The organism is Knoellia locipacati (assembly GCF_007992835.1).
In the GTDB taxonomy this organism is placed as follows: Bacteria; Actinomycetota; Actinomycetes; order Actinomycetales; family Dermatophilaceae; genus Knoellia; species Knoellia locipacati.
Genome location: NZ_BKBA01000004.1, coordinates 173,014 through 288,356, shown reverse-complemented (window position 1 = coordinate 288,356; position 115,343 = coordinate 173,014). Strand labels below are relative to the sequence as shown.

Below are 115,343 nucleotides of genomic sequence, written 5' to 3'. Positions count from 1 at the left end.
ATGACGAAGCCGTCGGACTCCGGGTCGCCGCTCGCGACGCCGAGCGTGAAGGGGTCCGAGCGGGGGATGACGGCGGCCGCGGTGGGCCGGGCGTCGGCACGGGGCGCGGCGCCGGCGGCGGTCGCGGCTCCGGCGACGAGTGCGGCCGACCCGACGACGAGACCGGTGCGCAGGGCAGAACGGCGAGTGGTGTCCATGACGAACACCCTTGCGGCGCAGCGCGACCGGCGAACGGCGCTCAGGCGGCGATCGGGTGAACCGTGCGTCTGGGCCGCACCAAGAACCGCGCAGGCCGTCACTCGACCCGACTTTGTCGCGCTCGACCCGACCTGCCGACTCGGGTCGAGCCCAGCATTATCGGGTCACCCGATAATGCTGGGCCCCCGCGATGGCTATTTGAGGAACTTGCTCGTGCGCCGGTCGGCGAGCGGCTTGCCCCCGGTCTGGCAGGTCGCGCAGTACTGCAGCGAGGAGTCGGCGAACGACACCTCACGCACCGTGTCGCCGCACTCGGGGCAGACCTGACCCGTCCGGCCGTGGACCCGCATTCCCTGGCGCTTGGCGTCCTTGAGCTCGGCCGCGGGCTTGCCCGACGCGGCGAGGACCGCAGCGGACAGGGTCTCGCGCAACGCGGCATACAGGCGTTCGGTCTGCTCGTCGTCGAGCTTGGCCGCCATCGCGAAGGGCGACAGCTTGGCGACGTGGAGGATCTCGTCGGAGTAGGCGTTGCCCACCCCGGCGATGATGTGCTGGTCGCGCAGGACGCCCTTGACCTGGGCGTTGCGACTGCCGAGGATCTCGCGGAAGTCGCTGAGCGAGAACGAGTCCGCGAGCGGGTCGGGGCCCAGGGCGGCGATCCCGGGCACCTCGTCGGGCGAGGACACGATGTATGCCGCGAGCGACTTCTTGGTCCCGGCCTCGGTGAGGTCGAAGCCGGACCCGTCGGACATGCGCACCCGCAGCGCGATGGGTGACTTGCCCGGCCGCAGCCGCGTCTGCGACAGCGACTCGGACCAGCGCAGCCACCCGGCGCGGGCGAGGTGGAAGACGAGGTGCGTGCCACCGCAGTCGAGGTCGAGGAACTTGCCGTGCCGCGACACCGAGTCGACCGGCGCCCCGACGAGCGCCTCGGGTGGCGGGTTGAACGTCTTGAGCACCGAGATCGACCCGAGCTCGACGCCGGTCACGGCCAGGTCGGCCGTGCGCGACGCGAGGAAGTCGACGAGCGCCTGGACCTCGGGCAGCTCGGGCATGGCTTCACACTCCCCACATGTCGGAGGCCTCGAGCGCCCTGGCGCCGGCCTCGGGATCGGCGACGTCACCGTCGAGGATGGGCGCGACGAGCCGTGACAACGCATAGCCGTCGTGGGCCCGCACGACCGGCGCCGCGATGTCCTGCGTCGGAGCGGGCGCGAGGTCGTCGTTGGCGACCGGGAGGCCGTGCGAGAGGACCTGCTCGCCGACGCTCAGCTGGCGGATGGCGATGGCGCGCACCGAGTCCGGGCGTCGGGCCGCGAACTCGGTGTAGAGCTTGGGGTCGTTCTGCCCGTCGTCGCCGACGAGCAGCCACTTGACGTGCGGCAGCTCGCGGGCGAGGCGGGCGAGGGCCGACCGCTTGTGGTCCTGCCCCGACCGGAACCACCCCGTGTGCGTCGGCCCCCAGTCGGTGAGCAGCATCGGGCCCGGCGGGTAGCCGTTGCGTCGCAGGAACCGGGTGAGCGACGGCGCGGTGTTCCACGCGCCGGTCGACAGGTAGATGACGGGCATGCCCGGGTGCGAGTCCATGAGCTCGCGATAGAACGTCGCCATCCCCGGCACCGGGCTGCGCGTGCCCTCGGCCTTGACGAAGGTGTTCCATGCGGCGATGACCGGGCGCGGCAGCGACGTCGAGAGCACGGTGTCGTCGATGTCGCTCACGAGCCCGAAGGTCTGGCGGGTGCCGATGATGAGCACCGAGGCGGTGCGGGGGCGGGCCAGCGGCGAGCTGATCTCGACCTGGTGCCACCCGGGGCCGAGCCCGTGCCCGTGGACGACGATGTCGACCAGCCCCGACCGGTCGGTGCGACCGTCGATCTCGCGCTCGCCGATCCGGATCGTCACCGGCACGTCGATCGCGGGCGAGGTGACGAATGCCCGCCACCCGCGGGTCTCCTCCTCGGCCGACCTCAGCGACTGGACGCTGCCGGCGGCGTCACCCGAGGCAGCGCGCATCGGGTCGCGCGACATGAGGACCCGCGCAAGCACCCGGACGAAGCCGACGCTGCCGTAGCCGGTGTGCGGGACGATCTTGGTGCCCCAGCCGCGCTCGCGCAGGGTGTCGCTCTTGCGGCGGTTCCACGCGTCCTCCATCAGCGCGGCGAGGTGGGGACGGGCCATGCACCGACTGTAGTGGGCGACCCCGACGCGGCTGGGCGGCCCGAGTCAGCCGGTGGCGGTGTCGGCCTCGGTCGCCGTCGCCTCGGCCCGCCCGGTCACCCCGGCCACGACCTGCTCGGCGAGCACCTTGACCTTGACGTTGCGAGCCTGCGAGGAGGTGCGCAGCCAGTCGAAGGCAGCGTGCTCGTCGATCCCGCGCAGCGCCATGAGCACCCCCTTGGCCTGCTCGATGACGGCCCGGTTGGCCATCGCCTGCTCGAGCTGGCCGGCGAGGCGCCTCGCCCCGTCGAGCTCGGTCACCGCGACGATCGCGTCGGCGGCACGGGCGGCGGCGACCCGCGCGAGCGAGGCCTCGAACGCGTCGAAGGCGTGGGGCACGGTGCCGTAGAGGTTGAGCGCGCCCACGCACTGGGCACCGCTGAGCAGGGGCAGCGCCATGAGCGAGCGCATCCCGTCCTGGCGCACGGCCTCGGCGAAGAGCGGCCACCGCTCGTCGGCGTCGCCGTCCGCCCCGATGGTGGCGACGACCTCGGTGCGCTCGCGCGCGGCCTCGAGGCAGGGGCCCTGGTCGAGCTGGTACTGCACGGCGTCGATCTCGAGCGTCGTCACGGTCGTGTAGGCCGCGGTGCTCGCGCGGCCGTCGACGAGCAGGGTCACGCCGACCTCGTCGCAGCCCGTGACGTGGGTGCGGACCGCGTTCACGACCCGCGTGAGGTAGTCGCTCAGCTCGTCCACCGACGCGAGGACACCGGAGACGTCGCTCAGCAGGTCCTCGTGCGGGTGCGAACCGGCCTTGATGTCGATCATGCGCTCTCCTCGATCCAAACGTCGGGGCCAGTATCACCCGCGACCACGGCCCCGACGCAAGAGCCTCCGGCTGCGAGGATGCGGCGGTGGTCGACGACGCACAGGTGGACGCGGACCGGGTGCTCGACGCCTTCGGTGCCCGGTGGACCCTCGACACGTCCGCGCTCGTCCCGGCCGCCCGCGAGCGCCTCGACCGGCTCTGGGCGCGGTGCCGCGTCCCGGGCGTCGACGGGTCCGCCGCCGGCGTCGAGCCCTTCGTCGTCACCGACCCGGACCCGTATGCCGTCTCGCGCGCGATCACGCTGGCCTCCCTCCGCCGTCGGCGCGGCACGGCGGTGCTGCTCCACGCCGCCGGCCTCGAGTCGCGGGGGCGCGCCGTGGCGCTCGTCGGGCCGTCGGGCGCGGGCAAGTCCACAGCGGCCCTGGTGCTGGGCCGCGAGCTCGGCTACCTCAGCGACGAGACGGTGGCGGTCGAGCCCGACGGCATCGTCTCGCCCTATCCGAAGCCGGTGTCGGTGGTCACCGACCCCGGCGCCCCGTGGGACAAGCACGAGGAGGGTCCCGACGCCCTCGGGCTGCGGGAGGTGGGCGGGACGGCATACCTGCAAGCGGTCGTCGTCCTCGAACGCGACCCGGTACGAGAGGTGCCGGAGCTCGCCCCGCTCCCCCTGGTCGACGCGGCGATCGCGGTCATCGCGCAGTCGTCGTCGCTGACGCTGCTCGACCGCCCGCTGCACCGGTTGGCCGAGCTGCTGAGCCGGTCGGACGGGCCGTACGTCCTGCGCTACGGCGAGATCGCGCACTGCGTCGACCTCGTGCGGGACCTGCTCGAGGACCGCGAGCGCCCGCCCCGCGAGCCGTGGACCACGACGCCGGGATCCACCACGCACGCGGACACCCACGCGCCGCGTCCTGCGGGCACCCTGACCCGGGCACCGTGGCATGACGCCCTCCACGGCGAGGGCGGTTCGGTCGTGCTCGTGGGCGAGGACGTCGTCCGCCTGGGCCCGGTCGGGGAGGTCGTCTGGACCGCCGCCGAGGCCGGGATCGGCGTCGACGAGGCCGTCGAGGCGGTGGTCGCCGCGCTCGGCGAGCACCCCGACGCCGACCGGCTCGTGCGCGAGCGGCTCGACGAGCTGCTGCGCACGGGGGTCCTGCTCAGCCGCTGAGCGGTGGGCGCCGGGCCGGCAGCAGGCACATCTCGTTGCCGGACGGGTCGGTCATGACCTGCCACGGCAGGTCGCCCCAGTCGTGCTCGTAGTGCCCACCGCCGAGGTCGAGCACCCGCTGGGCGGTCTCGTCGGCGTCGTCGCCGGTCTCGAGCCGGATGTCGAGGTGGACCCGGTTCTTGAGCGAGGGGTCCTTCGCCCGCGGCTCGGGGCACAGCTCGAGCAGCGGCCCACGCCCGCTCCCGTGGCGCAGCGCCCCGGGCATGGCACTGTCGACCGGCACCCACCCGGACAGCTCGGACCAGAAGGCGAGGTCGCGCTCGACGTCGGCGCTGTCGAGCGGCAACGACGACAATGGCCCTGACACGGCATACTCCGGGCGCGCCTCCATGACGCAGAACGGGTTGCCCTCGGGGTCGGCGAGGACGACCCAGGGCACGTCGCGCTGTCCGATGTCGAGGTGGCGGGCGCCGAGCGAGAGGGCGCGCTCGACGACGGCCGCCTGCTCCTGCGCCTCCCCGCCGGAGACCTCGAGGTGCAGCCGCGGGCTCGGCCGGGGTGGCTCGGTGACGAGCTCGAAGCACAGGTCGAGCGAGGGTCCGTCCGGGACCTCGAGCCGGGTCTCGTAGCTCGCGTCCTCGTCGGTGAGGGTCGAGCAGCCGAGCAACGCCTCCCAGAACCGTCCGAGGCGGCGCGGATCGCGGGCGTCGACGACGACGTTCTCGAGGTACATGCCTCCTGCCTACCGTGCGCCCGGCCCGTCGACAAGGTGTCACCCGGCGTTCACCGCGGTGTCGGACCCCGGGCTCGTGCGCTCCATAGCGTCGACGACGGCCGGTTCCCCGCTGGCCTGCCGGCCGGACTCCAACCGGCCCCCTGCCCCCGACGAAGGAACCGACGTGACGACTCCCGCCCGCCTGCTCCCGCTGTTCACCCGATCGCACGAGGGTGGCCGCAGCTCGATGACCTGCCAGTACCGCTGCGGCAACGCCTGCGACCAGGACGTGCCCAACACCTCCGACAACGCGTACTTCGGCGACCTCGTCGCCGAGGGGGTGTCGCGTCGCCTCGCGCTGCGCGCCGGTGGCGCCGGTGCCGCTCTGGTCGGCCTCACGGCCTGGGGTATGCCGTCCGTCGCGGCTGCGCCGTCGGCTGCATCTGCCGCTCCGGGCGACGGAGCCAAGGGCCGCGGCAGGGACCACGGGCTGGGGTTCACCGGCATCGCCCCCACCCCCGCCACGGTCGACGCCGTCAAGGTGCCCGAGGGCTTCGCGTGGGCGCCGATCATCTCGTGGGGCGACCCGTTGTTCAAGGACACCCCGGCGTTCGACTTCGACAACCAGACTGCTGCCGCCCAGCGCGCGCAGGCCGGCTACAACTGCGACTACACGCAGTTCATGCACGGCGGCCCGGGCAACAAGGGCGCCCACAAGGGGCTGCTCGCCTTCAACAACGAGTACACCAACGACGAGCTGATGTTCCGCGGCGTCACGTCCTCGGCCGACCTCACCGGCGACCAGCTCGAGGTCGTCCTCGCGGCCCACGGCATCACCATCACCGAGGTCGAGCGGCGCAACGCCGGCTCGCCGTGGCGCTGGGTCCAGGGCGGCAAGCGCAACCGTCGCATCCACACCGACACCCCCTTCGCGGTCGACGGCCCGGCCGCCGGCTCGGTCCACCTCCGCACCTCGCAGGACCCGACCGGCGAGCGCGTCCTCGGCACGCTCAACAACTGCGCCGGCGGCGAGACCCCGTGGGGCACCTACCTGTCGGGCGAGGAGAACGTCAACCAGTACTTCAACGCCACCGGCGCCCCCGACCCGCAGGGCAGGCTCAGGCGCTACGGCATCACGTCGGGTGGCCGCGGCTGGGAGCGGGTGCGTGACCGCTTCTCGGTGGTCACCGAGCCCAACGAGGTCAACCGGTTCGGCTGGATCGTCGAGGTCGACCCGCAGGACCCGACGTCGACGCCGGTCAAGCACACGGCCATGGGTCGCTTCAAGCACGAGGGCGCCACGGTGACCCTCACCGCGGACGGGCGCGTCGCGGCATACATGGGAGACGACGAGCGGTTCGACTACATCTACAAGTTCCTCTCCAAGGGCACGTACAAGGAGGGCGACAAGAAGCGCAACATGCGCCTGCTCTCCGAGGGCGACCTCTACGTCGCGAAGCTCTCCGGTGACGGCGCCGCAGACGGTGAGTACGACGGCACCGGCCAGTGGCTCCCGCTCGTCGTCGGTGGCGTGTCCAAGGTGCCCGGCTTCACGGTCGAGGAGGTCCTCATCTGGACGCGCCTGGCCGCGGACAAGGTCGGCCCGACCAAGATGGACCGGCCCGAGGACGTGCAGCCCAACCCGGTCAACGGCCGCATCTATGCCGCGATGACCAACAACACCTCCCGCACCCCCGCCCAGATCGACGAGGCGAACCCGCGCGCCACCAACAAGCACGGCCACGTCACGGAGTTCACCGAGGCGGGCGGCGACCACGGCGCGCTGACCTTCACCTGGAAGATCGTGCTCGTCGCCGGTGACCCCAGCGACCCGCAGACCTACTTCAACGGCTACGACAAGAGCGAGGTCAGCCCGATCAGCTGCCCCGACAACGTCGCCTTCGACGCGACCGGCAACCTGTGGATCTCGACCGACGGCATGCCGGGGACGCTCAACCACTGTGACGGCCTCTACGTCATGCCGCTCGAGGGACGTGACAAGGGCCGGCTCCAGCAGTTCCTCTCGGTGCCGGTCGGAGCCGAGACCTGCGGGCCGACGATCCTGGGTCCCGACTCGGTCATCGTCGCCGTGCAGCACCCCGGCGAGGTCACGGGTGCGAGCCCCGACAACGTCGTCTCGCAGTTCCCGTACCGCGGCGACGGACAGCCCCGCCCGTCGGTGATCCACGCCTACCGCCGCCACGGCCGCTGAGGCCCCGACTTCTTGCCCGGTTGGGACGGGCGAGCGCCAGCGAGCGTGTCCCAACCGGGCAATACGTCGATCAGGTTCCGCGTGTCGGGGGGCGGGTCTACGTTGAGATCCATGGCGACGACACTCAACCCCTACATCCAGTTCCAGGACAACGCCCGCGAGGCCATGGAGTTCTACAAGGACGTCTTCGGCGGCGATCTCACCGTCTCGACGTTCGGTGACTTCGGTGGCGGCGACCCGGAGCACCAGGCGCCCGCCGACGGCGTCATGCACGCCCAGCTCGTGGCGCCGGGCGGCCTCACCCTCATGGCCTCCGACACCCCTCCCGGCATGACCTTCTCGGGTGGGTCCCAGATCGCGATCAGCCTCTCCGGCGACGGTGACGAGCTCCGCGGCTACTGGGACAAGCTCTCCGAGGGCGGCCAGGTGCAGGTGCCGCTCGAGAAGCAGATGTGGGGCGACGAGTTCGGCATGTGCGCCGACAGGTTCGGCATCGGCTGGATGGTCAACATCGCCGGCGACCAGCCCGCGGCGGAGTGAGCCTCCCTCCCGGACAGTCCCGTATGCCGTTGGCTCGCCTCGTCGAGACGGCGGAGGCGCTCGCGGCGACCAGGTCGCGTACCGCCAAGACCGAGCTCCTCGCCGGGCTCCTGCGTGACCTCGGGCCCGATGAGGCCGAGGCTGCCGTCGGGCTGCTCCTCGGCCGGCTGCGTCAGGGATCGATCGGCCTCGGATACCGCACGGTCGGTGCGGCCCGCACGGCCGCGGAGCCCGCCGCCGAGCCGTCGCTGTCGGTGAGCGACGTCGACGCCGTCCTCGACACGATCGCCGGGCTCGGTGGCTCGGGCTCCGCCGGAGCGCGCAACGACGAGCTCGTCGTCCTGTTCTCGCGCGCCACGGCGGCCGAGCAGGACCACCTCGTACGCGCCATGACCGGTGAGATGCGCACCGGCGCCCTCGAGGGGGTGCTCACCGACGGGCTGGCCCGCGCGGTCGGGCTGCCGCTCGCCGACGTCCGCCGGGCCGTCATGCTCAGCGGCTCGCTCGCCGGCACCGTCCGCGCCGCACTCGCCGACCCCAGCACCGTGGCCGGGATCGGGCTCGCCGTGCTCACCCCCGTGCAGCCCATGCTCGCCTCGACCGCTGCCGACGTCGGCGCCGCCCTCGAGGTCACCGGTGAGGCGTCGGTCGAGCACAAGCTCGACGGCGCCCGGATCCAGGTGCACCGCAGCGGCTCCGACGTCCGCATCCACACCCGGTCGCTCGCCGACATCACCTCGCGGGTCCCCGAGATCGTCGAGGTCGCCCTGTCGCTGCCGGTCGAGTCGGTCATCCTCGACGGCGAGACGCTCATGCTCGACGACGACGGGTCGCCGCGCCCGTTCCAGGACACGATGAGCCGGTTCGGCACCGACGAGAGCGGCGCCGAGCAGGAGCAGGCCCGGGTGCTCGCACCGCGGTTCTTCGACGTGCTCCACCTCGACGGCGAGGACCTCATCGACCGGCCCCTGCGCGAGCGGCTCGAGGCCCTCGAGAGGATCGCGCCGGCATACCGGATCGAGGGTGAGGTGACCACGGACCCCGCCGTCGCGGACCGCATCTCGCGCGAGGCGCTCGCCGCCGGCCACGAGGGCGTCATGGTCAAGGGCATCGACTCGACCTATGCCGCCGGGCGCCGCGGCAAGCACTGGGTCAAGGTCAAGCCGGTCCACACCTACGACCTCGTCGTGCTCGGGGTCGAGCGTGGGTCCGGCCGGCGCCAGGGGTGGCTGTCCAACCTCCACCTCGGCGCCCGCGACCCCGAGGGCGAGTTCGGTCCCGAGGGCGGGTTCGTCATGGTCGGCAAGACCTTCAAGGGGCTCACCGACGAGCTGCTGCGGTGGCAGACCGAGACCTTCCCCGAGCTCGGCACGGACGACAACGGCTGGGCACTCATGATGCGGCCCGAGGTCGTCGTCGAGATCGCCATCGACGGGGTGCAGCGGAGCTCGCGCTACCCGGGCGGTGTGGCGCTGCGGTTCGCCCGGGTCAAGCGCTACCGCGTCGGTGACGACGCCAAGCCCGCCGGCGAGGCCGACACGATCCAGTCGCTGCGAGCCCTGCTGCGCTGACCCCCGCCACGGTCCTGCCGGAACCGGCCCGGCGCGGGTCGGGGCGCGCCCATACTCAGGTGTGACCGGTCCGCCCCCGACCGACGTTGCGTCCCGGCTGTCGGTCGAGACCGCTGCGACACTGCCCGCGGGTCGGGTTCTCGTCGAGCTGGGGTCGCGCGCCTCGGGCCTGACCTCCGACGAGGTGGCCCTGCGGGCCGCGGCGGTCGGCCCCAACGCCGTGCGCTCCCACCACGCGAGCCCCTGGTCCGTCCTCGCCCGCCAGCTCGACAGCCCGCTGCTGTGGCTGCTGCTCGCCGCCGCGGCCGTGTCGGCGCTCGTGGGCGAGGCGCCGGATGCCGTCATCATCGGCCTCATCGTCGCGGCCTCGGTCGGGCTCGGCTTCGCCAACGAGTACCGCGCCGAGCGCGCCGCCGAGGCCATGCACTCCGGGATCCGGCACGAGGTCGCGACCCTGCGCGACGGGAGGGCCGTCACCGTCGCCGTGACGCACCTCGTGCCGGGCGACGTCGTGAGGCTCGGCGTGGGCGCCATCGTGCCCGCCGACGTGCGGGTCCTGTCCGCGAACGACCTCGCGTGCGACGAGTCGATCCTCACGGGCGAGTCGGCACCGGCGGAGAAGTCCGCCGACCCGGTGGCCGGTGGCACGCCGCTGGCCGAGCTGTCGTCGTGCCTGTTCATGGGGACGGTCGTCCACGAAGGGTCGGCGGAGGCCGTGGTCGTCGCGATCGGCGGCAGGACGCAGTTCGGCCGGATCGCGGTCGGACTCGGCGAGCGCCACCCCCGGACCGAGTTCCAGCGCGGCCTCGTCCGCTTCTCGGGGATGCTCGCCAAGGTCGGTGGCGTCCTCAGCGCCACGATCTTCGTGACGAACGTCGCCCTCGGGCGGCCCGTCATCGACGCCGTCCTGTTCTCGCTCGCCGTGGCCGTGGGCATCACGCCTCAGCTGCTGCCTGCCGTGGTGTCGACGAGCCTGGCCACCGGGTCGCGCCGCCTCGCGGACAAGAAGGTGCTCGTCAAGCGTCTCGTGTGCATCGAGGACCTCGGCGACATCGACGTGCTCTTCACCGACAAGACCGGCACGCTGACCGACGGGCACCTCAGCTTCGACCGGGCGGTGGGCCCGGCGGGTGACGCGAGCGCCGACGTGCTCGTGCTCGGCCTGGTGTGCAACGAGGCCACACCCGACGGCGACACGGCCGTGGGCGGCAACTCGCTCGACGTCGCCCTGTGGGAGGCGCCGGGTGCCGGCGCCGACCTCGTGCGCGGCTTCCGCCGGGTGGCCATCGCCCCCTTCGACCACCGGCGGCGGTGTGTCTCGGTACTCGCCGACCACGACGGTGGGCGCCTCCTCGTCACCAAGGGCGCCCCCGAGACCGTTCTCGAGCGCTGCACCTCCGTCACCGACGACGCCCTACGCCTCCTCGAGGCCGAGTTCGGTGCCGGGCACCGGGTCGTCGCCATCGCCACCAGGCCGGCGCCCGGCGCCACCGCGATTACCGCCGACGACGAGGCCGGACTGACGCTCGCGGGCTTCCTCGTCTTCCTCGACCAGCCGAAGCCGTCGGCCGCTGCCTCGCTGGACCGGCTCACCGGCCTCGGGATCACGGTCAAGATCGTCACGGGCGACAACCCCAGGGTCGCCGAGACGGTCTGCCGCACGCTGGGGCTGACCTCCGGCGGGACGCTCACGGGCGCCGACCTCGACGCCATGGACGACGCCGAGCTGTCCGCCGCGGTGGCGGGCACGACGATCTTCGCCCGCGTCAGCCCGGAGCAGAAGGCCCGGATCCTCCGGGCCCAGCGCGGGGCCGGCTCGGCCGTCGCCTTCCTCGGCGACGGTGTCAACGACGCCCTCGCGCTCCACCACGCGGACGTCGGCATCTCCGTCGACTCGGCCACGGACGTCGCCAAGGACGCCGCCGACATCATCCTGCTCGACCGCGACCTCGACGTCCTGGCCGACGGGGTCGCCGAGGGTCGGCGGATCTTCGCCAACACCATCAAGTACGTGCTCATGGGCACGTCGTCGAACTTCGGGAACATGTTCAGCGTCACCGTCGCCGCCGCGTTCCTGCCGTTCCTGCCGATGCTGCCGTTCCAGATCCTGCTCAACAACCTGCTCTACGACGCCGGCCAGATGACCATCCCTACCGACCGGGTCGACGAGGAGCAGCTGGCGCGTCCCTCGCACTGGGACATCGGCTTCGTCCGCCGGTTCATGGTGCGCTTCGGACCGATCAGCTCGGCGTTCGACTTCGCGACGTTCGCAGTGATGCTGTGGGCCTTCCACGCGAGCGCGCCCGAGTTCCGCTCCGGCTGGTTCGTCGAGTCCCTGGCCACCCAGACCCTCATCGTGTTCGTCATCCGCACCCGCCGCGTCCCCTTCTTCCGGAGTCGTCCGTCGAGGCCACTCCTCCTCTCGGTGCTCTGCGTGGTGGCCCTCGGCACCGTCATCCCGGCGAGCCCGGTCAACGACGCCCTGGGCTTCGCCCCCCTGCCCGCGGCGTTCTTCGCCGTGCTCGCGGCCTTCGTCGTCGCCTACCTCGCTGCCGTCGAGGTCGCGAAGTACGCGTTCTACCGGGCCACCTCCCCCACGACGGCGCAGCCGCTGCAGCGCGACCACGAGCACCGGGTCCACCGCCTCTCGGCGCGCTGGAGCCACCACCGGCCGCTGCCCACCCGTGCCGGGGCCGACACCAAAACGCCGCTCCGTTCGTTGCCCCGGTGACGGGCCGCGACCTCGCGAGCCCGACCCATCCCCGCACCCGACCGACTCCGAAGAGACCTTGTGGCCACACCGACTCCTTCGCTGACCCGCCTCGACGCCCCCGGCACGCCCGGCTCCGTCATCCTCATGCTCCACGGCGGCAAACCCCGCTCCCACGACCTCGTCGACAACCGGAGCGCCTCGTGGCAGCGCTCGGCCTGGATGGCCCGCGCCATCGAGGGCCGGGCCCACGAGGCCGGGGCGAGCGTGTGGCTGCTGCGCTACCGCGAGCGCGGCTGGAACGGCGGTGGTGACCGCACCGAGGACGCCCGCGCCGCCCTCGACGAGGTCCGCGCCGCACACGGACGCGTGTCCGTCGTCCTGCTCGGCCACTCGATGGGCGCCCGCGTCGCGGTGCACGTCGCCGACCACCCGTCCGTCACCGGCGTGGTCGCCCTCGCGCCGTGGTGGTCCGAGGCCGACCCCGTGCGACGGCTGGCCGGTCGCACGCTCATCGCCGCCCACGGCCGTCGCGACCGGATCACGTCGTTCACGCACACCCGCCGGTTCGTCGAGCGGGCGAGGTCGGTCGCGACCTCCGCCGAGCTCGTCGACATGGGCATGCTCGGCCACTACATGCTCGGCCGGGCCGACCGGTGGAACGAGGTCGCCGTCGAGTCCTCGCTCCGCATCCTGGCGCCGGGCACCCGCACCCCCACCGACTGACTGCCGGTCGACCGGCGCGTCCGGCGCGTCAGGCGCGTCAGGCGCGTCAGGCGGAGAGGACCGAGGCCGGGGTCGTCGTCGCCGCGGTGACGACGTCGGACTCGGGCAGGCCTGCGACGTCGACGGCCCAGCGGACGCAGTCGGCCAGGGTCGAGGTCGACCCGGCGATCGAGCCGCGTCCCGACCCTCCGTCGGCCAGCCGGGCGACGCCCGAGGCCACCTCGACGTCGAGCGTGCCGATCGTGTAGGCGCCGTCGCCGAGCCCGGTCGCCGCCATCGCGTCGGACACGAGCGCGACCCGCTCCGGCCCGACGGTCTCGAACACCATCCGCACGACGTCGGGTGCCACGTGCACGCCGTCGGCGATGAGCTCGACGACGCAGTCACCCCTCGCCGCGGAGGCGAGCGCCGCCGCGACGGGACCACCCGCGCGGTGGTGGAAGGCCGGCATACCGTTGAAAAGGTGGGTCACGAGCGGGGGGCGACCACACGCGTCCGCGATCGCGGCCAACGCGTCGGCGACGACGCTCGCGGGAGCGTCGGTGTGGCCGACCGCGGGGAGTATGCCGTGTCGCGCGAGTGCCGCGACCAGCTCACCCGAGCCGGGACGCTCGGGCGCGAAGGTCCACTGCACCAGGGCATCGGGCACACCGGCCTCGGCGCAGGTGGCGACGAGCGCCTCGACGAGCCGGAGGTCGGGGTCGGTGAGGACCGACGGGTCGTGCGCCCCGCGGCGCTCCTCCGAGAGGAAGGGCCCCTCGAGGTGGATGCCCGCGATCTCGCCACGGGCGACGAGCGGCGCCAGGGTCGCCACCTGGGCGACGAGGGTGTCCGGCGTGCCCGACACGAGCGAGGCGACGAGCGAGCCCACCCCGGCGGCGCGGTGGTGCGCCGCGGCCGCCGACGAGCCCGCGGTGTCGCGGCCGAACTCGTGCCCGAGCGCGCCGTGGCAGTGCAGGTCGACGAGCTGGGCCGAGGTCACGCCACCAGCCTAGGACTCACTTCACGGAGCCGGCGGTGAGACCGCCGACGAGGTGCTTCTCGATGACCGCGAAGAGGATGACGACCGGCACGACGGCGATGACCGACGCCGCGAACAGCTGGTCCCAGTTCTGCTCGTAGCCCGTGACGTAGGACCGGAAGCCGACGGTGAGCGGCTTCTTGGAGTCGTCGATCATGAGCGTGAGCGCGACGACGTACTCGTTCCAGGCCGCGATGAACGTGAAGATCGTCGCCGTGACCAGCCCGGGGAGGGTGAGCGGCAGCATGATCTTGCGCAGCGACTGCCACCTCGTGACGCCGTCGAGCAGCGCCGCCTCCTCGACCTCGGTCGGGATCGAGCTGAAGAACCCGTGCAGGATCCACACCGCGAACGCGAGGTTGAACGCCGCGTTGGTGAGGATGAGCGCGCCGTAGGTGTTGATGAGGTTGAGCTCGAAGAACTCGCGGTAGAGCCCGACGACGAGGGCGGTCGGGGAGAACATCTGGGTGACGAGCACGAGGAGCAGGAACGGCGTGCGACCCGGGAACCGGTAGCGAGCCGTCATGTAGGCCGCGGGCACGGAGACGAGCATGACGACGACGGTCGACGCAAAGGCCACGAGCAGCGACGTGCCCAGCCACGACCGGAACCGCTCGTCGCCGAGGACGTCGGAGTAGGTCGACCACTGCCACACCTGCGGCAGGAACGACGGCGGCGTCGCCTTGTTGTCCGACGAGGACCGGAGCGAGCCGAGCACCATGACGACGTAGGGCGCGAGGAAGGCGAACGCCAGCAGCATGCCAGCGGCCGAGAGCACCCAGCGGCGGCGCGAACCCGTTGCGGGAGAGGTCACTTGGTCTCCTCTCGCCAGTTGACGATCTTGAGGTAGACCGCGACGACCAGCAGGATGAGCAGGACGTTGATGACGCCCGCGGCGGCAGACATGCCCACGTCCTTCTCCTGGCTCTTGAAGGCCAGCTTGTACATGAACGTGATCGTCGTGTCGTGCAGGTAGCCCGGGTTGCGGTCGTTGAGCGTGTAGACGATCGGGAAGCTGTTGAAGACATAGATGACGTTGAGGACCGTGGCGACGAGCAGCGCCGGGCGCAGCAGGGGCAGGGTGACCTGCCGCCAGCGCTGCCACGGCGAGGCGCCGTCGACGACGGCGGCCTCCTGCACGTCGTCGGGGATCGCGTTGAGCCCGGCGATGAAGACGAAGATCGTGAACGGCAGCGACACGAACACGCCGACGAGCACCATCGAGGCCATCGTCCAGGAGTCGTTGCCGAGGAAGTCGATCGACGTGTCGATGATCCCGAGGGACTTGAGCGCGTGGTTGATGAGGCCGTAGTTGTAGTCGTAGAGCAGGACGAACAGCTGCGCGGTGATGACGAGCGAGGCCGCCCACGGCACGATGATCGCCCACCGCACGAACCGCCGCCCCGGGAAGCTCTTGACGAGGAACTGCGCGAGCCCGAGCGAGATGACGATGGTCAGCGCGACCACCGCGACGACCCAGACGAGGGTGTTGGTGAGCACCGTCCCGAGGTCGGGGTGCTCGAGGACGTTGGTGTAGTTGCGCCAGCCGGCCGCGCCCTTGCGCAGCCCGGTGATGGAGTACTCGCTGCGGGACGCCTGGAAGAGCATCACCGCCGGGAAGAGCACGACCCCGAGGATGAGCGCGAGCGCGGGGGCGAGCCACGCGAGGGCGACGAGCGGGCGGACGCGCCCCACGGCATACGAGGACCTCGTATGCCGTGGGGCGCGGGAGACGTCCTGGCTCACTTCTGCGATTCAGCCGTCTTCTGGAGGGTGTCGAGCACGGCCTTGGGGTCGCCGCCCATGGCACCGCCGAGGTTCTGCTGGACCGCGAGCTTGACCTTGTCCCACGTGGGGTCGTCGGTCGGGGTGAGCTGCGCGTTGGGGAGGGTGTCGAGGTAGACCTTGAGCTTGTCATTGCTCTTGAACTTCTCGACGCCGGTCTTGGTCACCGGGAGGAAGCCCTCCTTCTCGATGAAGGTGTTGATCTGGTCGGGCTGGTAGTAGAGCTCGTAGAACGCCTTGACGGCCTTCTCGTTGCCCGGCTTCTTGAACGCCATGAGGTAGTCGGTGACGCCGAAGGTCTTGCTGTCGGAGCCGTCGTTGCTCGGGAACGGCGCGACGACGTAGTTGACCTTCTTGTCGGCGTCGAGCGCCGCCGCGAGCGGGCTGAAGCCGACGATCATTCCGGCCTTGCCGGACTTGAAGAGGTCGAAGGCGTCGGCGCGGTTGGTGCGGGCCGGGTTGTTCTGGGTGAGCTTGGCGTCGGTGAGCTTCTTGAGGAAGGTCAGCGTCTCGACGTTCTTGGCCGAGTTGATCGCCCAGGAGTCGCCGTCCTTCCACGCGCCGCCGTTGTTGAACAGCCACATCGAGAACTCGCCCTGGCTCTCCTCGGGTCCGAGGGGGAGGGCGTAGCCGGCGTTGCCACCCGGCAGCGCCGCGATCTTCTTCGCGTCCTCCTCGAGCTCGGTCCACGTCTTCGGCGGGGCAGCGATGCCGGCCTGCTTGAAGAGGTCGGCGTTGTAGAACAGGGCGCGGGCGCTGGAGAGGTCCGGGAAGCCGTAGAACTTGCCGTCGTAGGTGCCGTACTTGACGAAGGTCTCGAGGATGTCGGACTTCACCGAGTCGGGGAGCACCGTGGACGCGTCGTGGAGGAGGCCGTCCTTGGCGTAGCTCGCGTAGGCGTTGAGGTTGAGGATGTCCGGAGCCTGGTTGTTCTGGATCATCGTGGAGGACTGCTGGTCGATGTTGTCCCAGCTGACGACCTGCACCTCGAGGGTGTAGCCCGTCTTCTCCTTGTAGGTCTTGGCGAACGCGTCCCAGAACGCCTTGGTGTTGTCCTTGGAGTACTCGGCCGCGACGAGCTTGATCGTCTTGACCTCGTCGCCCCCGCCGCTCTTGTCGCCGCCGCTGGCGTCGCCGGCTCCCGAGCCACCGCCGCAGGCGCTCGCGAACAGCACCGCGAACGCGGCCCCCGCGACGAGTGCGGACTTCCTTGTCGACCTCATGACTCTCCCATCAGCTCCCGGTCTCCCCGGGCGCGCCTGTGCGCCCGGACCGGCTGGGAGCCAACGTAGGTCGTGAAAGGGTTCCGTGCAATGGTGCTCGCGCGTCAAATTCTTCCGTGACCGGAACGTCACTCGGAAGCAAGTGCCGCCTCGATGTCGCCGGTGAGGGACTCGGGCTTGGCCGTCGGGGCGTAGCGCTCGATGACGCGGCCGTCGCGACCGATGAGGAACTTCGTGAAGTTCCACTTGATCTTGCTGCCGAGCAGGCCACCCTTCTCCTGGCGCAGCCACTCGAAGAGCGGGTGGGCGTCGTCGCCGTTGACGTCGACCTTCTCGAACATCGGGAAGGTCACGCCGTAGTTGCGCTGGCAGAACTCGCCGATCTGCTGCGCGTCACCGGGCTCCTGGCCACCGAACTGGTTGCAGGGGAAGCCCAGCACGACGAGCCCGGCGTCTCCGTGCTCCTTCCAGAGCTGCTCGAGACCCTCGAACTGCGGGGTGAAGCCGCACTCGGAGGCGGTGTTGACGACGAGGACGACCTTGCCGGCATAGGCACTGAGGTCCTGCGGTGCCCCCTCGAGGGTGGTCGCGGTGAAGTCGGAGAGGGTCTGCTCGGTGCTCTGTGCGGTCATGTGCCGACCCTAGGCGCAAGGGTGGCTCGATCTCACACGCAGTGCACGGTGGTTCCGCTCTCACGCAGCAGCGCGACCTGCGGGTGGTCCTCGGCGGCCGTCGTGACGAGCGTGGTGACCCGGTCGGCGTCGCAGATGACGGTGAACGCGCGCTGCCCGAGCTTGGCCTCGGAGGCGACGACGACGACCTCGGTCGAACGCTCGACCATGAGCCGGGAGACCGCGGCCTCGTCCTCGTGCTCGCAGGTCGCACCCTCGCGGCTCGACAGGCCGTTGACCCCGAGGATGGCGACGTCCGGCCAGAGCTGGCCCAGGCCGGCCATCGCGAGGGGTCCGGTGACCTCGTAGGACTCCGGGCGCGGGATGCCGCCCAGGCTGACGCACCGGACGTGCGGGCGCAGGACGGCCTCGACGGCGATGTTGAGGGCGCTCGTGACGAGGGTGAGGCCGGTCGCCTCGAGGTCGTCGCGCGCGGTGAGCCGGCGCGCGACGGCGGTGGTCGTCGTCCCGCCGTTCATCGCGACGACGGCACCGGGGGCGACGAGGTCGGCCGCCGCCGCGGCGATCCGCTCGAGGTCGGAGTCGTGCTGGCTGGAGCGGTAGCGGTAGGGCAGCTCGTAGGCGACACCGGTCGCGACGACCCCGCCGTGGTTGCGGCTCACGAGCCGGCGCCGGGCCAGCTCGGCGAAGTCGCGGCGGATCGTCGCCTCGCTCACGCCCAGCTGTCCGGCCGCGTCGCCCACCGTGAGCCGCCCGTGCGTGGCGAGCAGGTCGAGGATCGACGAGAGCCGGGAGGGTGAGGACATGGCTGGACTGTAGCGCCCGCACACGCTCAACCTTGCGGTTGTGGTGCTCGACTCTGACCGTTTAGGCTGTCATTCGATCACCATCACGCATCGGCGCTGTCGACGACGGAAGGACCTCCATGACCCACCTCGAGCGAGAGATCGCCACCCAGCCCGACGACTGGGCCGCGGTCGTGCAGCGCCTCCCCGAGGTCGCGCACCTCCTCCCGAAGCCGGGTGAGCGCGTCGCGACGATCGGCTGCGGCACCTCGTGGTTTATGGGTCAGGCGTATGCCGTCCTGCGCGAGTCCCTGGGCCAGGGCGTCACCGACGCCTTTGCCGCGAGCGAGCACCACCTCGCCCGCGGCTACGACCGGGTCGTCGTCATCACCCGCTCGGGCACGACGACCGAGGTGATCGAGGTCGTCGAGGAGCTGCGCGGCGCCGGCACCCCGCACGTCGCGCTCGTCGCCACGGCCGGCACCGCCGTCGCCGAGGCCGCCGAGTCGGTCATCCTCCTCTCCGAGGTCGACGAGCAGTCCGTCGTCCAGACCCGGTTCGCCACCACCGTGCTCGCGCTGCTACGTGCCTCGCTCGGCGAGTCGATCGAGCAGGCCATTGCCGACGCCCGCGAAGTGCTCGCGGAGGCTGACGACACGGCATACGCCGGGTTGGTCGACGTCGAGCAGGTGAGCTTCCTCGGTCGCGGCTGGACGGTGGGGCTCGCCAACGAGGCCGGTCTCAAGCTGCGCGAGTCGGTGCAGTTCTGGGCCGAGGCCTACCCGGCGATGGAGTACCGCCACGGCCCGATCAGCATCGCCGCGCCGGGTCGCGCCACGTGGGCGATCGGCGAGGTGCCCGAGGGACTGGCCGAGCAGGTGCGCGCCACCGGTGCCCACTTCGAGCACCGCGACATCGACCCGATGGCCGAGCTCGTGCGCCTGCACCGCTTCTGCGTCCTGCGCGCCGCCGCTGCCGGCCTCGACCCCGACGAGCCCCGCAACCTCACCCGCTCGATCATCCTCGACGACGCCAGCTGATGGGCCTGTCGACGCTCGCACCGGTCCTCGCGCAGGCGCGCGCTGCGGGTCGCGCGGTCGGCGCGTTCAACGTCGTCCAGGTCGAGCATGCCGAGGCGTATGCCGTTGCCGCAGAGCGCGCGTCACTGCCGGTCGTCATGCAGATCAGTGAGAACTGCGTGCGCTGGCACGGGTCGCTGCGGCCGATCGCCGCGGCGACGCTGGCGATTGCCGAGGCGTGCACGGTGCCCGTGGTGGTGCACCTTGACCACGCCGAGTCGACCGAGCTCGTCGACGAGGCGGTGCGACTGGGGCTGACGTCGGTGATGTTCGACGGCTCGAGGCTCCCCGACGAGGCCAACCGGTCGGCGACCCGGCGGGTCGTCGAGCAGTGCCACGCGGCGGGGATCTCGGTCGAGGCCGAGCTGGGCGAGGTCGGCGGCAAGGACGGGGTGCACGCCCCGGGGGCGCGGACCGACGCGGCCGACGCGGCCCGGTTCGTCGCGGACACCGGTGTCGACGCCCTCGCCGTCGCCGTGGGGTCGTCGCACGCCATGACGGAGCGGGTGGCCGTGCTCGACACGGACCTCATCGCGACCCTGGCCCGCGCCGTGCCCGTGCCGCTCGTGCTCCACGGGTCGAGCGGGGTGCCCGACAAGGGGCTCGTCGCGGCGGTGCGCGCCGGGATGACCAAGGTCAACATCGCGACCCACCTGGGCCACGTGTGGACCCAGGCGATGCTGGCGCGGCTCGAGGAGTCGCCGACGGTGGACACCCGGCACTACCTCGGCGCCGCGCGCGACGCCGTCGCGACCGAGGCCGAGCGCCTCCTCCGCCTCCTCGCCACTCCCTGACCCCTGCACGTTGGCCCCGTGACTAACTCACCAATTCCTCCCCTCCGTCACGGTGACGGAGGGGAGGAATTGGTGAGTTAGTCACGTTCGGTGATCTCGACCTCGTCGAGGAGGGCGTCGACGTCGAGGCGGTCGATGACCCCGGCCGTGGTCTGACGCACCGCCGCGGCCGACCAGGCCACCCCGACGCGCAGAACCTCGGGCCAGTCGATCTCGTCGCGGACCGTGCCGTCGAGCCCACACGCGATCGCGGCGGTGAGGGCGTCACCGGCTCCGGTCGCGCTGCCGACTCCGGGCGTGCGCGGACGGGCCTCGATGACCCGCCCCTCCGCCGTGACGAGGACGAGCCCGTCGGCCCCGCGCGAGATGACCGCGGCCCACGCGCCGTCGGCGACGAGCCGGCGGGCCGCCTCCGTCGGGTCCTCGATGCCGGTCATGGTCGTGGCCTCAGACGCGTTGGGCTTGACCAGTGCCGGGACGGTGCGCAGCACCTCGGTCACCCAGCGGCCGCGCCCGTCGACGACCAGCTCGGCACCCGCGTCGACGCCGGCCCGGCACAGGTCCACGAGGAGGTCGTCGGGCGTCGACGGCGGCAGGCTGCCCGACACGGCAAGGACGTCGCCGGGACGGCAGCTCGTCCGGACGATCTCGGTCATCTCCCGCCAGACCTCGACGGGCTGGACGTCACCCTGCTCGTTGAGGACCGTGTCCTGGCCGTCGGTGCTGAAGATGGCGACCGAGCGACGCATCGCCACCGGTGACTCGACGAGGCGCAGCCGGATGCCGCGCTGGGCGGCGTCCTCGGTGAAGAACGCGCGCTGGCGCTCCCCCACGGGTGCGATGGCCACGTGGTCGACGCTCATGCAGGCGAGGACGCCGGCGACGTTGAGGCCCTTGCCACCGGCATGGGTGCCCGTCACCGAGACGCGGTGGGACTCGCCGACGTGGAGTCTCGGCACGGCATACGTGATGTCGAGGGCCGGGTTGGGGGTGAGGGTGAAGATCACGCGGTCGCCTCCATGGCGAGGAGAGTTGCCCCGAGCGCGCCGGCCCGGTCGCCGAGGGCGGCGCGGGTGACGGTGACACGGTCGTGGCCGAGCGAGTGGACGAGCCTCTCGCGCAACGGGTCCAGCAGGACGGCGCCGGACTCGGCGAGGCCGCCCCCGACGAGGAGCACACGGGTGCCGGCGGCGGCGCACACGGGGGCGATGACCCGGACGAGGGCGTCGACGGCCCCGTGCCAGAGCCGGACGGCGTCCGGGTCGCCGTCGACGACGGCCCGGCTCAACGTCTCGGCATCGCCGTCGCGCCCGAGCCCCCGCCACGCCCGGCCGAGGGAGGCCGCACTGGCCACGGCCTCGAGGCAGCCGTGACGACCGCAGCCGCAGACGGGACCGTCGGGCTCGACGACGACGTGGCCGATCTCGCCGGTCCACTCGCTGCCGGCGACGACGCGGCCGCCGGCGAGCAGGGCACTGGCGATCCCGGTGCCGAGGGGGACGAAGAGGGCGTCGGGCACGCCCTGGGCGGCACCGAGGTGGAACTCCGCGAGCAGCCCGGCCCGCACGTCGTGCCCGACGGCCACCGGCACGTCGAGCCGGTCGCGCAGACGCTGCCTCAGGGGCAGGTCGCGCCAGCCGAGGTTGGCCGACCAGGCCGCGGAGCCGGTCGACTCGTCGACGAGCCCGGGCACGACGACACCCACGGCGCCCAGGCGACCCTCGACGCCCTCGGCGGAGGCCCGCTCGAGCAGGTCGGCGACGGTCGCGACGACGAGGTCGACCACGGCCTCGCCCGGTCGCTCCGGCGTGGAAGCGGTGTGGGACAACAGGACCGAGCCCTGCGAGTCGGCGAGCACGGACTTGACGCGGGTACCCCCGACGTCGATGCCCGCCAACAGCTCCGTTGCCACGTGGGCAGTCTAGGGTCCGCTCGCCGGCCGTCGTGACGGCGTTCACCCCGCGGAGCGACGCCGCGATGCGGGGGAATCCTGCCCGAGGCACTAGTGTTGACACCAGCGGTCCGCACCGTTCTGCCTCGGACCTGCTTCTCTTCTCACTGTCGATGCCGATGCGCTGCGACCGAGAGACGACGCCGACAACACTGATGTTGCTCCTGGCGTCGCGACTCCGGACCGTGCCGGGCAGAACCGACTGCATCAGAACTCCCTGGAGTACACCTTCGTGTCCACTGACACCACCACGCCTGCACCCACCACGTCCGGCTTCGCCGCCCTCGGCGTCCCGGAGTCCCTCGTCCGCGTCCTCGCCGAGCGCGACATCACGTCGCCGACGCCGATCCAGACCGCGACCCTCCCCGACAGCCTGGCCGGCCGCGACGTCCTCGGACGTGGCCGCACCGGCTCGGGCAAGACCTACGCGTTCCTGCTGCCGGTCCTCGCCCGCCTCGCCTCGGACGGCCGCCGTCGCCAGCCGAAGCGTCCCCGCGCGCTGATCCTCGCCCCCACCCGTGAGCTCGCCATCCAGATCGACGAGGCGCTCGCCCCGCTGGCGCAGCCCCTCGGGCTGACGTCCAAGACGGTCTTCGGTGGCGTCGGCCAGAACCCGCAGGTCTCGGCCATCGCCAAGGGCGTCGACGTCGTCGTCGCCTGCCCCGGCCGGCTCGAGGACCTCATCGGCCAGGGCCACGTCAACCTCGACTCCGTCGAGATCACCGTGCTCGACGAGGCCGACCACATGGCCGACCTCGGCTTCCTGCCCGTCGTCAAGCGCATCCTCGACCGCACCCCGCGCGACGGTCAGCGCATGCTCTTCTCGGCCACCCTCGACGGCGCGATCAACACGCTCGTCAAGCGCTACCTCACCTCGCCGATGACGCACGAGGCCGACTCGGCCCAGTCGCCGGTGTCGACGATGAGCCACCACGTCCTGCACGTCACGGCCGACGCCCACCTGCCCGTGCTCGTCGACCTCACGGCCGCCCCCGGCCGCAAGGTCGTCTTCACCCGCACCAAGCACCGCGCCAAGAAGCTCGCCCGCCAGCTCAACGCCGAGGGCATCCCCGCCGTCGAGCTGCACGGCAACCTCAGCCAGAACGCCCGGACCCGCACCATGGACGCGTTCCACGCGGGCACGGCGCACACCCTCGTCGCCACCGACATCGCGGCCCGCGGCATCCACGTCGACGACGTCAGCCTCGTCATCCACGCCGACCCGCCGGTCGAGCACAAGGCCTACCTGCACCGCTCCGGGCGCACCGCCCGCGCGGGCAACTCGGGCACCGTCGTCACGATGATGCTCGACGACCAGATCCGCGACGTGCGCGACCTCACCCGCAAGGCCGGCATCAAGCCGACGACGACCAAGGTCAACAAGACCCACCCGCTCCTCAGCGAGCTCGCCCCCGGCGAGCGCACCTTCCCCGGCGCCTTTGTCGTGCCCGGCGCCGCTCCCCAGGGTGGCGGCTCCCGCTCGGGTGGCGCTCGCTCCGGTGGCGGCGGTCGTCGCACCGGCGGCCAGCGCTCCGGTGGCGGCCAGGGTTCCGGCACCGGCCAGCGCTCCGGCGCCGGTCAGGGTTCGACCGGCGGTCAGCGCTCCGGCAGCGCCCCGCGTTCCAGCGGTGGCGGCCAGTCCACCCGCGGCCAGGCCTCGGGCGGTCAGCGCAGCGGCGCCCCCCGTCGCTCCGGCGGCCAGGCCGGCGGCCAGGCCGGCGGCGGTCCCCGTCGCAGCACCGGTGGCGGCGCAGCGGCGTTCTCGTCGCAGTCGCGCGGCTACCGCGGCTGACCCCGGCCCGCACCGTCCTGTGCCCCGTCGCCCCGTGCGGCGGGGCACAGTCGTGTCCGGGTGTCCGGGGCGGACGGGCATACGGACGACATACCGGGGGCACGGCATACCGGAGGGGGAGAACCCGGCCACACCGTGGGACCGGCGCGGCACGCACCCGGTAGCGTCGGCAGCCGCGAGCCACACCCTTCCCAGGAGCCGTCAATGGAGTCGAGCACCATCGCCGTCAGCGCAGCCGACGGCACGCCACTGCACACCTACCGCTGGCTCCCTGACGGGCCGCCGCGCGCCGTCGTGCAGGTCGTCCACGGCATGGCCGAGCACGCGAAGCGCTACGAGCGGTTCGCCGAGGCGCTCACCGGCGCGGGCTACGCGGTCTACGCGCACGACCAGCGCGGTCACGGCCAGACCGCGAGCAGGGCCGACCACGGGTTCTTCGCCGAGCGCGACGGCTGGTCGACCGTCGTCGGCGACGTGAGCAGCCTGACCGAGTACGCCCAGGCCGAGCACCCCGGCGTGCCGGTCGTGCTCTTCGGCCACAGCATGGGCTCGTTCGTCAGCCGCTCCTACGCCGCGCTCCACGGCGCACGGCTCGCCGGGCTCATCCTGTCCGGGACGGCCGGCGACCCTGGTCCCCTCGCCGTCGCCGGCAGGGCCCTGGCCTCGCTCCAGGGTCGGCTGCGCGGCCGCCGGCACCCGTCCGGGCTCATGGACAAGCTGACGTTCGGCACCTACAACGCGAAGTTCAAGCCCAACCGCACCGACTTCGACTGGCTCTCGCGCGACGAGGCCGAGGTGGACACGTACGTCGCAGACCCGTTGTGCGGCAACACCTTCACGACGACGTTCTTCTCGGACCTCCTCGGTGGCCTGCAGGAGATCAACCGCACGAGCGCGTATGCCGCCGTGCCCCGCGACCTGCCCATCCTCGTCTTCTCGGGCGCTCTCGACCCGGTCGGCGAGGACGGCAAGGGACCCCGGGCCGTGGCCGAGGCCTACCGCTCCGCCGGGGTCGCGGACGTGACGCTGACGATCTATCCGGACGGGCGTCACGAGATGCTCAACGAGACCAACCGCGACGAGGTCACCGCCAACGTCCTCGCCTGGCTCGACGAGCACCTGCCCACCCGCGACTGATGGGGCGCCAGCTCGGCCGGCTCGTGGTCGTCGCCGTCGCCTTCGGTGTCCTCGACGGTCTCTGGCTGGGTGTCATCGGGCGACCGATCTACGACGAGGCGCTCGGCGACCTGCTCGCCACGCGGCCCAACGCCCTTGCGGCGGCGGCGTTCTACGTCATCTACGTCATCGGCATCACGTACTTCGTCACGACCCCCGCGCTGGCCGAGGAGTCCGGCCGCCGGGCGCTCGTGAGCGGTGCACTGATGGGCTTCGTGGCCTACGCGACGTGGGACCTCACCAACCTCGCCGTGATCGAGGGCTTCCCGGCGTCGATCGTCGCGGTGGACCTCGCGTGGGGCACCGTCGCGACCGCCGTCGCCTCCGGCGTGACGTATGCCGTGTGCCGCCGGGTGCCCGCGCTGCGCTGAGCGCGTGGCCGGCTGATACGGCTAGTTGCGGGCCTTGCGCCAGCCGGCGGCCACGGCCTCGGCCTCGGTGCAGAACCAGCGCTCACCCTTGCTCTCGGTGATGACCGTGACGTCGTAGCTGCCGCCGCCGGGGACGTGGTAGATCTTCTCGCCCTTGGACGAGATGTTGCCCTTGATGAGGCACCGACCCGTCGGCTTCACGGGGGCGGCGGTGCCGTTCGACCCGGACGGTGGTGGGGCAGCGACCACTGGAGCGGCGCAGGCGGCGCTCCACACCCCGAGCTTCTTGGCCTTCGCGCGCTTCTCGGCGGCGACGTAGGCACTGCGGTGCTCGTAGGCCGCGGCGTAGGTGTACTCCTTGCCGAAGCCCCCCTCGATGAGGACCTGGGCGGCCAGTCGTCCGTCCTGCGTCACGACGTGCCGCAGGAGCCGGCCGTAGCGGTCGCGGTCGCCCTGGCTGGGGTCGGCGACGAGCTGGACGGACCGGCTCTGGACGAGGCTCTGCATCTTGCTCGACGCCTTCTGCGCCCAGCACTCGTTGCCCTTGAGCTCGGGGGTGTCGATGCCGATGACCCGGACCCGCTCCGTGACGCCACCGACGCGGACCTTGATCGTGTCGCCGTCGGTGACACCGACGACGGGCAGGAGCGCCACCGCGGCACGACGCGGAGCGGTGGTGGCCACCGGTCGCGGCGTGGCAGCCCGGGTCGGGCTCGGCGTGGCCGTGGGGGCGGGCAGCACCGCCGGAGGTGTCGCGGACGTCGCGGGTGTCGCACTCGCGGACGGGGAGGAGCCGTCGGCCACGGATCCGTCCGCTGCCGGGCTGGCCGTCGCCACGGGCGAGAGCTCGACGGTGGTCCGGTCCGTGGTCGCCGTCCCCATGACGAGGGCCACCACCGCGGTGGCCCCGACGACGAGGGCGACGAGCGCCGCGAGGCACGCGAGCGCGATGGCCAGGATCCGCTTGCTCATGGCGTCAGCAGGCCTTGGTGCCCGTCGATACCGGCTTGTAGGTGCAGGCGTGGACCTTCGCGCCCGTCGAGCTCACGAGGGTGGCCGTGTCGCCGGTGTTGTTCCAGACGTAGGTGTTGGTCTTGCCCCAGTAGACGTCGGTGGCGGTGTTGCGGCCCGAGCCGGTGCGCAGCACGACGGACTTGCGGCCCGCGATGGCGTAGCCCCTGGGGAAGGCGTAGGTGTGCTTCCTGCCTGCGTCGTAGACCTTGTAGCCGGTCATGACGATCGCGCGCGAGGTCGTGTTGGTGACGACGATGTACTCGCCGTTGAGCTTGGCGGTCGTCATCGGCAGGTCGTTGCCCGCCGGGTCCGCGCGGAACGACCCGAACTTGAGCGGCGGCGTGGCCGCACCGGCCGGGCCGGCCGGGCCGGCCACGGGAAGGGTGACGGCGAGCACCGCGGTGGCAGCGGCAGCGGACAGGGCGAGACGGCGCATGGAACGTGGACCCCCGGGAAGCGGAACGTGCGTGGTGGATGGTGCGGTGCGGCCTCACGGCGGCTCGGGCAAACCCTCGGCCGGCGCGGTGGCGCGGCAGCACCGGCACAGCCTAGGGATGCACCGGTGCGGTGTCCGGCGAAACGCCAGATCCGCGCGAGCCGGAGGCCGCGCGGATCTGGACGTGCCCCGAATCAGCCGACGATGCGGGACTCGCGGTCGTAGTTCTTGCCGAGGAACTGCGGCACGAGCGCCCACCGGAGGGCGAAGACCATGACGGCCAGCGTCGCGATGTAGGGCAGCATCGAGACGAACTGGTGGGGGATGCCGACGCCCGAGACCTGCGCCCGCTGGGCGAGCACCTCCATCGCCGCGAAGAACGCGGACCCGGCGAGGATGTACTGCGGACGCCAGCCACCGAAGAACGCCAGCGCGATCGCGAGCCAGCCTCGACCCGCGACGATCCCATCGGCATACACGCCCGAGAAGACCATCGGGAGGTAGGCGCCACCGACCGCCATGAGCGCGGCACCGACGGTGCCGGCCCACATGCGGGTGCGGGCGACGTTGATGCCGAGCGAGTCCGCGGCCTTGGGGTTCTCGCCGACGGAGCGCAGGCGCATGCCGGCGTCGGTGCGGTAGAGCCACCACCACAGGAAGCCCGACAGCGCGAGCGCGACGAACACCATCGCGTCCTGGCCGAGGATGAGCTCGGGCAGCGGTGCGATGCGCGGCGGCTCGTCGTTGCCGATGACGACGCGGTAGAGCAGGGACGCGGTGCCACCGGCGAGGAAGAACAGCGCCAGGCCGACGACGAACTGGTCGAGCCGGAGCGAGGTCGTCGCCCACGACAGGATGAAGCCGACGACGGCGCCGGCGAGCGCGGCGGCGATGATGCCGACGACGTTACCCCCGGCCTTGAGCGAGATGATGTAGCCGACCGCGGCGCCGAGGAGCATGAGCCCCTCCTGCGCGACGTTGAAGATGCCGGCGCGACCGCTGAGCATCGTGCCCTGCGCGACGAACAGGAACGGCACCATCGCGGTGATGGTCAGGGTGAGGAACTCACTCATGCCACCGCTCCCTTCGTGAGCTGGGACTTCGCACGTGAGGCCCGTGCTTGTCTGGCCCGCCGCCACCGTTCGGTGGCGACGTCGGACATGAGCAGGAACAGCAGGATGAGTCCCTCGAGAATGAGGACGATCTCGACGGGCGCCCCCGAGACGCGCTGCATCGAGCCGGCGCCGACCTCGAGCACGGCGATGCCGAACGCGACGAACGGGACGGCCGTGAGCGAGCCGCGGGCGATGAGCCCGATGATGATGCCGAGCAGCAGGAAGTTGGACTGGATGCCCTCGAGCGTGCGCTGGTGGACACCGGCCACCTCGATGGCGCCGGCGAGACCGGCGAGCGCACCGGCGACGATCATCGACGTCACCGCGACGCGGCCGGTGCGGATGCCGTGGAGCTTGGACGCCCGCTCGTTGAGACCAACGGCGCGCAGCTCGAAGCCGGCGACCGACCGCTTCGCCATGACCGCGGCGACGACCGAGACGAGCAGCACGAGCAGGACACCGGTGTGCATCGGCGGGCGGCCGATGCCCGGCAGGACCGCACCCTCGCCGATGGGCAGCGTCACCGCGCCACCGGCACCGGGGTCGGACCAGACGACGGACGCGACGTAGTCGAGGACCTCGAACGACACGAAGTTGAGCAGCACCGTCGAGAGGATCTCGTTGATCTTGAACGACTCCATGAGCCAGGCCGAGATCGCCGACCAGACGGCGCCGGCGAGCGTGCCGACGACGAGCACGAGCGGCAGCAGGATGACCATCGGCAGGTCCGACATCGTGATGCCGACCGCGGCTGCGCCGACGGTGCCGAGGATCATCTGGCCCTCACCACCGATGTTGAACCGGCCCGCGCCGAGCGGGATGGCGAACGCCAGCGCGAGCAGCGTGAGCGGCGCCCACTTGTGCAGCGTCTGCACCATGCCGGTCTGGTTGCGGAACGAGTTCGTCAGCACGGCCCGGAACGCGGCCACGGGGTCGTGCCCGAGGACCGTGATGAGGACGGCGACGACGACGAACGCGGCCAGGACGGCGACGGCATACGGGATGGCTGCGAAGGCGAGCGAACGCGCGCGCTGCGCCAGCGGCGGGGCGGCCGCGACGTCGGTGACGTCGGTGGCCTCGGGGGCCTGGGTCACGTCGGTGCTCATGCGCCGACTCCTGTCATGAGTCGACCGAGGTCGTAGGGGTTTGCTTCGCCGCGCGGGAACTCGCCCACGAGACGGCCCGAGTAGGCGACGGTGACGCGGTCGGCCAGGGCCAGCACCTCGTCGAGGTCCTCGGAGATGACGATGACGACACAGCCCTGCGCCGCAGCGTTGCGCACCCGGTCGTAGACGAACTGGGTCGAGCGGATGTCGAGCCCGCGGGTGGGGTTGTGCAGCAGGAGCAGCTTGGGGTTGTGGGCGAACGCCCGCGCGAGGATGACGCGCTGGATGTTGCCACCGGAGAGCTGCCCGCAGGCGGTCGCGGCGCTCGGCGTCTTGACGCTGAACTCCTTGATCGCCTCGACGGCCTCGGCGCGCGCCGCGCGCCAGTTGATCATCCCGGCCTTCGCTCGGGTCCGGTGCGAGCCGAGGACGAGGTTCTCGGTGATGCCGGCTCCGGGGAGTATGCCGTCGCGCTGCCGGTCCTCGGGGACGTAGACGACCCCGCTGCGCAGCCACGTCGCGGTGGGCCGGCCGACGAGCTCGTCGCCGTCGACGGTGAGCGAGCCGGAGGCGGTGCGGGTGCCGGTAAGGGCCTCCGCGAGCTCGCCCTGGCCGTTGCCGGCGACCCCGGCGATGCCGAGGATCTCGCCGGGACGCAGGTCGAGGGTGACGTCGTCGACGAGCGGCTTGCCTCCGGGTCCGGCGACGGTGAGGCCGCGGACGGTGACCCTGGCAGGGGGTTGGGCCACCGGATCCGCGGCGCCACCTCCGGGCCGGGCCTCCGACGCACCCGGGAGGGGGTGCGTGAGGGAGGCCTCCCCGAGGTCTTCCTCGCCGAGTGCCACCTGCGCCGCCTCCGCGAGCGCTGCGGCGTCGGCGTCACTGCCGGCAACCTCGCCGATCATGGTCGAGGCGAGGTCGTCGGCCGTGGTGTCGGCCTTGTCGACGGTGGCGATCCACCGGCCGTCCCGCATCACCGTCATCCGGTCGCAGACCTCCATGGTCTCGCGGATCTTGTGGGTGATGAGGACGACCGACATGCCGTCGTCGACGATGGCGCGCATCGAGCTGAAGAGGTCGTCGACCTCCTGCGGGGTGAGGTTGGTCGTCGGCTCGTCGAGGACGAGGACCTTGGCCCCGCGGTAGAGCGCCTTGAGGATCTCGACCCGCTGACGGACGCCGACGGGGAGGTCGGCGACCCGCGCCGACGGGTCGACGGACAGGCCGAACCGCTCGGACAGCTCGGTGATCCGCTGGGTGGCGGTCTGGGGCGAGCCGTCCGCGGCGGTGAGGCCGGTGGAGTCGGTGCCGAGGACGATGTTCTCGGCGACGGTGAAGACGTCCACCTGGAGGAAGTTCTGGTGGACCATGCCGATGCCCGCGGCGATCGCGTCCTTCGGGGACTGGATGTCGACGGCGCTGCCGTCGATCGACACCGTCCCGGCATCGGGCGCGTAGAGGCCGTAGAGGACGTTCATCAACGTCGTCTTGCCTGCGCCGTTGCCTCCGAGCAGGCCGTGGATCTCGCGGTCGGCGACGGTGAAGTCGACCCCGTCGAGAGCCACGACCGGCCCGAACGTCTTGCGAATTCCGGACATCTGGAGCAAGGGTCAGCCGATCTTCGCGGTGTCGAGCTTGACCTTGACGGCGCCGGACTTGACGTCGTTCATGGCCTTGTCGACAGCAGCCTTGACGTCGGCGGGCACGCCGTCGGCGACCTTGATCGTCACACCGGTGTCGAAGCCGAGCAGGTAGTTGCCCTTCTCCTCGCCGCTGCCGATCTTGCCGAGGACGTCGGCGAGCGGCTTGTCGAAGTCGTACTCGAGGCTTCCGGCGTAGTGCTTGCCGGCGGCCGCGGCCTTGTCGGTGTACTTCGCGGTGACCCAGCCGTCGCCCTCGGCGCGACCCTCGAAGGCCTGGAAGGTGCCGGTGGAGCCGACGTTGAGCGAGCCGACGATGACGTCGGCGCCCTGGCCGAGCAGCTGGGTGGAGAACTGCTGCGCCTTGGCGGCGTCGTTGAAGTCACCGGTCCAGACGGGCTTGATCTTCGTCGAGGCGCCGGTGTCGGTGATCGCCTGCTCCATGGCGTGGACCTCAGCCATCGAGAACGGGAGCGAGAGGCCGCCGACGTAGCCGACGGTGCCGGTCTTGCTCAGCTTGGAGGCGAAGACGCCCATGCCGTAGAAGCCGAGGTGGAACTGGCGGTCGATCGTCCAGACGTTGGCCGGCTGGTCCTTGGGAACGCCGTCGTACTCGGCGATGAAGTTCACGTCGGGGTTGTTCTTGGCGACCTTGGCCGTGGCGTCGTAGAACTGCGAGCCGTGGGTCCACACGACCGTGGCGCCGTCGCCGACGGCCTCGGTGAGGCGCGCCTCGACGTCGGGCACGGCGACCTTCTCGCTGAACGAGATCTTCGCGCCGGCCGACTCGGCGGCCTTGAGGGCCTTGAGGCCGACGGCGTTGTAGTCGGCGTCGTTGGTCGGGCCGGAGAAGATCGCGGCGATGACCTGCTTCTTGGCGCCGTCGCCGCCGGAGCCGCTGTCGGTGCCGGCGTCGTCGCCGGAGCCACCGCACCCGGCGAGCACGAGGGCCGAGATCGAGGCGAAGGCGAAGGTGGTGGCGGCGCGGCGGGTCAGGCCACGCGGCGCGGAGGTGGAGGGGAGGGAGATGCGCGAGCGGGTCATGACTGTCCTTCGTTGGACGGGCCGACTCCCTGGGGGCGGGGTTCGGTTCCTCGGTGTGCCGAGCAGTCTGGCCGCGCCGGAGACGACCGCTCATTGGCAGCACCTGCCAACGGTCTTCCGCGCGGTTGTCAGTCTCGACCGAACCCGGACGTCAATGTTGCTGGCACGTCACGCCAGAGTTTCTGCTAGGCGCAGACCCCTCCCACGCACGATCCGGTGGGCTCCCTGCCCTCCACCGGCGGCGCCGGGGTCAGTCGGTGAGCGAGAGCGCCATCGCCTCGTCGAGCCGCTCATCCTCGACCGACTCCTCACGGTCGAGGTGCGCGAGAGCCGTGCGACCGGCATACAGGACGACCATGGCGAGCACGACGGCACCGGAGCCGACCCAGAACGGCACGTGCGCGCTGACCTCCTCGCCGAGCTTGCCGGCGAGCCACGGTGCGACTGCGCCACCGGAGAACCGGACGAAGCTGTAGGCCGCGGAGGCGACACCGCGCTCGACCGGCGCCGCCTTCATGACGGCCTCGGTGATGAGCGTGTTGTTGATGCCGAGGGCGAAGCCGGCCAGGACGACCCCGACGATGAGGGTCGGCTTGGACGTCGTGAAGAGCGCCATGACGGCGAGGATCACGGCGAACATCGTCATCGCGGCCCAGATCGAGGGCAGCGTGCCGAAGCGGTGCTGCAGCCGCGGCGCGACGAAGACCGACGAGAACGCGAGCATGAGGCCCCACCCGAAGAAGATCAGGCCGATCTGGATCGCGCCGAGCCCCAGTGGGAACGGCGTGAACGCGAGCAGGGTGAAGAAGCCGAAGTTGTAGAGCATCGCCGTGATCGCGACGGTGAGCAGCCCGCGGTGCTTCAGGGCACGGAACGGGTCCGCGAGGCTCGTGGGCTTCGCGGCGGGCGGGGTCGGCGGCAGCATGACCGTCGTGAGGACGAGGGCGAGCACCATGAGGCCGGCGACGCCGAAGAACGGTCCGCGCCACGAGAGCTCCCCGAGCAGGCCGCCGATGAGCGGGCCGGTCGCGATGCCGACGCCGAGCGCCGCCTCGAAGAGGATGATCGCCTGCGCCGTCGAGCCGCGCGCCGAGCGGACGATGGTCGCGAGCGCGGTCGCCACGAAGAGCGCGTTGCCCAGCCCCCACACGGCGCGGAACGCGACGATGCCGGTGACGCCGTCCTGGGTGCCGGCGAGCGCGGAGCCGACGATGATGATCGCGAGCCCGGTGAGCAGGGTGCGCTTGGCACCGATCCGGCTCGACACGGCGCCGGTGACGAGCATCGCCGCACCCATGACCGCCATGTAGCTCGTGAACAGCAGCGACACCTGCGAGGGCGAGGCCCCCAGCTCGTCGGCGATGGGCTTGAGGATGGGGTCGACGAGGCCGATCCCCATGAACGCGATGACGGAGGCGAAGGCCACCGCCCAGACGGGACGCGGCTGGCGCCACATCGAGGTCTCGGTGGGGGAGGTCATGTCGTGCCTTTCCATATTGGTTTCCTATACATATGCGTATGCCGTGGGCCCCGGAGCGCTGGCGCCTCACCTCCGCGGGGGAGCTGCTGGGATCCAGCACGTCCGGCGCGGTGGGCGCGGACTCAGCCGGTGGTGGAGTCGACGAGGCGGTCGACGATCGCCACGGCGCGGGTGAGGGTGGCGGCATCCCTGGCGCTCAGCCCTTCGAGGAGCGGGACGACCGCCGCGCTGCGCGAGGCCCGGGCCTTGGCCAGCTCGCCCTCACCGGCCGGCGACAGGGCGATGAGGCTCGCGCGGGCGTCGTCGGGGTCGGTGGCGCGGGTGAGCCAGCCGTGCTGCTCGGCCCGCTGGACCTGGGCGGTCATTGTCGGCTGGCTCGAGTGGTCGGCCTCGGCGAGGTCGCCGATCCGGGCCGGGCCGATGTCGCCGACGAGGGCGAGCAGCCGCATCTGGGCCGGGGGCACGTCGAGGTGGGCGTGCCGGGTCGCCCAGCGGTGGAGCCGGGCCACGGAGCGCAGCAGGGCGTCGCCGTCGACGGGTGCGTGCTCCGGTGTGGTCATCGCTCCAGATTACATAGGTTGACGATGCATTTCCACCCGCCGGGTCTCCCTCTACGACTGATTGCCCCACGGCGAGGCGCCGGACGGCCCCGGCGCCTCTCCGTGGGGCAATCAGTCGGGGTGGGTGGGGGTGACGGCATACGGCGGGGCGGTTGAGTGTTCAACGAGCGTGGAGGTCTGGGACTCGATCGTGCTCGGCGCCGGCCAGGGTGGTCTAGCGGCGTCGTACTTCCTGACCCAGCGGGGTGTCGACCACCTCGTGCTCGACGCGAACCCAGCGCCGGGCGGGGCGTGGCAGCACCGGTGGGACTCGCTGACGATGCACGACGTGCACGGTGTCGCGGACCTGCCGGGCCAGCCGGCGCCGAAGCGGTCGCACGCCCGGGCCAACGAGGCGGTGCCGGCGTGGTTCGCCGAGTACGAGCGGCGCCAGGACGTGCCCGTCGTCCGACCAGTCACCGTCACGGCGGTGACGAGCGAGGGCGACCTGCTCGTCATCCACGGAACCACCAACGGCGTCGAGCGCCACTGGCTGACCCGCACCCTCGTCAACGCCACCGGGACGTGGACGAGGCCCCACTGGCCGGACCACCCCGGCGCCGCGGACTTCGAGGGCGAGCAGTTCCACACCGCGACCTACCCGGGCGTGGAGCACCTGCGCGGCAAGCGGGTGGTCGTCGTGGGGGCCGGGGCCTCTGCGGTGCAGTTCCTCGGCGAGCTCGCCCCCGTGGCGGACACCCTCTGGGTGACCCGTCGACCGCCGCGGTGGCGGACCGGCGAGTTCGGGCCCGAGGCGGGTCTGGCCGTCGTCACCGAGGTCGAGAAGCGGGTCGTGGCCGGACTGCCACCCACGAGCGTCGTCGGGGCGACCGGGCTCATGCTGCGCGAGCAGGAGCAGGGGGCCGCCCGGCTCGGTGCGTACGACGACCCGCGGCCGATGTTCGAGTCCCTCGTGCCGCACGGTGTGCGGTGGGCCGACGGCACGACCGAGCCCGCCGACGTCGTCCTCTGGGCGACGGGGTTCCGCTCCGCCGTGGACCACCTCGAGCCGCTCGGGCTGCGCGGGCCGCAGGGCGGGATCCCGCTCGAGCGCGTGCCGGGCAACGTGCAGGCGGCGACGACCGCCGTGGCGGACCCGCGGGTGCACCTCGTCGGCTACGGGCCGTCGGCGAGCACGATCGGCGCCAGCCGGGCCGCCCGCCGGGCCGCGCTGGAGGTCGCCCGTCAGGTGGCCGACCGCGAGGAGCGGGCGAGCTAGTCGCCCACCGGCTGCTCGCACCGGGGCAGATCCGAGGAATTGGTGAGTTGGTCACGCCACGCGGACGGTGCCGGGGGTGACGACCCGTGCGCCCACCCCGAAGAGCAGCCGTCCGTCGGGTGCGCGCACGTGCTCGAGGAGCCGTGAGCCGGTGCGTTCGCCCGTCGCGGGGTCGAGGTCGATGACGGCGCACCGTTCCAGCGGCGCGGTGACCTCGACGACGGCGTCGCCCAGGCGGACCCGCGTGCCCGACGCCGGATCCTCGTCGGCGTCGAGCGTCACCGTCGCCCGGAAGCGGGCATCGAGAGGTGAGGGCACGGCATACCCGTTCTCGCGCAGCGTCCTCGCGAGGCGACGCAGGGCGCCCGTGGTGACGATCGAGACCGGGTCGGCATAGACGACGTCGCCGCGTTCGGCGCGGGCGAGGACGACCTCGCGACCGAGCACGTCGGAGAGGACGGCGTTGAGGGCGGTGTCCTGCACCCGGATCCGCGCGCCGCGACCCCAGTAGTCCGCAGCCGGCATGCCGTCCGCCGCGTCTCGCGCCTGCGCCTCGCTCGTGCGCCCGCCGAGGGTGGTCACGGCGAGGCCGCCGTCGATCGGTCGCACGGTGAGCGAGAGCAGGCGCGGGTTCTCGACGGTGCGCAGGACGCGCGCCGCGGCCCTGTCGACGAGGCACCAGGTGCGGTCGCCGACAGGGCCGGTGGCGTCGAGCTCGATCTCGCTCCGGTCGAGGTGGCGGCTGCCCTTGAGCAGCGCCAGCCCGAGCCGGGCGACGGCGGGGCTCACTCGGAGAGGCTGGCCTCGAGCGTGATCGGCACGGCCTTGAGCGCCTGGCTGACCGGGCAGTTCTCCTTGGCGTCCTCGGCGGCAGCCTGGAAGTCCTCGGCGGACATGCCGGGGACGGCGCCGACGACCTTGAGGACGATGCCGGTGATGCCGGTGCCGGGCACGAAGGTCACGGCGGCAGTCGTGTCGAGCGTGGTCGGCGGGGTACCGGCCTTGGCGAGGCCGTTGGAGAAGGCCATGTTGAAGCAGGACGAGTGCGCCGCGGCGATGAGCTCCTCGGGGCTGGTCTTGCCATTGGCCTCCTCGGCGCGCGAGGGCCAGTTGACGTCGAAGGTGCCGATGCCGGACGACTCGAGGGTGACCTGGCCACTGCCGTTGAAGAGGTCGCCCTCCCAGTGGTTGGTGGCCGTGCGGGTGGTTCCTGCCATGGCATGTCTCCTGGGTTCGGGGGGCTGGGGTTCAGGGCTGACGAGCCCCACCCTAGGCCCGACCGCGGATCGCCCACGCGACGGCGGTGACCTCGAACGGCCCCTGCGACGGGAACCCCGCCCGGCACTCCTCGCGCAGGGCGTCGCGCGCGGTCGGGTCGAGCGAGACGACGTAGTCGCCCGCAGGGCCGACGCCGAGCATGTAGGGCTCCCACCACTCGTCGAAGTCGGGGTGGGTCACGGTCACCGACAGCTCGGCGGTCTCGACGTCGAGCAGCCCGGCCTCGGTGGCGAGCTCGGCGAGATGACCCTCGCGAGCGCCCGGGAGGTAGGACTCGTCGGTGGCTCCTGGGTCGATGCGGCGGACCGCGCTCCACAGCGGGGCGAGCGGCGAGCGGTCACCGGCGAGGTCCCAGGTGCAGGCGGCGACCTGCCCGCCACGGGTCGTCACGCGGGCCATCTCGCCGAGGCCGGTGACGGGGTCCTGCATGAAGTGCACGACGAGCTGCGCGAGGGTCTGGTCGAAGAGCCCGTCGTCGAACGGCAGCTGCTCGGCCGGGGCCATCCGGACGTCGAGGTCGGGGAACCGGCCACGGATCGACTCGATGAACGGCGGGGACGGGTCGACGGCCGCGACGTGGTCGACCCCCACACGGTCGATGAGCACCGACGTCAGCGCACCCGGCCCGCAACCCACGTCGAGCACCCGCTCGCCGCGTCGCACGCCGACCCAGTCGGCGAACACCGGCCCGAGCGGCTCGGAGTAGCGGCCCATGAACCGCCCGTACGCGTCACCCGCGACGTCGAAGGTCATGTCGACGACGCTACTCCCGGTGCGCCGGGGCGACGAGGGGTTCGCTCTTGTGCGCTCGAGGGACTTATGTATACATTTGAGTCACTTGCACACAAACACTAAGGAGTATGCCGTGACCGCTCGCCCCTGCTTCCACCTCGCCATCCCCGTAGACGACATCGCCGCCGCCCGCGCGTTCTACGGCGGCGTGCTCGGCCTGTCCGAGGGGCGCTCCGCCGAGCAGTGGATCGACTGGAACTTCTTCGGCCACCAGGTCGTGACCCACGAGGTCGCCGTCCACCCCGGCCCCGCCGGGCACAACCACGTCGACTCGCACGAGGTGCCGGTGCCGCACTTCGGCGCCGTCCTCGCGATCGACGACTTCCACGAGCTCTCCGCGACGATGAAGGAGGCCGGTGCGACGTTCGTCATCGAGCCCTACCTGAGGTTCGAGGGCCAGCCCGGCGAGCAGTGGACGATGTTCTTCCTCGACCCCGCCGGCAACGCCATGGAGTTCAAGGCCTTCGCCGACGAGTCGCAGATCTTCGCGAAGTAGGGTCGGCGCCCGTGACCTCCAAGGCCGACCGCGTCCGGCAGGCCGTCCTCGCCGACATCCTGTCGGGCGCCGTCGCTCCGGGAACCCCGCTCGACGAGGTCGCCCTGGCGCAGCAGCACGACGTGTCGCGCACCCCTGTCCGCGAGGCACTGCGCGCACTGCAGGGCGACGGGCTGCTCGAGGTCGGTCCACGTCGGCAGCTGCTTGTCGTCGACGTCTCGCCCGAGCGCCGGCGCGAGGTCACGACCCTGCGGGTGGCGCTCGAGGGCGCGGCGACCGCGGCCGCCTGCGAGCGGCGGGACGAGGACGACCTCGACCGGCTCGAGCTGCTGCTGCTCAAGCAGGGACGCGCAGCCGGGGCCGGTGACGCCGAGACCTTCCTCCGGCTCGACGAGGAGTTCCACCTCGCCCTCGCCGGCGCCGCCCGGATGCCGACGCTGTCGCGGATGCTCGAGCAGCTCGGGGCGTTCGTGCGGCTCGGCCGGCTCGGCGAAGCGACGACCACCCCCCACATGCACGGCCTCGTCGGCGAGCACGAGGAGCTCGTCTCGCTGCTGCGCTCGCGCAGGGCCGCGCGGCTGCGCAGCGCCCTCGCGACCCACATCGAGCAGACCACTCCCCGCGGCTGACCGCCGCAACCGTCGCGCGACGGGACGTTCGACCCTGCTCTTGACGCCACATCCTCGCGAGGCTGTCGGTGACGACTCAGGGAGTGAGGTGCCGGCGCATGGACGCGGCTTCCGGCTGGACGACGGGGGCGGGCCACTCCGGCCCGCCTCCCGCGATCGCGCACGGTGGCCCGGTGGTCGTCGGTGTGGACTCGGCTCCCGAGAGCCGCGCCGCGCTGACTTGGGCCATCGAGGAGGCGACGCGCCGGAAGCGGCCCCTGCACCTGCTCCACGCCCGCGCCCGTCAGGACAGCTCCGGGCCGGTGGCACCCGGCGCCCAGGACCCGGACCCCGTGCGGACCGTCGTCGAGACGGCGCTGGTCCGCGCCCGCACCGTGGCTCCCGACCTCGAGGTGACGACGCAGGTGAGCGACGAGAGCCCGGCGACCGCCCTCGTGGCGGCCTCGGAGTCTGCGTCGTGCGTGGTCGTGGGCTCGCGCGGGCGTGGGGCTCTCACCGGGGCCGTGCTCGGGACGACGTCGGCGGAGGTCGCGGTCCGCGCCTCCTGCCCCGTCGTCGTGGTGCGTCGCCTCGGGGTGGTGGAGACCGAGCGTCCGAGCGTCGTCGTGGGGACGGACGGCTCCGGGCTCTCGACCGAGGCCATCGGCTACGCCTTCGCCCAGGCCTCCCTGCGCCGCCTGCCTCTGACGGTCGTGCACGCCTGCCCCTCCCGCTCGAGCGGAGGGTACGTCGCACCGTGGCTCTCCGACGACCCGGCGGCCCGGGTTGCGGAGGAACAGGCGGCCACGGCCGAGGAGGTCACCGGATGGTCCGAGCAGTACCCCGACGTCCGGGTCCGTCGGCATGTCCTGCGGGCCGACCCGGTCAAGGCGCTCGTGGACCACTCCCGCGGCGCCGAGCTCCTCGTCGTCGGCAGTCGAGGGATCGGCGGCGTGAGCGGCAGGCTGGTCGGGTCGGTGAGCCAGGGCGTGCTGAGCCGGGCGCACTGCCCGGTCGTCGTCGTCCGCACCGGCACCGGGTGACCCGGGCCTGACCCAGCCTGAACGGGCCCGTCCCGGCCCGACCCCGGGCCCGAGCCGACCTGACCGGGGCCCCACCTGGTCACGATGGTCGATGCACCCCGGTCGGCAGCGATGCCACGGGCGTACTGTCGGACCACAGGGACCCTTCGGGTCTCCCAACCGAGGGACACACCATGTCCGACAAGTCTCCGCGCCACTCGCTCTCGAAGAAGTCCGACAAGTCGATCAAGGAGAAGCGCGCCGACAAGCGCGCCAAGGCCAACGAGGCCACCGGGATCGAGACCACCCTCCACGGCAAGAAGCGCTGACTTGGCGTCGATGCTGTCGCTCGGGGTCCTCGCCCACTCGCGCAAGGAGAACGAGCACCGGCTCCCGATCCACCCGGAGCACGTCGACCGGATCGATGCCGACCTGCGCGCCCGGATCTTCGTCGAGGAGGGCTACGGCCTGCGGTTCGGCGTCTCCGACGAGACGCTCGCCGCCTCCCTCGGCGGCGTCCGGACCCGCGCCGAGCTGCTGGCCGAGTGCGACGTCATCCTCCTGCCCAAGGTCCAGGCCGAGGACCTCGCCGAGATGCGCGAGGGACAGGTCGTCTGGGGGTGGCCGCACTGCGTCCAGGACGCAGCGCTGACCCAGGAGGCGATCGACAGGCGCCTCACCCTCATCGCGTTCGAGGCGATGAACCACTGGGCCCGTGACGGCAGCTTCCTCCTCCACGTCTTCCACCTCAACAACGAGCTCGCGGGATACAGCTCCGTGCTGCACGCGCTCTCGCTCGCAGGCACGACCGGCACCTACGGCCGCCGGCTGCGCGCGGTCGTCATCGGCTTCGGTGCGACGGCCCGGGGCGCCGTCACCGGCCTGAGCGCGCTGGGCATCTCCGACGTCCGCGTCCTCACCAACCGCAAGGTCGCCGCGGTGGCATCCCCGATCCACTCGGTGCAGATCGTCCACCTCGACCACGACGACGACGACCCGTCACAGACCTGCGCGGTGACCACGACGGGCAGGGTGCCTCTCGCGCCCTACCTCGCCGACAACGACATCGTCGTCAACTGCGTCCTGCAGGACACCGCGTCGCCGTGGACGTTTCTCGTCGAGGACGACCTCGACCGGTTCCGGCCGGGCAGCATCATCGTGGACGTGTCGTGCGACGAGGGCATGGGTTTCAGCTGGGCCAAACCCACGTCGTTCGAGGACCCGACCTTCACCGTCGGCGACAACGTCACCTACTACGCCGTCGACCACACGCCGTCGTACCTGTGGGAGTCGGCCACGTGGGTCAACAGCGAGGCGCTGCTCCCACACCTGCGCACCGTCCTCACCGGCCCCGAGGCGTGGCCGGCCGAGCCGACGATCGAGCGGGCGATCGAGATCCAGGACGGCGAGATCCGCAACCCGGCGATCCTCGCGTTCCAGGACCGCGACGAGGCCTACCCGCACGCGCGGCGCCCCGGGGCGAGCTCCTAGGCCCGGCGTCACCGGATCGCTGCGGCTCGTCCGCAGCGGTTTCGCAGTGGATGCGCAGCCGTCCTCGCCACGCTCTCCCCACCACCAACGAAGGGGAGAGTCGTGAAGAAGAAGATCCTGACCCTTGCCGTGGCGACGACCGGGTTCCTCCTGGTCGGCCCCACGCCGGCCCATGCCGCACCCAGACCCCCGGCCGACCCGGCCGCGCAGCTCATCTGCGCGACGTGGAACACCGGCGGCTGGAACCCCGTCTACAGCTGCTACGACCGCCACTTCGACAACTTCTGGGTCTACGACGGGGACGCCGACGGCAACTCCGCCGTCGTCCGCTGGCGCACCGCCACGGGCGAGGAGTCCGGCTCGTGCCGCAACGCCGGGGGCAGCGGCACGTGGAAGCGCTGCGCCTACGACCTGCGCGAGTACAAGCCGAACGGCACCCGCAACACCGTCCACTGGGACGAGTGGCGCTACGACTCGGCCTACGACTCGTGGCAGCTCATCACCGCCCCCGCAGGCTCGTCCGCCACCTGACCGGAAGGAACCCACCATGACGACCAAGCAGAGAGTCCGGGTCGCAGCCGTCGCGACCGCCGTCCTCGCGACGACGCTGGCCGGCGTCGGCCCCGCGAGCGCGAACACCTCCCCGAGCGGTTGCGGCACACCGCACTTCGTCAACAGCACGGGCATCTACACCGTCTGGGACGACCGCGTCGGAACGCTGACCCAGTACTGGGGCTGGTGCGACGGCAACCTGCGCAACTGGGCGCACGTCCACCTCGGCTCGGCCACCGCCTGGGAGACCAAGGTGAGCATCCAGACAACCGACGGGGTCAAGCACGGCGTGCGGGTCGGTCGCTACGGCAACGACTTCACGTCCGCCCCCACGGCGACGATGGACCGCCGCACCCGCGCGCGCGTGGAGGGCACGATCCTCGGCCCGGGCCAGCACGAGATCGCCCTCAAGGTGGGCGTGACGGCATACACCGGCTGACGCGCACGACGCGCTGACGCACGCGGCGCACGGGCCGGTCGGGGGCCCCACAGCCTTCCCGGCTACGTTCTGCGCCCATGGACGTCGGCACCGAGCTCAGCACCCGCCTCGCCGCCGCCACCCCCGGACTCCCGGCGGGGGCGGTGGCGACGGCGGGGCTCGCTGCGCTCGTCGTCGTCCTCGTCCCGACGATCTGGCTGCGCCTGCGAATCGCCATCACGCTCGTCCACGAGCTGGGCCACGCGGTCGTCGGTGTCCTGTCGGGGCGCCGGTTCACCGGCTTCGTCGTCCGCGGCGACATGTCCGGCCACGCCGTCACCGTCGGCCCGGCGCGCGGCTTCGGGCGGATCGCGACGACCTGGGCGGGCTACCCGATGCCGGCGCTCGTCGGCCTCCTCATGCTGTGGGCAGCGACACGTGGGTATGCCGGCGCGCTCCTCTTCGGTCTGCTCCTCACCCTCGTCGTCGTCCTCGTGTTCGTGCGCTCGGCCGGGACACTGCTCACCGTGCTCGCCGCGGGCGCGGCGGTGGGGGGTCTGTGGTGGTGGCGCAACGACGAGGTCCAGGTGCTCGCCGTCGTGGCCACCGGCTTCGTGCTGCTCGTCGGCGCCTGGCGCCACCTCGGCGCCCTCGTCGGCGCCGGCCGACGCGACCGCGGGAGTGACGCGGCCGTGCTCGGCCAGCTCACCGGCATCCCGGCCCCGCTGTGGGTCGGGACCTTCGCGGCCGTGCTGGCGGCGGCGAGCTGGGCCGCGGCCAGCCTCGTCCTCGCGCTGACCTAGTCGCCCCGCGGACGGTCCGAGCGCGGACCGACCGGACCGCTCGCCGCGGTGGCGCGACGGCTGCCGGCGAGGGTCTGGAAGCTGCGGGTGTAGGTCGGCACGACCGTCGGGACGGTGCGCGGGTCCGGCTGCGCACTCGTCGGGGCCGGCGTGTGGTGGTAGTCGGCGTGCACCCGCTCGGGTGTGACGTCGAGGACGACGAAGCCGTGGCTCACCCCGTCGATGTAGCGCAGCCACGGGTTGAGCTGCTGTGCAGCGCCGATGGCCTGCCGGGTGGCGCCGACGACGACCTCCGGCGGCTTGCCCAGGAGGTCCTTCGTGCCGGCGAGGACCTCGACGAAGCCGTCGCTCGTCACGCTCGGGCAGACGAACTCCACGCCGGCGGACGTGTAGGTCGGGTTGCCCGGCGACGCGGCGACCGGCAGGTCGCCGACGAAGGACGCGTGGATGTCGCCGGTGAGGACGACGACGTCACCCGAGTCGGCGCTCGGCTGGGCCGCGGCGTGCGTGAGCAGGTTGGTGCGGTCGGCGGTGTAGCCGTCCCACTGGTCGGCGTTGACGAACGTCAGGCCGGGGGCGCCGAGCGCGGCACCCGGGTAGAGCACGGGCGTCACCATGACCTGGTTGCCGAGGAGGTGCCAGCGGCGCCTGCCCGTGAGTCCGTCCTTGATCCAGGTGAGCTGCTCGGGCTCGGGCAGGTGCCGGCCGGGGTGGGCGATGGCACCGTCGATGGCCGGGTTGAGCCCGACGGGGACGAACCCGTCGAACGGCACGCCGGGCACGGTGACCTGGAGGCTGCGGTTCTGGCGGGTCTCGACGATCGAGAGGTCCCCGAGGTCGCCGAAGGTGAACCGCCGGAAGAAGCGGGTGCCCCGGTGCGGCGTCGACTGCGACTGGTCGGGCAGGCGGAACGGCATCCACTCGAGGTAGGCCTGCATCGCCTGCGCCCGGCGCACGAGGTAGTCGCCCTCGCTGGCCTGGTGGTTGCCGGCGCCCCCGGCCCACGCGTTGTTGGCGACCTCGTGGTCGTCGAAGATCGTGATCCACGCGTGCTGCCGGTGCGCCGCCTGCAGGTCGGGGTCGGCCTTGTGCAGCGCGTGCCGCAGGCGGTAGCCCGTGAGGTCGATCGTCTCGGTCGGGGGCTGGCTGTCGCGGACGCCGGCGAGCGAGGCCGGGCCGTAGCGGTCGGCGCCGTTGCCGTACTCGTAGATGTAGTCACCCACGTGGAGCACGAAGTCGAGGTCGTCTCGCTGCGCGAGGGCCCGGTATGCCGTGAAGTACCCGCCCGTGTAGTTGCTGCAGCTCACGAGCGCGAGACGCAGGGCGTGGGTCTCGCCGGGGATGTCACCCGCGGTCTGGGTGCGGCCCGTCTCGGAGAACTCGCCGAGGCTCTGGAAGCGGTAGTAGTAGCGCGTGTAGGGGTCGAGGTCCTGCACGTCGACCTTGACGGTGTGGTCGCGGTCGGGGCTGGTGTGCACCAGGCCGTGGGCGACGACCCGGGTGAAGCGGGGGTCGCGGGCGACCTGCCACCGCACCGGGATCGAGGCACCGAGACCGCTGCCGGGGGTCGCGACCGGGTCGCCCTTGTGCCGCTGGGGCGGGGTCGCGCGGGTCCAGATGATGACGGAGTCGCCGGTCGGGTCACCGCTGGCGACGCCGTAGCCGAAGATGCCTTTGGAGGCGGGTGCGGCTGCTGCCGCTGGGTCGAAGGCTCGAGGAAGTGCAAACGCTGCACTCGCGACGGCCACGCCCTTGAGGACGCTGCGCCGGTCAACCGAGGGGTTCGTCATCCTCGGAGGCTATTCCTGTGCCACGGGTCGCGGCAGGGGTTCGGGAGAACCCCGCCATGGCGCGCGAAGTGCTCAGCTCAGGAGGGTGCGGACCTCCTTCTCGATCGCCTCCTGCCGGCGCATCGGGTTGCGACCGGTGGCCTTCGGGACGGTGATCGTCTCGCCGTTGTCGTAGCGGTCGATGACCCGGGGGTCGACGTAGGAGTTCTTGGCGATGGTGGGGGTGTTGCCGAGGTAGTCCGAGACCTGCTGGACGGCCTCCTTGACCGCGCGCTTGCGCGAGGCCTGCGTGTCGCCCGGCTCGGGCGACGAGGCCAGGCCCACCGCCGCGTGGACGGTGGCGTGCCACGTGCGGAAGTCCTTGGCGGTGACCTCGGCGTCGAAGATGTCGTGGAGGTAGGCGTTGACGTCGGGCGCCTCGAGGTCGCGCCAACCCGAGTCCGTGCGGTAGGCGAGGACCCGCTTGGACGTCGAGCGGCGCTTGCGCATCTCGCCGATCGCCGCGGCGACGTCCTCGTCGCGGATCGTCACCTTCTGCGAGACACCGCTCTTGCCGTCGAAGGCGAAGACGAGTCCCTCGCCGACCTTGCGGACGTGCTGGCGCTCGAGCGTCGTGAGGCCGAACGAGCCGTTGGCGTCGGTGTAGACGTCGTTGCCGATCCGGAAGTAGCCGAGGTCGAGCAGGCGCACGGCGACAGCGGCGGCGCGCTCCAACGGCATACCGTCGCGGTGGAGGTCACGGGTGACGCGACGGCGGGCGGCCGGGAGCTGCTCGGCGGCCTCGAGGATGCGCTGGAACTTGAGCTCGTCGCGCTTGACCCGCCAGTCGGGGTGGTAGAGGTACTGCCGCCGGCCCGCGTCGTCGGTGCCGACGGCCTGGATGTGGCCGTTGGCGACGGAGCAGATCCACACGTCCTCCCACGCGGGCGGGATGGCGAGCGAGCGGATCCGCTCGACCTCGGGCTGCGGCAGCCGCTTGCCCTCGCGGTCGAGGTAGGTGAAGCCCTTGCCGGCGCGACGCCGGGTCCAGCCGCGGTCCTGCGGGGAGACGGTGCGCAGTCGGGTCATGCGCGCCATCGTCGCAGGTCAGGAAGCCTATCTCGCCACTTATTGCCCCACCGCGCGTCTTCCGGCCCACGTGCGCCGCCCGCGGTGGGGCCCGATGGGGCAATCAGTGGCGGCAGGGCTACCAGTCGTGGCCGTGGACGAGGAGCGCCGACTCGAGCTCGAACCGCTCGCTGCGCGACAGCCCGAGCCCGTCGGGGACGGGCAGGTCCACGCTGCGGCAGTAGTCGCGCAGCGCCAGGTCATAGGCCAGGGTGCTGGCGGCCAGCCGCTCGGCCTTGTTGGGCTGGTTGCCCTCCTCGACCTGACGCAGGTGGTCGGCGAGCCGGGCCAGCTCGAGCCCGAGCAGGACGGGGGCGAGGGGCTCGGGCGGGTGGCGGTCGCGGCGGGCCACGACGACCGGGAGCAGGGCGCCGAGCAGCGCCATCACGACCACCCCGAGGATGCCGGCCATTGCGCTCACCTCGGAACCAGTCTGCTCCGACTAGGGCGGGCTCCACAATGGCCAGGAGCGGAAGGGTTTGGCAACGGGGGGCAGCGGCAAACGGAGAAGAACCGCAGATCCAAGGCGCCTGAATACGCCGTCAGCTGGCAATCACGCGCAATTGTCGACGTTCTCCTGCGTCATAGACCACTTCCACAGTCCATCCTCGCTCAACATTCGGGCGTCAACGGGGACCTGCATGCCGGACGTAGTCACTTGGGCGGACACCTTCGTCGCAGGCAGTTTCGCGCTCGTACCCGGGATCGTGATGGTTCCAACATCGGTCACGCTCAGGAGTTTCGACCACTTCAGATCCGGCACCTGCTCACTGTTTCGGCAGGCCACGTACTCCTTTTCGGAGATGATCTTCTGCTGCGCACTGACGAGCGTCACGTACTGAGCCTTCCAGTCCTTCTTCGAGAACTGGTCTACCCAGATTTTGAACGCAGACTCAGCCGATCCGGACACCGCGGCTGCTGTTGGCGAAGGGGAAGCGCCCGCCGACGGCTCTGACTCTCCGAGCGAGCCCGTGTAGACCGAGCACGATGCTGGGTTACCCGAAACGATGATGTTCGAATCCACTCGGACCTTTCCGTTTGCTGGCACCAGCTCCGGGAACTCGGACCCTCCACCGACGAGGTTCCCGGCAGCGTCAGCGCATGCAATGGCAAGGCGGAGGTCTTTCAGCGGCTGTGATGTGGGATTCGAGACCTCGAAACTCGCCTCCTGACCGCCGTACTCGGACTTCTTGATGACCACCTTCGAAACGGGGAGGGCAGGGAACGGCTTGTCACTGAAAGTTCCGTTCGCCTCCACGTCCAATGTCGCCTCGACCTTGGCGGCCTTCATCCCTGGCTCAAGGCTGACCTGAGTTCCGATGATGTGGTCAGCGTCCGGCTGGGAGAAGGACTCGACCTGGGCTTCGGACTTCAGCACAGAGCCCTTGTCGTCAAGCACATTGAAGTTCACAGTGACCGTCTGTCCGACGTAGGTCGAGTTGTTGTGAACTATGGCCGTCACCCACACGTATTCGTCTCTCTGACCGAATCCTGACTTCACGAGCGCACCAAGCTCTTTTGGCGGCGTGGTCTGCGCAGCTGGCACCTTGGGGTCGCTAGTGTCGCTTTCCGATGTTTTCTCGCCGCCCCCACAGGAGGCCAGAGCGAGGACGACGACCGTCGCAGTGAAGAGTGAGCGAAGCATGTGAATTCCCCTAGCTGACATTGCGGACAGGCGCAGGCAGAAAGGTAGCCGATGCGATTCCCTTGTTCTTCGCCGGCCGTAGGTTCTCGGCCATTCTGGGGTTGAAACAGGAAGGTCCTGCCAGACGCGCCATAGTTCGCGCGCCTGACAGGACCTTCGATAACCCGCACCGGGCGGGGGTTGGTGCCTACTTCTTGACGTCGTAGCGGTCGAGGTCCATGACCTTGGCCCACGCGGCGACGAAGTCGTGCACGAACTTCTCGCCGACGTCGTCGGAGGCGTAGGCCTCGGCGACGGCGCGCAGCTCGGAGTTGCTGCCGAACACGAGGTCGGCGCGCGTGCCCGTCCACTCCTGACCCGCCGCACCGCGACCGATGTAGGTGTCGTCGTCGGCCGGCGTCCACGTCGTGCCCAGGTCGAGCAGGTTGACGAAGAATTCGTTGCTCAGCGTGCCGACGCGGTCGGTGAGTACACCGTGCGTCGAGCCACCGGCGTTGGCGCCGAGCGAACGCAGGCCACCGACGAGCACGGTGAGCTCGGGTGCCGAGAGGCTGAGCAGGTTCGCGCGGTCGACGAGCGAGTACTCCGCGGGGAGGCGGTTGTCGCGCTTCTCGAAGTTGCGGAACCCGTCGGCCGACGGCTCGAGCCACGCGAAGGAGTCGACGTCGGTCTGCTCCTGGGTCGCGTCGCCGCGGCCCGGGGTGAACGGCACCTCGACCTCGACACCGGCGGCGCGAGCGGCCTGCTCGACACCGACGTTGCCGGCGAGGACGACGGCGTCGGCGAACGAGACGTTGTGCGCCGCCGCGACCTCCTCGATCTTCGGGAGGACCTGCGCCAGCTCGGCCGGGTCGTTGACCGTCCACGAGCGCTGCGGCTCGAGACGGATGCGACCACCGTTGGCGCCACCACGCTTGTCACTGGTGCGGTGGCTGGCAGCTGCGGCCCAAGCCGTCTTGACGAGCTGGCTCACGGACAGGCCGGAGTCGGCGATCGCGGCCTTGGCGGCGGCGATGTCGTCGGCGGACGTGCCGAGCTCGTTGGCGGGGATCGGGTCCTGCCAGAGGAGCTCCTCGCTCGGGACCTCGGGGCCGAGGTAGCGGTCGACCGGGCCCATGTCGCGGTGCGTCAGCTTGTACCAGGCACGCGCGAACGCGTCCGCGAACTCGGCCGGGTTCTCGTGGAAGCGACGGGAGATCGCCTCGTATGCCGGGTCGACCCGGAGCGCGAGGTCGGTCGTGAGCATCGTGGGCAGACGCTTGGCGCCGCCCTCGTCGGGTGCGGGGATGATCGCCTCGGCGTCTTTGGCGACCCACTGCGCGGCACCGGCGGGCGACTGCGAGAGCTCCCACTCGTGGCCGAAGAGCATGTCGAAGAAGCCGTTGCCCCACTGCGTCGGCGTCGGGGTCCAGGTGACCTCGAGACCGGACGTGATGGCGTCCTTGCCCTTGCCGGACTGGAAGGACTGCTTCCAGCCGAGGCCCTGCTCCTCGAGCGCGGCGGCCTCGGGCTCGGCTCCGACGTAGGCCTCGGGGTCGGCGGCACCGTGGGTCTTGCCGAAGGTGTGACCACCGGCGATGAGGGCGACGGTCTCCTCGTCGTCCATGGCCATGCGGGCGAACGTCTCGCGGATGTCGATGGCGGACAGCGCCGGGTCCGGGTTGGCGTTGGGGCCCTCGGGGTTGACGTAGATGAGGCCCATCTGGACGGCGGCGAGCGGGTTGTCGAGCTTACGGTCGCCTTGGTAGCGCTTGTCGCCGAGCCACTCGGTCTCGGGGCCCCAGTAGACGTCGTCGTCGGGCTCCCACGCGTCGACGCGGCCACCGGCGAAGCCGAAGGTCTCGAAGCCCATCGTCTCGAGCGCGACGTTGCCGGTGAGGATCATGAGGTCGGCCCACGAGAGCGACGAGCCGTACTTCTTCTTGACCGGCCACAGCAGGCGGCGGGCCTTGTCGAGGTTGCCGTTGTCGGGCCAGGAGTTGAGCGGCGCGAACCGCTGCTGGCCGGTGCCACCGCCACCACGACCGTCCTGGACGCGGTAGGTGCCGGCGCTGTGCCACGCCATGCGGATCATGAACGGGCCGTAGTGGCCGAAGTCCGCGGGCCACCAGTCCTGCGACGTCGTGAGGACCTCGCTGATGTCGCTCTTGACGGCGGCGAGGTCGAGTGCCTCGAAGGCCGCGGCGTAGTCGAAGTCGCTGCCGAGAGGGTTGGACGCCGGCTGGTTCTTGGCGAGGATCTTGAGGTTGAGCCGGTTCGGCCACCAGACGCGGTTCGCGTCACCCTGGGTCGGGTGCGCCGCGGCGCCGTGCATGACGGGGCAGCCGCTGGGGGCGTCGCCCTCGGGGGTGGTGACGCCGTCCGGGGTGGTCGGCGCCTCCTGGTTCATCTCCTTGACCTCGGCGTCGTCGGACATGTTGTCGTGGATGGTCATCGGCGTCCCTTCTCGTGGTGTGGTGCTGTGCTGTCGGAGTCCGGCTGGTTCTGGCAGTTCGGGCAGAGGCCCCAGTAGATGACCTCGGCCTCGTCGACGGCGAAGCCCTGCGGGTCGGACGCGTGCAGGCACGGCGCCCTGCCGGTCGCGCAGGCGACGTCGGTGATGGAGCCGCAGACGCGGCACACGGCGTGGTGGTGGTTGTCGCCGACACTCAGCTCGTAGCGCGCGACCGAGCCTGTGGGCTGGATCCTGCGCACGAGACCCGCGTCCGTGAGCGCGTGCAGGCAGTCGTAGACCGCCTGGTGCGAGACCGTTGTATGCCGTCCGCGCACCGCGTCGAGGACCGTGCCGGTATCGGCGTGCGGGCTCTCGCGCAGGGCGTGCAGGACCGCGAGCCGGGGTCGCGTCACGCGCAGGTGGGCACCCCGGAGCAGCTGCTCGTCGTCGACGTGCGGGACGTCGGTGGTGGGGGTGGTGGGCATGCGTCCACCCTTGTCCCTTTTCTTGAATGTGTCAAGAATTGCAGGTCAGGACGGGGTGCGTCGTTCCGGGCGACACTCCCCCCGTCAGGCCGCCGCGGGCTCCGGCATCTCGTGGAGGCTCCCCGGACCGCGCACGTCGGCGTCATGGATCGCCTCGAGCTCGGCCACGAGGTCCTCGTCGTCGGCCCACGAGCGCGCCCAGGCGCCGGCCCACGGGTCGGGTCCACCCACGTCGAGGGCGCGCCGTCGATGCTCCGCGTCGCGCCGCCGGTCGGCTCGTCGGCGCTCACCGTCGCGCCGCCGGGCGGCGAGCCGGCGGGACAGGGCGATGTCGTAGCTCCCCGGAGTGCCGTCCCACGTGACGGAACGGCCGAACTCGTCGGGCGGATGGACCGTGGCCACGAGGCGCTGGTCGTGGACGTGGGTGTGATGTCGCTGGCAGAGCAGGGCTGCGTTGTCGAGGTCCGACCGCCCGCCGTCGACCCAGTGCACGACGTGGTGGGCGCGGCCCCACGATGCCGGTGCGTCGCACCCGGGCCACGTGCAGCCACCGTCGCGGTGGGTCAGGGCCCGGCGCTGGCCACGGGTGAACAGCCGCGCCGCGCGACCCACGTCGAGCACCTCCCCGGCGCTGCCGAGGACGACCGGGATGATGTCGGCGTCGCAGGCCAGCCGCCGGACGTCACCCGCGTTGAGGATGGTGCCGGCCGCGGTGGACCCGACCACCGTCCCGAACGCGGTCGTCGACGGGCACCCCGGGACCGAAGTGCCGGACAGGTCGAGGAACCGCACGAGGTCGGTCAGGCCCATCGTCACGTGGAGAGCCGTCGGCGCCGCCGCCGGGCCGGCGACCTCACCGTCGCGCGCCGCGTGCCCGGTGACGATCGACATGAGGGCTTCGGCGCGGCGCTGACCGTGGGAGCGCGGGTCGAAGGCTCCGGTCGCCGGGTCGGGCACCGGACTGGCGAGCGGACCCAGCGCGGCCTCGAGGGCAGCGGACTGCTCGGGGGTGAGGCCCATGCGGTACTCGGTGATGTCACCCTCGGACACTTCGGGCTGGGACAGGTGGGCGGCGGTCCGCAGTCGTCGCTGGTCATCGTCGAGCTCGCCGTCGAGACCGTGCTGGGCCAGGAGCCGCGTGCGCACCCGCTTGACGTCGCGGACGCCGCACAGCACACCGTGGTCGAGCATCGCCGCGGCCACGGTCGGGATCGCCTCGGGCCGCAGCCGGTCGGCGAGACGCGCGATCTCGGTGAGCATCGTTCGCGCCAGCGGCACCCCGACCTCGCCCGTGACGACCCGCGCCCACACGACACCCTCGGCCCGCTGCGGATCGGCGAACGCTCCCGCACGAGGACCCTCGGTCGACCACTGACCGCCCGGCGTGCAGTGGGCGACGTCGACGGCGAACGACGCGAGCTGCCCGGCGCCGCCCTGTCGCAGCGACGGTGCGTGCTCGAGGACCCACTCGTGGGCGGACCCGGCGCCTCGTCGGGCGGAGGTGAACTCCCCTCGATGGGCGGCCTCGGTCGTCACGAGAACCTGCGTCGCGCAGGCCTGCGCCTTCACCGCGTCGGCGAGACGCAGGACCTCGGCCAGCTCGGCGCCACTGAGCTGCGGCAGCGCCTCCCGGACCGCAGTGAGGGCCGACCGGGCGGACTCGAGCGCGACGACGGCAGCATGGGGAGCGCCCTGCCCGTCTGCGACCTCGATGTCCATACCCCATTCTCTCGAACTCCTGTTCGAGAGTCAAGCGTTCGAGCGGACCTGTGAACGACGAATTCGACTGAGCGACAGGCGAACTCACACACAGAGCGGCGCACGGCATACCCCTTCGCGACAGCCTACGATCGGCCACCGACACACCGGTGCGACCGACGTCCTTCACGCGTTTTCTTAGCTCTCATCTCGCGCGAGCGCAGCATTTCGGAGCACACTGGAGGCGTGCTTCCCCGGGACCACGACACAGCGCTGGACGGCGACGGTGCCATCGTGTGCACGCAGCAGGTGGAGGCAGACCCGGTGCACGCCTTCGAGGTGTTCACGGAGCGGCTGGGCGACTGGTGGGACCCGAGGCTGACCGCGGACCCGTCGACCTACGAGGGCGCCGACGTCGAGGAGGTCGAGGGCGGCCAGGTGGTGCTGCACCACGACGGTGAGGACTACCCGATCGGGCAGGTCACCGAGTGGACGACGGGTGAGCGGTTCGCGATGACGTTCCACCTCTCGCTGCCGCGTGACCACCCGACCGAGCTCGTCGTCGACTTCGAGCCGACCGACGACGGCACCCTCGTGACGCTCACCCACGACGGGTGGAACCCGGACAACATCGCCCGGCGCAGCACGTTCAGCGAGTGGCCGCACCTGCTGGCGCGCTTCGCGGCGGTCGCCGAGGACTGAGCGCTCAGTCGCCCGGCCGGAGGTCGACGTCGGTCTCGCGTCGGCCGCGCCGGGTGAGGTAGCCGTGCCAGAGCAGCCGCGCCGCGGTCGACCGGTGCGGGCGCCACTGCTCGCCGAGCTCCTCGAGCGCCGCACCCACCGGCACCTCGGCGAGACCGAGCCGTTCGCCCACGGCGACCTGGAGGGCACGGTCCCCGATCGGCCACACGTCGGGGCGGTCGAGGCACGCGAGGAGGTAGGCCTCGGCGGTCCAGCGCCCGATGCCGGGCAGGGCGGTGAGCCGCGCGGCGACCTCGTCGTCGGGGAGCGTCGCCAGGGCTTCGAGGTCGAGCTCGCCGGACTCGACCGCGGTCGCGAGCGCCCGGAGGTAGCGGTCCTTCTGGCGCGAGACGCCGTCCTCGCGCAGCTGCTCCGGGGTGGTGGCGAGCAGCGCGGTCGGGGTCATGGCGCCGGCGCGGGCTCGCACCCGGGCATAGGCCGCGGCCGCCGAGGCGAGCGAGACCTGCTGCTCGAGGATGAGGAGCACGAGGCTGGGGAACCCCGGTGGACGCGACCAGCGCTCGGGGACACCGTGCTCGTCGAGCTCGGCGGCGAGGTGGGGGTGGAGCGTCGCGACCTCGTGCACGTGCTGCTCCCAGCGCGCGTGGTCCATCGGCTCAGGGGGTGAGGCCGGTCGCGTCGGCGACCCACTGCCACATGCGCCGGCGCTCGTCCGAGCTGGCGGCGTTGCGACCGAAGTACGCGGTGGGGCGTTCGCGCCGGTCCATCCACAGGCCGCCACCGCGCGGTCGCGGCTGCGCGCCGACGAGCCAGGTCGTCGTGTCGCTGCCCTGATCGGCGTCCCGCAGGACCGGACCCATGACCTTGTCGAACGTCGGCAGCGACTCGGTGACGCCGGGCGTCGCGGCCCAGCCGGGGTGCATGACGTAGACCGCGACGCCCGCCCGGGCCCACCGGACCGTGAGGATGTCGAGGAGCTCGACCTGGGTGCGCTTGCTCCGTGCGTATGCCGTGGGCGGCGCGTAGGTGCCCCGCGTGTAGTCCGGGTCGTCGACCGGGAGCGCCTGGGCGTACATGCCACCGGACGTCACGAGCACGACGCGGGCCTCGTGCCCCTCGAGCTTGGGCAGGAGCAGGTCGGTGAGCAGGACCGGGCCGAGGACGTGGATCGACATCGAGAGCTCGTGGCCCTGCGGCGACTCGGTGCGCTCGGCCGGCATGGCGCCGGCGTTGTGGACGATGGCGTCGAGCGGTGGGGCGTCGGCGAGCATCGCTGCGGCACAGGCGCGCACGCTGTCGAGGTCGCCGAGGTCGCAGGTCCACGTGGTCGACGGCCCGGGGAGCTCGCGCGCCACGTCGGCGGCCTTGTCGGCGTTGCGGACGACGAGGTGCACGTGGGCGCCGAGGGCGCTCAGCTGGCGAGCCGTCGCGGTGCCGAGGCCGGAGGTCGCACCCGTCACGACGACGTGCCGGCCCGCGAGGGAGCCGGGCGCCGGGTCGGCCGGCCACGTCGGGAGGCGACGGCGGACGGCATACCCGATCTTGGAGAAGCCGGGCACGACGGTGCGGTCGAGCGCGGAGTCGAGGACGTTCGCGAGGGTGCGCAGGGGCATGGCTCGACCCTACGGCGCCGGTGTGACGCCGCAGGGCCGAGGCGCTCAGGTGAAGAAGCCCACCCAGCCCGAGGTCCTGTGGAACGAGTTGGTCCCGCCGTTGACACTCATCTGCGCCGCCCGGTCCTCAGGGATCGAGAGGTTGCCGGTGCAGTCCCTCGTCTTGGACCGGGTGACCCGCAGGTGGTGGAAGTGGGTGCCGTCGGTGAGGCTCATGTCGGCGTCGGCATAGGCGCTCGCCGCCGTCGACTTCAGGGTCAGGCAGAGGGTGTCGTAGGTGTCGTCCCAGTGGAGGACGGCGTGGGCCCCTCCGGAGGGGTTCGTCAGGGTGACGGACTTGCTCGCGGCCTGGGCCGGCGCGGCGATCCCGACCGCGACGACCGTGGCTGCGACGGCGCCGAGGCCGGCGAGTGTGGTGCGGTGCATGGCTCCCCCGATCACGTGTAGAAGTTCGCGTCCTTGGACGGCCGCCCCGGATAGCTCAGCGTCATCCAGTAGTAGCGGTCCTCGGGGATCGACATGTTGCCGGTGCAGTTCGTCGACTTGCCGAAGCCGGCGTCGTTGGCGCTGGCGAAGGTGCTGCCGCCAGAGGGGCCGATGCGGACCGTGGCCATCTGCCCCTGGACGTAGCTGCGGACGCAGAGGTTGTCGGTGGAGTCGTCGTACCAGGCCTTGGCGACGACCTTCGTGCCGGCGGCGTTCCAGATCTGCAGGGTCTTGTCGTTGGCCTGCGCCGGACCTGCCGTCGCGGTCGCTGCCGCGAGGGCGAGTCCGGTGATGGCAGTGGCGGTGATGGTGCGCTTCATGGTGCTCCTCAGGTGGAGAACGTGCGTCGGTGGGCCGAGCGTCACGGGGTGCGCTGCGGATGCGCTGCGAAAGCGCTGCGGTGCGTCCGCAGCGGGACGAGGGCGCGGGTCCCACCCAGTGCGCGGGCCGGCCTACGGGGTGGGGTGGGCCTGACTACGCTCGGGAGGCATGACGGACACGGCCGCACACCCGCCCACTCCCTCGTCCACTCCGGCGATCGAGCTGGGGCTCGACACGTTCGGTGACATCGCCCTCGGCGCGGACGGGGAGCCGCTGCCGGCGGCCGTCGTCATCCGCGAGGTGCTCGCCGAGGGGCAGCTCGCGGACTCGCTGGGGCTCGACTTCTTCGGGGTGGGCGAGCACCACCGGCCGGACTACGCGATCTCCGCCCCGGACACGCTGCTCGCCGGGCTGGCGACGACGACCTCGCAGATCCGGCTGGGCACGTCGGTGACGGTGCTGTCGTCGGATGACCCGATCCGGGTGTTCCAGCGGTTCTCGACGGTGGACGCGCTGTCGGGTGGGCGGGCCGAGATCTGCGTCGGGCGCGGCTCGTTCATCGAGTCGTTCCCGCTGTTCGGGCTGTCGCTCGACGACTACGAGGTGCTGTTCTCGGAGAAGCTCGACCTGCTCGCGAAGGTGTTGCAGGAGAGGGCCTTCGAGTGGTCGGGGACGACGCGGCCGCCGGTGCGGACGTCCGGTCCGGTGATGCCGCCGACCGAGTCGGGTGCGCTGCGGACCTGGGTCGGCGTGGGTGGGACGCCGGCGTCGGTGGTGCGGGCGGCGCAGTACGGCATGCCGGTCGTCATCGCGATCATCGGCGGGTCTGCCGCTCAGTTCGCTCCGCTGGCGGACCTCTACCGGCGCGCCTGTGCCGAATACGGGTATGCCGGGTTGCCCGTGGGCGTGCACTCACCCGGGCACGTGGCCGAGACCGACGAGCAGGCGGTCGAGGAGTACCTGCCGCACTTCATCGAGCAGATGCGCAAGCTCGGGCGCGAACGCGGATGGGCGCCGATGACCGAGGAGGCTGCGCGGGCGCAGGTGGGGCCGGAGGGTGCGGCCTACTGCGGGTCGCCCGAGACGGTGGCGCGCAAGATCGTCGCGACGTGCCGGACGCTCGGGGCGAAGCGCTTCCAGTTCAAGTACTCGAACGGGAGGCTGCCGCACGAGCTGCGGATGAGCTCGATCCGGCTGTTCGGTGAGCAGGTCGCTCCGCGGGTGCGTGAGCTGCTGGCGGCCGGGACCGACTGAGGCCGGGGCGCTGGGTGCTGGGCGCTGGGGGGCGCTGGCGCGCTTGGGCGGTTGCGCGGTGCACCTCCCACGCAGAGGAGTGTCTTTGCTCCACGTGGTGAGGCACCGGTCCGCGAGGGTGACCGGGGTCAGAGCACCTCGAGGTGGACGTCCACGTCGGACCCCTCAGTGAGCGACTCGGCGTTGCGGACGGCCTTCTTGACGGGGAGGACGTAGCTGCCGAGCGTCGCGTCGGGGAAGACGGAGGTATCCCAGGTCGTCCTGCCGACGGTGACGCGCACCCTGACGGCGCCGAACCCACTCGGGGCGCGGTCGAGGTCGGCGATGCCGTCGGCGATCTCGTCGGCGACGTCGGCCGGGAGGGTGACGAAGTACCAGCCGTCCCGGGCCTGCCACTGCCAGAGGGGAGCGGTGAAGCGTCGTCGCACAGCGCTCCTCAGGCCCGGATCTCGAGGATGATCTCGCCGTCCTCGTCGGTCCCCCCGGTCGGGGTGAAGCCGAGCTCGGCGTAGAGCTGCGCAGCCACGACGTTGTCGGGGTGGTGGGACAACCGGGTGACCCAGTGTCCGGGCTGCTCGGCGAGCCACGCCATGAGCGCGACCATCGCCGCTCGACCCAGCCCTCGGCCCTGGGCGGTCTGGTCGATGACGAAGCCCCCGATCCAGTGCGCCTCGTCGTCGTCCAGGCCCCACATCGCATGCCCGACGACGGTGTCGCCCTCGTAGATGCCGAGCGAGTTCCACGGGCCGGGGCGCTCGGTCATGAGGAGGTAGCCGGCCGCCATGGGGTGCACGAACTCGCGCTGGTCGTCCTTGGGCCGCACGTCGCCGACCTCGCGCCAGTCCTCGCCCACCGGGCGCAGGCTGATGTGCGACGCGAGGTCCGGCTGGTCGTCGGGGAGGGTGATCTCCTCCGGCTCGGGCACGGCGGCGACGCTGGTCCAGCCCTGGTTCTCGAGCCTGAGGTGGCCGATCGTCACGGCGTTGCTGTCGCCGTCGAGGTCCGGCAGCGACTGGAACTCGGAGACCCAGCAGCCGGTCAGCTGGTAGGTCCGCACGAGCCGCCCCGCCTCGTCGTGCACGTGGATGTCGAGGTCCATGTGGGACGCGAGCTCGCCCCGAGCGGCCCACGCGACGAAGTCGGAGTCGTGGCTCGCGCCGTGTTCGAGGGCGATGGCCTCCGACACCGGACCGTCGGTCGGTGGGGCGTCCCCGACGACGACCGCGGTCGTCCGCTTGACGACGGTCAGGCTGGAGAACCCCGCCACCTCGCGGCCTCCACCGCGCACCGTGAACATGAAGGACCCATACGGCTCCGCCCGCGCGGCGCGCTCGGGGTCGATGGTCATGCTCACCTCCGGGGGGCCCAGGTGCCCGGCTCGAACGCTACCTGCGCGATCTTGAGCCCGGAGCAGAACGGGAGGACTCTGGGGTATGGGCGTCGTCGAGTTCGACCTGGAGCGCATCATCCATGCGCCGGTGGCCGACGTGTTCGCCCGCCTGGCCGACATCGAGGGCCACAACGCTTGGATGCCGAAGCGGGGCAGCATCCTGCACCGCACCGAGCAGACGTCGCCGGGTCCACCGGCCAAGGGCACGACCTACGTCGACCGGACGATGGCCGGGTCGATGCCCGGGGAGATCTCGGAGTTCGAGCCCCCGACGACCCTCGTCTACCACTGGTGGGACAAGACGGCCGCGGGCAAGGTCAAGGCCGAGGGGTGGCCCGGTTACCGGCTCGAGGCCAAGGGCGACCACACGACGCTCGTCCACCATCACGTGCGGCTCGAGACCCACGGTCTCTACCACCTGGCGACACCGGTCATGCACTGGATGGCGTCGCGCGAGCGGACCGCCACCCTCGATGCCCTCGAGACGTCGTTCGGGCACCACCACCACTGACGCGGGCCCGGCTGGGCGGCTCAGCCCCACGAGGCGCAGGACGCGATGCCGAGCCACGTGTGCCGGTTGCCCCACCAGCACCAGCCCAGCTTGGGTGCGCCGGCTCGCGCGCGGCCGTCGCGACCGGTGCCGTTGCTGATCCACAGGGCCGGCGTTCGGGCGTCGAACCCGCCCTGAGGCTTGCGCAGCCGTGAGCCGATCGTCATGAAGCAGTGGTTGCGCTCGAGGACGGCGGGGTTCTGGATCGCCCAGTGCAGGCCCTCCTCGAGGGTGAGCGGGGACCGTTGTGCCGCAACGATGTCGGGGAGCGCCTCGGCCGGCGTGCGGTTGCGGTGGCCGTCGCCACGGTCGAGGCCGTCGACGACGTAGACGCCGTCCGGTCGGGCCGCCTCCTCGATGGGGGCGAAGACGTCGACGTCGGTCATGTCCTCGACGACGAAGCCCTCCTTGCCGTCGAGGCGGAGCAGGCTGGCGAGGGCCGACGCGGGTGCAGGTGTCACGAGCAGCCCCTCGGCAGAGGCGTTTGCGCGCTGTCGCAGGTCCGCCGCGGTGAGGCCGGCGAGCTCGTGCACCCCGAGCTCCACGAGTCGAGTGGCCTGGCCGGACAGTGGGGGCAGCGGCGGGAGGGGCATGAGGAGTTCAACGGACCGCGGTGGTGACGGGTTCCGCGAGACGGGGGCGGACGGCATACGAGCGTGTCGTCGTGTCTCGCGCAGGGGTCACGTGGAGGAGTGTCTTTGCGTCAGAGGGTGAAGCGCGTGCACGTGCTCAGCAGTCTCGGAACGGGTGGGAGCGGGTCTGACGGCCACGCGGTGTCCGAACGTGCCCGACGGTGCCGATCCCCACCCATGCGGGTCAGGCCGTTCGGGTCATGCGGTCCGGGTCGCGCCGACGAGACCATGAGCCCCACCACGGTGAAAGAGGGCCACGATGCTCCGCCAGCCCACAGTTCTCAGCGCAGCGCTCGTCGCCACGCTCGCTCTCGCAGCGTGCGGCTCTACGTCAGCGGGGAGTGCCGACGGGTCGGGAGACTTCCCGATGACGAGCGGGCCGCCGTCGACCACGGGCACTGACGTCTCGACCTCTGCGCCCCCCACACCGGACCCTTCACCGACTGACGCCCCGCCGACGCAGACCGTGGACTCGTCCTGGGCGTCGACGACGCCCGACGGCGAGTGCCCGGATGGCTGGACCGGCCTGACGGTCAGGGCGGAGTTCGAGGAGGAGCTGCCCTACCTCGAGACCATCAGGGCCTGCACGACCGACGGCACCCGGCTGTGGCTGCGCAACAACTCCGATGCGGTGTGGGTCGCCACGTCCCCACCGCTCACGCGCCTCCCGGAGCGGACCCATGAGTCCACGCGCGCCGTGTCGTTCCGCTCGGTCGTCGACCAGGACACGTTGGGGCGCACCGTTCTCGCCCCCGAGGACCAGGTCGTCTTCTTCGCGAGGCCGACCGAGGTGTCGTGGGCCCTCGACCGAGCGCTCGACGTCAGCTGGGTGGTCCACGATGTCACGGCCGACGAGCTGACGTCGATGGGTACGGAACTGGTGCAGTCGGCCCTGACCCGACGCGGGACTCCTCGCGCGGCCCTGGCGCAGTGCACGCTGTCCGGCTACCAGATCGGCAGCACTGCTGCTGAGCTGGACAGACCGCTGGACCCGCAGAGCACGCAGTCGCTCCTGACCGACGCACTGGGGATCGGGCTCGATGCGAACCGGTGCTGGTCGGCGACCAAGAACGTGACGCGGGCGGGCACCACCACTCCCCTGAGCTCGAAGCTGGCCACCAAGGTCACCGTCGCCGAGAACTTGGGCAAGGTCCACGTCCAGCTCACGTGGATGCAGCGCGGATGGCGCGTCCTGAGCGCAGCGGTCCCGAAGGTCTGAGGGCAGTCGACCCCTACCCTGCCAGGAGGGCACGTCCATCGCGTATGCCGTGTGTGCTCCTCTGTCGGGACCTGTCCGAAACGGCTGAAAAGCAGACCGGAGCGGGTCTACCGTGGGAGGGCTGGATGAGCCCGACCGCGTGGCCAAGCAGACCCGCACACGTCGGGTGCTCGGACGCCTCAGGAGGTCAGCCATGTCCGACAGCACGATGCCGGAGATCCCGCCGTTCTTCGAGCAGGTGGGTCCGCCCCCGCTCGTCGAGGACCTGAGCGACACCGACGACTTCCCCGAGGGCGAGACCCTCCCGGACCAGACGCCGGCGCCGGACAGCTCGATCTACGAGGAGGAGTGATGGCCGCCACCGCAGAGATCCTCAGGCATCTCACGAAGCAGGAGTTCCTCTTCTGGGCCGCGTCCCAGATCGGGACGACGGAGTCACCGCCCGGCAGCAACCAGGTGAAGTACTGGCTCAACACCAAGCCGTCGTGGAACGGCGCCTCGTGGTGTGCGGCCTTCCTCCAGTCGGGTGCGAAGGTCGGGGGCAAGGACATGACCGACGACTTCGGCTGGGGGCCCTACTACGTCCCGCAGATCGAGGCCGACGCGAGGGCGGCGGGGCAGTGGCACACGACTCCCAAGGTCGGCGACTGGGTCGTCATGGGCAAGACCAAGAGCTCGCACATCGGCATCGTCGAGAAGGTCACCCGCCAGGGCGCCCTCGGGTCCAAGGACCTCGTCATCACCACCATCGAGGGCAACACGTCCCCGAGCAACGTCGGCTCGCAGAACAACGGCGACGGCGTCTATCGGAAGAAGCGGACGGGCAAGTTCGTGCGTGGTTTCTTCCGCCCGAACTACGCGCCGTCCCCGCCGGTCACCCACCCGACGACGACCACGACCACCACGACCCCGACGACGGCGCATCCGCTGCGCTGGTCGCGCGAGGACGTCCACGCGATGCAGTTCCTTCTCGAGGCAGCGCTGGACTCGCACTGGGGTGCCGACACCGAGCTGCGGGCCCAGGCGTTCAGGGCGGTCGCCGCGGCGTCGCTGCCGCAGAACAGGACCCAGATCAAGATCGTGCAGGCGATCGTCGACGTCTCCGGCGACGGCAGCTACGGACCCGAGACGCGGGCCGCCGTGAGGGTCATCGTCAAGAAGTTCCAGAAGATCCTCAAGGTCGAGCAGGACAGCAACTGGGGTCCCGGGACGGACCGTGCCTTCGTCGCCTTCCACAAGGAGTGGCGGGGGAAGTAGGACTGGTCGCCTGGCGATCGCGGCCGGCGCCGGCGCCCGCGCCGGGCGGAGCCAACACACTGCGGTGTAGAGGAGTGCCTTTGCGTCGGCGGGTGACGCAAGGGGCTGCCGCACAGCCTCGCGACGTGACGATTCGCCGCTGGATGCGCGCTGTCGCATAAGGTGAGCCGGCCACAGGGGCATCGGGGGAATGGGGATCAGCATGGGCACGGTTCGGCACAACACTTCACTGGTGGCCGCGGTGCTCTGCTGCCTCGCCCTGTCGGCCTGCGGCAGCGAGTCCGGTGACACCGTGTCATCGAGCCCGACCACGACCGCCGCAGCCCCTCAGGCCTCGCCGTCATCCACCCTGAGCACGAGCAGCCCATCCCCCACCTCCAGCGCTTCCGGCGCGGAGTCCGCGGGCCAAGAGATGGGCGCCAAGATCGGGTTCTACGCAGTGGCCAAGGCGGCCGGCATGACCGAGACGGCCAAGATGGACGAGCTCGCCAGCGGCATCTGCACCCGGATCGGGTCGGGCAAGGCCGGTGAGGTCGGCCCGTGGATGAAGGACACCTTCGGGCTGGAAGGTGACGTGGCCGCCAAGGTCGCCGTCATCACCATTGAGGTCCAGTGCCCCGAGTTCAAGTCCAAGATGGGCCTCTGAACCACTTCTGACGTCGGCCGAGTATGGCCAACGGCACTCGGTCCTCACAAAGGCGGTCCCTGGTACGCCTTTGTGAGGACCGAGGCGCCCCCACCCTCAGTGGTCACTGACCGCGAGTGCGGCCCCTCACCACGACACCCGGCTCCAGCCGACCGCCGCCATAGCCCGCCTCGGCGAGCGCTTTGGGGTGGGCGAGCGGGAGGTACTGGCCGAAGCGCACCGTCACCGTCTCGTCCTTGCCGACCTCGACGCCGCTGACCGATCCCTCGACCATGAGCGCCGGTGCCGCGAACGTCTGCACGACGTCGGCCGGCAGTGCCAGCAGCCCGAACGTCGCCGCCGTGATCGTGATCCGGCCCTCGCCGTCACGGATGCCCTTGCCGGACCAGCTCTGCCGGAGCAGCCCGGAGAACGCCTCGTCGAGCGACTGGGTGGCTACCTCGCCGGTCGTCTCGATGCCGCGGTTGACGTGGAACATTCGCGCGAGCGCCGGTGTCTGGCCGTCGTCCTCGGGGTCGAAGTGCAGGTTCGTCTTCGCGCCGGGACCGATGAGCGGCAGGCCGTGGACGGCATACGAAAGACGGACGGTGGCACGTCCGGGACCGGAGTCCTCCTCCTTGCCGTCCTCGTTGAAGCGAGCCCACTGGCCGAGGGTGACGTCGAGTCCGGCGTACTCGGCGCGGATGCCGACCTGGTACAGGACCTCGAGTCCGTGGTGGCTCAGGCGCTTGCTCGCGTCGTCGGAGAGGCGGTAGGTGCCGTCGTCGTCGCGCTCGACGCCCTCCCAGCGACGGCTCTCATCCTCGTATGCCGTGAGCCGCTCGGTGTTGCGCGCCCGGACCGCGCCGCTCGCGGCGAAGACCTCGACCTGGCCGCGGCTGCTGCCGATGGCATAGCCGTGAGGCACTTGGGCGGTGCCGCGGACGTCGATGTCGAGGACCTTGGCGATGGCCCGCGTCGTCTCGTCGTGCTCCTTGAGGCAGGGCGCGGTGTGCGACACGACCGGGGTGGAGCGGGGGATGTCGGGGAGGTCGACCTTGAAGTCGATCTCGTTGAAGGTCAGTGGCATGGCTGGATCCTTTAAGTCTCGGGCGCCGGCTGGGGCGCGGTCAGCAGGTGCCGCGCGCGGTCCAGAAGGACCGGTTGCTCACGGGGTCGGTGGTCTCGGCGACGCGCAGCCGCTCGTTGTAGGTGGGGGCGCCGGGGGCCTCGGCCCGCAGGTAGGCCCACTGCACGTTGCTGCCCTCGACGATCTCGTTGGCCTCGGCCCAGGCTTCGCGGACCGGCATGTCGACCTTGAAGAGCCAGCTCAGCGGGCCGTAGAAGAACCACGCGGCGTACATGGCGAACCAGGTGCCGCGGGCGTTCTGGCCGCCGCCGGAGTAGCTGCTGTTATGGAAGCCGAGCATGTAGTGCAGCCGCTCGAAGGCGGGGATCCAGCGGCCGACGCTGTTGTCCGAGCCGTGGTGGAGCAGGTCGCACGCGTGCGTCGCGAAGATCTCGAGGTCGTTCTTGCCGAAGTCGACCGCCTCGCTGGTGTCGACGCTGCCGCCCCAGACGAGGAACCCGTCCTGCCAGCCGTGTGAGCTCATCTGCATCGCGTCGACCTGGTCGCTGCGCTGCGTGGTGCTCGCGGTCGTGACGAAGTCGGACTCCTTGACGTCGCTCTCGCCGTGGTTCTGGGTCCAGTCGAACTCGGCGAGGCCGCCCAGCGTCGAGGCGAACCCCTCAGCCTCGAGCCGGCGCCCGTCGATGTTGTCGCGGATCCACCACGACCCCACGTACTTGGCCATGTCGTGCTCCCTTGCGTTCCCCTGCGCCGTCACGGTGACGGCTACAGGGGGAAGGAGGCGATGTATGCCGTCCAGATACGCAAGCGGTGGGCTAAGTCGTAGGGCCCGTACCGCGGACTAGCCTCGGCCGCCGTTCTGTATCGACCAGCCACATTTCGGAAGTGGCATGAGGTCATTGTTGACGACCGCGCTGGCTGGAATCCAAAGGGCGCCACTTCGACCCCTCCCTGGCCGCGACGGAAGCCGCACGTCAATCCCATGGGACCTGCGGCCTGGTTCTTGGCGGTGCCCTGGCGGTGTGCGGGCCAGAAACTGCAATCCACTCCGGTTGCCCGTGAGGTGGGGCCCGAAATCTCGAACCTCATGCGGCATCTGGCGCGGTCCGAGACCCGCCCACCCTGCGTGAGTTCTTCGGACAGTGCGACGTGACGCAGCGCCGCACTGCCGGTCGCAGCACGACGACGACCGATTAACTACGAGGACTTGAGGAACCACTCACCGTGCGACCCGGGGGGCTCAAAACCGCGTGCACCAGACCATCCGCCTGCCACCTCGACCGGCAGATCGAGCGGAGACGTGCCAAAGAAGCGCCACCACAAGGGCAGGGGCCCGGCCCATCACTCCTCGTACGCACGCTGCTCGAACCAGCTGGCGCCCCGGTGCCACAGAGCGCCCAAGGCAACCGCGGAGCCACTGTCTTGGCGTGGATGCCAATGTTTGCCTTCCACGCGCTGCTGAGCCTTTCCCAGCACCACCTCGATCGAGTTCAGGGGATGTTTGCCTAGCGATACGACTGCGGTTGGAGGCTCAACACCGTCACCGAACGCAAACCCCTCGACGAACGCCGATATGACGGCCGCCAAGCCGGATCCGCATCGCAAAGCAACATCCACGACATGGATGTTTCCGTAGTTGGCCCGGCCCTCGACCCGGCATCGGTGGCGGCCTTTGCATGTGCACCTATGCAATGCCCAGGATCGCGAGCGTTCCCACGCCGGGTGTTCGAATCGCCCCTTCCCAAGCCAGGCGTCCCGGGACTTAGCGAGATCCAGCACAGTGGGCGAGTCTCTCTGGCAGATGAGAACAGCCTCCGCTTGAGGACGGTCCAGTTCCCTCACCAGAACACCGACCACGGGGTCAGAAACGGCAAAAACCCTTCGGACGCTCGAAGTCGTGTCGCCCTCACGTCCGGGGCGCGGGTGCGCTTCCGCCCGACCGCGCGTTCGTCCTCGTGACATCTGGCCCCCCCTTTTCGGCTGCTGAGGGCATCAACGTAGAGGGCACGATGATGCGTAGATGCCTGTTTCGCGAAACATGGCGCAATTGGCCAACACACGTTCAGACCCGGGCTAACCTGCAGGCGTGACCGAGGCTTGGGTGTCTGCTGAGGTGATCGCTGAACACCTCGGCGTCACCAAGGACACCGTCTATACATGGATCTCCAAGCAGGGCATGCCAGCTCGTCGAGTTGGACGCCTCTGGAAGTCTCAGATCACCGAGGTCGACAAGTGGGTGCGCCGGTCCGGCGCTGACGAGACTACGGCCGCGGGGGCAACTCAGTGAAGATCATCGACAACCTCAACTCGCTGCTGGGGGATGACCTCAAGGATGAGATCACTCCAGGATCGAAGGTTCGGATCGCTGCCTCGACGTTCTCAATCTTCGCCTTCGAGGCGCTCCGCAAGGAGCTCGAGCAAGTGAGTGAGTTGGAGTTCATCTTCACCTCGCCCGCGTTCGTCACTGAGAAGGTCACTGACAGGCTTCGCAAGGAACGTCGGGAGTTCTTCATTCCGAGGGGCGGCAGCGGCGAATCGAGTCTCTATGGCTCCGAGTTCGAGATTCGCCTTCGCAACAAACTCACCCAACGCGCGATCGCGAAAGAGTGTGCTGACTGGGTTCGGCGGAAAGTCCGGTTTCAGTCGAACTCCACTGGCAACCCGATGCAGCAGTTCGCCGTAGTGGATGACAAGACCGCGTACATGCCTCTTCAGGGATTCACGACCGCAGACCTCGGCTACGAACGGGGCAATGCGGTCTCCAACATGGTCCACCGCGTCGACGACGCGCCGATGACGTCGCAGTACGTCGCGCTCTTTGACCAGATCTGGAACAACCCTGCGCAGCTCGATGATGTGACGGACGCGGTGGTTGAGCACATCGCCGGCGTATATGCCGAGAACTCCCCAGCGCGTATCTACTTCCTGATCCTCTACAACCTGTTCGCAAAGTTCCTCGACGACATCAACGAAGACGTGCTTCCGAACGACCGCACGGGCTACCAAGAGACCCAGGTGTGGCAGAGCCTTTACAACTTCCAGCGCGATGCGGCGATCGGCATCATCAATAAGCTGGAGACCTACAACGGCTGCATACTCGCCGACAGCGTCGGCCTCGGCAAGACCTTCACCGCGCTGGCCGTCATCAAATATTATGAACTGCGCAACAAGTCGGTCCTGGTTCTCGCCCCAAAGAAGCTGTCGGAGAACTGGACCAACTACAACGCCAACCTCACGACCAATATCTTCGCGACCGACCGGTTCAACTACGACGTGCTGGCACACACCGATCTCTCGCGCAGTCGCGGTGAGTCCATGGGACTGCGTCTCGACCGGATCAACTGGGGCAACTACGACCTCGTCGTGATCGACGAGTCACACAACTTCCGGAATGCCGATTACGCGGAAGAGAAGGAGTCCCGATACCAGCGCCTCATGCGCCGCGTCATCCGCGAAGGCGTCAAGACCAAGGTCCTGATGCTCTCGGCCACACCGGTCAACAACCGATTCAACGACCTGAAGAACCAACTTCAACTTGCTTACGAGGGCGAGTCGGAGAGCCTCACCCAACACCTCAACCTGTCGACCACCGTCGAGAACGTATTCCGCGACGCTCAGCGTGTCTTCAACAACTGGTCGAAACTGCCACCGGAGACCCGAACCACCGACCAGATCCTCAAGATGCTCGACTTCGACTTTTTCGAGCTCTTGGACGCCGTGACCATCGCCCGATCTCGTAAGCACATCCAAGCCTTCTACGACACCACGGAGATCGGAGCGTTCCCCGAGCGTCTCCCACCGGTCTCGATTCGAGCGCCGCTCACCGACCTAGCAGGGGTCGCCACCTTCAACGAGATTTTCGAACAGATTCAAGCTCTGACGCTCGCGGTCTACACCCCCCTGGCCTATGTCTTTCCTAGCAGGATCGGCAAGTACGAGGACCTTTACAACGTCAAGGGCGGCACCGCACGGTCCAACCTCGGCCAGCTCGGCCGCGAGCAAGGCTTGAAGAAACTGATGACGGTCAACCTGCTCAAGCGACTGGAGAGCTCGGTTGAAGCGTTCAGACTCACGGTCGGGAGGATCGAAGGCGCCGTCGACGAGACGCTTGGCCGACTCGAGACACGTGGGGGCGCGATGACAGAACTGGATGTGGACTTCGCCAACCTCGACCTCGACGTCGATGACGATGATGACGCCAACCTTGAAGCACTGACTTTTGGCGAGAAGATCAAGATCGACCTTGAAGACATCGACGTCGAGTCCTGGCGAAGCGACCTTTGGAACGACCGGGAGACCCTCCGAGAGTTGCTGGAGGAGATGGAGAAGGTCACGCCCGACCGCGACGCAAAGCTTCAGCGGCTCAAACGGTTGATCGAGGACAAGGCCGCCAACCCCATCAATCTCGGCAACCACAAGGCGCTGATCTTTACTGCCTTCGCCGACACGGCCCACTACCTTTTCCGAGAGCTCGCGCCTTCGTTCAGCAAGGTGGGCCTGGAGAGCGCGATCATCACGGGAGGCGCACACGCAGCCAAGACAACCCTCGGCCCCGGCCACGACTTTCAGCAGGTCCTGACGCTGTTCTCGCCCCGCTCGAAGCAGCGCCACCTCACCATGCCGAAGGAGACCGCCGAACTCGACGTTCTCATCGGAACCGACGTCATCAGTGAGGGTCAGAACCTCCAGGACTGCGACTACCTGGTCAACTACGACATCCATTGGAACCCGGTACGAATCATCCAGCGCTTCGGTCGAGTCGACCGCATCGGCTCGACCAACGCGCAGATTCAGCTCGTCAACTTCTGGCCCGACATCTCGCTGGACGAGTACATCAACCTTAAGGAACGCGTCGAGAATCGCATGGTGATCGCGGACCTCGCGGCCGTGGGCGACGACAACATCCTCGACCCGGCCAGCGCTGACGCGGCCTACCGCAAGGAGCAGCTCCGCAAACTCCAGGACGACATCATCGAGCTCGAAGACGTGCGCACCGGCGTCTCCATCACTGACCTCGGCCTCAATGACTTCCGGATGGACCTTCTCGGGTATATCAACGAGCACGGCGCACTCGACACGCTGCCGAAGGGGCTCCACGCCGTCGTCCCGGCGGACCGGACCAACGGGCTCAAGCCGGGCGTCATCTTTGCGCTTCGCAACGTGGACGCTGACGAGAACATCGACCGCGGCAACCGCCTCCACCCTCACTACCTGATCTACCTGGACGAGGCCGGCAACGTCATTGCAGACCACACCGAGGTGAAGCAACTGCTGGATGTGATCCGTGCCGGCTGCCGCCCGTACGACGAACCAGTAGGTGCGGTCACACGTGTCTTCAACGCGTCAACCGGTGAAGGCGCCGAGATGGGCAGGTACTCCGAACTGCTCACCGCAGCTATCCGGTCAATGATCGAGGTCACCGACGAACGCGACCTGGATAGTCTCTTCACCGATGGCCCGACAACGGCCCTCAGCCAGGCCATCGGCGGCCTCGAGGACTTCGAGCTGATTGCGTTCCTTGCCGTCGTTGATCCGGAGCAGGGGAGCCCATGACGGTGCCGCTCTACCGGTGGCCGAGTGCGGCGGAGTTCGGACGGATTGTGCCGAAGACCAAGTTCTACGAACGCGCCTCTCTCGGCGCAACCGTCAAGGATCGCTTCGTGTCCGACGTACGACGGATCACCTGGGCTTACAAGCTTGCCGAGTCGACGATTAACCTTCCGGGCAGCGGTGAGGTTGTCGAGATCCAGATCTTCGAGATCGTCGCCAAGGACGAGGACGTCGCGGAGAGTGTGCTGGCTGCGATCGACAAGGCTGTACGAACACCGATCATTTTCGAGATCAGCCGCGGGGAGGGCGCAATCGGAAGCATCCGCATGGTGGCCGCTCACAAGCAACTCGGCGCCGGTGCCCCAAAAGTGGGCCCCTACTTCAGCACCGAATGGCAGCAGACACCCCATCGCCGAGTGCCGCTTCCGACCGCCATCGACCTGACGAGCATGTACACAGCTCTGATACAGCCGCTGATGCCAGTCGCGTCGCGCCCTGGCGAAAACGTGTCGGAGGTCATCGCCAGGCTCACGACCGTTCGGTCATTGGAGCGCGAGATCGCTGTTCTGGAGCGGAAGCTCCGGAACGAACCGCAACTCAATCGCAGGTTCGATCTGCGTCGAACCTTAAAAACCAAGCAAGCAATGCTCGTGGACCTCACGAGCCCGATCGACAGCCCGTCCCCGGGCAACACGAACTGAGGATCACCGTGGAGAAGCTTCGAATGACATCATCGGACGTGACGGCGAACAACACCGCCAAGATCGCCGAGTTGTTTCCGGGCGTCATGACAGAGGCCGTCGACCCGGAAGGAAACACGGTCCGTGCAGTCGACTTCGACCTGCTTCGCCAGGAACTTTCCGATCACCTAGTAGAGGGGCCGCAAGAGCGTTACCAGCTCGACTGGCCGGGCAAGCGTGCCTCGGCGTTCGCAGCCAACGCTCCCATCGCAAAGACGCTCCGACCCATTCGTAAGGAGTCAGTGGACTTCGACGCCACAAAAAACCTGTTCATCGAAGGTGACAACCTTGATGCGCTGAAACTGCTTCAGGAGTCGTACCTCAGTAAGGTTAAGGTAATCTACATTGACCCGCCTTATAACACCGGCCACGACTTCGTCTACAACGATGACTTCGGTGAGACAGTCGCAGACTACCTGGCTAAATCCGGCCAATCCAACGACGAAGGCTCTCGCCTGATCACCAATCTCGAGACCAGTGGGCGATTCCACTCGGACTGGCTTAGTTTTATGTATCCGCGCCTAAGGCTGGCTAGGAACCTTCTGTCCGACGACGGGGTGATTTTCGTGAGCATTAGCGAACACGAGGTCGACAATCTGCGGAAACTAATGGATGCCGTTTTCGGTGAAGCGAACTTCATCGGCCAGATTGCTGTCTCCAAGGGAACGACCACTGGCCAAGATGCGAGCCATATCGGTAGCAGTATCGACTTCCTGCTGGTGGCTGCGCGCAACCGAAATTCCTATGTGCCCAATGGGTTGCCGCTCGACGATAAGGACGTCGCCAGGTTCCGCGAAGCGGATGAGCGCGGCCGATTCAGCACACTCCAGTTCCGCAAGACCGGAAGCAACGATCGCCGTGAAGATCGGCCATCGATGTACTACGCGGTTACGGCGCCGGATGGAACCGCCGTTTACCCCGTGGGGCCCGGAGGGTACGAGAGCAGGTGGCGTGCTGGGAGGGACCAATACGATCGCTGGGTCGCTGAGGACATGATTGTTTGGAACAGCGACCTGTCGGGGATTTGGAAGCCTTACGTGAAATATTACCTCGAAGGTCGTACCAAGCAGGTTTCAAACTATTGGGATGACATCGAGGGAAACAAAAAGGCAACCATGGTGGTCAAAGACCTTCTCGGTGCCGGAATTTTTTCCAACCCCAAGCCGGTCGGCCTTCTGAGGAAGATACTCCACATCGCGACCGATTCGGACTCACTGGTGCTCGACTTTTTTGCTGGTTCGGGCACGACTGCCCACGCAGTCATGGAGTTGAACGCTACTGACGGCGGACGTCGTAGTTTTATTCAGGTCCAATTGGCCGAAAAGGTTCCAGCGGGCTCGGCTGCCGCAAAGGCCGGCTATTCAAACATTGCCGAGATTGCGAAGGAGCGGATCCGACGAGCGGGAACTTCTATCCGTGACGGTGCGGGCATGATTGGCGATCAACTTGACGTCGGTTTCCGAGCCGTTCGAGTCGACACCACGAATATGGCTGACGTGCTACGCGTGCCTGACGAGACCGACCAACAGTCACTGGAGGGTCTCGGGTCTAGTGTGAAGCAAGGACGAACCGGAGAGGACCTTCTCTTCCAAGTGCTGTTGGATTGGGGGCTAGAGATCACCGCGCCCATCGTGTCCGAGACGGTCGAGGAGCACGAGGTCTTCCTCGTCGATGGTGGCGCGCTCGTCGCATGCTTCAGCAAGCGCATCTCGCCCGAACTCGTCCGCGACCTGGCGAAGCGACAGCCGTTGCGAGCTGTCTTTCGAGACGCAGGATTTGCCTCCGACGATGCGCGGATCAACGCGGAGCAGATCTTCAAAGAGATCTCCCCCTCATCTGACGTGAAGGTCATCTGACGAAGATGCAACTCCAATTCAAGATTCAGAAGTACCAGACGGACGCAGTCGATTCGGTGGTCGACGTGTTTACGGGACAGTCTCGACAGACCGGCATCTCCTACAGGATCGACCCCGGCCGCCTGAAGCCGAGCGCCGCTCCGGCTCTGTTCGAGACCAGTACGACGCCGGACTCAGGTCTGCGCAACGCCGAGATCGAGCTCTCGGCGACGCAGTTGCTCGAAAACCTGCATGAGGTACAGAAGTCCCGAAACCTGCCGCTGGCGCCCATGATTCTGGACAGCAAGGCGGCGCCAGGCGCACCCAATCTCGACATCGAGATGGAGACCGGCACGGGCAAGACGTACGTCTACATCAAGACGATTATGGAGCTGAACAAGCGCTACGGCTGGTCGAAGTTCATCATCGTTGTGCCATCGGTCGCAATCCGCGAGGGTGTCAAGAAATCGTTCGACGTGACCGCGGAACACTTCCAGCAGACGTATGGCACGAAGCCTCGTTCGTTCATCTACAACTCCACCCAACTGCACGAGCTCGAGCGCTTCAGTTCGGATGCTGGCGTGCAGGTCATGGTCATCAACATCCAGGCCTTCAACTCCACGGGCAAGGAAAACCGGCGCATCTACGACGTCTTGGACGACTTCCAGTCCCGGCGGCCGATCGATGTCATTAGCGCAAACCGGCCCATTGTGATCATCGACGAACCACAAAAGATCGGCGCTCCGAAGTCGCTGGAAGCTTTGTCGCGGTTCAACGCCCTGATGGTGCTTCGCTACTCGGCGACCCATAAGGTCGAGCACACCAAAATCCACCGACTCGACGCGCTCGACGCCTACAACCAGAGGCTTGTCAAGAAGATCGCAGTGCGCGGGATCACGGTCAAGGGCCTCGCCGGGTCTACGGCGTACCTCTACCTTGACGCGATTGAGGTGAAGAAGGGCCAGCCGCCTACCGCCCGCGTCGAGTTGGAAGTCCAAACCAAGGGTGGTCCAATCAAGCGCCAGCTCAAGCGCGTTACCAAGGGCACCCGACTCCACGACCTCGCGAACGGCATCGAGGCCTACAAGGGACTCGTTGTCAACGACGTTAGTGCCATCGACGACACCATCACCTTGAGCAGCGGGGACGTCGTCGTCGCAGGGCAGCTCGCTGACCGTGACGTCACCGAGGAAACCAAGCGCCGCATACAGATTCGCGAGGTCATCCGCGCCCACATCGATAAGGAACGCGAGCTCTTCAGCCAGGACATCAAGGTCCTCTCACTCTTCTTCATCGACGAGGTCGCCAAGTACCGCGACTATGACCGTGAGGACACGCTCGGCGACTACGCCCGCCTGTTTGAGGAGGAGTACGCCGCTCTTGTTGACGAGGTGCTCGGGGAGTTGGATCTGGATGGAGCAACAGCGGCCTACAAGCAGTACCTCACCCGGGATACGGCCCGCGGGGTGCACCAGGGCTACTTCTCGATCGACAGGAAGAGCAAGCGGCTGGTCGACGGCGACGTACACAAGACCGGCGACGAGAAGGGCCAGTCGAAAGACGTTGCGGCATACGACCTGATCCTCAAGAACAAGGAACGCCTCCTGTCCTTCGAGGAGCCGGTGCGGTTCTTGTTCTCGCACTCGGCTCTCCGCGAGGGCTGGGACAACCCCAACGTGTTCGTGATGGGCATGCTCAAGAAGAGCGACAACACGATCTCTCGTCGTCAGGAGATCGGGCGTGGCCTGCGGCTGGCGGTGGACCAGCATGGAGAGCGCATGGACAACCCCGTCACGGTCCACGACATCAACGAACTCACCGTCGTGACCGACGAGTCCTACACCGACTTCGTCGCTGGGCTGCAGAAGGAGATCGCCGCGTCCCTCGCGGCGCGGCCGCGCAAGGCCAGCGTCAAGTTCTTCACCGGCAAGACGATCCACACCGCGGACGGCGAGTCGATTGTCGAGGAAGCGCTCGCCCAGGCGCTTTACAAGTACCTGGTCAAGAACGACTACATCAACGATGACGACACAGTCTCCGACGCTTACATCGAAGCCAAAAAAAACGGGACCCTCGCACAGCCGACGTCCGATGTCCTGAAGCCCGTCATCGACTTCGTCTGGCCCCTGGTCGACGCACTGTACGTCGACCTGCCCGTCCCTTCAGACGCTCGCAAACCGAAGAAGATCCCGCTCAACGAGGCGAACTTCAAGAAGAAGGAGTTCCAAGAGCTCTGGAATCGGATCAACCACAAGGCCGTCTACCAGGTCGAGTTCGACTCGGCTGAGCTGATTGGCAAGTGCGTGGCATCTCTGGACACCCACTTGAACGTCGCCGCCATGCAGTACGTCATTCAGGCGGGCCGGCAGCGAGAGTCGCTAGACGCTGACGACCTGGCCAGCGGTGCGGGGTTCGACCTCTCCAAGACGTCAACGCAGACCGAGACCGTTTCCGCGGGGTCTCAGGTGCAGTACGACCTGCTCGGGGAGATCACTGAGAAGACCCAGCTCACCCGGCGCACCGCCGCTGCGATCCTTGGCCGGATCAACCCGAACACCTTCGCCAAGTTCCGCCTTAACGCAGAGCAGTTCATCACCGAAGCCGCACGTCTGATCAACGAGCAGAAGGCGACAGTCATCGTTGAGCACCTCGCGTACGACGCACTCGAAGACAGCTTCGACACCGCCATCTTCACGGAGAACCAGAGCGCACAGAACTTCGCCAAGGCAGGTGAGAAGCTCAAGAAGCACGTGTACGACTACGTCGTCACGGACTCGAAGCTCGAGCGTGACTTCGTCACGGAGCTGGACACGAGCACCGAGGTCGAGGTGTACGCCAAGTTGCCCCGCGGCTTCTTCATCCCGACCCCCGTCGGCAACTACAACCCGGACTGGGCGATCGCGTTCACCGGGGGATCGGTCAAGCACGTGTACTTCGTCGCTGAGACGAAAGGTTCCCTCTCCACCTTGCAACTCAAGGGTGTCGAGGATGCCAAGATCGAGTGCGCCCGGAAGTTCTTCGCAGAAGTCAACAAGAAGTTCGAGGGTCAAGTGAAGTACGACGTCGCCGACAGCTACTCGAAGCTCATGGAACTCGTGACGGCGTAGGGAGGATGAGCGTGACCGAGATCGACCGCACCATCGACGGCGTTGCCAAGACAATCGCCGAGGTCCTGGAGAAAAAGAAGTACTCGATCGACTACTACCAGCGCGAATACAAGTGGGAGTCGAAGCAGATTGCCGAGCTCGTCGCTGATCTGACTGCTAAGTTCCTCGACCTGTATCAGCCCGACCACGCCCGCAAACACGTCGCCAAGTACCCTGGCTACTACCTCGGCTCGATCATCATTTCCCAGAAGGGAAGTCAGCCGTTCGTCGTCGACGGCCAGCAGCGGCTTACGAGCCTCACGCTGTTCCTGACCTATCTACGGCGACTGCAACAGGGCCGAGATGAAGTCGTCAACGTCGATGAACTCATCTACTCCGAAAAGTTCGGGGAGAAGTCGTTCAACCTTGATGTGGCCGACCGTAACGATTGCATGGAGGCCTTGTTCGAGTTTGGCGAGTACGAGCCGCCTGCTGACGCGTCCGAGTCCGTGCACACCTTGGTCGCCCGCTACGCGGAGCTTGACCGGCTGTTCCCGGACGAGTTGAAGGAAGGGGCCCTCCCATTCTTCATCGACTGGTTGAAGGACCGGGTCCAGCTCGTCCAGATCACTGCCTACAGCGACGACGACGCCTACGCCATCTTCGAAACGATGAACGATCGCGGCCTCAAGCTCACCCCCGCAGACATGCTTAAGGGGTACTTGCTCGCCAACATGGAGGACGGGAAGCCACGCACCAAGGCGAACGATCTGTGGCGCAAGCGGCTCCGCAACCTTGACGAGCAGGCGGAGGACGCTAGTTCCGACTTCCTCAAGACTTGGCTGCGGAGTCAGTACTCCACAAAGATCCGAGAGCGAAAGAAGGGGGCGCGGCCCGAGGACTGGGATCGTATCGGGACGGAGTTCCACCGCTGGCTCCGGGGTGCGCACGACAGCGTGGGCCTGAAAACACCGGATGACTACTACCAGTTCGTGGTCCGTGACCTCGACTTTTACAGCCATCACTATGCGCGCATCCTCAACGCGTCGACTGGACCGTTCGAGCCCGATAGTGCTCTGCGCTTCGTCCGCTTCAATGCCGATCTCGGCTTCACCCTCCAGAATCAACTGCTCCTAGCGCCACTGCGTGTCGAGGACAACTCGGCCATCATCGACAGGAAGTTGGAGCTTGTCGGCCGCTTCACCGACATCCTGCTCGCGCGCCGCATCTGGAACTTCCGCGCGACGGCTTACTCAACAATGCAGTACGCGATGTTCACCGTCATGCGTGACATTCGTGGCCTGAGCGAGCCTGCCCTAGCTCAGGTGCTCCGTGATTACCTGCTCAAGATTGACGAATCCTTCGACTACGACGGCTTGTACGTCCACCAGCAGAACCGCAGCCAACTACACAAGATCCTGGCCCGGATCACTGACTACATCACCGTGAGGTCCGGGCAAGCCTCGAACTACATCGAACTCACCAACGGTGCCAAGGTGAAATACGAGGTCGAGCACATCTGGGCCGACCATCCCGAGCGGCACACCGACGACTTCAGCCACGAAGCCGACTTCGCCCGTCATCGAAATCGGATCGGTGACCTGTTGCTGCTACCAAAGCAGTTCAACGCCAGCTACAACGACGAGACCTATGCGCAGAAGCGCCCGAGGTACTTCAGCCAAAACTTGCTCGCCGCGAGCCTGGATCCTCAAGCCTACGAAAAGAACCCTGGTTTCCTAGCGTTCGTCAAGACGTCGGGTCTGCCCTTCCACGCGTACGAGGAATTCAAGGCGTCTGGCATCGTCGAACGTGGCAACTTGTACAGCGACATCGCCAAGACGCTCTGGAACCCCGACGACCTGACGACCGTCGCGGCCGGTGACGTCCCCTAATCGTGCACGCCCCATGGCAGGCCGCACAGACCTACGGCGGCTCCTGAGTGTCTCCGTAGAACGATGAGATCAAGAAGGGTCTTGCCACTGCCGCTCTCACCAAGTGACGATCTGGTGCTCTAGCGCTTTGTTGAGTTGCACAAGACCATCCTCAAGCACCAATTGATCCCCGAGTTAGGTAGAGGCTCGAAGGCAAACTGGCAGATCGCGTTCTACTTCTGGCGTTGCTGCTGGCGTAACGCACCTTCCGCAACGGCATCAGCCCCCGGAAGCCACTGCCCCAGGCTGCGGCTGAAGAACAACGCAAGCGTGGCACAAGAACCCTCCGTCACTGTCGTGAACAGCAGCTCGACACGTCCACGACAGGAGTCACCGATGTCCGCCCCCGCCCAGCCCTCCATCCTCGTCCTCGGGTCCACAGGACTCATGGGTCGCGAGGTCGTCCGCTCGCTCAACGAGCGTGGCGTCACCCCGCGAGTCCTCGTCCGCGACCCGGGCCGTCTCCGCCCGACCGACCACGTCGAGGTCCACCGAGGCGACCTCCGCGACCCGGCCTCCCTCCGAGCAGCCATGCGAGGCGTCGACGCCGTCTTCCACATCTCCCCGCACGAGGCCGACGAGGTCGAGCTCACCCGCGCCGTCCTCGATGCCGTCGAGCACGAAGGCGCCCGCCTCGTCTTCTCCGGCATCCACATCGACGCCTCCAACCGACTCGCCAAGTGGGCGATGCGCACCCTCTACGGTCGGCTGCTCCCGCGCTACCGCGGCAAGATCTCGATCGGCCACATGGTCGAGACCTCCAACACCCGCCCGGTCGTTCTCGGCGTCGGCAACTTCATGCAGTGCGACGAGGTCCTCATCGACGTCATCCGCGGCGGCCAGTTCGTCCTCCCGACCCACCCCAAGGGCCTCAACCGCGTCGACCTCAAGGACCTCGGTGACATCGTCGCCAACGTCCTGCTCGACCCGAGCATCCCCGCCGGCGCCTACCCCGTCTGCGGCCCGCGCTCGGTCACGGGAGCTGAGTGCGCCGCCACCTGGTCCGACGCCCTTGGCACTCCCGTCAAGTACGTCGGCGACGACGACGCGGCCATCGATGCCGCCCTCACCGCCCACCTCACCGGCTACCGCCTCGAGGACTGGAAGTCGTCCTTCAAGGCCCTGCGCGAGTTCGCTGTCAAAACCAAGAAGTCCGAGCTCGACGCCATGACTCGCCTGCTCGGCCGACCGCCGACCGACTTCACCGAGTTCGTCGCCCGCATCGTCGACGAGCACGGACTCGCGCCGGCCACCGCAACGGGAGCGGACGGCATACCGGCTGCTTCGGAGACGGAAGGGGCACTGTGGTGAGGCAGCTCGACCTCCCCGGCCAGACGCATGTTGCCGAGGGCCCGCTCGACCACACCGGCATGTATGTCATGCACCACGCCTTCCGCCGCGACCTCGCACGGTTCGCCTCAGCCGCGACCGCCACGCCGCTCGGCGAGCCCGACACCTGGGCCGCCCTCAGCGCGAGATGGGACCGGTTCTGCCACGTCCTCCACGAGCACCACCACGCCGAGGACACGCTCTATTGGCCCGTCCTCGACACCGCCGTCCAAGCCCGCGGCACCGACTCCGACCGCGCCGAGGTCGCGGCCATGAGCGACGAGCACGCCGAGATCGACCCCGCGCTCACCGCCCTCACCAGCGCCTGGCGCGCCATGGCCGACCACCCGTGCGACGACCACCGGCACGCGATCGAGATCCGGCTCGCCGGCCTGCGGGAGGTGCTCGGCGCCCATCTCCAGCATGAGGAGACCGTCGTCCTCCCGCTCGTCCAGCGCGTCATGACCGAGGACGAGTTCGCCGGCGTCGAGCGTGAGATCCAGAAGGGCTACCGCCTGCGCGACACGCCCTTCATGATCGGCTGGGTCGTCGACGGCTTGCCGCCGGAGGCTCTCGAGCGCTTCTTCGCCTTCAGCGGTCCCCCGTTCAAGCTCCTGTATGCCGTGGTGCGCGGCTCGTACGCGCGTCACGAGCAGCGGGCCTTCCGTCACGGCGGCCTGGTCGGGGTCAGCGGCTGACGCCGGCCGGGCGGCTCCACGTCGCCCGGTCCTTACCCGTTCTGCGGCCCCAGCAGGGGGAGCAGCATCTCGAGGAGTGCCTGCTCGGTCTGATGCGGGGAGAGCCCACTGTCGAACCGCAGGATCCGCCACGTCGTGGCGTCGCAGAGGGCGACGACCTGGGCCAGCCGTCGCGCGCGGGTCGACCGGTCCCGGCTCGGTTCGAGCGACTCGGAGAAGGCCGCGCGACACCAGTCCACGTGGTACGCGCGGCTGCGGGCTGCGAGCTCCGGCACGCCGGGGGCCTGGGCGGCCTCGGCGTAGAGCTTGAGGATGAGCGCGCCATGGTGCTCGTAGTACTCGACGAGGGCGTGGAGCGTGCGCTCGGGGCTGTCCCCCATGGCAGCCGTGCGATCGGCAGCGAGACGGACGAACTCACGCTCGACCGTGGCGGCCAGCAGCCCGTGCTTGGTGCCGAAGCGACGGATGAGCGTCTGCACCGTGACCTCGGCATCGGCGGCGACGTCCTCGAGACGGATGCGGTCGTAGGCCACGGTGGCGAACCGCGCCAGCATCGCGTCGAGGATCCGCTCGCCCGTCCGCTCGGCCGCCTGGGCCCGGGCCGTCATCCGATACGGCCGAGGGGCCTTGTCTTTCATGACAACGATGTTAACCTCAAGATATTCACGTGAGTCTCACTCACATCGATATCTCATGAAGGAGGGCCGCACCATGAACCACCGCAACGTCCCGAACGCGGGGAGCGGCGGCACGCTCGACGAAAGCGCCACCTCGGTCCGCACCCGGCTCGGGCGGCTCCACGTCCGATCCACCGGTACGGGCACACCGACCGTGCTGTGGTCGTCGATGTTCGTCGACAGCCACACCTGGGACCGGATGATCCCGTTGCTGCCGACGGGCCGCCGGTACCTGCTGGTCGACCCACCTGGTCTGGGTCGAAGCGAGGCACTGGACCACGCGAGCGACATCACCGGCGCTGCAGACGCCGCCACGGACCTGCTCGACGGGCTCGGCGTCCACGACCCGGTCGACTGGGTCGGCAACGCGTTCGGGGGACACGTCGGCTTCACGCTCGCCGCCCGCCAGGGCGTCCTCCGCAGCCTCGTGGCCATCAGCTCTCCGGCCCAACCGGTTGCCCCGGCGCTGCGCAGGCAGATCAGCATCCTGCTGCCGATCCTGCGAGCCGCTGGACCCGTTGGCCCCGTGCGCTCGGCCGTGCTGACGGCGATGCTCACCGACGCGTCCGCAGCCGACGACGCGATCCGTCGAGTCGTCGAGGAGTCGATGGGCCGCCCGACTCGTCGCAGCATGGCGTTGGCGGTGCGCTCCTTCATCCTCAACCGCGTCGACGTGACCGGGGAGCTGCCCGACATCACCGTGCCGAGCCTGTTCGTCTCCTCCGACGACCGCGGCGACTGGACCCCGCAGGACGCGCAGGCGGCGGCCGATCTCGTGCCCGGTGCCGAGGCCGTGGTGGTCGCCGGCGCCCGGACCCTGGTCCCTCTGGAGCAGCCGGAGGAGGTGGCCGCCCACGTGCGCCGGTTCTGGGACCGGTTGACCTGACCCTCGCCGACCCCGCGACACCCAAGGACAACTCCCACCCGCGGCACACGGTGTGACAAGAGTCAGTCCTGCGCGTCCGACCCCGCGAGCGCCGGCGGGCGGGTGTCACCCAGCTCGGCGACGAGCCGGGTGGGGCTCGCCCCGCTCAGGCTGTGGAAGTCGCGCACGAGGTGCATCTGGTCGTAGTAGCCGGCGCCGTGGGCGACCTCGAGCCAGGACCGGCGCGGGTCGACGAGCTTGGCGTCGAGGGCGAACTGGAACCGGGCGATGCGCGCGAACCGCTTGGGCGGCATGCCCAACTCCCGCTCGAACTGCCTCTCGAACTGGCGGACGCTGAGCGAGGCCAGCGCAGCCATCTCGACCACAGGCCGGCGCCCGTGGCCGCGGAAGGTGTCCATCGCGACATGCGCGATCGTCGTGGGTTCGGCGTCCAGCAGCATCCGCAGGAGGAAGGTCTCGCTGAGCCGGACCCGCTCCTCGAAGGTCGCGGCGGCGGCGAGGAGCGACCAGAGCACCTCGACGCCGGGGCCGAGCACGTCGACTGCCGGGTAGGACCGGTCGGCCACGTGGTGCGTGGGGATGCCGAGCAGGCGCTGGAGGGCGGTGGGCTGGAGGAAGATCGCGAACGACTCGACCCCGGCGCCTAGGGTGAGCCTCGCGTTCGGGGAGCAGTGCGAGCCCACGAGGGCGATGCGGTGGGCGGGCTCGCTGCTCCCGTCGCGGTAGTCGACGGTGAAGAGCGAGCCGAACTCGAACCCGAGGACCACCTCGAGCGAGGCCGGCACCAGCTGCACCACCGGGGCCTCGCTCGCGCCGGTGGTGCGCTGGGCGTAGGCCCGGACGAGATCGCGCAGCGCCGGGCACGGCAGGGCGGACTGGAGGGTGCTCATCGACCCTCCTCGCCAGTGGGTGGGCGCCGGCAGACACGTCGCTTTCGTCCTAGGCGAGGGAATCCCGACCCCTCGATAGTAGGGACGCGGACCCGCACCAGGGGCGGATTCGCCGTTGTCGGCCGGGTCGACCGGGTCAGCCGGGTGTGGGGCCGGGCCCGACCCGGCCGGCAACGGCAGGTCGTGGGCGCGAGCGAAGGGCAGGACGGCGAGATGAGACGCATCGGACGGGTCGTGGCGCTCGGCGCTGTCGCGCTCGGTGCCGTCGCAGTCCTCGCGGGCTGCGGTGCGTCCGAGGAGCCGGCCACGAGCCCGTCGCCATCCTCGACCGCAAGCTCCACGCCGAGTCCGACAGCACCCCCGCTGTCGCTCGTCGCCATCGGCGACTCGATCCCCTTCAACAGCAAGGACGACTGCCCGAACTGCACGGCGTTCGTCTACCAGTACGGCGACGCGCTGGCCAAGGCGACCGGACGCGGGGTGCGCCCGAACAACCTCTCCGACCACACCGGGCTCACCCTGCCTCGGCTCCTCGACAACCTCGACTCGCTCTCCAAGGACCTCGCCGCGGCCGACGCGATCATCGTGGGGATCGCCCACAACAGCATCGAGCTCGGGACGGACACGCCCTGCGGCTCGGCCTTCGACCCCGCCACCGGCGCCCTCAAGGACTGGACCAAGGTCGACCAGGCGTGCGCCACCCGGTCGGCGGCAGCCTCGCGTCCCGGCTACGACGCGCTGTTCACCAAGGTCGCGGCCCAGAGGGTGGGCAAGCCCACGATCCTCATCGCCCTCAACAAGTACAACGACTGGGTCGGCTCGAGCACACTCGGCCTCACCGCCGACCAGGCGAAGCGCACGGTGCTCATCCATGACGCGTGGAGCGCGATGATCTGCGACTCGGCCAAGGCCCACGAGTTCAGCTGCGCCGACATCTACCACGCGTTCAACGGCCCCACGGGTGACAAGCCCAGCGGTGACCTGCTCGCCGACGACTACACCCACCCGTCGCAGAAGGGCAACGACGAGATCGCCAAGGTCCTCGTCGACCTCGGCTTCGCGCCCCTCGCCTAGGGCACCTCGCCTCGGCCACCCGCCTCGGCAGCCGCCTCGGCAACCGCCTCGGCAACCGCCTAGAAGCCGAGGCTGCGGCGTTGCTCCGCGAACCGGTCGAGGAAGGCCGTCATGCCCCACTCGCGGGCCAGTGCCTCCCCGCGCTCGGCCGCGGCGCGCGCCGCCTCCGCCTCGCCCGCTGTCGCGAGCGCCATCGCGAGGAAGCAGTCGACCGGACCCTGCAGGCTCGCCACCCCGGCCACGGCCATCCGCCCGGAGAGCGGACCCAGCGCCCCGGCCACGGTGCGCGCGCCCTCGGAGTCAGCGGCGACGGCATACGCGAAGGCCAGGATCGCGAGGTCGAGCGACTGGCTCCAGTCCTCCGACGGCAGTGCGGCGCCACGCAGCAGCGGGGCGAGGCGTTCGCGGTCCCCGCACACCGCGAGCAGCTGGAGGATCGGCGTCCGCGTGATGTCGTCGCCGCCGTCGGGGTCGACGGCGAGCACGCTGTCGACGAGCCACCGCGCGGCCACCGGGTCCCACCCCGAGAGGGCGTAGGCGATGCCGAACTCGATGTAGTCCGTCGCCGGGATCGACATCCGCACCCCGGTCATCGTGCGCAGGGCGTCGGCGGCGGCCTCCCTGTCACCCCCACCCCTCAGCACGTCGAGACTGAGCTCGACGAACCGGAGCGCGAACTCGACGAACGACAGGCGCCTCCGCCGCGCGATCTCCAGGGCCTCCGAGCTCGCCCACTCCCACGTCGCCACGTCGCCGGCCTCCACCGCCACACCCGCCATGCCCGCGAGCGCCACCGCCTCCGCCGTGACGTCCCCGCTCGCCCGGGCGGCAGCGACCTCCTCCTCCGCCAAGGCCCGTCGCGCCGCGAGAGCAGGGCACCGCCACAGGGCGATCTGCGCCGTCCTCGCCGCCCACGCGAGCAGGGTCGGGTCGCCGAGCCGCCGGGCCATCGCCATGCCCTCGTCGGTGAGCGCGGCCACCTCGGCGTCCGACCCCGGCAGGTAGTAGAGCTGGGCCGCGAGCGCGAGCATGAGGGTGCAACGCTCCGCCGAGTCACCGGACGCGAGCCGCCCCAGCGTGGTCCGCAGGTCGTCGATGAGCTCGTGCTCGACGACGCCGTACTCCATCGGCGTCCACACCGAGTAGCGCGTCAGCGACGCCACCGCCGTCGCCATCCGCACCGGGTCACCGAGTGCTCGCGACAGGGCGACCGCGACGACCACCGCACCGACGGCCTCGCGCCACATGCCTGCGCGAGCCGCGCTCTCGTTGAGCCGCAGCAGGAGATCGAAGCGTTCGTATGCCGTCCCCTGCGGGTCGACCGCCTGCGCCTCGAGCGCGGCGTGGAACAGGTCGGCCGCCTCGACGTTGGCGAAGTCGTCGGCGGCCAGGGCGCCGGCCGCGGCGGCAGCGGGCCAGGCGTTCGCGGCATACAGGGGTCCGGCAGCGAGCCAGTGGTGGGCGAGGTCGAAGGCGCGCTCGGCCGGGTTGACCGCCGACGGGGGAGCGGCCTCGAGGGCGCGGGCGATGCGAGCGTGGGTGCGCGCGACGCGGTTCGGCGTCGTCATGGCGAGGATCGCGTCGCGCGTCAGCGCGTGGTCGAAGGCGAGCAGACCCTGCGCGCTGTGGATGATCCCGGCCTCCTGCGCCACCTCCAGGCGGTCGAGCAGGTCGTCGGGGTCGAGCTCGGCGATCCTGGCCAGCAGCAGCGGCGGGTGCTGGCGGCCCAGTGCTGCGGCGAGGAGCAGGAGCTCGCGGACGGGTTCGGGCAGCGCGGCGACGCGGTGCCGGACGACGGACTGGACGCTCTCGGGGACCTCTCCGTCGACCCGGCCGGACTGCTCCGCGAGCCGGGCCAGCTCGACGAGGAAGAATGGGTTGCCGTCGGTGCGGACCCGCCAGTCGGCGACGACGCCGGGCTCGGTCCCGTCGCCGAGGATGGACCCGACGAGGTCGCGGGCCTCGTCGGCGGCGAGCCCGTCGAGCTCGAGCGTGGTGGCGCCGTGCCGGGCCAGGGCGGCGTCGAGGTCGGTGCCGGCGGTGTCGGCGGTGTGGGCGCTCGTGGTGGGTCGGCGGGTGGCGATGACGGCGACCCGGTCCCCGGCGCGCAGGCTCGCGACGACCTGCGCGAGGCAGCGCATCGTCGGGGTGTCGGCCCAGTGCAGGTCGTCGAGGACGACGAGCAGACCACGGTCGCGCGCGGCGTCGCGCAGCGCCTCTGCGATGGCGTCGTGGGCGGCGAAGGCTCGTTCGGCGGTGGTGCCGCTGCTGGCGTCGGCGGTGCGGGCATCGGGGCGGGGGCCGGGATCGGCGTGAGCGTCGCCCTGGGGGTCGGGCTGGGAGTCGGCTTGGGCACCGGCAGGGAGCGCAGGGGCGAGCTCCGGCGGCGACGGCAGGTCGAGCCCGGCGAGGACCTGTCGCCACGGCCAGAGCGGCGGGGCCCCCTCGTCCGCCGAGCAGGTCCCGACCGCCGCAGCCATGCCCCGGCTCAGCGCCTCGGCGACCGCCCACTGGACGAGGCGGGACTTGCCCGCGCCCGCCTCACCGACGAGCCGCACGGTGGCCGGCCGACCAGCCCCGGCGCTGTCGAGCAGCTGCGCGATGGCCTCGCGCTCGCGGGTGCGGCCCACGAGTGGTCGCTCGTCCCGCCCGACCGCCTCAGCCCCGCTCGCGCCCCCGCCCGGCGGCTCGGGTGGAGGATCGCCGGGGTCCTGGCCCCGGCGATCCTCCACCCGGGCCCTGCCGACCGGTGACGCTGGGGACCCGTTCGCCAGCCACCCGCGCAGGACGGCGGGATCCTGCTGGAGCAGCGCTGCCTCGAGGTCGCGCACCTCCTGACCGGGGTCGAGCCCGAGCTCGTCGTCGAGGAGGCGGCGCAGTCGCCGGATCGCGTCGAGCGCCTCGGCCTGCCGCCCCGCGCGGGCCAGCGCCAGCGCGTGCAGCGACCAGCCGCGCTCGCGCAACGGGTCCCGGACCGTGGCCTGCTCGGTGAGCGCGAGCACTGTGGCGTGCTCACCGAGGGCCAGCAGTCCCAGCGCGAGGTCGTCGCTCGCGGTGGTGCGCAGCGCCTCGAGCCCGGTGCGCTCGGTGAGGACGTCGGGGTGGTCGGTGAGGTCGGCGTAGGGCGTGCCGCGCCAGGTCCGCAGCAGCTGTTCGAGCCCCTCGACCTGCTCCTCGACCTCGGCCCGCTCCGGCCAGCTCGCGTCGGGACCGGTCGTGAGCTGGGAGGCCAGACCCACCAGTACGCGGTGGCGGGTGCGGACCTCGTCGACGAACGCCGTGGCGTCGACCGCCTCACGAGGCAGCGCGAGCCGGTAGCCCTCGTCCGAGGTGAGCAGCACCGTCGGCTTCGCGCGCGGCTCCAACCCCGGCTCGAGCAGCCGCCGCAGCCCCGACACGTACGAGTGGAGCGTGCCGAACGCCCCTGGCGGCGCCTCGTCCCCCCACATGAGCGCGACGAGCCGGTCCGCCGACACGACCGGCCCGAGGTCCAGCGCGAGGGCGGCGAGCAGCGCACGACGCTTGCGCGCCGCGATCTCGACGGGCCCGTCGGACCCGCGGAGCGCCGTCGCCCCGAGCACGCTGACCTGCACCGACACCCCGGCCACGCTACTGACGTCCGGGTCCGCACGGGGCAGGTTTGCCTGCGCCAGTCGCGCGCAAGCCCGGCTCAAGCGCCTCCCGGGACTCTGGCTCCATGACCACCTCCCAGAACCTCCCCACCCGCGACCGCTCCGCGGCCGACTTCCGTATGCCGTCCCACCCAGAGCGTGGGAACCGCACCCACCCTTCGGCCGCCCCCGAGAGGACCGTCATGGTCGCCGCCGTCGTGCTCGCGGCCGTCTCGGTCGGCGGGGCGTTCGTGTCGGTCGCCGGCGGTCTCGCCGACACCCTCCTCGACGCGATGGGTCCGACCGGGCGGCTGTCGATCCCGGTCCCGATGATGCTCGCCCAGCTCGTCGCCGCTTGGGTGGCGTCCGGTCGCCGTCGCCGCCCGGCCCTCGTCGCGAGCGCCCTGCTCGCCGTCGTCGAGCCGGTCTGCATCGTGTCGGGCTTCTTCGACGGCGGGTACTCGGACTCCGCACGCACAGGTGCCCACACGGCATACCAAGGTCTGCTCGTCGGCATGCTCGCCGTCGTCGGAGTCATGGCCGCCCGACGGTTCAGCCACCTGCGGAGGGCACAGGCGCGACGGCCCATCGGCGCTCGGTCGGGCACCTGAAAATGCCCTGCGACGCTGACGCCTGACCTGCTCCCGGGTCCGATAATCTCCGCGCCCAGGGGGTTCATCGAGTGGGGTTCCCTCGTCCACATCCGTCGCGAGGTGCGCCCGTGCCTCGCGCACTCAACCAGGGGAGAAGCACATGAAGATGGCGTCGAAGTTCGTCTCGGCGGCCGCGGTCGCGGCCATGGCGTCCGTGGCGGTGGTGACGATGGCAGCGCCGGCCCAGGCAGCAGACCACTACCTGTACTCGGCGAGTGGGAAGTCCTACGGCTGGTACGACGACCCGAACAACCGGATCGTCATGTGCGACATGGTCAACGGGGACGGCGACGGGGCGACGGCCTCGGTCCAGGGGGGCGGATGGGCCTGGGGTGGCAACCTCACGTACAACGGCTGCGTCGCCGACGGTGGGATCGCCGACGGTGTGAGCGTCCGCATGACGGTCTGCGACTGGGTCTGGTCGCCTGCTCAGCAGATGCGGACGACCACAGGCTGCCGGAACGAGTACTTCACGTCCTGACGTGGGCGCGGGACACCAGGGGCGTCCGTTCCTGGTGTCCCGCGGTTCAGGGGCAGATCAGTCGGCTGCGGACGATGCCGAGCTGAGGGCACGTCGGCGCTCGAACCAGCGCTCGAGCTCGGCCAGGGCTTCGGGGTCGAGGGCCTGCTCCGGGTCCGCGACGATGTCGCGCCGGATGCGGTCGCGCGCCACGGCATACATCGGTGCGCCCATGGCGTGCTCGAGGTTGTGGGCGTACCAGGGGCGGAAGCGCCGAGCACCCCAACGCTGGAGGGTGCCGGCGACGAGTCCCGGTCTTCCCCTGCGGCTCCAGAAGCCGACGGCGATGCTCATCGCCCACGCGAGGGCGAGCGCGAACCCCATGACACCGAGGGTCGAGGCGATCTCGTCGCTCGCGAAGTTGTCGAGGACGCTGCGCAGGTCGGCGTAGATCCTGCGGACCACGGGGTCCTGGAGGTTGAGCTGCGTGAGGAAGGCCTGCGCGTTCTGCGCCTGGCCCTCGAGCTCCTTGATCGACTCGAGCGAGGGTCGTCCGGCCCAGGCTGCCTGGATGTGGTCCTTCACCTGCGGGACCGTGTCGAGGATGTTGGTCGGGCGGATGCCGAGGAGCGCGTCCTTGGCCGCGGTGACCTCGTCGTAGGTCGTGCTGATGCGGTCGACGGTCGCTGAGCTCCGCTGGACCGCGGCGTCGAGCTGCTGCGGGTCGGGGGCGTGGTCTCGCGCGTAGTCGAGGGTGGCCTGGACCTGCTCGCGGTGCTCGACGACGTAGGCCGCCTGGTGGTAGCGCTCGGTGAGGTTGGGCACCGCGTGGACCGCGTCGTACGCCTTGCCGCCGACGGACTCCGAGCTGCTCAACGCCACGCTCAACGCCGCGGCGGCGCCGTAGGCCTTGATCACGAAGGCGACCACGGCGCCGACGATGCGCCGGCCGAGCTCCTCGGGTCTGCGGTAGAGGGGCCGGCCCTGGGCGACGGGTGTCATGGCGGACTCCGGGTTCGCGTGGTGTGGCTGGGAGCGTCCATCGCACCACGTTCGACGCCGCGGCGGCGGGAGGCAGCCCGTGCCTTCACGGCCCGTCCGCAGCGCCCTCGCGTGGAGTCGGGACCTCGGACCCTGCCGCTGCTCGGGGTCGCGCGAGTTGAGTGGTCCTGCGAGCCAGCCGCATCGAACCCATCAGGAGTGAGCCGTGAAGCGCAAGAAGTCCTGGTCCGAGCTCTCCCCGACCCAGCGCCGCCTCGTCGTGCTCGGCGCCGCGGTGCAGGTGACCCTGCAGGGCGCCGCGCTGCGGGACCTGCGCCGCCGCACGCCCGCCGAGGTCAAGGGCCCCAAGTGGGCGTGGACCTGCGCCACCTTCGTCAACACGGTCGGGCCGTGCGCGTACTTCCTGTTCGGCCGTCGCGGCGGCCTGCCCGCCCTGGACTGAATACCGCAGACCGGGTGACGCCGGCGACGCGGGGTGGGATCGTCGACGTATGCCGCACGTGCCGCCTCCCGTGTTCGCGCTCGCTGCCGCGGGGGTCCAGCACGCACTCGCGCCTCACGGTTCGGCCGGCTCCACCCGACGGGTCCTCGCCCTCGCGCTCGCTGCTGGCAGCGCCGGGCTGGCAGGCGCCACGATCCGCCGCTTCCGCGCCGCAGACACCACCGTCGACCCGACGCAGCCCACGAGGGCGACCACGCTCGTCACGGACGGTCCGAATGCGGTGACACGCAACCCGATGTACGTCGGGCTCGCCGGTCTGCTCACCGCCCACGCCGTGGCACGAGGTGGGCTCGCGCCGTGGTTCCCGGTGGCCGGCTTCGTCGCGGCGATCGACCGGTTCCAGATCGCCCCCGAGGAGGAGGCTCTGCGGGCGACGTTCGGGCAGGCCTACGACGACTACTGCGCCCGCGTGCGCCGATGGATCTGACCTCTCCCTTGGTGCGGTGACGCCTCTTCGCGGTCGGCCTCACGCATCGACCGCGTGGAAGGAGTAGCGCGCCACCCGCGGCATCCAGTGGTCGATGAGCTCCGGGGTGAGCTTCTCGGCAGGGAGCGTGGCGCACGCCACGCTCACCGGTCGCCATCCGGCATACGGGTCCTTCTGATCTGCCGGGGGTCGCTTCGGCAGGCCCTCGAGGAAGCGCGCGAGGTTCGGCTGGCCCATCGCCTTGAGCTGGCGGAGCATGCCGTCGTCGAGCCGTGCGGTGCCCGTCATGAGGGCGAGGAGGACGAGGACCGGCTCGTACTCCCTGCGCTCGAGGAACGCGTCGACGTCGTCGACCGAGACGCGGAGCAGCTGGTAGGTGTTGAGGAAGCGCTTGACGGCCCGGGGCGTCGCGATGAGGGGCAGGAACGTCATCATGACGTCGCGCTCGTCCGACGTGAGGCGCAGGGCGGCGGGGTTGAGGTCCTCCGCGGCCTCCGTCACCGGGTCGACCACGGGAGTGTCGCGGTCGCCGTGGACGCTCAGGCTGCCGACTGTCCCGCCAAGAGGGCTGGCGGACCCGCTCCCGTCCGGATCAGGACTCGTGACACCGGCCCCGCCCCCAGCCTGCGGTCCGTGGCCATCCCACACCAGGCCCGAGGGCAGGGCTGCGCCGTGACCATCACCGTCGGCCGACCCGGACCCCCCCGACACCTCGGGCGCCACGCGACGTGGTGACGCGTCGACCTCGCCCGCAAGGCTCGTCACGAGCTTGCCGAAGCCGCCGGAGTCCATCGGCTGGACCCAGAACGGGATCTGGATGATCTTCTCGAGGTAGTTCTGCGGCGTGGGCGCCTCGGGGTCACCCTTGTCGAAGGCCTCGCTGAACTGGCCGTCGAGAGAACGGATGAGCCAGCGCGAGTCGACGGCGACAACCACGACGAAGAGCTCGAAGCCGAAGAGGAGGTTGACGGCCTCGAGCACCCTGATGACCTCCTTGGCCGGGCAGCGGTCGAGGTCGTCGATGAAGATGACGATCCGCTCGATGCCGTGCGTGCCGTTGCTCCCCTCAGCCAGCGACGCCAGCTTGGCGAGGTCGTCGCGGATCATCGGCGCCATGCCGAGGTGCTGGCGGTACTCGGCAGCGGCGCTCCGGTCGCTCACGAAGCCGTAGAGCCCGGCCAGGCCCGAGGTCCTCGCCGCCGCGAGCGCCTCGGTGGCGCGCACGAGGTCGTCCTGCGCTCGACGCAGCCTCTCCTTGTCCGCCTCGTCGGCCCGCAACAGCTTCGCCGCCTGGTCGAGGCCCTGGTTCACCGGTCGCAGCACCCCGACAAGTCCGGTGATGAGCGAGACGGCGGCACTGAGGACCCCCGCGCCGGCGGTGACGACGTGGGCGAACGCGTCCGGCGCGGCCCAGTAGAGCAGGCCGGCTGCGACGGCGACGATCGCGAGGACGACAACGGTCCTCCTGCGCCACGCGGGCGCGATCTCCCACCCCTTGCGGAGGCGAGAGCCCGTGCTCCGCAGTCGGTCGTACTCGACCCGGAGGTCGCTCACCTGCTGCCTGGCCACGTCGACGTCGAGGGCGACCTCGATCTGGGACGTCGATCTCGCGCCCATGTCGTGGTCGGCGGCGACGACGCCGATGACCCGGTCGGCCGCCGCAGGAGTGGTCCTGCTCAGCTCGTCCTGCGCGGCACTGACCCGTCGCCGGGCCTGCGCGACGTGCTCGTCCTTGTCGGCCAGGTCCTGCAACATCTCCTGGTAGCGCTTGTCGTCCGTGAGGCGCTCACGGATCTGCTCGAAGACACGGTTGATGAGCGAGGCCCACAGCGCCTCCCCGTGGGCGTACTGCCACGCGTTGAACTCGACCGGGAGGATCTCGCGCAGGTATCCCGTCTCCTCCGTCGCGGCATCCGGGTCCTTGGCCTTCGCCTCGGCGTTGCGCTGCTCGAGCAGCTTCGACTGCTCCGCCAGCCGGTCGATGTGCAGCTGGACCTGCTTCATGATGAAGCTCTTGCCCGACCCCCACGCCCCGAAGAGGCCGATCGACAGCGGTGGGTGCACGTCCTTCGACGCGATGAGCCGCGCGAGCATGTCGACGTCGGCACGGATGTCGAGGTCGTCGTGACCCTCGTCGAGCAGGGCGGCGTTCGCCGAGTCGGCGGCGTAGTTGGCGCGCCGGACGGCAGTCCGTCGCACCGTCGCCGACGCGATCGAGCCCACCTGGGACACGTCTCCCTCGTAGAGCTCCTCCGCGCGCGCCTGCTCGGCCGCCGACAACCCGGCCGCGAGCTCGACGGCGTCGTCGGGGAGCAGACCCAGACCCCGTGCCTGCTGCACGAAGTCCGGCCTCACGACGCTGACGATGGTCGCGGCGACGGCGTCCCCCCGGCTGCGGAACCACGCCTCGAGGACGGGGTGGAGCAGGACCAGCTCGCCGAGGTTGCGGACCCAGACGACCTCGGCGCCGCTGCGCAGCAGGGTCTCGATCTCGCCCGGGTCGGGCTGGCGTTCACCGGTGCGCCCCTCGAGCCACTCGTGCAGGAGCAGCACCGGGGCATCCGGACGCTCGCGGCTCAGCGCCTCGTAGACCGTGCGGTAGGCGCCGCTCGCACCCGGCGCCACCACGGTGACGACAGGAACGTGCTCGCGCAGCTGCCGCCGCAGCTCGGGGTCGACGTCACGCTCGACATAGGGCCGCGGCCCGGTCCTGCCCTGTGGCACCACGACCCCGAACCGCTCGGGTGTGATGTCCTTCATGACCGGCAGGTCACCCTGGGGCGTGGACGGCGAGGGATCGACCGGCGACGGATCGACCGGGGTGTGGCGCAGCAGGGAGTTGACGATCGCGGTGGGATCGGCGCCCATGCCCCGCAGCCGGGTGTCGAGCAGGCCCCCGAAGGCCACGACGTCCCCGAGGACGGCGAGCGCGAGCGACCATGGCGTCACCGTCGGTTGCGCCGTGCTCGGCTGGAGGTAGGTGGTGAGGGCCCGGGTCAGCTCGCGGTCGAGTCCGTACGGCTCCCTCGACGGCGCCAGGTCCTCTCCGATACCCAGGAGGTCCGCGAGCGCCTCGACGGTGATCCCGTTCTCTGCGAGTGCCGCTCGCACTCGGTCGTCGGTGCGACCGAGCGCCCAGAGGAAGGTGCTCCGGTTGACGAGGGGGCCGTCTGCCCTCCTCCCGCTGTAGCGCTGTCCGTGCGCCGCCGCTGCCAACGCGACCGAGTCGGCCACCCCCGGCCCGACCGTGAGGCCGGCGGTCTCGATCATCGCCACGACCGGGTCCGGGGCGTCGCTCATCGGTGCGCTGCCCGAAGGCGGTGGAGGTTCGTAGCTCGTACTCATCTGGCACCCCTGTCACCAGAACGTCCGACCCTCCATCGTCCCGCAGCCACCCCGACCGCGTCAGCCCTTCGGGCAAATCCCACGACCACGGGCACGTATGCCGTGGAGCCGGCTCCGCGGCATACGGCGTCCTTCGTGGTGGCCGGGGTCAGCGCGCCATGTAGCCCCCGTCGATGTAGAGCTCGAGCCCGGTGACGAACGCCGCGTCGTCGCTCGCGAGGTAGGCCACCCCTGCGGCGATGTCCTCCGGCCGGCCGAGGTGACCCATCGGGGTGAGCGCAGTCATGCCGTCCCAGATGTCCGTGCCACGTGCCTGCTCGAGGATCGGGGTGGCGATGAAGCCCGGGTGGATCGAGTTGACCCGCACGCCCTGGGTCGCCCAGTGCAGCGCGATGTTCTTCGTGAGGGTGCGGACCGCTCCCTTCGCGGCGTGGTAGGCGGGCGAGGTGCCGAACCCGCCGCTCGCGCCGAAGATCGAGCTGATGTTGACGACCGACGCGTTGCCCGAGCGCTTGAGGGCCGCCGCGGCGACCTTCATGCCGAGGAAGACGCCGGTCTGGTCGATCGCGACCGTGCGTTCCCACTCCTCGAGCGTCGTGTCCTCGATCGGCTTGATGTCACCCATGCCCGCGTTGTTGACGAGGATGTCGAGACCGCCGAACTCCTCGAGTGCGCGCGCCGTCGCCGCCTCCCAGTCGGCCTCGCTCGACACGTCGTGGCGCTGGAAGGCGGCGCGGTGGCCGACGTCGACGAGCTCGCGGACCGTCGCCTCCCCGGCCTCGACCTGGATGTCGGTGACGAGGACGGCGGCTCCCTCCTCGGCGAGGCGGAACGCGGTGGCCCTGCCGATGCCACTGGCTGCTCCGGTGACGAGGGCGACGCGGCCTTCGAGCCTGTCCATGCTGTGCTCCTTGCGAGTCGTGGCTCCCGGTGCGTCCGGGGACGGCAGGTCCGGCCTGCACTGACAGTCAAGACCCGGTGGTGCGAGCGCGACAGGGACCATCGACCCGGTCCCGCCGACGGCGCATGTGGCACCGTGGGCGACGTGCAGCCGCCGGCCAGAGTCTTCGACCTCTTCGCCGTGCCCGACGACGCCGTGGCGCTCGAGGGCGGCCACGGCCACAGCGTCCTCGCCGGTGACCTCGTCCTGTCACCCGGGCGCGACCCGCACACCGCCGGCTGGCTCAACCCCGTCGTCGCGCCGCTGGCCGCCGAGCTCGACCACGAACGCCCGCGCTCGCTGCGCCTGGCGATGCCCATCCCGACCCGCGACCTGAACTGGGTCGTCGACGGCTGGGGCGCCAGCCGCTACGAACCCGACACGACCCCGTGCCGTGACCTCGACGTCCTGCTCGCCACCGGACGCCTGCTCCACGCGCGACTGGCGGCGCGCGTCGGGACGCGGCCGGACGGCATACGGGATCGCGAGAACCGCTGGACCAGAGCGGAACTGGTGGCGTTCGGCGAGAGGCAACCGGTCGGCCTGCCGACGCCCGTGGCCATGCTCACCACCCGCATCGTCGCGGCCCTCGACGCGACCGCCATCGGGCCCGACCAGCTCGTCCACGGCGACCTCGCCGGCAACGTCCTCCTCGACAAGGACGGCATCCCCCTCGTCATCGACCTCGCGCCGTACTGGCGACCGGCGCTCTGGGCCGACGCCGTCTGCGTCCTCGACGCCGTGCTGCACCTCGGCGCCGACGCCTCGGTCATGGCGCAGTGGGCGAGCGGCGCGGAGCGGCAGGCGATGCTGCGGGCCGCGCTGTTCCGCCTGCTCAGCGACGTGGACCCCGACCTCGACGCCTACCGCGATGCCCTCGAGAGGGGCCCGATCTGACGGTGCCGGATGTCGGCGCCCGCTGCCACGCTGGTGCCATGGCGGTCACGATCGACGACGTCCGCGCGGTGGCGGAGGGTCTGCCACGCACCTACGAGGCCGTCGTTCGTGACCGCGTGAAGTTCCGCGTCGGCAGCATCGTCTGGGTCGCGTTCAACGCCGCCGAGACCGAGATGGGCTTCGCCTTCCCCAAGGAGGAGCGGGCCTGGCTCATCGCCCAGGAGCCCGACACGTTCTTCCTGCCGCGCGAGTCCGAGATGCGGTTCAACTGGGTCGAGTCCCGTCTCGACCGACTCGACGAGGAGCGGATGCGTGAGCTCGTGCTCGACGCGTGGTGCATGGTCGTCCCGCGCACGCTCTGGTCGTATGCCGGCCGCTGACTTTCGCCCGCGAGCCGCCGCCGGGTGCGTGGTGCGAACCTGAGAACATTCGGGACGCGCACGTGCGCACCGGGTCCACCGCGAAAGGAGCAGTCATGTGGCCGTGGCTCATGATCGTCGCGGGCACCCTGCTCATCGTCGGTGCCCTCATCGCCCGCCACCGGATCCTGCGCGACTACCACGCCGGGCTCGCCCGTGTTTCGCGCGAGACGGTCGCGGACGACGTCGTCGCGCCGGTCGTCGTGGACGAGCCGGAGCCCCTGGCGCCGATGCCTGTGATGCCCGAGCAGGCCTCTCCTGAGCCGGCGCCCGCTGAGCCCGCGCCGCACGAGCCCGCACCCGAACCCGAGCCCGAGCCTCTGCCACCGACCGGGCAGATCCGCGCGGTGTCGGCTGACGAGGTGCCGATCTTCGTCGTGACCGCGAGCGACCCGTCCACGCGCACCGTCGAGGAGACGGCGCCGACCGAGCTGCTCGGGCCCGAGCGTCCGGCACCGGAGCCGGTCCTCCCGCCCCGGCCGGCCTTCGCCCGGGCGACCGACCCGCCACCACCCGCGGCCGCGCCCGAGCCCGCGTCATCCCCGGCGCCCGTGGCGCCGCCGACACTCCCGACCACGGACCCGGCCCTGCTCTTCGCCGACCAGCCGATCGGCCATCGGCTCAGCACCGCGCCGACGCTGCGGCTCGGGACGCAGGAGGTGCCGCTCCAGGAGTGGCTGCGCTACTACGCCGACGGCGACGCCTGGTCCGGGGTCATCCAGAGCATCACCGACCGGATCACCGGCGACGAGCAGCTCAGGCCCTGGTTCGGCGGCATGGACAAGGAGACCCTGCGGCGCCACGTCATGACGACGATGATGATGCTGGCCGGCGAGGGCGTGACGGTCGGTGCCCTGCGGCGCCTCGCCGGCGCCCACCTCGACTTCGTCCGCGCCGGCGGGGAGCCCGTCACCGCGCCGGTCTGGGCGCGCCTCGCGGCCACCCTCGCCAACGCCCTGCGCGAGCACCGCGTGCCCGAGTCCGCGATCCGTGGCGTCGAGGTCACCGCCGCCCCGCTGCGGTCCGCCATCGTCGCGCGCTGACCCCTGCGCCTGCGGGGCGTCCGCCGGCACCCGAACCGGCACACTTGTCGGACCGGACCGACAGGACCCGGCGGACGGAGGAGCGATGCTCGACACCCTCGGTGGCCTCCTCGCGCTCGCCGTCGTCCTCGGCATCCCGATCGGGATCCTTGCGCTGTCGCGTCGGCGTCGCCCCCTCGACGAGGTCGTCACCCGGGGTTCGGCACACGGCCACGACGGGCTGGCGGTCCATCCGTGGCGCGGCCATCCCTCGCTGCGCATCGTCGCGTGGGTCGTGACCGTCGCGGTTCTCGTCCTGGGCGTCTTCTTCCTGCTCGGTGGGCAGCCGTACGCCGCGGCCTTCTGTCTCGTCGGGGGTGGGCTCATGGCCTACCTGTCGTGGGCGCGCGCCACGGGCCGCGCTGGGGACGGGACGTTGACCTTCACCCCGGAAGGTCTGCACCAGCTGCGCGGCGGGTCCGAGGTCTTCGTCCCGTGGGAGGACGTGCGGGGCCTCGTCACCACCCCGACCGACCTCATCGTCGAGACCACGCGCCCTGCCGTCCCGGTCCAGCACATGCTCCCGCTGCTGGGTCGGCGCAAGGTCGCGCAGAACGACGCCGTCGCGCTGCCCCACGAGGGTCTGCCGCCGCTGCCCTACCAGGACATGGTCGCGCTCTACTCGGAGTCGGCCGCGGCCCGCGACGAGCTCGCGAGCGACGAGCCGGTCGAGCGTGCCCGCACCCTCCTCGCCGACCTCACCCGCTGACGGACCCGGCGTCCGCGGGGCGGTCAGGTCGAGAAGACGACGACCCGCGGCTCGATGTTGCGGCGGTTCGTCCCGCCCTGGAGCGTCGCCCCTGCCGCCACCCACGACGTGCGCCGGCTCGGGTGCGGACGGACCGTCAGGTAGTCGCCCCACTTGCCGTCGGTGGGCGTGTGCGTCGACCTCGCGACCGTCGCCATCTCCCACGCGGGCACGGCACCGCCACTCCTGGGCGGGAACCCCGACAGCGCCCCGACGGCCAGGGCGGGCAGGTTGCGCTCACCGAAGTACGCCGCCATCCCCACCCGTCCGGACACCGAGGGGGCGAGCGCGGGATACGCCCACGGTCCCGTCGCCGACCACAGGTCCGGCTCGGCGACGACGTCGAGCGTGGACTCGTCGATGACGGCGCAGCGGACGAACGGGTGCGGCCGGTCCGCGCGACGCCCCGACGACCACGCGAAGCCGAGCCGCGACCCGACCCGGAACGCGCCGGTGACCCGGTCGTCGGCGCGCGACAGCCACTCGCCGCCGGCCGGCCCGACGGAGTCGTAGTCGCTGTCGTCCCACGGTGACACCCGCACCGACCACTGGGTCACCGACGGCGACGAGTCCGGCCACGCGAACACCCGCAGCGACGAGCTCGACACGTCGGTCGACCCGAACCACATCGTGTCGCCGGCGCCACCTGCTCCCGCCCCGGCCACGGGGCGCAGCGACCCTGCCGTGGTCGTCGTCCAGTACTCGTGGGGCAGCGGCCCCGCCTTCGTCAGCCCCGCCCGGGGCCACCGCACGACGACCGCGCGCACCCAGCGGTCGCTCGCGTCGTAGACGTTCGTCGTGAGGACGAGGTGCCTGCGGGTGAGCCCGAGGTCGGGGAAGTCGAACCACACCTTGTCCCACGAGCGCACGAGGTCGCTCGGCGCGAGGTCCCACCAGCGCCAGGACCGCGGTCGACCGGTGCTCGACACCGCGAGCCGCTGGATGTTGTTCTGGCCTGCCCGCGGTGGCTCGTACTGCAGCAGCCAGACCCACAGCCGGCCGACGCGCAGCACCACCTGGTCGCACCCGAAGCGCCCACGGTCGGCCGGCAGCTCGGTGAACGGGTCGAGGAACTCCCAGCTCGCACCCATGTCCGGCGAGTGCGTCGCGTACCAGTTGCCCGTCACGAACAGCCCGCTGCCCGACGCGGCGACGCTCGGCTCGCTCACCGTCCCGGTCTGGATCCCGGTCGCGGCGTCGCCGAGCGCCAGGTCGGTGCGGATCCTCACCACGTCAGCCGCCGGGCCGCTCGGTGGGCTCGCCCGGCTCGGTGGCCTCGGCCGGGCTGCAGACGAGATCCGGTATGCCGTCCGCCCCCGTCGCGTCCGCCGCTCCACCTTCCCGGGTCGGCCCGGGAGCCTTGCGGCGACGGGACTTGCGCGCCTCCTTGGCGTCGAGCAGCGCGTCGGTGGCGGGCTCGGCGGCACCACCCGCTGGATCCGCGGCCCCGGTCGCGATCCCGGAGTCGTCCGCGGCACCATCCGCACCATCGCCGGCGGCGCGTGCCGCGAGGCGCTCGGCCAGTGCGTCCGAGGGGTTCGCGGGTCGCGGCTTCGGCGGCTCGTGCCGACCCGCGAGCTCGGACTCGCCGCTCCTGCTGTCCGTCGACCGCCCCTTCGGGCGCGTCACGGCCGGCGCACCCTCTCGGGCTTGGCGCGCCACGACCGCACGGCGGCCTTGACGGCGTTCCACCCCTCGACGATGAGGATGACGATCGGGATGAGCAGGACCGGGTACTGCTCGAAGAACGGTTCCATCGTCAGACCTCTCTCTGGGGTGTTCGCGTGTGCGGGGCGAGTTCCACTGCAGTCAGGGGGCGCTCACGGCAGGGCCACCGTCGGACGGGGAGCCAGCGCGACGACCCGGCACGCGGCATACGGCCACTGCCGGACGAGCTGCTCGACCGTCACCGGCAGCGGTGCGATCGGCAGGATCGGGTTGTTGGGCGGCTCGACGTCGTCGTCGAACGACCCGACGAGCGCGAGGAAGACCGCGGCGACCGGCGCGACGGCCGGCAGGGCGGGCGCGGTGAGGTCGACGTCGAACGAGACCGCGCGCGGTGACCGGGCGTCGAGCGGCGCCGAGAGCGGGTGGCGGGCCGAGCCGTCGGGGAGCCGGGTGACCGTCCACCCGCCCGGGACCGGCCCACCCTGCGCCGCCGACGTCCACGCCCGGGTGTGCAGGTCGACCACACCCGCGACCGGCGCGGTGAGGCCGGCGGCGAGGGTCGGGACGAACCGCCACAGCAGCACCGCCCACGCGTCACCCGCGGCCACGGCGCGCGAGTCCCGGTGGTGCAGGAGGACATCGACGGTCGAGGGCTCTGAGTAGACGCTCCAGTGGCCGGCGTTGGTGCCCGGCGGGACGACGCACTCCATGAGGTCGACCTCCCCGGCGGCGAGGTTCGGGACGGTCGGCGTCGACCAGGCCGGACGGCATACGGCGAGCGAGCCCGCGGGACCGGGGGCGACCGTGAGGTTCGGCGCGAGCCGGGTCGCCACGATCGGGTCCCAGAGGGCCCGGTCGATGAACTGCCCTGCAGGGAGCCCCAACCGGGCCCGCTCGAACGCGACGATGTCGCCGATCGGCGGGTCCCACTGCCCCGTGGGGACGATGTTGGGATGGCGCCACCGCAGCGCCGTCTGGAACTGCCACAGCTCGTAGGGACTCGGGTTGAGCGCGTCGATCCGCCCGCCCTGCCACGCGGGCGCGGCGGCCACGGGGACCCGGGGGCGCACGACGATGTCGGGGCTGCTGTGCGACGGCAGGACCGCGACCGGGGGGCGCAGCGGGTCGGTCGTCGGTGTCGGGAGCATGCGCCGGTCGTCGGCGGCGTGGACCCGCACGTAGGTCTCGCGGCGGGCGTCGGTGAGCAGGTCGACCTCCCACACACCGCGCGCCTGCACCGCCGCCCGCAGCATCCGCCTGCGGGTCGCGATCGGCGGGGGAGGTGCGGGCAGTGGCGGCACCGTGGGGTCGACCCAGATCCCGAGGTCCTGGACGGTGGTCTGGGGCAGGCCGTTGTCGTAGAGGTCCCAGTCGTGCAGCCCGGCGTCGTCGCGACGGTGCCCGTGCCAGACACCGGTCGCCGTCCCGACGTAGACCTCGGTCGTGTTCCCCGGGTCGACGACCGCGGCGTATGCCGGGTCGAGCGGACCCAGCACGCCGAGCGGACCGGGGAGGCGGCGTCGCAGACCCGTGGCGCGGAACCGGTCGGTGGTCGAGGAGTACCACCAGACCGTCTCACTTTCGTTGCCGAGGGTCCCGAGCGTCGTGACGTAGAAGTCGTGGCTCCCGGGGACGGGTGCAACGTCGGTGACGACGTGGGTGCGGGGGATCGCGACGGCGCTCGCGCGCAGCGACCACCGCTTGTCGACCCAGTTGCCCGAGCCGAGCTGGGTCCACCGGACGATGCCGTTGTCGAAGGCCGCGAGCAGCTCGGTCCCCGTCACCCACCGGACCGTGTGGACCCGGCGGAAGCCGATGTCGGGGGTACCGCCGTGCGGGACGCCACGGCTCTGGGACGCCAGGTTGATGTCGGCACCCGCGGCGGTGCGACGGTCGCCGGCGGGGGCTCCGGTGGCCACCGTGTGCACCGGCAGCACCCGCCAGGTGCACGGACCGACCCCGCCCAGGTCGTCGCTGACCCAGACCCGGTTCGTGCCGAGGGCGATCCGGCCTCCGGCGCCGTGGGCCACGGCGGAGGCGCCGGAGTAGAACGAGGAGAGGTTGTTCTCGCGGTCTGCGGTGATCGACCCCCAGTTGGGGGCGAGCGGCTGGCGCTGGAGCGGGTCGATGAAGCTGGCGTCGTTGCCCTGCCACGCCCCCTGCACCTCCTGCCCGACGAGGACGTGGTGACGCGTCGGGTGGAAGGCCACGCCACCACCGTCGGCCGAGTACACCTGGTCCCACACCGTGTCGCCGGTGCGAAGGAGGACCCCGTTGTCCTGCACCCCGATCGCGAGGGTGTGGCCCGAGAGCGGGTGCGAGGCGACGAACCCCGCCTCGAGGGTGGCCAGCCCACCGCCACGGGAGGCGAAGGAGTGGGCCCGGCCGCCCACGGTCGAGACGAAGACCCCACCGTCACACCCCACCCACACGGTGCGGCTGCCCGGCGCACCCACGAGCCGGATGACGTGGACGTCGGAGTGCACCGTGTTGCCGATGAGCCCGGCGTCGGTCGCGCTGTCCGCGAGTGTCGAGAGGCCGGGGGCCGCGACCACGGCCAGCCCAGCCTGGACGTCGACCGCCCACAGCGACGCGACCCAGCCGCCGGTGCCCGTGGGCGAGAAGGCGCTCCCGCCGAAGTAGAGCCGGTCCACCGTGCTGTCGGCGGTCCCGTCGAGGTCCTGCAGCGCGGGCACCGGCGCACGGTCCACGACGATGCACTGGTCGTAGTCGCTCTGCCCGGTGCGGAACGCGTTCGGCACGTTGAGCAGCGGCTGCGCGACGGGCGGGTTGAGCGTCGCGTCTGCGATCTGGTGGACCGCGGCGGGCCCACCCGAGGCGAAGAGCGCATAGACCCGGTTGCCGGCCGCCACCGCCAGCGAGATGCGGTCGTCGACGACGACCGTGCCCGGCCCGAGGGTCGGGACCGGGGCGATCGTCGCCCCGGCGTCGTCGCTCGTCACGAGGCCGAACGTGTCGACCGCGAGCACGAGCCGGCCACCGGGAAGCCAGAGCACGTCGGTGAAGACCGGCGCGGCGGGCCAGCCGGCAGGAGCCGCCCCGCCGACGTGGGCGAGCGCGCAGGGGGTCCACCGGTAGGTGCCGCGGGCCGGGAACCCGCCCGCCGCCGGCACCGCCTGACGGAGCCCGGTGAACAGGCCCGCCGAGCTGGCGGCGATGACGCGGTGGGCCCGCACCCCGCTCGTGGCGCCGACGTCGGTGTTGGGGTCGTGGGCGATCCGATAGGTCCGCGCGCCCTCGAAGGTCGCGAGCGCGTTGACGTCGGGCTCCCACGGGTCGTCGTGGGTGACCGCCAGCGTCACCGGCCCGACGGCGGACAGCACCCCGATCCCACCCTGCGCCGCACCCGAGTGCGAGGGACTCGCGGACACCTCGCCCGTGCCGACGAGGACGAGGTCGTGCTCGGCGTCGGCGCCGAAGACCACCTCCACACAGCCGACGGTGAGCGCGTTGGTGCGGCCGCCCGCCACCCGGCCCCGCGTCACCCAGCCACCCACGGGGGCCCACGTCGCGCCGGCGTCCTCGGTGTACCAGAGACCTCCGTTGCCGGACGCGGCATACGCGCGCAGGCCGTTCGGGGAGACGGCGAGGTCGTTGATCCGGCCGGTGACCCGCGGCCGTCCGGTCGCCTGCCCGCGCCGCACGACGGAGGGACCGACCGGCACCCAGCGTCCGGCGGCCGTGGCCGACGGCGCGGCGAGCGGCCCACCACGGCGGGCATCGCGCGCGGCGTCGTCGTCCGCGGCCTCGCCCTCGGCGTCGGCCAGCCGCTGGAGCGCCTCGGCGAGGGCGGCGGTGTCCGGCTCGCCGCGCATCTCGTCGCGCCAGGCCTGTCGCCTGCGAGCGTTGCCGCGGCGCACCGCCTTGCGCGCAGCGCGGGCCCGGCGACGGCCGTCGTCGACGTCGCTCACGGGGCACCCCCTGGCGGTGTGGCTTGGGCGCCACCGGCTGCCGGCTTCGGCGCGGGTGCGGGGGCCACCCTGATCCAGCCCTCCTGGGCCTCGTGCGGCATGGGCGGCAGGTAGGCCGAGGTCGACGCCGCGACGATCGGGTCGTCGCGCCAGGTGAGCGGCCCGGTGCGCCGGGTGAACTGCTGGTCCGGACCGAACGACGCCACCTTGGGCAGCCGCACCTGCGCCGGGTCGACGAGGACGGGCCCGGTGCGCAGCGACGGGACGAGCCGGCGCAGCCCCGGACTCACCCACTCGTCGGCGAGCGCGAGCGACTTGCGCGGCAGGATGCCGGACGTGAGGTGCGCCTTGCCGCCGGGCAGCATGAGGATCGTCAGCCGCCGGGTCTCACCGAGCCGGACCTCGACGGTGTCCTCGAGCTCGAGGTAGGGGTGGTCGAGCGGCCGGACGTCCGGCACGTCGTTGCTGCCGAGCAGCCCGAGCTGCCCGCGGTGGCGTCCGGTGTCGAGGGCGAGCGCGGCGACGACCTTGTCGACGACGTGGAACCGTGCGTAGTCGTCGTCGACGAAGAAGCCGAGCACCGCGTCGTCGCTGCGTCCCAGCTCGCCGATGCGCACCGGGAACCGGTGCCTCGACAGCTCGGCGTATGCCGCGCGCCGCGCCGCGACCGCGTCGGTCCCCCCGCCACCCGCGGTGACCGTCACCTCGTCGACGTCGTCGGGTGCGTCGATCCGCAGGGTGGCGCGCACGACCGCGATCGGTCGGCCGACGAGCCCGGCGACGGTGGGCGTGCCGAGCGACGAGAACGCGTCGACCGACCACATCGTCGAGTCGACGGCCCGCAGCAGCGCGGTGAGGGAGCTCGACTCGCCGGGGTCGGTGGTCCCGTTGCGGGCGGCGATGTCGGCGCGGACCACGCCGTCCGCGAAGAGCCCGACGTGCTGCGCGTGCGCGGGCAGCGCCGTCATCGGCCCCGCGTCCGGGGGGATCGGCCGGCCGGGCGCCGGCTCCCACGTCACCGCGTCGGTGATCGCGTCGTGGGTGAGCTCGCCGATCGGGTCTCCGGCGCGGTCGAAGACCTCGAGCGACTCGTCCATGTGGTCGGGCAGGAGGAACCCGCAGACCGGGTTGACCGCGACCTCGGGGTGGACCTGGTCCACCCACGCCTCGAGCGCCGTCGCCGGGTCGCTGCCGAGCGGGTGCGCCGGGTCGACGAGCCGGAAGAGCCACCGGGCGGCGTTCTGGATCCGCGGGGTGAGGCGCAGCTCGCCCGGTGTGCCGGTGTCGAGCTGGGTCGTCGTCACGACGTCGTCGACGGGCACGTCGAGCGTGCGGCCGAAGGCGTCGACGAGCCGGAGCTCCTCGATGGTGGCGGTGCCGCCGAAGACCGGCACCGGCAGGGCGTCCGCGACCGGCTTCTTCGTGTCCTCGTCGCGCACGACGATGCCCGAGTAGCGGATGCCGAGGAGCTGCTCGCGCAGCCCGTCGAGCGAGGCGGACGCGAGGTCGAGCGGGTCGAGGAAGGTCGCGAGCTCCCCGAGCGCGACCTCGTCGGCGTCCTCGAGCTGCGAGCTCGTCACGTCGGCCTCGTCACGTCGCTGCTCGGCGACGAGCCACTCGCGGATCCCGTTCGACAGCGCGTCGCCGACGCCGCGGTGCAGGGGTGAGCGGCCGGCATACGTCCGCGTGAGGGGTGAGGCGACGGGCTCGCCCTCGAGGTCCGTGGTCCCGAGCGTCCAGCCCTCCAGCGAGGCCGCGCCGTCGAGCCGCACCCGCCACTCGAGGAAGAGCGGGACCCACGGCTGGCGCCAGGTCGTGATCGCGACCGGGCTCGGTGGCGTCCCGGGATAGGCGCTGTATGCCGCGAGCTCGGCAGCGCTGTCGACCGCGGCCGGCGAGCGGCGGGCTCCGGCGTGGTGCCACGTCTCCTTGAGCGCACCGTCGGAGGCGCGCTTCGCGATCTCGGTGAGCGCTCCGACCCCGGTGCCGTCGTAGGCCGCGTCCGAGCCGTGGATCCGGACCAGCTCGGAGACGAGGCGGGTGTGGACCGGGCCGACGTCCTTGCCGGGCGTCGCACCGGCAGCGGCGAGCCAGCCGTGGTGGTAGCCGTCGAGCAGGGTCGCCTCACGCACGATCCGGGTGACCTCGGGTGGGATGGCGCCGCTGCCCAGGGTCGGGACGACGGTCCGTCCGTCGACGACCCCGTCGATGGCCGGGAGCGCCTCGCCGGGGTACCGGCACCGCAGCAGCCCACCCTCGTGGAGCCCGTCACCGTGGTGGCGGTGGTGCGGCTTGACGCCCGAGACCGCGACCATGAGCGGGGCCGGGCGGTAGCGGCGCGGCGGCGCCTTGGGGACGGTGCGCGCGGTGGGACCTGCCGGTGGCGCGGCCGCCGACGCGGTCGGTCTCGGGGTGCCGGCGCGATCGCGCCGCTGGACCTTCTCGGTGAGGCGCTCGCTGGCCCGCGACGAGGACCTCCGGGCCGTGTCGGCGAACATCCGCACCCCGGTCGCCCACTCGACCCGGACCTCCTCGAGACCCGATGCCGCCTGTGCGCCCCGGCCCTTGCGTCCCACCCGGGTCGGTCCGAACGGCGAGGAGTCCTCGGCGCGCACGACGTCGTCGTGGCTGCCCTCGACCGGTGGCGCCGAGAGCGACCAAAAGCCGTCGGAGTGCTCGCGCTCCTCGAGGTCGGCGAGCCCGTCCTGGGCGCCGAGCTCCGACAGGGTCCCTGCGGTGAAGGCGGCGACGAGCCGCTCGGCGAGCAGGCGCTGGTCGGCGCTGAGGCCCAGACCGGTGGCCAGGCCCGGCGCGGCGAAGGCGGCGGCGAGGTCGTCGAGGTCGAGCCCCGCCGAGGCACCGAGCACCTCCCGGGCGGGGCGCTCGTCGACGCCGTCGACGGAGCCGTCGATGGGCACGCCGAGGACGCTGCCGTGGCAGAGCGCGTGGTAGCGCGTCGTGCCGATGCCGACGAAGGTCCGCTCGGTGGCGCGCACGGGCAGCCCGGCGGTGGGTGCGACGTCCTCGTCCTGGACGGTGTCGGAGCCGTACTTGCGGACGAAGGTTGTCGCCGTGGTGGTCCTGGCCGAGGTGAGCCCCATCCGGCGGACAAGGGCATTGACGCGCGGGTCCGGCGGCTCGTCCCACGAGTCCTCACCCTCTCGGCCCAGACCCCAGCCGAGACCGGCCAGCACCCGCTGGAGCTCGACCGTTCCGGTGGCGGAGGCGAGCGGGTCCTCCTCGCGCACGCTCCACCAGCCCGCGACCGTGTATGCCGCCCGCCCCGCGTCCCAGCCCTGGGGCGCCGCCGGGGCCAGCGCCGGCAGGTCCGTGAGCGGGTCGTGGAGCGCGAAGCGGTTGCGCGACGCGGCATACGCCGCCGTCCACAGCGGTGACCCACCACGGAACCCGTCGAGGGGGGTGAAGGTCTCGTCGACGGGCGCGGACGACGCGGCACCGGTGTAGTCGAGGAGCGAGGTGACCGTCCCGGTGACGGCGTCGACGACCCAGCCGGTGACATGGATGGAGCGCGAGCCGTTGGGGTAGAGGTGGCGGACGACGACCCAGCGGTCGGGCAGCACCGGCAGCCGGAGGTCACCCGTGACGGGGTCGGTCGAGCCGCGCAGGAGCGAGTCCGGCATGGCCCAGTGCAGGTGCACCCCGGCAGCGAGGGGCGACCCGGCGTCGAAGGGGTCCGGGTCGCCGGTGCGTCCGGCCACGGCGACGACCGGGTCGCTCCCGCCGGTCGGGGCGACGAAGGCCTGGACGTCCACGGGCACGAGGATCCGCCGGTCGCGCGACAGGCGCTTGTCCCACGTCTGGAAGGTCGCGAGGTCGGTGTCGGCGGCGGCGAGGGCTGCCCAGCGGGCGGTGTAGGCCGTGGCCTTGAGCACCGTGCCGGAGACCTCGAACGGGATCTGGCTCATCGCGGGTCCTTCATCGCGACGAACGTCTGCGCGACGTGGTCGGCGTACATGATCCGCGGCTGGAAGACCGTCTTGATGGGCACGTTGCCGGTCGGTCCCTCGGCGTCACCGAAGACCTGGCGGTAGGGGAAGCGGATGAGCTGGAGGGCGTACTCCGCGGAGTCGAGGCCGTCGGCCGCCCCGGTGCCCGGGTGCGACGGCTTGGCCAGCTCGGTCGAGATCGCCTGGATGTCGACGACCCCCGGCGCCCCGTCGGCGCGGAAGGGCACGTCGATGACGTTGGCGGCGCCGGGCAGGTCCTCGAAGGTGTCGCGCTTGCGCGCCCGGAACGTCGCCGAGAGCTGGCCCGTCGTGGCGGCGACGTCGAAGCCGAACTGCACGCCCTGGCGCGGCTCCTCGATGTGCACGACCGCGGGGACGCCGTCGAAGAGGACGAGCAGGACGGCGGGGGCGAGGCGCTCGAGTCGCAGCAGCCGCATCCGGCGCGGGTCGACCTCGGGGTAGGTCGCGTCGTCGGCCTCCTCGGGGTCGACCGAGAACGCACGCACGTGCAGCCCCGGCCACCCCGACACCGCCCTGCTGCGCAGCAGGAAGCCGCTCACCGACTCGACCTTGCCCTCGAAGCGCGGGCTGCCCGCGGCCCGGCGATAGTTGCGCTCCTCGGTGTCGAGCTCGTCGCGGACGGCGTCGTACTGCGCGGTGAGCTGCACCCGGTCGTCGCTGTTGACGGTGCCGGCCGAGAGGGCGCCCTGAACGAGCGCGTCGGTCCACCGCCGGTCGAGGTAGAACCAGCGGATCGACTCCTCGGGCAGGAGCTCGGTGTCGGCGACGAGGTTGGCGAACGGCACGCCCTCGAGCAGCCGCAGCCGCACGAGCCACCGGCGCAGCTCGGCCGGCATGGCACCGGGGTCGTCGTCGTCCCGGGGCGGGTGCTCCGCACCGGTGTCGGTCGTCGCGGCGTAGGCCTTCGGCAGGTCACCCAGCATCTGGTGGACGTCGGTTCTCATCGCTCAGTCCTCCAGCTCGTCGAGGGCGGCATCGAGGGCGTCGGGCGCACGCCGTGGCCCCGGACCGGCGCGACCCGGACCGGCGCGACCCGGACCGGCGCGACCCGGGCCACCACGCCCGATGCCACCGCCGACCCGGTCCACGTGGTCGACGCGCTCGATCGGGCCGAAGGCACCGGCGCCGAGGACCGGGTTGAGCTGCGCTGGCAGGCCGAGGGCGTCGACGGCGAGCAGGCCCGTGGCGAGGTCGAGCTCGAGCCGCAGGGCCCCGCGAGTGAGGTCCTTGGCCTCGCGGCCGGGCAGGTCGCGCAGGTCGACGCGGGGCATGGGTGCGTCGCGCAGGATGCGCGCGAGGTCGACGAGCGGGGCCGAGAGGTCCGCGTCGATGGCGAACCCGCCGGCGAGCGTCCTCGCCAGCCCGGCACCCTCGAGCGAGTCCAGCCGCATCGTCGTGCCGCGTGTCACCGGGGCGAGCGGGTCACCGAGCACGGTGGCCGGGGTGGCCGCCAGACCGCGTGCGAGGCCCCGCCCGAGCAGGATCCCGAGCGCCCGCTCCGGGCGCACCTTGAGTCCCTGGAGCTCGAGCCCGTCGAGCGCCTTGGCCCAGAGCGCCTCACGGCGCGCGGCCTGGTAGTGCGTCTGCCGCCAGGCCAGCAGCGCCGACACCGTCGCCGGGGCGTTGAGCGCGAGCAGCCGTCCGATCTCGAAGGCCACGGCGAGAGAGAGGTCCTCGCGCCGGTCGGGCACCACCGCACGCAGCTGGTCGGCGGTGTGCGCGAGCGGCAGTCGGTCGGCGGCGGTGTCGGCGGGGTGCGGCAGGAGCGGCCCGCGGTACCACGCGCGCACCGTGTCGCCCCGCCGCGTGCGCTGGTCGATGCCGACGTGCCCGGTCTCCACGACCTCGAGCGGCAGGAGCCCCGGGGTGCGTCCCGGTGTGCGCAGCGGGTTGGCCGGCGTCGTCTCCTCGGGCGGCAGCGTGCCGAGCAGCCCCGAGTCGAGGTGGTCCATGAGGCCCTCGAACGTCACGTCCCCCACCGAGGTGAACGACCAGTGGAGCAGCACGGGGAAGCGGTACTCGGGTTCGAGCTGGATGTGCTTGACCGACTCCTTGATCCGCCCGAACGGCTTGGCCATGACGTCGTAGACCGAGTCCGTCGCCGCGGCGGTGCCGGTGGCCCAGCCCTCGCGCAGCTGCGGCGTGACGGTCCGGCTCTCCTTGGCCACGGTCGCCCTGCGGATCGGCCGCATCGCGTCGACCGAGTCGGCCTGCGGATCGTCGACCGAGTCGGCGTGCGGCCCGGCGTGGACGTTGGCCTGTGTCCCGAGCGCGTGCGCGACGTTGCCGGCCCAGATGTCGTCGGCCTTGAGGGTGCCCATAACGACGTGGTCGCTCTCGGCGGCGTCGAGGACGAGCTCGGCCATCTCGTGCACCGGCCACACGGTGTGCGTGCGCTGGGGTGGGCTCTCGCGGCGCAGGACGTCGAACTGGCCCTCGAGGTTGAGCAGCGCGCAAAGGTAGGTCACGGGGACCTCCTTGCCGGCGGCGTCACGACCGGGGAGGGGCAGCCGGTTGGCGATGACGACCGCGAGGAAGCCGTCGTCGTCGCCCATCATCAGCTCGGTGTCGTGGATGTCGACCTCGCGGGCGTGCGCGAGCAGCGCCACGTCCTTCTGCGTCGGCAGCACCCTGTCGACGACGGACCGCCGCACCTGGAGGTAGTTGCCCTGGGCGACGTCCGGTGTGCCCGGCAGCACCTGGCCGGGCGTGACGCACTCGGCGACGGGCTGGTTGAGGACGAGCTGGGCCTCGTTCTCGGCGATGACGACGAGCGCCAGCCACGGCGTCTCGGGCCGGTCGATGTCGGTCTCGTTCTCGGGGTCGACGGTGCGCTCCCACGGCAGGGTGCGCCGCTTGATGACGACCTGCGGGAGCCGGCTGCCGTAGGCGCCCTCGGTGTTCGCCGGCGGATAGGTCGAGAGCACCTGGTCGGGCGGCAGCTGGAAGCGCGGCGAGGTGACGCGGACGTGGGTGCGCAGGTCGTCGACGGGCAGTGCGCCCGGGTCGAGGCGTCCCTTGGGCCCGGTCGCGTCGAGGTCCTGCTCGGTCGTGAACCGGTAGTCACCGGCGGGCAGCGCTGGCGCCAGGTTGGCGTAGAGCTGGAAGTGGCCCTCCTTGATGGTCATCGCCTCCTCCTCGCCGGGCGCTTGGGTGGGTCGGTCCAGGTGAGCTCGGCGCCGTCGCCCTCGGTGGCGAGCACCCGCGCGACGACGGCCTCCAGACCGTCCCTGGCCAGCCGTTCCGCGTATGCCGTGTGCCCGCCGTCGCCGTCGGGCGCGGCGAGGACGCCGGTCACCTGCCACGTGCCACCCGACCGGACGACGACCCGGACGCCACCGGCGGCCCGCTGCTCGCGGTCGCTGACGACGGCGTGGACGAGCACGGTGGTCGAGCCGAGGACGACGGCGACCGGTGGCTTCGGATGCCCGTCGGCGCCGAGGGCAGGGGTGGCGCCGACGAGGTCGATGTCGGCGGGGGTGGGGGTGACGGGCTCCTGCCCGGTGAGCGCGACGGCGACGATGCCCACTGGTCCGGCGAAGCGCGTGACGATCTCGCGGGCCGAGGCGACGAGCTCGTCGGCGTCGCACCACCCCGTGGCGGCGGCGTCCTGGAAGGTCCCACCCGCGGCGTCGACGCTCAGGGTGCACCCCGCGGCCAGACCGACGTGGCTGCCGAGCCGCGCCACCCGGCTCCGCGAGGTCCAACCGGCACTGCTCGCGCTCCCGCCGGCGCCGCCGTCGGCGCCGGCGATCCCGGCCGTCGCCGACCCGTCGGCGTGGGCGGCGACGAGGGTCGTGCCGACGGGCACCTCGACGCTCGATCCGGAGACCACGCGGTCGCCGGTGACGAGGCGTCCGGTGATGGTGACGACCCTGGCGGTGCCGTCGACGGCGAGCGAGGGGCGGAGGTCGGGGTCGACGTCGATCTGGGCGTCGGGGCTGCGCAGGACGACGAGGTCGCCCGGCCGCAGCCGGGTCCCGGTCGCGTCCGCCCGCGCAGCCCTCGAGCTGCGTCGCGGGGCCGGCCGGCTCGTGCCGGCGAGGCTCCCGAGCCCACCGACGAGGGGCCCGCCACCCGCGGTCGCGAGGGAGGAGCCGACGCGCCCCACGGCATACGTGCGCACGGCACCGGCGACGTCGGTGCGCGGCAGGGTGGTGGCGAGCACGGTGTCGCCCGTGACGACGCCGGGTGCGGCGGTGCCGCGGAGGACGACGGGCAGGTGCACCCCGAGCCGGCCCTTGACCGACTCGATCGTCGGCGCCGGGCGCCGCTTGAGCGAGCCGTCGGCCACCGTCGTCACCGGGGCTCGCACGGCGGCGCCGACCCCGGAGGTCATGAGCGCCGCGACGACCGGGCGGCGCGCGGAGCGGACCTCGACCGGCACGGGCTCGCTCGGCAGGCGCTGGCCGTCGGCGCCGTTGGCCTTCGCGAGACCGTCGGTGAGCGAGGCGATGCGGGGGGGCGAGACGCGGTCGCGGCGGTAGGACGCCCGGGCGAGGGCGCTGTGCTGACCCGGCTTCATGACGTCGAGCACGGGCGGGAAGAGCGTGGCCCGCGCGAGCACCAGCGCGTCGTCGGACGTCGCGGGCACCGGCAGGGCGAGGTCGCGCGAGGTCTTGAGGAAGGCGGCGCGGGTGGCACCGGTGGCCCGCAGCGGGAGCGGGCGGCGACCGGCGGTGACGCGGCGGTACTCGATCTGCGGGCCGACGGGGTTGAGGGCGATCCCGGCGACGAGGGTGACGCGGTTGCCGGCGGTGACGATCTCGGTGCTCGGCAGGGCCGGTGCGGAACCGAGCGACTTCGGCGAGCCCCACACCCCGAGCGGGTAGTGGTCGCGGTCGACCCGGGAGGCGAGCTTCCTCAGGTGCGCGGAGTCGGGCTCCCAGGCGCCGGAGAAGTTCTTGCGCTCGAGCGTGACCCGGACGGTCGAGGTGAGCCCGGCGGCACCCATCGGCGCCATGCCCAGGCTGGTCGGGGCGCCGCTCGAGAGCGTGAGCGCCACCGCCTGCGCCGAACCCTGCCCGACGTCGACGTGCGACGTCGGGATCGTCGTCGTCAGGGTGAGCTCGAACTCCGCGAAGACCTGGAAGGGCAGGGCGAGCGAGCCGTCGGCGCTCGGGGCGCCCTTCGGGCTGGACGTCGCGGTCGGGAGGGTGCCGCGGCCGGTGATCGCCGACAGGGCCTTGGCGGCGCTGCCAGCGTCCTCGAGGTACTTCGTGACGAAGTGCGGCCAGTCGAGGGTCTCGGGCTCGACCTTGGCCTTGTCGCCGAACTCGACCGGCACGGTGCAGGGCCCGATCTCGAACTCGGCGCGACCGGCGAACTTCGGTCCCCAGACCTTGATCTTCGCGCCGATCGAGATCGAGAACGACAGCGAGCCGAACGGCCACGGGAGGTCGATGTCGATGCCGGCGGAGATCCGGGCGTAGGCCATGACCTCGAACCAGAATGGGTCGAACCAGACGATGCCGTGGGCCCCGAACGAGACCTTGGCCCAGACCCACCCGAAGTCGAGGCTGACCTCGATGTCGAGCCCGGCCATGAGCGCCTCGGAGGTGAGGGCGAAGTAGGAGCCGCCCTTGATGACGATGGCGTCGCTGACCTTCCACACCAGACCGAGCCGCGGGACCTCGGGGTAGCCCACCGGCACCGGGAAGTCGGGGTGGTAGCCGCCCATGGTGAGGACGAACTGCCCGGCCAGCGGCCCCTTCCACCAGATCGCGAAGGCGAACCCGCCGGTGAGCCGGACGTCCTCGTAGAGCAGCCACGAGTTGTCGGTGAGCTGGGCCTTGATGAGGAAGACGCCCTCGCTCGTGGAGAAGTGCGCGAGCAGGGCGAGCTCGATCGACACGATCGCCGCGCCCGGACGCGGCAGCGCCATCCGCGCGAGCCCGAAGAGGTTGACGTCGAGCCCGTTGCCGAACGACACGGCGATGACCGCGACCCCGTCGACGAGGTTGAACGACGTGAACGAGATGCCCGCGGCGAACCAGAACTCGCCCATCCGGTGCGGGAAGTAGGTCGCGAGCTCGCGCAGCCGCACCATCGGGTCGGCCGGCGGCGTGGCCGCGGGGTCGAGGGCCTGGATGAAGGGGAAGTCTCCGAACCTCGACAGGTCGTCGGGCACGCGGAGCCCGCGGTTGATCCCCAGGCCGCCGCCGATCCCGGTGAGGAAGAACATCGGTGGCCCGCCGAACGGCCCGTTGACGCCGCCGAAGATGAAGAACGAGGCGTTGCCGCGGTCGTTGGTGAACCCGCCGAAGACCGACAGCCCGTATGCCGCGAACCTCCCGACGAGCATCCCGACGTAGGACACCGCCGTGCCCTCGGTGAGCTTGAGCAGGCCGCCCGAGATCGAGACACCCGCCATGTCCGCGGCGACCGCGAGGCCGTTGAGGTCGACCGCCCAGTTCTCGATCCTGGCGACGTCGCCGCCCTTCCAGGTGATGCCGAGGCCGTCGACGGCGGCCGTGAGCCCGAAGAGCGAGACCTGTCCGGTGAACAGCAGGCTGATCGACGTCACCGTCCCGCCGCTCTCGGTCGTCCCGAGGCCGACGCGCTCGACGTAGAGCGGGCCGAGCTGGCGCTGCACCACGAGCCACCACGGGCCGGGCGGGTCACCGGCACGCAGCGTGACCCCGAGCTTCTCGGTGGGGCCGGGGTGCTTCTGCAGGGCGAGCGACGGGCTGAACGACGGCCGGCTCGATCCGCTGGACGAGCCGACGTCGGTCATGAGCGAGTTCGCCATGGCGTTGTCGCCGCCACCACCAGCAGGGGCGACCGACAGCCCGTCGAGCTTGAGCCGGATGCCACCGCCCAGACCCTCGCGGGCCGCCTCGCCGTAGAGGTTGACCTCGATGGCGTCGATCGAGAACCCGTCGAGGTCGACGATCGGACGGGCGGCGCCCGAGAACCGCAGGCCCACCCCGGTGACCCGCACCTGCGGGACGATGTCGAGCGAGGTCCTCGTCCCCTCGAGCAGGAAGATGTGGAGCCCGGACGGCGGCGCTCCCGTGATCCAGTCCGCCCGCGAGACGAGCTCGACCTTGGGGTCGCTGTTCGAGAGCACGAGCGGCTTCTTGACGTCGAGCCGGAGCCCGATCTTCTTCGTGGCGACGTCTCCCTCGGGCTCCGAGACGAGGCCGAGCGTCACCTGGTCGCCGATGGTGAGCTCGAAGCCGGGGGTGATCGTCGCGCAGTTCCACGCGAGGGTCTGCAGCCGGTCGAGCAGCTCCTCGGGGTGGAAGAGCGCGTGCACGAACCCGGGGTCGATCCGCCGCTGGGCGTTGCTGAACACGACGTCCTTGAGCAGCGCCGTCGCACGGTCGGTGATGATGCTCCCGAGCTGCTGGGCGACGAGGCCGGAGACGATCTCGACCCCGATGCCGAGGAGGTCGGCGGCGATGGCCTCGGGCGCCTGCGACTGTCCCGGCGAGGAGCCGCCCGTGATCGCCCACAGCTCCGGCGGGCTGGTGTCCAGCGCCCACCGCAGCTGGACCGACTCGACCTCGTCGACGGCGAGCCCGACGGCGAGGAGCCGGGTGCCGACGCCGGCCGCGACACCGGCCCGGACCACGACGACCGGGCGCAGCGTCGTGGGACCCAGCGGAACGACGAACGGCCCACCGCGCACCGCGACCCGCACGCCGCTCGCGTCGAGGCGGAGCTCCTCGACCGCGAAGCGGCCCCACGTCCCGAGCGCGATGTCGCACCCGAAGCTCACCGACGGTGTGCCCGACCCGTCGACCGTGACCGAGAACGGCCGCACCCCTGCGACGGCCGTCCCGAGCCCGAACCGCCGCACGGTCCCGGCGCCGTCGAGCGTGCTGGCGACGAGGGTGTGCGCCGGGTCGAGCGCCTCGGCGAGCGCGGCCAGCCCGGTGGACGCGAGCGCGGGCAGGCGGCTGAGCAGCACCGCGCCCGGCCCGGGCGGCTGGGTGTAGAGCCGCAGCTTCCCCTTGTCGACCTTGGCCGCGACGAGCAGGTCGAGGGCGCCGCAGACGTCGAACGTCGCCTGCGCGACCTGTTGTCGCAGAGAGGCGGCGTCGGTGCGGTGGCCGACCAGCTCGTTGAGCGCGAGGACGACGAGCGACTCCGCGCCGTCCGCGAGCGCACTGCCCAGCCCGGGTCCGGCGGGGACGAGCCGCAGGGCGGTGTCGGGGGCGGGTCGCACGAGGTCGAGCCGCACGGGCGCCGGGTCGGAGCCGCCGACACCGAGGTCGAGACCCCAGCCGTCGACGGTGACCCTCGCGTCGAGCAGGGCGACGGGGGCACCGGTCGTGCCGATCGACAGGCCACCGGTGAGCGAGGTCGCGACGGGGCGCCCGTCGATCGTGGGACTCAGCGCGACCGCGGCGGCGAGCTCGAGACGACCGGCGACGACGGCATACGTCACGGTGACGTCGTCGGTGAGCGGCCATCCCGGTGTCGCGCCGCGGTCCGGGGTGACGACGCGGGCGAGCGCGTCGAGGACGGTGACCGTCGCCGCGAGCGGGTCCACGCGCGCCCTCAGCCACCCGACGGGGTCCCAGACGAGGCCCAGCGGCGGGACGAGGTCGCGGACGCCGGACTCGGGGTCGGCGGAGCCGAGCAGCCCTGCGGCGCCGAGGCACTCGTCGAGCACGGGGTCCTCGACGATCTCCCGCAGCGCGGTGCCGAGTGCCTTGAGCAGGAGCGCCGGGAGCAGGGCGGTGGCGAGCGACACGAGACCGTCGGCGTTGGGGTCGGGCAGGAGCGCGACCTGGGCGACCGGTCGCCCGGGTGCGGCAAGGTCGACCCGCAGGGTCGCGCCGCCGGGCCCCGCGTGCCCGACCAGCTGCACCCCGCCGAGGGTGTCGTCGACCGCGCCGACCCTGACGTCGACCCCGGCGCCGGTCGGTCCCGCGGCGAGGGTGACGGTGAGCGGCACCGGTTCGGTGAGGGCGAGCTCGCCCGCCACGGTGCCGGTGGCGAGGTCGACGGTGAGGTGGGCGGGCCCGCTCGACACCCGGAAGGCCGTGGGCACGACGTCGGACGGGACGCTGCCGCCGATGATCCCGCGCAGGGCGGTGGCGACCGCGAGGGGTGCGGCGGCCACACCGGCGCGCACCGTGGCGGCCGGGTCGTGGAGCAGCCGGTCGAGCCCGCTCGGGTCGAGGCCGCCGTCGCGCAGCAGTCCGACCGCGGTGAGCAGGTGGGCGAGGTTCGTGTCCGTGCGCAGCCGCGCCACGACCTCGCCGAGCAGGATGCGGACCTCCGGCGGCGCCCCGGTCCCGTCGCCCGTGACCGTCCAGACCTCCCGGTATGCCGTGTGCGCGCGAGCCTCGTGCAGGCTCACCTCGGTGCGCCCGGCGCCACCGTCGAGCGGGACGTGCACCTCGAACCCGACCCAGCGGCACTCGATGTCGTGCTGCGCGGCACCGGGTCCACCGACGAGCCAGCCGTCCGTCACCGCCACGGTGAGACTGACGGTCACCTCGCGCTGCGGTCGCAGGCGGGGCGCGGCGCGGGCCACGGTGAGCAGGTCGAGCCGGGCGCCGGCTCCGAGGAGCAGCCCGCCGATCGTGCCGTCGACGACGGGGAGGTCGAGCGCGACGTGCACCTCCTGCGGCGGACCGGACGGCAGGGCCTCGAGCGCGCGAAGGCGCGCCTGGACGGTCTGCGCGACGAAGGCCCCGAGGGCGCGCTCGATGTCCCCCGAGCCCAGCGAGGCGAAGCACGCGTGCACCCGCACCGACGGGTCGCGGGTCACCGCGAGGGCGCTGGGGAGCCGGGTGAGGTCGCTGCGGCTGCGGCCCACGAGGTCCAGTCCCTGTCGCGCGGGGGCGGACCCGAGGCCGAGGACGGTGTCCGCCTGCGCCGACGTGTCGCTCGGCGCGAGGGCGGTGAGGAGGCGCAGGGCGTCCCCGGTGAGGTCGGTCTCGAAGGCGGTCGTGGCGACGGGGCCCCACGGGGTGCCGACGGTGACGACGTCGTCGACCGAGGTCGCCACCGTTCCGAGGGCCGTGGCCCGGACCGTGGCGGCCCCGGCCCCACCGTGCCCGACGAGCAGCACCGGCGCGGTCCGCGCGGCGAGCGCGGCAGCCACCCGTTCGGCCTGGGCGAGCAGGCCGTCGTGGTCGGGTCGGTCGGCGGCGGCCTGCGC

The 115,343-nt window shown here is 70.9% G+C and carries 99 protein-coding genes (2 of these 99 only partly in view); 45 read left to right on the top strand and 54 right to left on the bottom strand.

Annotated elements, in window-relative coordinates:
* From KLO01_RS07160 to KLO01_RS07145, 4 genes are all read right to left on the bottom strand, one after another.
* Positions 1-197, bottom strand: the start of a protein-coding gene (locus tag KLO01_RS07160) for an alkaline phosphatase D family protein (RefSeq protein WP_147063593.1). Its footprint begins 1,468 nt before the window's first position; the window shows 197 of its 1,665 coding nt (coding positions 1-197); its start codon is at positions 195-197; its stop codon lies beyond the left edge, outside the window.
* Positions 198-392: 195 nt separating this feature from the next.
* Entirely contained in the window at positions 393-1,253 is an 861-nt protein-coding gene (locus tag KLO01_RS07155; RefSeq protein ID WP_147063591.1) for an Fpg/Nei family DNA glycosylase, read from the bottom strand.
* Positions 1,254-1,257: 4 nt separating this feature from the next.
* Positions 1,258-2,376 (bottom strand): App1 family protein phosphatidate phosphatase, encoded by a 1,119-nt coding sequence (locus KLO01_RS07150; protein WP_147063588.1) that lies wholly within the window; start codon positions 2,374-2,376, stop codon positions 1,258-1,260.
* A gap of 45 nt (positions 2,377-2,421) precedes the next feature.
* Positions 2,422-3,183 carry a GAF and ANTAR domain-containing protein gene (locus KLO01_RS07145; protein ID WP_147063586.1) on the bottom strand — a complete coding sequence of 254 codons (762 nt, stop codon included), beginning with the start codon at positions 3,181-3,183 and terminating at the stop codon, positions 2,422-2,424.
* 86 nt (positions 3,184-3,269) lie between these two features.
* Between KLO01_RS07145 and KLO01_RS07140 the strand changes: the two genes are divergently transcribed.
* Entirely contained in the window at positions 3,270-4,352 is a 1,083-nt protein-coding gene (locus KLO01_RS07140) for a hypothetical protein (protein ID WP_147063584.1), read from the top strand.
* Here the strand turns inward: KLO01_RS07140 and KLO01_RS07135 are convergent.
* Entirely contained in the window at positions 4,342-5,085 is a 744-nt protein-coding gene (locus KLO01_RS07135; protein ID WP_147063582.1) for a VOC family protein, read from the bottom strand. The genes KLO01_RS07140 and KLO01_RS07135 overlap by 11 nt on opposite strands.
* Before the next feature lie 166 nt (positions 5,086-5,251).
* Here KLO01_RS07135 and KLO01_RS07130 point away from each other — a divergent pair, with 166 nt between their 5' ends.
* The 5 genes from KLO01_RS07130 to KLO01_RS07110 all read left to right on the top strand — a co-directional run bounded on the left by KLO01_RS07130 (position 5,252) and on the right by KLO01_RS07110 (position 12,826).
* Positions 5,252-7,279, top strand: a complete 2,028-nt coding sequence (locus KLO01_RS07130; RefSeq protein WP_147063580.1) for a PhoX family protein — start codon at positions 5,252-5,254, stop codon at positions 7,277-7,279.
* Between the two features lie 111 nt (positions 7,280-7,390).
* A complete protein-coding gene (locus KLO01_RS07125) occupies positions 7,391-7,819 on the top strand; it encodes a VOC family protein (RefSeq protein WP_147063578.1) in 429 nt (142 codons plus the stop codon).
* 23 nt (positions 7,820-7,842) lie between these two features.
* Positions 7,843-9,390, top strand: coding sequence for an ATP-dependent DNA ligase (locus KLO01_RS07120; protein WP_147063576.1), 1,548 nt, complete (start codon positions 7,843-7,845; stop codon positions 9,388-9,390).
* 61 nt (positions 9,391-9,451) lie between these two features.
* Positions 9,452-12,121 carry a magnesium-translocating P-type ATPase gene (gene mgtA / locus KLO01_RS07115; protein ID WP_186827951.1) on the top strand — a complete coding sequence of 890 codons (2,670 nt, stop codon included), beginning with the start codon at positions 9,452-9,454 and terminating at the stop codon, positions 12,119-12,121.
* A 60-nt stretch (positions 12,122-12,181) separates the two neighbouring features.
* Positions 12,182-12,826 (top strand): alpha/beta hydrolase, encoded by a 645-nt coding sequence (locus KLO01_RS07110; RefSeq protein ID WP_147063572.1) that lies wholly within the window; start codon positions 12,182-12,184, stop codon positions 12,824-12,826.
* Between the two features lie 46 nt (positions 12,827-12,872).
* On the opposite strand, the gene KLO01_RS07105 is transcribed toward KLO01_RS07110, so the two are convergent.
* From KLO01_RS07105 to KLO01_RS07080, 6 genes are all read right to left on the bottom strand, one after another.
* Positions 12,873-13,808 carry an N-acetylglucosamine-6-phosphate deacetylase gene (locus KLO01_RS07105; RefSeq protein ID WP_147063570.1) on the bottom strand — a complete coding sequence of 312 codons (936 nt, stop codon included), beginning with the start codon at positions 13,806-13,808 and terminating at the stop codon, positions 12,873-12,875.
* 16 nt (positions 13,809-13,824) lie between these two features.
* Positions 13,825-14,661, bottom strand: coding sequence for a carbohydrate ABC transporter permease (locus KLO01_RS07100; RefSeq protein ID WP_246136099.1), 837 nt, complete (start codon positions 14,659-14,661; stop codon positions 13,825-13,827).
* Positions 14,658-15,593: a carbohydrate ABC transporter permease gene (locus KLO01_RS07095; RefSeq protein WP_246136098.1), complete on the bottom strand. Its 936-nt coding sequence runs from the start codon at positions 15,591-15,593 to the stop codon at positions 14,658-14,660. The genes KLO01_RS07100 and KLO01_RS07095 overlap by 4 nt, the downstream gene beginning before the upstream one ends.
* Positions 15,590-16,855: an extracellular solute-binding protein gene (locus tag KLO01_RS07090; RefSeq protein ID WP_147063568.1), complete on the bottom strand. Its 1,266-nt coding sequence runs from the start codon at positions 16,853-16,855 to the stop codon at positions 15,590-15,592. Before KLO01_RS07090 ends, KLO01_RS07095 begins: the two co-directional genes overlap by 4 nt.
* A 128-nt stretch (positions 16,856-16,983) precedes the next feature.
* Positions 16,984-17,487: a glutathione peroxidase gene (locus KLO01_RS07085; RefSeq protein ID WP_147063566.1), complete on the bottom strand. Its 504-nt coding sequence runs from the start codon at positions 17,485-17,487 to the stop codon at positions 16,984-16,986.
* Positions 17,488-17,519: 32 nt separating this feature from the next.
* The gene (locus KLO01_RS07080) at positions 17,520-18,293 is read right to left on the bottom strand and encodes a DeoR/GlpR family DNA-binding transcription regulator (RefSeq protein ID WP_147063565.1); all 774 of its coding nucleotides are present in this window, start codon (positions 18,291-18,293) and stop codon (positions 17,520-17,522) included.
* A 119-nt stretch (positions 18,294-18,412) separates the two neighbouring features.
* Between KLO01_RS07080 and KLO01_RS07075 the strand changes: the two genes are divergently transcribed.
* Complete coding sequence (locus tag KLO01_RS07075) at positions 18,413-19,312, top strand: SIS domain-containing protein (protein ID WP_147063562.1); 900 nt, start codon at positions 18,413-18,415, stop codon at positions 19,310-19,312.
* A complete protein-coding gene (locus KLO01_RS07070) occupies positions 19,312-20,145 on the top strand; it encodes a class II fructose-bisphosphate aldolase (protein ID WP_147063560.1) in 834 nt (277 codons plus the stop codon). Before KLO01_RS07075 ends, KLO01_RS07070 begins: the two co-directional genes overlap by 1 nt.
* Before the next feature lie 77 nt (positions 20,146-20,222).
* Here KLO01_RS07070 and KLO01_RS17115 read toward each other — a convergent pair whose 3' ends face one another.
* The gene (locus tag KLO01_RS17115; RefSeq protein WP_186827950.1) at positions 20,223-21,152 is read right to left on the bottom strand and encodes a 1-phosphofructokinase family hexose kinase; all 930 of its coding nucleotides are present in this window, start codon (positions 21,150-21,152) and stop codon (positions 20,223-20,225) included.
* Positions 21,149-22,057, bottom strand: coding sequence for an ROK family protein (locus KLO01_RS17110; protein ID WP_186827949.1), 909 nt, complete (start codon positions 22,055-22,057; stop codon positions 21,149-21,151). Before KLO01_RS17110 ends, KLO01_RS17115 begins: the two co-directional genes overlap by 4 nt.
* Before the next feature lie 271 nt (positions 22,058-22,328).
* Between KLO01_RS17110 and KLO01_RS07060 the strand changes: the two genes are divergently transcribed.
* From KLO01_RS07060 to KLO01_RS07050, 3 genes are all read left to right on the top strand, one after another.
* The gene (locus KLO01_RS07060) at positions 22,329-23,888 is read left to right on the top strand and encodes a DEAD/DEAH box helicase (RefSeq protein WP_147063558.1); all 1,560 of its coding nucleotides are present in this window, start codon (positions 22,329-22,331) and stop codon (positions 23,886-23,888) included.
* Between the two features lie 204 nt (positions 23,889-24,092).
* Complete coding sequence (locus KLO01_RS07055) at positions 24,093-25,025, top strand: alpha/beta hydrolase (protein ID WP_147063556.1); 933 nt, start codon at positions 24,093-24,095, stop codon at positions 25,023-25,025.
* Positions 25,025-25,435, top strand: coding sequence for a DUF2177 family protein (locus KLO01_RS07050; protein WP_147063554.1), 411 nt, complete (start codon positions 25,025-25,027; stop codon positions 25,433-25,435). The genes KLO01_RS07055 and KLO01_RS07050 overlap by 1 nt, the downstream gene beginning before the upstream one ends.
* A gap of 21 nt (positions 25,436-25,456) precedes the next feature.
* Here KLO01_RS07050 and KLO01_RS07045 read toward each other — a convergent pair whose 3' ends face one another.
* From KLO01_RS07045 to KLO01_RS07010, 8 genes are all read right to left on the bottom strand, one after another.
* Complete coding sequence (locus tag KLO01_RS07045; RefSeq protein WP_246136097.1) at positions 25,457-26,407, bottom strand: thermonuclease family protein; 951 nt, start codon at positions 26,405-26,407, stop codon at positions 25,457-25,459.
* Positions 26,408-26,411: 4 nt separating this feature from the next.
* On the bottom strand, positions 26,412-26,885 hold the full coding sequence (locus KLO01_RS07040) for a lamin tail domain-containing protein (RefSeq protein WP_147063552.1): 474 nt from the start codon (positions 26,883-26,885) through the stop codon (positions 26,412-26,414).
* A gap of 194 nt (positions 26,886-27,079) precedes the next feature.
* Entirely contained in the window at positions 27,080-27,958 is an 879-nt protein-coding gene (locus tag KLO01_RS07035; protein ID WP_147063550.1) for an ABC transporter permease, read from the bottom strand.
* On the bottom strand, positions 27,955-29,106 hold the full coding sequence (locus KLO01_RS07030; RefSeq protein ID WP_147063548.1) for an ABC transporter permease: 1,152 nt from the start codon (positions 29,104-29,106) through the stop codon (positions 27,955-27,957). The genes KLO01_RS07035 and KLO01_RS07030 overlap by 4 nt, the downstream gene beginning before the upstream one ends.
* Positions 29,103-30,704 carry an ABC transporter ATP-binding protein gene (locus tag KLO01_RS07025; RefSeq protein WP_147063546.1) on the bottom strand — a complete coding sequence of 534 codons (1,602 nt, stop codon included), beginning with the start codon at positions 30,702-30,704 and terminating at the stop codon, positions 29,103-29,105. The genes KLO01_RS07030 and KLO01_RS07025 overlap by 4 nt, the downstream gene beginning before the upstream one ends.
* Before the next feature lie 12 nt (positions 30,705-30,716).
* Positions 30,717-31,790 (bottom strand): BMP family ABC transporter substrate-binding protein, encoded by a 1,074-nt coding sequence (locus KLO01_RS07020; RefSeq protein ID WP_147063544.1) that lies wholly within the window; start codon positions 31,788-31,790, stop codon positions 30,717-30,719.
* Positions 31,791-32,040: 250 nt separating this feature from the next.
* Positions 32,041-33,285: an MFS transporter gene (locus KLO01_RS07015; protein WP_246136096.1), complete on the bottom strand. Its 1,245-nt coding sequence runs from the start codon at positions 33,283-33,285 to the stop codon at positions 32,041-32,043.
* Positions 33,286-33,392: 107 nt separating this feature from the next.
* On the bottom strand, positions 33,393-33,830 hold the full coding sequence (locus tag KLO01_RS07010) for a MarR family winged helix-turn-helix transcriptional regulator (protein WP_147063542.1): 438 nt from the start codon (positions 33,828-33,830) through the stop codon (positions 33,393-33,395).
* A 169-nt stretch (positions 33,831-33,999) separates the two neighbouring features.
* On the opposite strand from KLO01_RS07010, the gene KLO01_RS07005 reads away from it, so the two are divergent.
* Positions 34,000-35,088 carry an FAD-dependent oxidoreductase gene (locus KLO01_RS07005; RefSeq protein ID WP_147063540.1) on the top strand — a complete coding sequence of 363 codons (1,089 nt, stop codon included), beginning with the start codon at positions 34,000-34,002 and terminating at the stop codon, positions 35,086-35,088.
* A 51-nt stretch (positions 35,089-35,139) separates the two neighbouring features.
* On the opposite strand, the gene KLO01_RS07000 is transcribed toward KLO01_RS07005, so the two are convergent.
* From KLO01_RS07000 to KLO01_RS06990, 3 genes are read right to left on the bottom strand one after another with little or no spacing between them, the layout of a single operon-like run.
* Positions 35,140-35,877 (bottom strand): MOSC domain-containing protein, encoded by a 738-nt coding sequence (locus tag KLO01_RS07000; protein WP_147063538.1) that lies wholly within the window; start codon positions 35,875-35,877, stop codon positions 35,140-35,142.
* Complete coding sequence (locus tag KLO01_RS06995; RefSeq protein ID WP_147063536.1) at positions 35,874-36,305, bottom strand: OsmC family protein; 432 nt, start codon at positions 36,303-36,305, stop codon at positions 35,874-35,876. The genes KLO01_RS07000 and KLO01_RS06995 overlap by 4 nt, the downstream gene beginning before the upstream one ends.
* A 52-nt stretch (positions 36,306-36,357) precedes the next feature.
* On the bottom strand, positions 36,358-37,119 hold the full coding sequence (locus KLO01_RS06990) for a class I SAM-dependent methyltransferase (RefSeq protein ID WP_147063534.1): 762 nt from the start codon (positions 37,117-37,119) through the stop codon (positions 36,358-36,360).
* Between the two features lie 112 nt (positions 37,120-37,231).
* Between KLO01_RS06990 and KLO01_RS06985 the strand changes: the two genes are divergently transcribed.
* From KLO01_RS06985 to KLO01_RS06955, 8 genes are all read left to right on the top strand, one after another.
* On the top strand, positions 37,232-37,654 hold the full coding sequence (locus KLO01_RS06985) for a VOC family protein (RefSeq protein WP_147063532.1): 423 nt from the start codon (positions 37,232-37,234) through the stop codon (positions 37,652-37,654).
* A gap of 11 nt (positions 37,655-37,665) precedes the next feature.
* Entirely contained in the window at positions 37,666-38,283 is a 618-nt protein-coding gene (locus KLO01_RS06980) for a GntR family transcriptional regulator (protein ID WP_147063530.1), read from the top strand.
* A 98-nt stretch (positions 38,284-38,381) separates the two neighbouring features.
* A complete protein-coding gene (locus KLO01_RS06975; protein WP_147063528.1) occupies positions 38,382-39,305 on the top strand; it encodes a universal stress protein in 924 nt (307 codons plus the stop codon).
* A gap of 173 nt (positions 39,306-39,478) precedes the next feature.
* A complete protein-coding gene (locus KLO01_RS17490) occupies positions 39,479-39,613 on the top strand; it encodes a hypothetical protein (RefSeq protein WP_275938373.1) in 135 nt (44 codons plus the stop codon).
* A 10-nt stretch (positions 39,614-39,623) separates the two neighbouring features.
* Positions 39,624-40,775: a N(5)-(carboxyethyl)ornithine synthase gene (locus KLO01_RS06970; RefSeq protein WP_147063716.1), complete on the top strand. Its 1,152-nt coding sequence runs from the start codon at positions 39,624-39,626 to the stop codon at positions 40,773-40,775.
* A 102-nt stretch (positions 40,776-40,877) separates the two neighbouring features.
* Positions 40,878-41,306, top strand: coding sequence for a hypothetical protein (locus tag KLO01_RS06965; protein WP_147063526.1), 429 nt, complete (start codon positions 40,878-40,880; stop codon positions 41,304-41,306).
* Positions 41,307-41,322: 16 nt separating this feature from the next.
* Entirely contained in the window at positions 41,323-41,766 is a 444-nt protein-coding gene (locus tag KLO01_RS06960) for a hypothetical protein (protein ID WP_147063524.1), read from the top strand.
* Between the two features lie 77 nt (positions 41,767-41,843).
* The gene (locus tag KLO01_RS06955; protein ID WP_147063522.1) at positions 41,844-42,548 is read left to right on the top strand and encodes a M50 family metallopeptidase; all 705 of its coding nucleotides are present in this window, start codon (positions 41,844-41,846) and stop codon (positions 42,546-42,548) included.
* On the opposite strand, the gene KLO01_RS06950 is transcribed toward KLO01_RS06955, so the two are convergent.
* From KLO01_RS06950 to KLO01_RS06920, 7 genes are all read right to left on the bottom strand, one after another.
* The gene (locus KLO01_RS06950) at positions 42,545-44,338 is read right to left on the bottom strand and encodes an alkaline phosphatase D family protein (protein ID WP_147063520.1); all 1,794 of its coding nucleotides are present in this window, start codon (positions 44,336-44,338) and stop codon (positions 42,545-42,547) included. The two genes, KLO01_RS06955 and KLO01_RS06950, sit on opposite strands and share 4 nt — an antisense overlap.
* A 72-nt stretch (positions 44,339-44,410) precedes the next feature.
* The gene (locus tag KLO01_RS06945) at positions 44,411-45,406 is read right to left on the bottom strand and encodes a DNA topoisomerase IB (RefSeq protein ID WP_186827948.1); all 996 of its coding nucleotides are present in this window, start codon (positions 45,404-45,406) and stop codon (positions 44,411-44,413) included.
* A gap of 118 nt (positions 45,407-45,524) precedes the next feature.
* The gene (locus KLO01_RS06940; RefSeq protein WP_147063516.1) at positions 45,525-45,866 is read right to left on the bottom strand and encodes a hypothetical protein; all 342 of its coding nucleotides are present in this window, start codon (positions 45,864-45,866) and stop codon (positions 45,525-45,527) included.
* Between the two features lie 132 nt (positions 45,867-45,998).
* On the bottom strand, positions 45,999-47,090 hold the full coding sequence (locus KLO01_RS06935) for a hypothetical protein (RefSeq protein ID WP_147063514.1): 1,092 nt from the start codon (positions 47,088-47,090) through the stop codon (positions 45,999-46,001).
* A 187-nt stretch (positions 47,091-47,277) separates the two neighbouring features.
* Positions 47,278-49,524: a catalase/peroxidase HPI gene (gene katG, locus KLO01_RS06930; protein ID WP_246136095.1), complete on the bottom strand. Its 2,247-nt coding sequence runs from the start codon at positions 49,522-49,524 to the stop codon at positions 47,278-47,280.
* Entirely contained in the window at positions 49,521-50,009 is a 489-nt protein-coding gene (locus KLO01_RS06925; RefSeq protein ID WP_147063512.1) for a Fur family transcriptional regulator, read from the bottom strand. The genes katG and KLO01_RS06925 overlap by 4 nt, the downstream gene beginning before the upstream one ends.
* Positions 50,010-50,093: 84 nt before the next feature.
* Positions 50,094-51,728 (bottom strand): HNH endonuclease signature motif containing protein, encoded by a 1,635-nt coding sequence (locus tag KLO01_RS06920; protein ID WP_147063510.1) that lies wholly within the window; start codon positions 51,726-51,728, stop codon positions 50,094-50,096.
* A gap of 225 nt (positions 51,729-51,953) precedes the next feature.
* Here KLO01_RS06920 and KLO01_RS06915 point away from each other — a divergent pair, with 225 nt between their 5' ends.
* Positions 51,954-52,409 carry an SRPBCC domain-containing protein gene (locus KLO01_RS06915; RefSeq protein WP_186827947.1) on the top strand — a complete coding sequence of 152 codons (456 nt, stop codon included), beginning with the start codon at positions 51,954-51,956 and terminating at the stop codon, positions 52,407-52,409.
* Between the two features lie 4 nt (positions 52,410-52,413).
* On the opposite strand, the gene KLO01_RS06910 is transcribed toward KLO01_RS06915, so the two are convergent.
* From KLO01_RS06910 to KLO01_RS06895, 4 genes are read right to left on the bottom strand one after another with little or no spacing between them, the layout of a single operon-like run.
* Positions 52,414-53,061, bottom strand: a complete 648-nt coding sequence (locus KLO01_RS06910; protein ID WP_147063505.1) for a DNA-3-methyladenine glycosylase family protein — start codon at positions 53,059-53,061, stop codon at positions 52,414-52,416.
* A gap of 4 nt (positions 53,062-53,065) precedes the next feature.
* Positions 53,066-54,022: an SDR family NAD(P)-dependent oxidoreductase gene (locus KLO01_RS06905; protein WP_147063503.1), complete on the bottom strand. Its 957-nt coding sequence runs from the start codon at positions 54,020-54,022 to the stop codon at positions 53,066-53,068.
* 45 nt (positions 54,023-54,067) lie between these two features.
* Complete coding sequence (locus tag KLO01_RS06900) at positions 54,068-54,448, bottom strand: hypothetical protein (RefSeq protein ID WP_147063501.1); 381 nt, start codon at positions 54,446-54,448, stop codon at positions 54,068-54,070.
* 11 nt (positions 54,449-54,459) lie between these two features.
* Entirely contained in the window at positions 54,460-54,828 is a 369-nt protein-coding gene (locus tag KLO01_RS06895) for a hypothetical protein (RefSeq protein ID WP_147063500.1), read from the bottom strand.
* A gap of 169 nt (positions 54,829-54,997) precedes the next feature.
* Here KLO01_RS06895 and KLO01_RS06890 point away from each other — a divergent pair, with 169 nt between their 5' ends.
* A complete protein-coding gene (locus KLO01_RS06890) occupies positions 54,998-56,083 on the top strand; it encodes an LLM class flavin-dependent oxidoreductase (RefSeq protein ID WP_147063498.1) in 1,086 nt (361 codons plus the stop codon).
* A gap of 128 nt (positions 56,084-56,211) precedes the next feature.
* Here KLO01_RS06890 and KLO01_RS06885 read toward each other — a convergent pair whose 3' ends face one another.
* Positions 56,212-56,511: a DUF1905 domain-containing protein gene (locus KLO01_RS06885; protein WP_147063496.1), complete on the bottom strand. Its 300-nt coding sequence runs from the start codon at positions 56,509-56,511 to the stop codon at positions 56,212-56,214.
* 8 nt (positions 56,512-56,519) lie between these two features.
* Positions 56,520-57,431 carry a GNAT family N-acetyltransferase gene (locus KLO01_RS17290; RefSeq protein WP_222611941.1) on the bottom strand — a complete coding sequence of 304 codons (912 nt, stop codon included), beginning with the start codon at positions 57,429-57,431 and terminating at the stop codon, positions 56,520-56,522.
* Between the two features lie 85 nt (positions 57,432-57,516).
* Here KLO01_RS17290 and KLO01_RS06870 point away from each other — a divergent pair, with 85 nt between their 5' ends.
* Positions 57,517-57,984, top strand: coding sequence for an SRPBCC family protein (locus tag KLO01_RS06870; protein ID WP_147063494.1), 468 nt, complete (start codon positions 57,517-57,519; stop codon positions 57,982-57,984).
* A gap of 20 nt (positions 57,985-58,004) precedes the next feature.
* Here the strand turns inward: KLO01_RS06870 and KLO01_RS06865 are convergent, their stop codons facing one another.
* A complete protein-coding gene (locus tag KLO01_RS06865) occupies positions 58,005-58,616 on the bottom strand; it encodes a DUF5701 family protein (RefSeq protein WP_147063492.1) in 612 nt (203 codons plus the stop codon).
* 505 nt (positions 58,617-59,121) lie between these two features.
* Between KLO01_RS06865 and KLO01_RS06860 the strand changes: the two genes are divergently transcribed.
* From KLO01_RS06860 to KLO01_RS06850, 4 genes are all read left to right on the top strand, one after another.
* Entirely contained in the window at positions 59,122-59,874 is a 753-nt protein-coding gene (locus KLO01_RS06860; protein ID WP_147063490.1) for a hypothetical protein, read from the top strand.
* A gap of 193 nt (positions 59,875-60,067) precedes the next feature.
* Entirely contained in the window at positions 60,068-60,226 is a 159-nt protein-coding gene (locus KLO01_RS17105) for a hypothetical protein (RefSeq protein ID WP_186827946.1), read from the top strand.
* Positions 60,226-61,131: a CHAP domain-containing protein gene (locus tag KLO01_RS06855; protein ID WP_147063489.1), complete on the top strand. Its 906-nt coding sequence runs from the start codon at positions 60,226-60,228 to the stop codon at positions 61,129-61,131. Before KLO01_RS17105 ends, KLO01_RS06855 begins: the two co-directional genes overlap by 1 nt.
* Positions 61,132-61,363: 232 nt before the next feature.
* Positions 61,364-61,777, top strand: coding sequence for a hypothetical protein (locus tag KLO01_RS06850; protein WP_147063487.1), 414 nt, complete (start codon positions 61,364-61,366; stop codon positions 61,775-61,777).
* Positions 61,778-61,880: 103 nt separating this feature from the next.
* Here KLO01_RS06850 and KLO01_RS06845 read toward each other — a convergent pair whose 3' ends face one another.
* On the bottom strand, positions 61,881-62,846 hold the full coding sequence (locus KLO01_RS06845) for a hypothetical protein (RefSeq protein ID WP_147063485.1): 966 nt from the start codon (positions 62,844-62,846) through the stop codon (positions 61,881-61,883).
* A 40-nt stretch (positions 62,847-62,886) separates the two neighbouring features.
* Positions 62,887-63,570, bottom strand: a complete 684-nt coding sequence (locus tag KLO01_RS06840) for a DUF6345 domain-containing protein (RefSeq protein WP_147063483.1) — start codon at positions 63,568-63,570, stop codon at positions 62,887-62,889.
* A 1,362-nt stretch (positions 63,571-64,932) separates the two neighbouring features.
* Between KLO01_RS06840 and KLO01_RS06835 the strand changes: the two genes are divergently transcribed.
* The 8 genes from KLO01_RS06835 (at position 64,933) to KLO01_RS06800 (ending at position 78,015) form a co-directional block, all read left to right on the top strand.
* Complete coding sequence (locus tag KLO01_RS06835) at positions 64,933-65,133, top strand: excisionase family DNA-binding protein (RefSeq protein ID WP_147063481.1); 201 nt, start codon at positions 64,933-64,935, stop codon at positions 65,131-65,133.
* A complete protein-coding gene (locus tag KLO01_RS06830) occupies positions 65,130-68,399 on the top strand; it encodes a helicase-related protein (RefSeq protein ID WP_147063479.1) in 3,270 nt (1,089 codons plus the stop codon). The genes KLO01_RS06835 and KLO01_RS06830 overlap by 4 nt, the downstream gene beginning before the upstream one ends.
* Entirely contained in the window at positions 68,396-69,097 is a 702-nt protein-coding gene (locus KLO01_RS06825) for a DUF4391 domain-containing protein (RefSeq protein WP_147063477.1), read from the top strand. Before KLO01_RS06830 ends, KLO01_RS06825 begins: the two co-directional genes overlap by 4 nt.
* Before the next feature lie 8 nt (positions 69,098-69,105).
* Entirely contained in the window at positions 69,106-70,992 is a 1,887-nt protein-coding gene (locus tag KLO01_RS06820) for a site-specific DNA-methyltransferase (RefSeq protein WP_147063475.1), read from the top strand.
* 5 nt (positions 70,993-70,997) lie between these two features.
* Positions 70,998-74,078 (top strand): type III restriction-modification system endonuclease, encoded by a 3,081-nt coding sequence (locus KLO01_RS06815; RefSeq protein ID WP_147063473.1) that lies wholly within the window; start codon positions 70,998-71,000, stop codon positions 74,076-74,078.
* Positions 74,079-74,089: 11 nt separating this feature from the next.
* Positions 74,090-75,949 carry a DUF262 domain-containing protein gene (locus tag KLO01_RS06810; protein ID WP_246136094.1) on the top strand — a complete coding sequence of 620 codons (1,860 nt, stop codon included), beginning with the start codon at positions 74,090-74,092 and terminating at the stop codon, positions 75,947-75,949.
* Between the two features lie 375 nt (positions 75,950-76,324).
* Positions 76,325-77,299 (top strand): SDR family oxidoreductase, encoded by a 975-nt coding sequence (locus tag KLO01_RS06805; RefSeq protein ID WP_147063469.1) that lies wholly within the window; start codon positions 76,325-76,327, stop codon positions 77,297-77,299.
* Positions 77,296-78,015 (top strand): hemerythrin domain-containing protein, encoded by a 720-nt coding sequence (locus KLO01_RS06800; protein ID WP_147063467.1) that lies wholly within the window; start codon positions 77,296-77,298, stop codon positions 78,013-78,015. Before KLO01_RS06805 ends, KLO01_RS06800 begins: the two co-directional genes overlap by 4 nt.
* A 32-nt stretch (positions 78,016-78,047) precedes the next feature.
* Here the strand turns inward: KLO01_RS06800 and KLO01_RS06795 are convergent, their stop codons facing one another.
* Positions 78,048-78,653: a TetR/AcrR family transcriptional regulator gene (locus KLO01_RS06795; protein WP_147063465.1), complete on the bottom strand. Its 606-nt coding sequence runs from the start codon at positions 78,651-78,653 to the stop codon at positions 78,048-78,050.
* Between the two features lie 73 nt (positions 78,654-78,726).
* Here KLO01_RS06795 and KLO01_RS06790 point away from each other — a divergent pair, with 73 nt between their 5' ends.
* Positions 78,727-79,578 (top strand): alpha/beta fold hydrolase, encoded by an 852-nt coding sequence (locus KLO01_RS06790; RefSeq protein ID WP_186827945.1) that lies wholly within the window; start codon positions 78,727-78,729, stop codon positions 79,576-79,578.
* A gap of 62 nt (positions 79,579-79,640) precedes the next feature.
* On the opposite strand, the gene KLO01_RS06785 is transcribed toward KLO01_RS06790, so the two are convergent.
* Positions 79,641-80,468 (bottom strand): helix-turn-helix domain-containing protein, encoded by an 828-nt coding sequence (locus tag KLO01_RS06785; RefSeq protein ID WP_147063461.1) that lies wholly within the window; start codon positions 80,466-80,468, stop codon positions 79,641-79,643.
* Between the two features lie 213 nt (positions 80,469-80,681).
* On the opposite strand from KLO01_RS06785, the gene KLO01_RS06780 reads away from it, so the two are divergent.
* Positions 80,682-81,542: an SGNH/GDSL hydrolase family protein gene (locus tag KLO01_RS06780; RefSeq protein WP_147063459.1), complete on the top strand. Its 861-nt coding sequence runs from the start codon at positions 80,682-80,684 to the stop codon at positions 81,540-81,542.
* Positions 81,543-81,601: 59 nt separating this feature from the next.
* Here KLO01_RS06780 and KLO01_RS06775 read toward each other — a convergent pair whose 3' ends face one another.
* The gene (locus tag KLO01_RS06775) at positions 81,602-85,141 is read right to left on the bottom strand and encodes an ATP-binding protein (protein ID WP_147063457.1); all 3,540 of its coding nucleotides are present in this window, start codon (positions 85,139-85,141) and stop codon (positions 81,602-81,604) included.
* Between the two features lie 98 nt (positions 85,142-85,239).
* Here KLO01_RS06775 and KLO01_RS06770 point away from each other — a divergent pair, with 98 nt between their 5' ends.
* Complete coding sequence (locus KLO01_RS06770) at positions 85,240-85,764, top strand: hypothetical protein (protein ID WP_147063455.1); 525 nt, start codon at positions 85,240-85,242, stop codon at positions 85,762-85,764.
* Positions 85,765-85,906: 142 nt separating this feature from the next.
* The gene (locus KLO01_RS06765; protein ID WP_147063453.1) at positions 85,907-86,287 is read left to right on the top strand and encodes a hypothetical protein; all 381 of its coding nucleotides are present in this window, start codon (positions 85,907-85,909) and stop codon (positions 86,285-86,287) included.
* A 57-nt stretch (positions 86,288-86,344) separates the two neighbouring features.
* Here KLO01_RS06765 and KLO01_RS06760 read toward each other — a convergent pair whose 3' ends face one another.
* Entirely contained in the window at positions 86,345-87,268 is a 924-nt protein-coding gene (locus KLO01_RS06760; protein ID WP_147063450.1) for a hypothetical protein, read from the bottom strand.
* A gap of 205 nt (positions 87,269-87,473) precedes the next feature.
* On the opposite strand from KLO01_RS06760, the gene KLO01_RS06755 reads away from it, so the two are divergent.
* Both KLO01_RS06755 and KLO01_RS06750 read left to right on the top strand, forming a co-directional pair.
* Positions 87,474-87,710, top strand: a complete 237-nt coding sequence (locus KLO01_RS06755) for a PLD nuclease N-terminal domain-containing protein (RefSeq protein WP_147063448.1) — start codon at positions 87,474-87,476, stop codon at positions 87,708-87,710.
* 49 nt (positions 87,711-87,759) lie between these two features.
* Positions 87,760-88,197, top strand: coding sequence for a methyltransferase family protein (locus KLO01_RS06750; protein ID WP_147063447.1), 438 nt, complete (start codon positions 87,760-87,762; stop codon positions 88,195-88,197).
* Positions 88,198-88,236: 39 nt separating this feature from the next.
* On the opposite strand, the gene KLO01_RS06745 is transcribed toward KLO01_RS06750, so the two are convergent.
* Both KLO01_RS06745 and KLO01_RS06740 read right to left on the bottom strand, forming a co-directional pair.
* Positions 88,237-91,497 carry a KAP family P-loop NTPase fold protein gene (locus KLO01_RS06745; RefSeq protein WP_147063445.1) on the bottom strand — a complete coding sequence of 1,087 codons (3,261 nt, stop codon included), beginning with the start codon at positions 91,495-91,497 and terminating at the stop codon, positions 88,237-88,239.
* 193 nt (positions 91,498-91,690) lie between these two features.
* The gene (locus tag KLO01_RS06740; RefSeq protein ID WP_147063442.1) at positions 91,691-92,443 is read right to left on the bottom strand and encodes an SDR family NAD(P)-dependent oxidoreductase; all 753 of its coding nucleotides are present in this window, start codon (positions 92,441-92,443) and stop codon (positions 91,691-91,693) included.
* Between the two features lie 135 nt (positions 92,444-92,578).
* Between KLO01_RS06740 and KLO01_RS06735 the strand changes: the two genes are divergently transcribed.
* The 4 genes from KLO01_RS06735 (at position 92,579) to KLO01_RS06720 (ending at position 95,589) form a co-directional block, all read left to right on the top strand.
* Positions 92,579-93,379 carry an aminoglycoside phosphotransferase gene (locus KLO01_RS06735; RefSeq protein ID WP_246136093.1) on the top strand — a complete coding sequence of 267 codons (801 nt, stop codon included), beginning with the start codon at positions 92,579-92,581 and terminating at the stop codon, positions 93,377-93,379.
* Positions 93,380-93,417: 38 nt separating this feature from the next.
* Complete coding sequence (locus KLO01_RS06730) at positions 93,418-93,759, top strand: MmcQ/YjbR family DNA-binding protein (RefSeq protein WP_147063440.1); 342 nt, start codon at positions 93,418-93,420, stop codon at positions 93,757-93,759.
* A gap of 95 nt (positions 93,760-93,854) precedes the next feature.
* Positions 93,855-94,841 carry a globin family protein gene (locus tag KLO01_RS06725; RefSeq protein WP_147063438.1) on the top strand — a complete coding sequence of 329 codons (987 nt, stop codon included), beginning with the start codon at positions 93,855-93,857 and terminating at the stop codon, positions 94,839-94,841.
* A gap of 85 nt (positions 94,842-94,926) precedes the next feature.
* A complete protein-coding gene (locus KLO01_RS06720) occupies positions 94,927-95,589 on the top strand; it encodes a hypothetical protein (RefSeq protein WP_147063436.1) in 663 nt (220 codons plus the stop codon).
* A gap of 23 nt (positions 95,590-95,612) precedes the next feature.
* On the opposite strand, the gene KLO01_RS06715 is transcribed toward KLO01_RS06720, so the two are convergent.
* The 8 genes from KLO01_RS06715 to KLO01_RS06685 all read right to left on the bottom strand — a co-directional run.
* The gene (locus KLO01_RS06715) at positions 95,613-96,857 is read right to left on the bottom strand and encodes a hypothetical protein (RefSeq protein WP_147063434.1); all 1,245 of its coding nucleotides are present in this window, start codon (positions 96,855-96,857) and stop codon (positions 95,613-95,615) included.
* A 4-nt stretch (positions 96,858-96,861) separates the two neighbouring features.
* Positions 96,862-97,257: a hypothetical protein gene (locus tag KLO01_RS06710; protein ID WP_147063432.1), complete on the bottom strand. Its 396-nt coding sequence runs from the start codon at positions 97,255-97,257 to the stop codon at positions 96,862-96,864.
* On the bottom strand, positions 97,254-97,385 hold the full coding sequence (locus KLO01_RS17485) for a hypothetical protein (protein WP_275938372.1): 132 nt from the start codon (positions 97,383-97,385) through the stop codon (positions 97,254-97,256). Before KLO01_RS17485 ends, KLO01_RS06710 begins: the two co-directional genes overlap by 4 nt.
* Positions 97,386-97,448: 63 nt before the next feature.
* A complete protein-coding gene (locus KLO01_RS06705; protein ID WP_147063430.1) occupies positions 97,449-101,228 on the bottom strand; it encodes a hypothetical protein in 3,780 nt (1,259 codons plus the stop codon).
* Positions 101,225-105,154: a hypothetical protein gene (locus tag KLO01_RS06700; protein WP_147063428.1), complete on the bottom strand. Its 3,930-nt coding sequence runs from the start codon at positions 105,152-105,154 to the stop codon at positions 101,225-101,227. Before KLO01_RS06700 ends, KLO01_RS06705 begins: the two co-directional genes overlap by 4 nt.
* The gene (locus tag KLO01_RS06695; RefSeq protein ID WP_147063426.1) at positions 105,151-106,161 is read right to left on the bottom strand and encodes a hypothetical protein; all 1,011 of its coding nucleotides are present in this window, start codon (positions 106,159-106,161) and stop codon (positions 105,151-105,153) included. The genes KLO01_RS06700 and KLO01_RS06695 overlap by 4 nt, the downstream gene beginning before the upstream one ends.
* 3 nt (positions 106,162-106,164) lie before the next feature.
* Positions 106,165-108,345, bottom strand: coding sequence for a hypothetical protein (locus tag KLO01_RS06690; RefSeq protein WP_147063424.1), 2,181 nt, complete (start codon positions 108,343-108,345; stop codon positions 106,165-106,167).
* On the bottom strand, positions 108,342-115,343 hold the 3' portion of the coding sequence (locus tag KLO01_RS06685; RefSeq protein ID WP_147063422.1) for a DUF6603 domain-containing protein. Its footprint extends 3,018 nt past the window's final position; the window shows 7,002 of its 10,020 coding nt (coding positions 3,019-10,020); its start codon lies beyond the right edge, outside the window; its stop codon occupies positions 108,342-108,344. The genes KLO01_RS06690 and KLO01_RS06685 overlap by 4 nt, the downstream gene beginning before the upstream one ends.

Coding starts and splice junctions, on each gene's coding strand:
- KLO01_RS06855 (WP_147063489.1), top strand. CDS start 60,226: ATGGCCGCCACCGCAGAGATCCTCAGGCATCTCACGAAGCAGGAGTTC.
- KLO01_RS06900 (WP_147063501.1), bottom strand. CDS start 54,448: ATGCACCGCACCACACTCGCCGGCCTCGGCGCCGTCGCAGCCACGGTC.
- KLO01_RS07040 (WP_147063552.1), bottom strand. CDS start 26,885: ATGCGCCGTCTCGCCCTGTCCGCTGCCGCTGCCACCGCGGTGCTCGCC.
- KLO01_RS06845 (WP_147063485.1), bottom strand. CDS start 62,846: ATGCCACTGACCTTCAACGAGATCGACTTCAAGGTCGACCTCCCCGAC.
- KLO01_RS07155 (WP_147063591.1), bottom strand. CDS start 1,253: ATGCCCGAGCTGCCCGAGGTCCAGGCGCTCGTCGACTTCCTCGCGTCG.
- KLO01_RS17485 (WP_275938372.1), bottom strand. CDS start 97,385: ATGGAACCGTTCTTCGAGCAGTACCCGGTCCTGCTCATCCCGATCGTC.
- KLO01_RS06770 (WP_147063455.1), top strand. CDS start 85,240: ATGACCACCTCCCAGAACCTCCCCACCCGCGACCGCTCCGCGGCCGAC.
- KLO01_RS07145 (WP_147063586.1), bottom strand. CDS start 3,183: ATGATCGACATCAAGGCCGGTTCGCACCCGCACGAGGACCTGCTGAGC.
- KLO01_RS06785 (WP_147063461.1), bottom strand. CDS start 80,468: ATGAGCACCCTCCAGTCCGCCCTGCCGTGCCCGGCGCTGCGCGATCTC.
- KLO01_RS06795 (WP_147063465.1), bottom strand. CDS start 78,653: ATGAAAGACAAGGCCCCTCGGCCGTATCGGATGACGGCCCGGGCCCAG.
- KLO01_RS06925 (WP_147063512.1), bottom strand. CDS start 50,009: ATGCCCACCACCCCCACCACCGACGTCCCGCACGTCGACGACGAGCAG.
- KLO01_RS06695 (WP_147063426.1), bottom strand. CDS start 106,161: ATGAGAACCGACGTCCACCAGATGCTGGGTGACCTGCCGAAGGCCTAC.
- KLO01_RS06870 (WP_147063494.1), top strand. CDS start 57,517: ATGGGCGTCGTCGAGTTCGACCTGGAGCGCATCATCCATGCGCCGGTG.
- KLO01_RS06990 (WP_147063534.1), bottom strand. CDS start 37,119: ATGACCTTCGACGTCGCGGGTGACGCGTACGGGCGGTTCATGGGCCGC.
- KLO01_RS07125 (WP_147063578.1), top strand. CDS start 7,391: ATGGCGACGACACTCAACCCCTACATCCAGTTCCAGGACAACGCCCGC.
- KLO01_RS07035 (WP_147063550.1), bottom strand. CDS start 27,958: ATGAGTGAGTTCCTCACCCTGACCATCACCGCGATGGTGCCGTTCCTG.
- KLO01_RS06920 (WP_147063510.1), bottom strand. CDS start 51,728: ATGGACATCGAGGTCGCAGACGGGCAGGGCGCTCCCCATGCTGCCGTC.
- KLO01_RS07025 (WP_147063546.1), bottom strand. CDS start 30,704: ATGTCCGGAATTCGCAAGACGTTCGGGCCGGTCGTGGCTCTCGACGGG.
- KLO01_RS06935 (WP_147063514.1), bottom strand. CDS start 47,090: ATGCTTCGCTCACTCTTCACTGCGACGGTCGTCGTCCTCGCTCTGGCC.
- KLO01_RS06995 (WP_147063536.1), bottom strand. CDS start 36,305: ATGGCAGGAACCACCCGCACGGCCACCAACCACTGGGAGGGCGACCTC.
- KLO01_RS17290 (WP_222611941.1), bottom strand. CDS start 57,431: ATGACCATCGACCCCGAGCGCGCCGCGCGGGCGGAGCCGTATGGGTCC.
- KLO01_RS06825 (WP_147063477.1), top strand. CDS start 68,396: ATGACGGTGCCGCTCTACCGGTGGCCGAGTGCGGCGGAGTTCGGACGG.
- KLO01_RS07055 (WP_147063556.1), top strand. CDS start 24,093: ATGGAGTCGAGCACCATCGCCGTCAGCGCAGCCGACGGCACGCCACTG.
- KLO01_RS06690 (WP_147063424.1), bottom strand. CDS start 108,345: ATGACCATCAAGGAGGGCCACTTCCAGCTCTACGCCAACCTGGCGCCA.
- KLO01_RS06895 (WP_147063500.1), bottom strand. CDS start 54,828: ATGAAGCGCACCATCACCGCCACTGCCATCACCGGACTCGCCCTCGCG.
- KLO01_RS07150 (WP_147063588.1), bottom strand. CDS start 2,376: ATGGCCCGTCCCCACCTCGCCGCGCTGATGGAGGACGCGTGGAACCGC.
- KLO01_RS06805 (WP_147063469.1), top strand. CDS start 76,325: ATGTCCGCCCCCGCCCAGCCCTCCATCCTCGTCCTCGGGTCCACAGGA.
- KLO01_RS06950 (WP_147063520.1), bottom strand. CDS start 44,338: ATGACGAACCCCTCGGTTGACCGGCGCAGCGTCCTCAAGGGCGTGGCC.
- KLO01_RS07120 (WP_147063576.1), top strand. CDS start 7,843: ATGCCGTTGGCTCGCCTCGTCGAGACGGCGGAGGCGCTCGCGGCGACC.
- KLO01_RS07050 (WP_147063554.1), top strand. CDS start 25,025: ATGGGGCGCCAGCTCGGCCGGCTCGTGGTCGTCGCCGTCGCCTTCGGT.
- KLO01_RS07070 (WP_147063560.1), top strand. CDS start 19,312: ATGGGCCTGTCGACGCTCGCACCGGTCCTCGCGCAGGCGCGCGCTGCG.
- KLO01_RS06745 (WP_147063445.1), bottom strand. CDS start 91,497: ATGAGCGACGCCCCGGACCCGGTCGTGGCGATGATCGAGACCGCCGGC.
- KLO01_RS06910 (WP_147063505.1), bottom strand. CDS start 53,061: ATGGACCACGCGCGCTGGGAGCAGCACGTGCACGAGGTCGCGACGCTC.
- KLO01_RS07075 (WP_147063562.1), top strand. CDS start 18,413: ATGACCCACCTCGAGCGAGAGATCGCCACCCAGCCCGACGACTGGGCC.
- KLO01_RS06815 (WP_147063473.1), top strand. CDS start 70,998: ATGCAACTCCAATTCAAGATTCAGAAGTACCAGACGGACGCAGTCGAT.
- KLO01_RS06890 (WP_147063498.1), top strand. CDS start 54,998: ATGACGGACACGGCCGCACACCCGCCCACTCCCTCGTCCACTCCGGCG.
- KLO01_RS17105 (WP_186827946.1), top strand. CDS start 60,068: ATGTCCGACAGCACGATGCCGGAGATCCCGCCGTTCTTCGAGCAGGTG.
- KLO01_RS06730 (WP_147063440.1), top strand. CDS start 93,418: ATGGCGGTCACGATCGACGACGTCCGCGCGGTGGCGGAGGGTCTGCCA.
- KLO01_RS06725 (WP_147063438.1), top strand. CDS start 93,855: ATGTGGCCGTGGCTCATGATCGTCGCGGGCACCCTGCTCATCGTCGGT.
- KLO01_RS06840 (WP_147063483.1), bottom strand. CDS start 63,570: ATGGCCAAGTACGTGGGGTCGTGGTGGATCCGCGACAACATCGACGGG.
- KLO01_RS07015 (WP_246136096.1), bottom strand. CDS start 33,285: ATGGAAAGGCACGACATGACCTCCCCCACCGAGACCTCGATGTGGCGC.
- KLO01_RS06945 (WP_186827948.1), bottom strand. CDS start 45,406: ATGACCCGACTGCGCACCGTCTCCCCGCAGGACCGCGGCTGGACCCGG.
- KLO01_RS07045 (WP_246136097.1), bottom strand. CDS start 26,407: ATGAGCAAGCGGATCCTGGCCATCGCGCTCGCGTGCCTCGCGGCGCTC.
- KLO01_RS07135 (WP_147063582.1), bottom strand. CDS start 5,085: ATGTACCTCGAGAACGTCGTCGTCGACGCCCGCGATCCGCGCCGCCTC.
- KLO01_RS07090 (WP_147063568.1), bottom strand. CDS start 16,855: ATGAGGTCGACAAGGAAGTCCGCACTCGTCGCGGGGGCCGCGTTCGCG.
- KLO01_RS07085 (WP_147063566.1), bottom strand. CDS start 17,487: ATGACCGCACAGAGCACCGAGCAGACCCTCTCCGACTTCACCGCGACC.
- katG (WP_246136095.1), bottom strand. CDS start 49,524: ATGACCATCCACGACAACATGTCCGACGACGCCGAGGTCAAGGAGATG.
- KLO01_RS07010 (WP_147063542.1), bottom strand. CDS start 33,830: ATGACCACACCGGAGCACGCACCCGTCGACGGCGACGCCCTGCTGCGC.
- KLO01_RS06970 (WP_147063716.1), top strand. CDS start 39,624: ATGCTGTCGCTCGGGGTCCTCGCCCACTCGCGCAAGGAGAACGAGCAC.
- KLO01_RS06740 (WP_147063442.1), bottom strand. CDS start 92,443: ATGGACAGGCTCGAAGGCCGCGTCGCCCTCGTCACCGGAGCAGCCAGT.
- KLO01_RS06780 (WP_147063459.1), top strand. CDS start 80,682: ATGAGACGCATCGGACGGGTCGTGGCGCTCGGCGCTGTCGCGCTCGGT.
- KLO01_RS06700 (WP_147063428.1), bottom strand. CDS start 105,154: ATGAGCCAGATCCCGTTCGAGGTCTCCGGCACGGTGCTCAAGGCCACG.
- KLO01_RS06750 (WP_147063447.1), top strand. CDS start 87,760: ATGCCGCACGTGCCGCCTCCCGTGTTCGCGCTCGCTGCCGCGGGGGTC.
- KLO01_RS07020 (WP_147063544.1), bottom strand. CDS start 31,790: ATGACCCGCTCGCGCATCTCCCTCCCCTCCACCTCCGCGCCGCGTGGC.
- KLO01_RS06960 (WP_147063524.1), top strand. CDS start 41,323: ATGACGACCAAGCAGAGAGTCCGGGTCGCAGCCGTCGCGACCGCCGTC.
- KLO01_RS06905 (WP_147063503.1), bottom strand. CDS start 54,022: ATGCCCCTGCGCACCCTCGCGAACGTCCTCGACTCCGCGCTCGACCGC.
- KLO01_RS06865 (WP_147063492.1), bottom strand. CDS start 58,616: ATGCCCCTCCCGCCGCTGCCCCCACTGTCCGGCCAGGCCACTCGACTC.
- KLO01_RS06955 (WP_147063522.1), top strand. CDS start 41,844: ATGGACGTCGGCACCGAGCTCAGCACCCGCCTCGCCGCCGCCACCCCC.
- KLO01_RS06765 (WP_147063453.1), top strand. CDS start 85,907: ATGAAGATGGCGTCGAAGTTCGTCTCGGCGGCCGCGGTCGCGGCCATG.
- KLO01_RS06975 (WP_147063528.1), top strand. CDS start 38,382: ATGGACGCGGCTTCCGGCTGGACGACGGGGGCGGGCCACTCCGGCCCG.
- KLO01_RS07030 (WP_147063548.1), bottom strand. CDS start 29,106: ATGAGCACCGACGTGACCCAGGCCCCCGAGGCCACCGACGTCACCGAC.
- KLO01_RS17490 (WP_275938373.1), top strand. CDS start 39,479: ATGTCCGACAAGTCTCCGCGCCACTCGCTCTCGAAGAAGTCCGACAAG.
- KLO01_RS06720 (WP_147063436.1), top strand. CDS start 94,927: ATGCTCGACACCCTCGGTGGCCTCCTCGCGCTCGCCGTCGTCCTCGGC.
- KLO01_RS07080 (WP_147063565.1), bottom strand. CDS start 18,293: ATGTCCTCACCCTCCCGGCTCTCGTCGATCCTCGACCTGCTCGCCACG.
- KLO01_RS06790 (WP_186827945.1), top strand. CDS start 78,727: ATGAACCACCGCAACGTCCCGAACGCGGGGAGCGGCGGCACGCTCGAC.
- KLO01_RS06760 (WP_147063450.1), bottom strand. CDS start 87,268: ATGACACCCGTCGCCCAGGGCCGGCCCCTCTACCGCAGACCCGAGGAG.